General features: G+C 69.0%; 109 protein-coding genes and 1 rRNA gene (1 of these 110 only partly in view). 42 read left to right on the top strand and 68 right to left on the bottom strand.

What is annotated here, in order from left to right:
* The 4 genes in view from ACIQF0_RS25035 to ACIQF0_RS25020 are tightly spaced (each overlapping or abutting the next) and all read left to right on the top strand, a layout consistent with a single transcriptional unit that may run on beyond the window.
* Window positions 1-1,128 carry the 3' portion of a sodium:solute symporter gene (locus ACIQF0_RS25035; RefSeq protein ID WP_401032996.1) on the top strand. The gene continues 297 nt to the left of window position 1, outside the view, so only the last 1,128 of its 1,425 coding nucleotides appear in the window; the start codon falls outside the window, past its left edge; it ends in the stop codon at window positions 1,126-1,128.
* Window positions 1,125-2,063 carry an agmatinase gene (gene speB, locus ACIQF0_RS25030; RefSeq protein ID WP_401032994.1) on the top strand — a complete coding sequence of 313 codons (939 nt, stop codon included), beginning with the start codon at window positions 1,125-1,127 and terminating at the stop codon, window positions 2,061-2,063. Before ACIQF0_RS25035 ends, speB begins: the two co-directional genes overlap by 4 nt.
* Window positions 2,060-3,673, top strand: coding sequence for a thiamine pyrophosphate-binding protein (locus ACIQF0_RS25025; protein ID WP_401032992.1), 1,614 nt, complete (start codon window positions 2,060-2,062; stop codon window positions 3,671-3,673). The genes speB and ACIQF0_RS25025 overlap by 4 nt, the downstream gene beginning before the upstream one ends.
* On the top strand, window positions 3,670-5,058 hold the full coding sequence (locus tag ACIQF0_RS25020) for an aminobutyraldehyde dehydrogenase (RefSeq protein WP_401032990.1): 1,389 nt from the start codon (window positions 3,670-3,672) through the stop codon (window positions 5,056-5,058). Before ACIQF0_RS25025 ends, ACIQF0_RS25020 begins: the two co-directional genes overlap by 4 nt.
* Here the strand turns inward: ACIQF0_RS25020 and ACIQF0_RS25015 are convergent.
* Window positions 5,033-5,827, bottom strand: a complete 795-nt coding sequence (locus ACIQF0_RS25015) for an oxygenase MpaB family protein (RefSeq protein ID WP_401032988.1) — start codon at window positions 5,825-5,827, stop codon at window positions 5,033-5,035. The genes ACIQF0_RS25020 and ACIQF0_RS25015 overlap by 26 nt on opposite strands.
* A 113-nt stretch (window positions 5,828-5,940) precedes the next feature.
* Here ACIQF0_RS25015 and ACIQF0_RS25010 point away from each other — a divergent pair, with 113 nt between their 5' ends.
* Complete coding sequence (locus tag ACIQF0_RS25010; RefSeq protein WP_401032986.1) at window positions 5,941-6,885, top strand: zinc-binding dehydrogenase; 945 nt, start codon at window positions 5,941-5,943, stop codon at window positions 6,883-6,885.
* 48 nt (window positions 6,886-6,933) lie between these two features.
* Here ACIQF0_RS25010 and ACIQF0_RS25005 read toward each other — a convergent pair whose 3' ends face one another.
* The 4 genes from ACIQF0_RS25005 to ACIQF0_RS24990 all read right to left on the bottom strand — a co-directional run bounded on the left by ACIQF0_RS25005 (window position 6,934) and on the right by ACIQF0_RS24990 (window position 9,954).
* Window positions 6,934-7,641: a zf-HC2 domain-containing protein gene (locus tag ACIQF0_RS25005; RefSeq protein WP_360032233.1), complete on the bottom strand. Its 708-nt coding sequence runs from the start codon at window positions 7,639-7,641 to the stop codon at window positions 6,934-6,936.
* Window positions 7,638-8,189 carry a sigma-70 family RNA polymerase sigma factor gene (locus tag ACIQF0_RS25000; protein ID WP_325516962.1) on the bottom strand — a complete coding sequence of 184 codons (552 nt, stop codon included), beginning with the start codon at window positions 8,187-8,189 and terminating at the stop codon, window positions 7,638-7,640. Before ACIQF0_RS25000 ends, ACIQF0_RS25005 begins: the two co-directional genes overlap by 4 nt.
* 123 nt (window positions 8,190-8,312) lie before the next feature.
* Window positions 8,313-9,248 carry a DUF1996 domain-containing protein gene (locus tag ACIQF0_RS24995; protein WP_401032984.1) on the bottom strand — a complete coding sequence of 312 codons (936 nt, stop codon included), beginning with the start codon at window positions 9,246-9,248 and terminating at the stop codon, window positions 8,313-8,315.
* 58 nt (window positions 9,249-9,306) lie between these two features.
* Complete coding sequence (locus ACIQF0_RS24990) at window positions 9,307-9,954, bottom strand: GntR family transcriptional regulator (RefSeq protein WP_360032239.1); 648 nt, start codon at window positions 9,952-9,954, stop codon at window positions 9,307-9,309.
* Window positions 9,955-10,023: 69 nt separating this feature from the next.
* Between ACIQF0_RS24990 and ACIQF0_RS24985 the strand changes: the two genes are divergently transcribed.
* Window positions 10,024-10,449 carry a VOC family protein gene (locus ACIQF0_RS24985; RefSeq protein WP_360032242.1) on the top strand — a complete coding sequence of 142 codons (426 nt, stop codon included), beginning with the start codon at window positions 10,024-10,026 and terminating at the stop codon, window positions 10,447-10,449.
* 27 nt (window positions 10,450-10,476) lie between these two features.
* Here the strand turns inward: ACIQF0_RS24985 and ACIQF0_RS24980 are convergent, their stop codons facing one another.
* Entirely contained in the window at window positions 10,477-11,025 is a 549-nt protein-coding gene (locus tag ACIQF0_RS24980) for a hypothetical protein (RefSeq protein ID WP_360032245.1), read from the bottom strand.
* A gap of 199 nt (window positions 11,026-11,224) precedes the next feature.
* Between ACIQF0_RS24980 and ACIQF0_RS24975 the strand changes: the two genes are divergently transcribed.
* Genes ACIQF0_RS24975 through araD form a run of 3 tightly spaced genes read left to right on the top strand, consistent with a single transcriptional unit; the run spans window position 11,225 to window position 14,482 of the window.
* Window positions 11,225-11,872: a GntR family transcriptional regulator gene (locus ACIQF0_RS24975; protein WP_401032981.1), complete on the top strand. Its 648-nt coding sequence runs from the start codon at window positions 11,225-11,227 to the stop codon at window positions 11,870-11,872.
* Window positions 11,859-12,764: a dihydrodipicolinate synthase family protein gene (locus ACIQF0_RS24970; protein WP_401032980.1), complete on the top strand. Its 906-nt coding sequence runs from the start codon at window positions 11,859-11,861 to the stop codon at window positions 12,762-12,764. Before ACIQF0_RS24975 ends, ACIQF0_RS24970 begins: the two co-directional genes overlap by 14 nt.
* Entirely contained in the window at window positions 12,761-14,482 is a 1,722-nt protein-coding gene (araD, locus tag ACIQF0_RS24965; RefSeq protein WP_401032978.1) for an L-arabinonate dehydratase, read from the top strand. Before ACIQF0_RS24970 ends, araD begins: the two co-directional genes overlap by 4 nt.
* On the opposite strand, the gene ACIQF0_RS24960 is transcribed toward araD, so the two are convergent.
* On the bottom strand, window positions 14,479-15,354 hold the full coding sequence (locus ACIQF0_RS24960) for an alpha/beta hydrolase family protein (protein WP_401032976.1): 876 nt from the start codon (window positions 15,352-15,354) through the stop codon (window positions 14,479-14,481). The genes araD and ACIQF0_RS24960 overlap by 4 nt on opposite strands.
* A 98-nt stretch (window positions 15,355-15,452) precedes the next feature.
* Between ACIQF0_RS24960 and ACIQF0_RS24955 the strand changes: the two genes are divergently transcribed.
* Window positions 15,453-16,016 carry a TetR/AcrR family transcriptional regulator gene (locus ACIQF0_RS24955; RefSeq protein WP_401032974.1) on the top strand — a complete coding sequence of 188 codons (564 nt, stop codon included), beginning with the start codon at window positions 15,453-15,455 and terminating at the stop codon, window positions 16,014-16,016.
* On the opposite strand, the gene ACIQF0_RS24950 is transcribed toward ACIQF0_RS24955, so the two are convergent.
* Entirely contained in the window at window positions 16,003-16,233 is a 231-nt protein-coding gene (locus ACIQF0_RS24950; RefSeq protein WP_401032972.1) for a hypothetical protein, read from the bottom strand. The genes ACIQF0_RS24955 and ACIQF0_RS24950 overlap by 14 nt on opposite strands.
* 234 nt (window positions 16,234-16,467) lie before the next feature.
* Here ACIQF0_RS24950 and ACIQF0_RS24945 point away from each other — a divergent pair, with 234 nt between their 5' ends.
* On the top strand, window positions 16,468-16,791 hold the full coding sequence (locus ACIQF0_RS24945) for a hypothetical protein (protein ID WP_401032970.1): 324 nt from the start codon (window positions 16,468-16,470) through the stop codon (window positions 16,789-16,791).
* A 46-nt stretch (window positions 16,792-16,837) separates the two neighbouring features.
* Here the strand turns inward: ACIQF0_RS24945 and ACIQF0_RS24940 are convergent, their stop codons facing one another.
* Window positions 16,838-18,904, bottom strand: coding sequence for a PQQ-dependent sugar dehydrogenase (locus ACIQF0_RS24940; protein WP_401032968.1), 2,067 nt, complete (start codon window positions 18,902-18,904; stop codon window positions 16,838-16,840).
* Window positions 18,905-19,042: 138 nt separating this feature from the next.
* Between ACIQF0_RS24940 and ACIQF0_RS24935 the strand changes: the two genes are divergently transcribed.
* The 5 genes from ACIQF0_RS24935 to ACIQF0_RS24915 are packed head-to-tail and all read left to right on the top strand — an operon-like array spanning window position 19,043 to window position 24,021.
* Window positions 19,043-20,236: an extracellular solute-binding protein gene (locus ACIQF0_RS24935; protein WP_401032966.1), complete on the top strand. Its 1,194-nt coding sequence runs from the start codon at window positions 19,043-19,045 to the stop codon at window positions 20,234-20,236.
* The gene (locus ACIQF0_RS24930) at window positions 20,233-21,279 is read left to right on the top strand and encodes an ABC transporter ATP-binding protein (RefSeq protein ID WP_401032965.1); all 1,047 of its coding nucleotides are present in this window, start codon (window positions 20,233-20,235) and stop codon (window positions 21,277-21,279) included. The genes ACIQF0_RS24935 and ACIQF0_RS24930 overlap by 4 nt, the downstream gene beginning before the upstream one ends.
* Window positions 21,276-22,166, top strand: coding sequence for an ABC transporter permease (locus tag ACIQF0_RS24925; RefSeq protein ID WP_401032963.1), 891 nt, complete (start codon window positions 21,276-21,278; stop codon window positions 22,164-22,166). The genes ACIQF0_RS24930 and ACIQF0_RS24925 overlap by 4 nt, the downstream gene beginning before the upstream one ends.
* Window positions 22,163-22,987 carry an ABC transporter permease gene (locus tag ACIQF0_RS24920; protein ID WP_401032961.1) on the top strand — a complete coding sequence of 275 codons (825 nt, stop codon included), beginning with the start codon at window positions 22,163-22,165 and terminating at the stop codon, window positions 22,985-22,987. The genes ACIQF0_RS24925 and ACIQF0_RS24920 overlap by 4 nt, the downstream gene beginning before the upstream one ends.
* Window positions 22,988-23,037: 50 nt before the next feature.
* Entirely contained in the window at window positions 23,038-24,021 is a 984-nt protein-coding gene (locus tag ACIQF0_RS24915) for a LacI family DNA-binding transcriptional regulator (RefSeq protein ID WP_401032959.1), read from the top strand.
* A 213-nt stretch (window positions 24,022-24,234) separates the two neighbouring features.
* On the opposite strand, the gene ACIQF0_RS24910 is transcribed toward ACIQF0_RS24915, so the two are convergent.
* From ACIQF0_RS24910 to ACIQF0_RS24900, 3 genes are read right to left on the bottom strand one after another with little or no spacing between them, the layout of a single operon-like run.
* On the bottom strand, window positions 24,235-26,016 hold the full coding sequence (locus ACIQF0_RS24910; RefSeq protein ID WP_401032957.1) for an AMP-dependent synthetase/ligase: 1,782 nt from the start codon (window positions 26,014-26,016) through the stop codon (window positions 24,235-24,237).
* 28 nt (window positions 26,017-26,044) lie between these two features.
* Window positions 26,045-28,183 (bottom strand): molybdopterin oxidoreductase family protein, encoded by a 2,139-nt coding sequence (locus ACIQF0_RS24905; protein WP_401032956.1) that lies wholly within the window; start codon window positions 28,181-28,183, stop codon window positions 26,045-26,047.
* 33 nt (window positions 28,184-28,216) lie between these two features.
* Window positions 28,217-28,864 (bottom strand): zinc-binding dehydrogenase, encoded by a 648-nt coding sequence (locus tag ACIQF0_RS24900; RefSeq protein WP_401032954.1) that lies wholly within the window; start codon window positions 28,862-28,864, stop codon window positions 28,217-28,219.
* Between the two features lie 138 nt (window positions 28,865-29,002).
* Between ACIQF0_RS24900 and ACIQF0_RS24895 the strand changes: the two genes are divergently transcribed.
* The gene (locus ACIQF0_RS24895) at window positions 29,003-29,950 is read left to right on the top strand and encodes an MASE1 domain-containing protein (RefSeq protein ID WP_360032287.1); all 948 of its coding nucleotides are present in this window, start codon (window positions 29,003-29,005) and stop codon (window positions 29,948-29,950) included.
* Here the strand turns inward: ACIQF0_RS24895 and ACIQF0_RS24890 are convergent.
* Window positions 29,947-31,167: a serine hydrolase domain-containing protein gene (locus tag ACIQF0_RS24890; protein WP_401032952.1), complete on the bottom strand. Its 1,221-nt coding sequence runs from the start codon at window positions 31,165-31,167 to the stop codon at window positions 29,947-29,949. The two genes, ACIQF0_RS24895 and ACIQF0_RS24890, sit on opposite strands and share 4 nt — an antisense overlap.
* A 137-nt stretch (window positions 31,168-31,304) precedes the next feature.
* On the opposite strand from ACIQF0_RS24890, the gene ACIQF0_RS24885 reads away from it, so the two are divergent.
* Window positions 31,305-34,103 carry an ATP-binding protein gene (locus tag ACIQF0_RS24885; protein WP_401032950.1) on the top strand — a complete coding sequence of 933 codons (2,799 nt, stop codon included), beginning with the start codon at window positions 31,305-31,307 and terminating at the stop codon, window positions 34,101-34,103.
* Between the two features lie 102 nt (window positions 34,104-34,205).
* Here ACIQF0_RS24885 and ACIQF0_RS24880 read toward each other — a convergent pair whose 3' ends face one another.
* The 3 genes from ACIQF0_RS24880 to ACIQF0_RS24870 all read right to left on the bottom strand — a co-directional run bounded on the left by ACIQF0_RS24880 (window position 34,206) and on the right by ACIQF0_RS24870 (window position 36,980).
* Window positions 34,206-35,777 (bottom strand): alpha/beta fold hydrolase, encoded by a 1,572-nt coding sequence (locus ACIQF0_RS24880; protein WP_401032948.1) that lies wholly within the window; start codon window positions 35,775-35,777, stop codon window positions 34,206-34,208.
* Between the two features lie 85 nt (window positions 35,778-35,862).
* A complete protein-coding gene (locus ACIQF0_RS24875) occupies window positions 35,863-36,276 on the bottom strand; it encodes a DUF3237 domain-containing protein (protein WP_401032946.1) in 414 nt (137 codons plus the stop codon).
* A gap of 50 nt (window positions 36,277-36,326) precedes the next feature.
* Window positions 36,327-36,980 carry a TetR/AcrR family transcriptional regulator gene (locus ACIQF0_RS24870; RefSeq protein WP_401032944.1) on the bottom strand — a complete coding sequence of 218 codons (654 nt, stop codon included), beginning with the start codon at window positions 36,978-36,980 and terminating at the stop codon, window positions 36,327-36,329.
* A 76-nt stretch (window positions 36,981-37,056) separates the two neighbouring features.
* Between ACIQF0_RS24870 and ACIQF0_RS24865 the strand changes: the two genes are divergently transcribed.
* The gene (locus ACIQF0_RS24865; protein ID WP_401032942.1) at window positions 37,057-38,043 is read left to right on the top strand and encodes a PHP domain-containing protein; all 987 of its coding nucleotides are present in this window, start codon (window positions 37,057-37,059) and stop codon (window positions 38,041-38,043) included.
* On the opposite strand, the gene ACIQF0_RS24860 is transcribed toward ACIQF0_RS24865, so the two are convergent.
* Window positions 38,006-38,584, bottom strand: a complete 579-nt coding sequence (locus ACIQF0_RS24860) for a hypothetical protein (RefSeq protein ID WP_401032940.1) — start codon at window positions 38,582-38,584, stop codon at window positions 38,006-38,008. The two genes, ACIQF0_RS24865 and ACIQF0_RS24860, sit on opposite strands and share 38 nt — an antisense overlap.
* A 169-nt stretch (window positions 38,585-38,753) precedes the next feature.
* On the opposite strand from ACIQF0_RS24860, the gene ACIQF0_RS24855 reads away from it, so the two are divergent.
* The 5 genes from ACIQF0_RS24855 to ACIQF0_RS24835 all read left to right on the top strand — a co-directional run bounded on the left by ACIQF0_RS24855 (window position 38,754) and on the right by ACIQF0_RS24835 (window position 43,604).
* Window positions 38,754-40,112: a DNRLRE domain-containing protein gene (locus ACIQF0_RS24855; RefSeq protein WP_401032938.1), complete on the top strand. Its 1,359-nt coding sequence runs from the start codon at window positions 38,754-38,756 to the stop codon at window positions 40,110-40,112.
* Between the two features lie 20 nt (window positions 40,113-40,132).
* Entirely contained in the window at window positions 40,133-41,335 is a 1,203-nt protein-coding gene (locus tag ACIQF0_RS24850) for an MFS transporter (RefSeq protein ID WP_401032937.1), read from the top strand.
* Window positions 41,332-42,288 carry a hypothetical protein gene (locus ACIQF0_RS24845; RefSeq protein WP_401032935.1) on the top strand — a complete coding sequence of 319 codons (957 nt, stop codon included), beginning with the start codon at window positions 41,332-41,334 and terminating at the stop codon, window positions 42,286-42,288. The genes ACIQF0_RS24850 and ACIQF0_RS24845 overlap by 4 nt, the downstream gene beginning before the upstream one ends.
* A gap of 111 nt (window positions 42,289-42,399) precedes the next feature.
* A complete protein-coding gene (locus tag ACIQF0_RS24840) occupies window positions 42,400-42,705 on the top strand; it encodes a putative quinol monooxygenase (protein WP_401032933.1) in 306 nt (101 codons plus the stop codon).
* Window positions 42,705-43,604 carry an alpha/beta hydrolase gene (locus ACIQF0_RS24835; RefSeq protein ID WP_401032931.1) on the top strand — a complete coding sequence of 300 codons (900 nt, stop codon included), beginning with the start codon at window positions 42,705-42,707 and terminating at the stop codon, window positions 43,602-43,604. The genes ACIQF0_RS24840 and ACIQF0_RS24835 overlap by 1 nt, the downstream gene beginning before the upstream one ends.
* Here the strand turns inward: ACIQF0_RS24835 and ACIQF0_RS24830 are convergent.
* From ACIQF0_RS24830 to ACIQF0_RS24800, 7 genes are all read right to left on the bottom strand, one after another.
* Window positions 43,601-43,807, bottom strand: coding sequence for a hypothetical protein (locus ACIQF0_RS24830; RefSeq protein ID WP_360032326.1), 207 nt, complete (start codon window positions 43,805-43,807; stop codon window positions 43,601-43,603). The two genes, ACIQF0_RS24835 and ACIQF0_RS24830, sit on opposite strands and share 4 nt — an antisense overlap.
* A gap of 185 nt (window positions 43,808-43,992) precedes the next feature.
* On the bottom strand, window positions 43,993-45,279 hold the full coding sequence (locus ACIQF0_RS24825; protein WP_401032929.1) for an ABC transporter substrate-binding protein: 1,287 nt from the start codon (window positions 45,277-45,279) through the stop codon (window positions 43,993-43,995).
* 15 nt (window positions 45,280-45,294) lie between these two features.
* Window positions 45,295-46,413 carry a branched-chain amino acid ABC transporter permease gene (locus ACIQF0_RS24820; RefSeq protein ID WP_401032927.1) on the bottom strand — a complete coding sequence of 373 codons (1,119 nt, stop codon included), beginning with the start codon at window positions 46,411-46,413 and terminating at the stop codon, window positions 45,295-45,297.
* Window positions 46,410-47,297, bottom strand: a complete 888-nt coding sequence (locus ACIQF0_RS24815; protein WP_093604813.1) for a branched-chain amino acid ABC transporter permease — start codon at window positions 47,295-47,297, stop codon at window positions 46,410-46,412. The genes ACIQF0_RS24820 and ACIQF0_RS24815 overlap by 4 nt, the downstream gene beginning before the upstream one ends.
* A complete protein-coding gene (locus ACIQF0_RS24810; protein WP_401032925.1) occupies window positions 47,290-49,110 on the bottom strand; it encodes an AMP-dependent synthetase/ligase in 1,821 nt (606 codons plus the stop codon). The genes ACIQF0_RS24815 and ACIQF0_RS24810 overlap by 8 nt, the downstream gene beginning before the upstream one ends.
* Entirely contained in the window at window positions 49,107-49,880 is a 774-nt protein-coding gene (locus ACIQF0_RS24805) for an ABC transporter ATP-binding protein (protein ID WP_401033883.1), read from the bottom strand. The genes ACIQF0_RS24810 and ACIQF0_RS24805 overlap by 4 nt, the downstream gene beginning before the upstream one ends.
* A 2-nt stretch (window positions 49,881-49,882) precedes the next feature.
* Window positions 49,883-50,659 (bottom strand): ABC transporter ATP-binding protein, encoded by a 777-nt coding sequence (locus ACIQF0_RS24800; protein ID WP_396425301.1) that lies wholly within the window; start codon window positions 50,657-50,659, stop codon window positions 49,883-49,885.
* Between the two features lie 210 nt (window positions 50,660-50,869).
* Between ACIQF0_RS24800 and ACIQF0_RS24795 the strand changes: the two genes are divergently transcribed.
* Genes ACIQF0_RS24795 through ACIQF0_RS24785 form a run of 3 tightly spaced genes read left to right on the top strand, consistent with a single transcriptional unit; the run spans window position 50,870 to window position 52,531 of the window.
* The gene (locus tag ACIQF0_RS24795) at window positions 50,870-51,334 is read left to right on the top strand and encodes an SRPBCC family protein (protein ID WP_360032342.1); all 465 of its coding nucleotides are present in this window, start codon (window positions 50,870-50,872) and stop codon (window positions 51,332-51,334) included.
* A 12-nt stretch (window positions 51,335-51,346) separates the two neighbouring features.
* Complete coding sequence (locus tag ACIQF0_RS24790) at window positions 51,347-52,066, top strand: SigB/SigF/SigG family RNA polymerase sigma factor (protein ID WP_093604823.1); 720 nt, start codon at window positions 51,347-51,349, stop codon at window positions 52,064-52,066.
* A gap of 42 nt (window positions 52,067-52,108) precedes the next feature.
* Window positions 52,109-52,531, top strand: a complete 423-nt coding sequence (locus tag ACIQF0_RS24785; RefSeq protein WP_401032922.1) for a DUF4383 domain-containing protein — start codon at window positions 52,109-52,111, stop codon at window positions 52,529-52,531.
* On the opposite strand, the gene ACIQF0_RS24780 is transcribed toward ACIQF0_RS24785, so the two are convergent.
* Window positions 52,518-53,429, bottom strand: coding sequence for a DNA topoisomerase IB (locus ACIQF0_RS24780; RefSeq protein ID WP_401032920.1), 912 nt, complete (start codon window positions 53,427-53,429; stop codon window positions 52,518-52,520). The two genes, ACIQF0_RS24785 and ACIQF0_RS24780, sit on opposite strands and share 14 nt — an antisense overlap.
* 49 nt (window positions 53,430-53,478) lie before the next feature.
* Between ACIQF0_RS24780 and ACIQF0_RS24775 the strand changes: the two genes are divergently transcribed.
* The 3 genes from ACIQF0_RS24775 to ACIQF0_RS24765 are packed head-to-tail and all read left to right on the top strand — an operon-like array spanning window position 53,479 to window position 55,697.
* Window positions 53,479-54,546, top strand: coding sequence for a glutamate--cysteine ligase (locus tag ACIQF0_RS24775; protein ID WP_401032918.1), 1,068 nt, complete (start codon window positions 53,479-53,481; stop codon window positions 54,544-54,546).
* Entirely contained in the window at window positions 54,546-55,313 is a 768-nt protein-coding gene (locus tag ACIQF0_RS24770; RefSeq protein ID WP_401032916.1) for an iron-containing redox enzyme family protein, read from the top strand. The genes ACIQF0_RS24775 and ACIQF0_RS24770 overlap by 1 nt, the downstream gene beginning before the upstream one ends.
* A gap of 18 nt (window positions 55,314-55,331) precedes the next feature.
* A complete protein-coding gene (locus ACIQF0_RS24765; protein WP_401032914.1) occupies window positions 55,332-55,697 on the top strand; it encodes an STAS domain-containing protein in 366 nt (121 codons plus the stop codon).
* Here ACIQF0_RS24765 and ACIQF0_RS24760 read toward each other — a convergent pair.
* The 3 genes from ACIQF0_RS24760 to ACIQF0_RS24750 are packed head-to-tail and all read right to left on the bottom strand — an operon-like array spanning window position 55,682 to window position 58,824.
* Window positions 55,682-56,026, bottom strand: a complete 345-nt coding sequence (locus tag ACIQF0_RS24760; RefSeq protein WP_360032360.1) for a hypothetical protein — start codon at window positions 56,024-56,026, stop codon at window positions 55,682-55,684. The genes ACIQF0_RS24765 and ACIQF0_RS24760 overlap by 16 nt on opposite strands.
* A 10-nt stretch (window positions 56,027-56,036) precedes the next feature.
* The gene (locus ACIQF0_RS24755) at window positions 56,037-56,483 is read right to left on the bottom strand and encodes a nucleoside deaminase (RefSeq protein WP_401032912.1); all 447 of its coding nucleotides are present in this window, start codon (window positions 56,481-56,483) and stop codon (window positions 56,037-56,039) included.
* Window positions 56,484-56,493: 10 nt separating this feature from the next.
* Window positions 56,494-58,824 carry an immune inhibitor A domain-containing protein gene (locus tag ACIQF0_RS24750; RefSeq protein WP_401032910.1) on the bottom strand — a complete coding sequence of 777 codons (2,331 nt, stop codon included), beginning with the start codon at window positions 58,822-58,824 and terminating at the stop codon, window positions 56,494-56,496.
* Between the two features lie 171 nt (window positions 58,825-58,995).
* Between ACIQF0_RS24750 and ACIQF0_RS24745 the strand changes: the two genes are divergently transcribed.
* Complete coding sequence (locus ACIQF0_RS24745; protein WP_401032908.1) at window positions 58,996-60,483, top strand: Nramp family divalent metal transporter; 1,488 nt, start codon at window positions 58,996-58,998, stop codon at window positions 60,481-60,483.
* Window positions 60,484-60,490: 7 nt separating this feature from the next.
* Here the strand turns inward: ACIQF0_RS24745 and ACIQF0_RS24740 are convergent, their stop codons facing one another.
* Both ACIQF0_RS24740 and ACIQF0_RS24735 read right to left on the bottom strand, forming a co-directional pair.
* Window positions 60,491-61,000, bottom strand: a complete 510-nt coding sequence (locus tag ACIQF0_RS24740) for a hypothetical protein (protein ID WP_401032906.1) — start codon at window positions 60,998-61,000, stop codon at window positions 60,491-60,493.
* 5 nt (window positions 61,001-61,005) lie between these two features.
* A complete protein-coding gene (locus ACIQF0_RS24735) occupies window positions 61,006-61,335 on the bottom strand; it encodes a TfoX/Sxy family protein (protein WP_401032904.1) in 330 nt (109 codons plus the stop codon).
* A gap of 84 nt (window positions 61,336-61,419) precedes the next feature.
* On the opposite strand from ACIQF0_RS24735, the gene ACIQF0_RS24730 reads away from it, so the two are divergent.
* Window positions 61,420-61,692 (top strand): YggT family protein, encoded by a 273-nt coding sequence (locus tag ACIQF0_RS24730; RefSeq protein ID WP_360032375.1) that lies wholly within the window; start codon window positions 61,420-61,422, stop codon window positions 61,690-61,692.
* On the opposite strand, the gene ACIQF0_RS24725 is transcribed toward ACIQF0_RS24730, so the two are convergent.
* Window positions 61,673-63,208 carry an FAD-binding oxidoreductase gene (locus ACIQF0_RS24725; protein WP_401032902.1) on the bottom strand — a complete coding sequence of 512 codons (1,536 nt, stop codon included), beginning with the start codon at window positions 63,206-63,208 and terminating at the stop codon, window positions 61,673-61,675. The two genes, ACIQF0_RS24730 and ACIQF0_RS24725, sit on opposite strands and share 20 nt — an antisense overlap.
* 92 nt (window positions 63,209-63,300) lie before the next feature.
* Between ACIQF0_RS24725 and ACIQF0_RS24720 the strand changes: the two genes are divergently transcribed.
* Entirely contained in the window at window positions 63,301-64,083 is a 783-nt protein-coding gene (locus ACIQF0_RS24720; RefSeq protein ID WP_401032900.1) for a hypothetical protein, read from the top strand.
* Here ACIQF0_RS24720 and ACIQF0_RS24715 read toward each other — a convergent pair.
* The gene (locus ACIQF0_RS24715) at window positions 64,080-66,668 is read right to left on the bottom strand and encodes a CHAT domain-containing protein (protein WP_401032898.1); all 2,589 of its coding nucleotides are present in this window, start codon (window positions 66,666-66,668) and stop codon (window positions 64,080-64,082) included. The two genes, ACIQF0_RS24720 and ACIQF0_RS24715, sit on opposite strands and share 4 nt — an antisense overlap.
* Complete coding sequence (locus ACIQF0_RS24710; protein ID WP_401032896.1) at window positions 66,665-67,087, bottom strand: hypothetical protein; 423 nt, start codon at window positions 67,085-67,087, stop codon at window positions 66,665-66,667. Before ACIQF0_RS24710 ends, ACIQF0_RS24715 begins: the two co-directional genes overlap by 4 nt.
* On the opposite strand from ACIQF0_RS24710, the gene ACIQF0_RS24705 reads away from it, so the two are divergent.
* The 5 genes from ACIQF0_RS24705 to ACIQF0_RS24685 all read left to right on the top strand — a co-directional run bounded on the left by ACIQF0_RS24705 (window position 67,058) and on the right by ACIQF0_RS24685 (window position 71,769).
* Window positions 67,058-67,945, top strand: a complete 888-nt coding sequence (locus ACIQF0_RS24705; RefSeq protein ID WP_360032390.1) for a S8 family serine peptidase — start codon at window positions 67,058-67,060, stop codon at window positions 67,943-67,945. The genes ACIQF0_RS24710 and ACIQF0_RS24705 overlap by 30 nt on opposite strands.
* A gap of 54 nt (window positions 67,946-67,999) precedes the next feature.
* Window positions 68,000-68,617 carry an RNA polymerase sigma factor gene (locus ACIQF0_RS24700; protein ID WP_401032893.1) on the top strand — a complete coding sequence of 206 codons (618 nt, stop codon included), beginning with the start codon at window positions 68,000-68,002 and terminating at the stop codon, window positions 68,615-68,617.
* Window positions 68,595-69,038 (top strand): hypothetical protein, encoded by a 444-nt coding sequence (locus tag ACIQF0_RS24695; RefSeq protein WP_401032892.1) that lies wholly within the window; start codon window positions 68,595-68,597, stop codon window positions 69,036-69,038. The genes ACIQF0_RS24700 and ACIQF0_RS24695 overlap by 23 nt, the downstream gene beginning before the upstream one ends.
* Window positions 69,039-69,136: 98 nt before the next feature.
* Entirely contained in the window at window positions 69,137-69,937 is an 801-nt protein-coding gene (locus ACIQF0_RS24690) for an SAM-dependent methyltransferase (protein ID WP_401032890.1), read from the top strand.
* Window positions 69,937-71,769: a diguanylate cyclase domain-containing protein gene (locus ACIQF0_RS24685; RefSeq protein WP_401032889.1), complete on the top strand. Its 1,833-nt coding sequence runs from the start codon at window positions 69,937-69,939 to the stop codon at window positions 71,767-71,769. Before ACIQF0_RS24690 ends, ACIQF0_RS24685 begins: the two co-directional genes overlap by 1 nt.
* A gap of 43 nt (window positions 71,770-71,812) precedes the next feature.
* Here ACIQF0_RS24685 and ACIQF0_RS24680 read toward each other — a convergent pair whose 3' ends face one another.
* The 5 genes from ACIQF0_RS24680 to ACIQF0_RS24660 all read right to left on the bottom strand — a co-directional run bounded on the left by ACIQF0_RS24680 (window position 71,813) and on the right by ACIQF0_RS24660 (window position 77,717).
* Window positions 71,813-72,331, bottom strand: coding sequence for a snapalysin family zinc-dependent metalloprotease (locus ACIQF0_RS24680; protein ID WP_401032887.1), 519 nt, complete (start codon window positions 72,329-72,331; stop codon window positions 71,813-71,815).
* A 322-nt stretch (window positions 72,332-72,653) separates the two neighbouring features.
* Entirely contained in the window at window positions 72,654-73,250 is a 597-nt protein-coding gene (locus tag ACIQF0_RS24675) for an ATP/GTP-binding protein (protein ID WP_360032407.1), read from the bottom strand.
* A gap of 16 nt (window positions 73,251-73,266) precedes the next feature.
* On the bottom strand, window positions 73,267-73,689 hold the full coding sequence (locus ACIQF0_RS24670) for a roadblock/LC7 domain-containing protein (protein ID WP_030468876.1): 423 nt from the start codon (window positions 73,687-73,689) through the stop codon (window positions 73,267-73,269).
* Window positions 73,686-76,481, bottom strand: a complete 2,796-nt coding sequence (locus ACIQF0_RS24665; RefSeq protein ID WP_401032884.1) for a nitrate- and nitrite sensing domain-containing protein — start codon at window positions 76,479-76,481, stop codon at window positions 73,686-73,688. The genes ACIQF0_RS24670 and ACIQF0_RS24665 overlap by 4 nt, the downstream gene beginning before the upstream one ends.
* A 219-nt stretch (window positions 76,482-76,700) precedes the next feature.
* Complete coding sequence (locus ACIQF0_RS24660) at window positions 76,701-77,717, bottom strand: ABC transporter substrate-binding protein (RefSeq protein ID WP_401032882.1); 1,017 nt, start codon at window positions 77,715-77,717, stop codon at window positions 76,701-76,703.
* Between the two features lie 177 nt (window positions 77,718-77,894).
* On the opposite strand from ACIQF0_RS24660, the gene ACIQF0_RS24655 reads away from it, so the two are divergent.
* Both ACIQF0_RS24655 and ACIQF0_RS24650 read left to right on the top strand, forming a co-directional pair.
* On the top strand, window positions 77,895-79,064 hold the full coding sequence (locus ACIQF0_RS24655) for a 4-hydroxybenzoate 3-monooxygenase (protein ID WP_401032880.1): 1,170 nt from the start codon (window positions 77,895-77,897) through the stop codon (window positions 79,062-79,064).
* Between the two features lie 175 nt (window positions 79,065-79,239).
* Complete coding sequence (locus tag ACIQF0_RS24650; protein WP_401032878.1) at window positions 79,240-79,950, top strand: IniB N-terminal domain-containing protein; 711 nt, start codon at window positions 79,240-79,242, stop codon at window positions 79,948-79,950.
* A 200-nt stretch (window positions 79,951-80,150) separates the two neighbouring features.
* Here ACIQF0_RS24650 and ACIQF0_RS24645 read toward each other — a convergent pair whose 3' ends face one another.
* The 14 genes from ACIQF0_RS24645 to ald all read right to left on the bottom strand — a co-directional run bounded on the left by ACIQF0_RS24645 (window position 80,151) and on the right by ald (window position 97,183).
* Window positions 80,151-80,951, bottom strand: a complete 801-nt coding sequence (locus tag ACIQF0_RS24645; RefSeq protein WP_401032876.1) for an ABC transporter ATP-binding protein — start codon at window positions 80,949-80,951, stop codon at window positions 80,151-80,153.
* Complete coding sequence (locus ACIQF0_RS24640) at window positions 80,935-81,702, bottom strand: ABC transporter permease (protein ID WP_360032425.1); 768 nt, start codon at window positions 81,700-81,702, stop codon at window positions 80,935-80,937. The genes ACIQF0_RS24645 and ACIQF0_RS24640 overlap by 17 nt, the downstream gene beginning before the upstream one ends.
* A complete protein-coding gene (locus ACIQF0_RS24635; RefSeq protein WP_360032428.1) occupies window positions 81,699-82,442 on the bottom strand; it encodes an ABC transporter permease in 744 nt (247 codons plus the stop codon). The genes ACIQF0_RS24640 and ACIQF0_RS24635 overlap by 4 nt, the downstream gene beginning before the upstream one ends.
* 81 nt (window positions 82,443-82,523) lie before the next feature.
* Window positions 82,524-85,256 (bottom strand): helix-turn-helix domain-containing protein, encoded by a 2,733-nt coding sequence (locus ACIQF0_RS24630; RefSeq protein WP_401032875.1) that lies wholly within the window; start codon window positions 85,254-85,256, stop codon window positions 82,524-82,526.
* A 116-nt stretch (window positions 85,257-85,372) separates the two neighbouring features.
* Window positions 85,373-88,087, bottom strand: a complete 2,715-nt coding sequence (locus ACIQF0_RS24625; RefSeq protein WP_401032873.1) for a helix-turn-helix domain-containing protein — start codon at window positions 88,085-88,087, stop codon at window positions 85,373-85,375.
* A gap of 174 nt (window positions 88,088-88,261) precedes the next feature.
* A complete protein-coding gene (locus tag ACIQF0_RS24620) occupies window positions 88,262-91,000 on the bottom strand; it encodes a helix-turn-helix domain-containing protein (RefSeq protein WP_401032871.1) in 2,739 nt (912 codons plus the stop codon).
* A gap of 170 nt (window positions 91,001-91,170) precedes the next feature.
* Window positions 91,171-91,905: a pseudouridine synthase gene (locus tag ACIQF0_RS24615; RefSeq protein WP_360032437.1), complete on the bottom strand. Its 735-nt coding sequence runs from the start codon at window positions 91,903-91,905 to the stop codon at window positions 91,171-91,173.
* The gene (gene scpB, locus ACIQF0_RS24610) at window positions 91,898-92,704 is read right to left on the bottom strand and encodes an SMC-Scp complex subunit ScpB (RefSeq protein ID WP_401032869.1); all 807 of its coding nucleotides are present in this window, start codon (window positions 92,702-92,704) and stop codon (window positions 91,898-91,900) included. Before scpB ends, ACIQF0_RS24615 begins: the two co-directional genes overlap by 8 nt.
* Window positions 92,701-93,534, bottom strand: a complete 834-nt coding sequence (locus ACIQF0_RS24605; protein ID WP_360032443.1) for a segregation/condensation protein A — start codon at window positions 93,532-93,534, stop codon at window positions 92,701-92,703. The genes scpB and ACIQF0_RS24605 overlap by 4 nt, the downstream gene beginning before the upstream one ends.
* Complete coding sequence (locus ACIQF0_RS24600) at window positions 93,531-93,854, bottom strand: hypothetical protein (RefSeq protein WP_401032867.1); 324 nt, start codon at window positions 93,852-93,854, stop codon at window positions 93,531-93,533. The genes ACIQF0_RS24605 and ACIQF0_RS24600 overlap by 4 nt, the downstream gene beginning before the upstream one ends.
* Window positions 93,851-94,774 (bottom strand): ParA family protein, encoded by a 924-nt coding sequence (locus ACIQF0_RS24595; RefSeq protein ID WP_093604877.1) that lies wholly within the window; start codon window positions 94,772-94,774, stop codon window positions 93,851-93,853. Before ACIQF0_RS24595 ends, ACIQF0_RS24600 begins: the two co-directional genes overlap by 4 nt.
* Before the next feature lie 100 nt (window positions 94,775-94,874).
* Window positions 94,875-95,204: a helix-turn-helix transcriptional regulator gene (locus ACIQF0_RS24590; RefSeq protein WP_093604879.1), complete on the bottom strand. Its 330-nt coding sequence runs from the start codon at window positions 95,202-95,204 to the stop codon at window positions 94,875-94,877.
* A 24-nt stretch (window positions 95,205-95,228) separates the two neighbouring features.
* Window positions 95,229-96,101 carry a site-specific tyrosine recombinase XerD gene (gene xerD / locus ACIQF0_RS24585; RefSeq protein ID WP_401032864.1) on the bottom strand — a complete coding sequence of 291 codons (873 nt, stop codon included), beginning with the start codon at window positions 96,099-96,101 and terminating at the stop codon, window positions 95,229-95,231.
* A gap of 11 nt (window positions 96,102-96,112) precedes the next feature.
* Entirely contained in the window at window positions 96,113-97,183 is a 1,071-nt protein-coding gene (ald, locus tag ACIQF0_RS24580; RefSeq protein WP_360032450.1) for an alanine dehydrogenase, read from the bottom strand.
* A 53-nt stretch (window positions 97,184-97,236) separates the two neighbouring features.
* Between ald and ACIQF0_RS24575 the strand changes: the two genes are divergently transcribed.
* Window positions 97,237-97,875 carry an NINE protein gene (locus tag ACIQF0_RS24575; protein ID WP_360032453.1) on the top strand — a complete coding sequence of 213 codons (639 nt, stop codon included), beginning with the start codon at window positions 97,237-97,239 and terminating at the stop codon, window positions 97,873-97,875.
* Here ACIQF0_RS24575 and ACIQF0_RS24570 read toward each other — a convergent pair.
* Genes ACIQF0_RS24570 through ACIQF0_RS24560 form a run of 3 tightly spaced genes read right to left on the bottom strand, consistent with a single transcriptional unit; the run spans window position 97,872 to window position 100,588 of the window.
* Window positions 97,872-98,237, bottom strand: a complete 366-nt coding sequence (locus tag ACIQF0_RS24570; protein WP_360032456.1) for a DUF2752 domain-containing protein — start codon at window positions 98,235-98,237, stop codon at window positions 97,872-97,874. The two genes, ACIQF0_RS24575 and ACIQF0_RS24570, sit on opposite strands and share 4 nt — an antisense overlap.
* Before the next feature lie 39 nt (window positions 98,238-98,276).
* On the bottom strand, window positions 98,277-98,909 hold the full coding sequence (locus ACIQF0_RS24565) for an NUDIX domain-containing protein (RefSeq protein WP_401032861.1): 633 nt from the start codon (window positions 98,907-98,909) through the stop codon (window positions 98,277-98,279).
* Entirely contained in the window at window positions 98,906-100,588 is a 1,683-nt protein-coding gene (locus ACIQF0_RS24560) for a CTP synthase (protein WP_401032859.1), read from the bottom strand. Before ACIQF0_RS24560 ends, ACIQF0_RS24565 begins: the two co-directional genes overlap by 4 nt.
* A gap of 177 nt (window positions 100,589-100,765) precedes the next feature.
* On the opposite strand from ACIQF0_RS24560, the gene ACIQF0_RS24555 reads away from it, so the two are divergent.
* On the top strand, window positions 100,766-101,449 hold the full coding sequence (locus tag ACIQF0_RS24555; RefSeq protein ID WP_401032858.1) for a hypothetical protein: 684 nt from the start codon (window positions 100,766-100,768) through the stop codon (window positions 101,447-101,449).
* Here the strand turns inward: ACIQF0_RS24555 and ACIQF0_RS24550 are convergent.
* The 13 genes from ACIQF0_RS24550 to rrf all read right to left on the bottom strand — a co-directional run.
* Complete coding sequence (locus tag ACIQF0_RS24550; protein WP_401032856.1) at window positions 101,446-102,384, bottom strand: copper transporter; 939 nt, start codon at window positions 102,382-102,384, stop codon at window positions 101,446-101,448. The two genes, ACIQF0_RS24555 and ACIQF0_RS24550, sit on opposite strands and share 4 nt — an antisense overlap.
* Window positions 102,381-103,565 carry a putative cytokinetic ring protein SteA gene (steA, locus tag ACIQF0_RS24545; RefSeq protein ID WP_360032471.1) on the bottom strand — a complete coding sequence of 395 codons (1,185 nt, stop codon included), beginning with the start codon at window positions 103,563-103,565 and terminating at the stop codon, window positions 102,381-102,383. Before steA ends, ACIQF0_RS24550 begins: the two co-directional genes overlap by 4 nt.
* A gap of 62 nt (window positions 103,566-103,627) precedes the next feature.
* A complete protein-coding gene (locus ACIQF0_RS24540) occupies window positions 103,628-104,047 on the bottom strand; it encodes a hypothetical protein (protein ID WP_401032854.1) in 420 nt (139 codons plus the stop codon).
* Window positions 104,048-104,064: 17 nt separating this feature from the next.
* Entirely contained in the window at window positions 104,065-104,496 is a 432-nt protein-coding gene (locus tag ACIQF0_RS24535) for a hypothetical protein (RefSeq protein WP_360032477.1), read from the bottom strand.
* Window positions 104,493-105,101 (bottom strand): hypothetical protein, encoded by a 609-nt coding sequence (locus ACIQF0_RS24530; protein ID WP_401032852.1) that lies wholly within the window; start codon window positions 105,099-105,101, stop codon window positions 104,493-104,495. The genes ACIQF0_RS24535 and ACIQF0_RS24530 overlap by 4 nt, the downstream gene beginning before the upstream one ends.
* The gene (locus ACIQF0_RS24525) at window positions 105,094-105,696 is read right to left on the bottom strand and encodes a hypothetical protein (RefSeq protein WP_401032850.1); all 603 of its coding nucleotides are present in this window, start codon (window positions 105,694-105,696) and stop codon (window positions 105,094-105,096) included. Before ACIQF0_RS24525 ends, ACIQF0_RS24530 begins: the two co-directional genes overlap by 8 nt.
* 72 nt (window positions 105,697-105,768) lie before the next feature.
* Window positions 105,769-107,550, bottom strand: coding sequence for a DNA repair protein RecN (gene recN / locus ACIQF0_RS24520; protein ID WP_401032848.1), 1,782 nt, complete (start codon window positions 107,548-107,550; stop codon window positions 105,769-105,771).
* 95 nt (window positions 107,551-107,645) lie between these two features.
* Entirely contained in the window at window positions 107,646-108,536 is an 891-nt protein-coding gene (locus ACIQF0_RS24515; protein ID WP_093604897.1) for an NAD kinase, read from the bottom strand.
* Window positions 108,533-109,330: a TlyA family RNA methyltransferase gene (locus ACIQF0_RS24510; RefSeq protein WP_360032489.1), complete on the bottom strand. Its 798-nt coding sequence runs from the start codon at window positions 109,328-109,330 to the stop codon at window positions 108,533-108,535. The genes ACIQF0_RS24515 and ACIQF0_RS24510 overlap by 4 nt, the downstream gene beginning before the upstream one ends.
* A gap of 6 nt (window positions 109,331-109,336) precedes the next feature.
* Window positions 109,337-109,504: a hypothetical protein gene (locus ACIQF0_RS24505; protein ID WP_382428719.1), complete on the bottom strand. Its 168-nt coding sequence runs from the start codon at window positions 109,502-109,504 to the stop codon at window positions 109,337-109,339.
* A gap of 4 nt (window positions 109,505-109,508) precedes the next feature.
* Entirely contained in the window at window positions 109,509-110,303 is a 795-nt protein-coding gene (locus ACIQF0_RS24500; protein WP_093604903.1) for an HAD-IIA family hydrolase, read from the bottom strand.
* Window positions 110,300-112,927, bottom strand: coding sequence for a hypothetical protein (locus ACIQF0_RS24495; RefSeq protein WP_401032845.1), 2,628 nt, complete (start codon window positions 112,925-112,927; stop codon window positions 110,300-110,302). The genes ACIQF0_RS24500 and ACIQF0_RS24495 overlap by 4 nt, the downstream gene beginning before the upstream one ends.
* A 92-nt stretch (window positions 112,928-113,019) precedes the next feature.
* Window positions 113,020-113,112 (bottom strand): 5S ribosomal RNA (rrf, locus tag ACIQF0_RS24490); the annotation flags it as partial.

Genomic DNA, 113,112 nt, shown 5'->3' with positions numbered 1-113,112 from the left:
TACACCGTGTCGCAGATGCTCGATCTCCGGTACGGCGGCAACTCCAGCCTGATCTCCGGTCTGGTGATGGCGGCCTACACGCTGATGCTCACCGTCACGTCGACGATCGCCTACTCCACCATCTTCAACGTCCTCTTCGGACTGCCCAAGTCCGTCGGCGTGATCATCGGTGGCGGCATCGTGGTGCTGTACAGCGTTCTCGGCGGCATGTGGTCGATCACGCTGACCGACATCGTGCAGTTCGTCGTGAAGACGGTCGGCATCCTGTTCCTGCTGCTGCCGATCAGCCTCGCCACCGCGGGCGGTTTCGACGGCATCCAGGCGCGGCTGAACGACCCGGCGATGTTCGAGGTCGGCAACATCGGTGTCAGCACGATCGTCACCTACCTGCTGATCTACGTGTTCGGCCTGCTGATCGGGCAGGACATCTGGCAGCGCGTGTTCACCGCCAAGTCGCCGAAGGTCGCGACCTGGGGCGGCATCACCTCCGGCCTCTACTGCCTCGTCTACGCGGTCGCGGGCGCGTTGATCGGCCTCGCGGGCAAGGCGCTGTACCCGGACATCGCGAACAAGGACGAGGCGTTCGCGACGATCGTGGAGAACCTGCTGCCGACCGGGGTGCGCGGGCTCGTGCTCGCCGCCGCGCTGGCCGCGATGATGTCCACCTCGTCCGGCGCCCTCATCGCCTGCGCCACCGTGGCGTCCAACGACATCTGGCGGAGGAAGACCGACTCGGACGTCCACAACAACCGGATGTTCACGCTCGTGATCGGTGTCGTCGCGATCGGCATCGCCGTGGCTTTGAACGACGTCGTGGCCGCGTTGACGGTCGCCTACAACATCCTCGTCGGCGGGCTGCTGGTCGCGATCATCGGCGGTCTGGTGTGGAAGCGCGGCACCCGGCTCGGCGCGATGGTGTCGATGGCGGTCGGGTCGCTGACGGCGATCGGGTTCATGGTGTTCGTGGACGTCTACGCCAACGAAGCCATCTACTACAGCCTCGGCGCGTCGTTCGTGACGTACGTCGTGGTCAGCCTGGCCACCCCGGCCACCTCACCCGAGGTGCTCGCGAACTGGGACCGCCGGGTGGCCGGTGACGCAACCGAAGAGGAACTGGTGAACGCATGATCGGCCCCGTCGACTCCTCGAAGGTCCCGCGCTACGCGGGCCCGGCGACCTTCGCCCGGCTGCCGCGCCTCGACCAGGTGGCGCACGCGGACGTCGCGGTGGTGGGAGTCCCGTTCGACACCGGCGTCTCGTACCGGCCGGGCGCCCGGTTCGCGCCCACGGCCGTGCGGGAGGCGTCCCGGCTGTTGCGGCCGTACAACCCCGGCCTGGACGTGTCGCCGTTCGAACGCGTGCAGGTCGTGGACGGCGGGGACATCGCGGTCAACCCGTTCCACATCGGCGAGGCCATCGAGACCATCGAGGGCGCCGCCACCGATCTGCAGGCCGAGGGCACGAAGCTGGTGACCATCGGCGGTGACCACACGATCGCGCTTCCGTTGCTGCGGGCCGTGTCGCGGATCCACGGGCCGGTGGCGTTGCTGCACTTCGACGCGCACCTCGACACGTGGGACACCTACTTCGGTGAGCCGTACACGCACGGGACGCCGTTCCGGCGCGCGGTCGAGGACGGCGTCCTCGACACCGAGGCGATCTCGCACGTCGGCACGCGGGGACCGTTGTACGGCAAGAAGGACCTGGAGGACGACCGGCGGCTCGGGTTCGGCATCGTGACGTCGTCGGACGTGATGCGGCGGGGCGTGGACGAGACCGTGGACGCGTTGCGGCAGCGGATCGGTTCACGCCCGTTGTACGTGTCGATCGACATCGACGTGCTGGATCCGGCGCACGCTCCCGGCACCGGGACGCCCGAGGCCGGCGGGATGACCTCGCGCGAACTGCTGGAGATCGTGCGCGGGCTGCGGGGGCTGAACCTCGTGGGTGCGGACGTGGTCGAGGTGGCGCCTGCCTACGACCACGCGGACATCACGTCTGTGGCAGCCTCGCACGTGGCCTACGACCTGGTCAGCTTGTTGGCGTTGAAGGAGGGCGTGTGACGCGCAACGGTGGCGATGTCGTCGTCGAGACCCTGGAGGCGCTCGGCGCGCACACCGTGTTCGGCATCCCCGGGCAGCACGCTTTGGGGCTCTTCGACGCGCTGCGGCGATCGGAGCTGCGGTACGTCGGTTCGCGGACCGAGGTCAACGCCGCGTTCGCCGCCGACGGGCACGCGCGGATCACCGGCTCGGTGACGCCGCTGCTGGTGTCGACCGGGCCCGGCGCGCTGCAAACCCTTGCCGGGCTTCAGGAGTCGGCCGCGGGGTCGGCTCCGGTGCTGGGCATCTCGTCGCAGATCCCCTCCGCCGGCCTCGGTGGTGTGCGCGGCGGGTATCTGCACGAGCTGACCGACCAGCTGGCGTCGTTCCGGGACGTGGTCAAGCACGCTCGCGTCGTCCGGCACGCCTCGCAGATCCCGTCGGCGCTCGCCGAGGCGTGGGAGATCGCGCTGACCGCGCCGTTCGGGCCGGTGTGGGTGGAGATCCCGCAGGACGTGCTGCTCGGGCCCGCTTCCGTGCCGCCGGTGACGTCGGTGTCCTGGTCGCCGCGCGAGCTGCATCCACGCGCGGAGCTGGTCGAGGAGGCCGTGCGGTTGCTGGACGGCGCTGCCCGGCCGGTGATCCTCGCCGGTGGTGGCGCTCTGCACGCGCGCGACGAGTTGCTGGAGCTGGCGGAGAAGCTGCGCGTGCCGGTCGTGACCACGTTCGGCGGCAAGGGCAACTTCCCCTGGGAGCACCCGCTTTCCGCGCGGTCGTGGCTGGAGGACCGGTACACCACGGAGTTCCTGGCCGACGCGGACGTGCTGCTCGTCGTGGGGTCGGGGCTGGGTGAGCTGTCCAGCAACTACCGGACGTTCGCCCCGCGCGGCGCGGTGATCCAGATCGAGGCCGACCTCGGCAAGCTGGAGTCGAACTACCCCGCGCTCGGCATCCACGCCGACGCCCGCCACGCCCTGCGCGCCTTGACTTCCGGCGTCACGGCCCGTGCTGCCGACGACGTCGCAGAGGGACAGGTGATGGCGCTGCTCGCGAGTGTGCGGGAACGGTTCGCGGGGCAGGAGCTCGACCTGGAGTGGCAGGTTCTCGCGGCGCTGCGGGCCGCGGTTCCGGACGGCACGCCGACCTGCTGGGACATGACGATCCTCGCGTACTGGGCCTGGTCGGCCTGGGATCCGCGCGGTGGCGCGCAGTTCTCCGCCCAGGGCGCCGGCGGGCTCGGCTACGGCTTCCCCGCTGCTCTCGGAGTGGCGGCGGCGGTCGACGGGCCGGTGCTCGCGGTGTCCGGTGACGGCGGCGCGATGTACGGGATCTCCGAGCTCGCCACGGCCGCGCAGCACGGATCACGGGTCGTGTGGCTGATCGTCGACGACGGCGGCTACGGGATCCTGCGCGAGTACATGACCGACGCGTTCGGGCAGGCCACCGCCACCGAACTGAGCCGCCCGGACTTCGTCGCGCTCGCCGAGGCGTTCGGGGTGCCCGCCACCCGCAGCACGCCCGAGTCGCTGCGCGAGGATCTCGCCAAGGCGTTCGCCGGGGACGGCCCGCACGTGGTCGTGCTTCCCGCGGTGTTGCGCATGTTCGCCCCCACGCATCTGGAGCACCTGTGATCGTCGCGAACTTCGTCAACGGCACCTCGGTCGCCGCCGCCGGCACCTCACCGCTCATCGATCCGGCCACCGGCGAGGAGTTCGGCCGCGCGGTCGTGTCGCGTGGGGCCGAGGTCGACGCCGCCGTCCAGGCCGCCGCCGACGCCTTCCCCTCGTGGTCGCGCACCACGCCCGGCGAACGTCAGCACGCGCTCCTCAAGCTCGCCGACCTCCTCGAGGCCAACGCGTCGGCGATCGCCGACGCCGAGGTCCGGGAGACCGGCAAGGTCCGCTCGGTGCTGCTGGACGAGGAGATCCCGCAGTGCGCGGACCAGATCCGGTTCTTCGCCGGTGCCGCCCGCGCGCTGGGCACCGCCGCCGCGGGTGAGTACGTCCCCGGCCACACCTCGTACCAGCGGCGGGAGGCGGTCGGGGTGATCGCGCAGATCACGCCGTGGAACTACCCGCTGATGATGGCCGTCTGGAAGATCGCGCCGGCGCTGGCCGCGGGCAACACGGTGGTGCTCAAGCCCGCCGACACCACGCCGTCGTCCACCGTGCTGCTCGCGTCGCTGGCCGCGGAGGTGCTGCCGGCGGGCGTGTTCAACGTCGTGCTCGGCGACCGCGACACCGGCCGGTTGCTGGTCGAACACCCCGTGCCCGCCATGGTGTCGCTGACCGGCTCCACCCGCGCGGGCGTCGAGGTGGCCCGCAGCGCCGCCGCGACGGTGAAGCGCACGCACCTCGAACTCGGTGGCAACGCGCCGGTCCTGGTGTTCGACGACGTGGACGTGGCCGCCGCGGCTGAGGGCATCGTCGGCGCCGCGTTCTACAACGCGGGCCAGGACTGCACGGCCGCGTCACGCGTGCTGGTGCACTCGGCCGTGCACGACGAGTTCGTCGCGGCACTGGTGAAGGCGGCGTCGGCCCAGGCTCCCGGTACCGACTTCGGGCCGTTGAACAGCCAGGCCCAGCTGGACCGCGTGCTCGGCCTGCTGTCCCGGTCCACCGCCACCGTCCACTGTGGAGGCAAGCGGCACGGGTCGTCCGGGTTCTTCCTGGAACCCACCGTGGTCTCGGGCCTCGCGCAGGACGACGAACTCGTTCAGGAAGAGGCGTTCGCCCCGTTGATCACCGTGCAGGCGTTCGCGAACGACGACGAGGCGGTCTCCTTGGCCAACGGGGTTCCGCAAGGGCTCGCGTCCTCGATCTGGACCCGCGACACCGGCCGGGTGGCGTCACTGACGTCCCGGCTCGACTTCGGCATCGTCTGGGTCAACACGCACGGCCTCGTCGCGTCCGAGATGCCGCACGGCGGTTTCGGCGCCTCGGGCTACGGCAAGGACCTGTCGATGCACGGCCTGGAGGACTACACGCGCGTCAAGCACGTGATGATCGCGCACTGAGCATCGCCTGGTACGGCATCGGGTAGTGCAGCAGGCTGGCCGGGACGAACGCGGACACGAGCCGGATCATCCGGATCCACCGGCGCAGCCTGCGTTCGTCCCGGTCCGTCCACTCCAGACCGAGTCTGTCCCGCAACGCCTCCGGCAGCGTGCCGACCGCGAAGTCCGGCAGCACCCGCGCCGCGACGGGCCGCACCAACGGCCAGAGGGCGCTCGGCAGATGCTCGGTTCCTGGCGCCTTGCCCGACCGCAGTTCGAACGCCTCCAGCAGGCTCTGCACCCCGTCGGTGCACGCCAGCCGGGTGGCGACCACGTCGTCGAGGTAGTCGCGCAACGCGGTGAGATCGGCCGGCATCGTCCTGATGCCGAGCGTCTCCCCGGTCTCCCGCCACTCCCGGTACAGCCGCTCCTCGTGGATCGCGGGCATCCTGGGCCGCAGCAACCGGTACGCCGTGAGCAGCGAGTCGAAGCTGGTCGCGTGCACCCAGCGGAACAGTTCCTCGTCCGCGCCGGGGATCAACGCGTGCGACCGCACCAGCCGTTCCGCTTCCTGCGCGGCCAGTTCACCGCCGAACAACCGCAGCTGGGACGAGGTGATGGTCCTGGTCAGCCGCGCGAACGGATCGGCGCGGTAGCCGTCGCGCACCGCGGCCGCGATCACCGGGTGCGCGACCTGCATCAGCACGGCACGGCCCAGCACCACCAGCTCGAACCGGGTGTACCAGCCGAGCCGCCACGTCACCGACTCCGGTCCCAGCGTCACGACCATGATCATTCCGCGCTTGCGGTCACCTGCCGAAGATCAACACCCGAAGGTGTTACCAGCCGCCGCCGCTGACTGCTGTTGACCTCCAGTTAAGTGGAGTTCGTAGCGTCACGGGCATGTTCGCGATTCGGCAGTACGAGTTCGGCCCGGCGGAGAACCTCCGGTTCGAGGAGGTCCCCGACCCGGAACCCGCCGCGGGCCAGGTACGCGTCACCGTGGCCGCCGCCGGCGTCCACCTCGTCGACACCACCATCCGCAAGGGCGGCTTCGGGCCCGTCGCCTTCCCGATGACGCCGGGACGTGAGGTCGCGGGCGTCGTCACCGCCCTCGGCGACGACGTCTCGAGCGACTGGCTCGGCCGCCGGGTCGTCGCGCACCTCGGCCAGGCGAACGGCGGCTACGCCGAACTCGCGGTCGCCGGCGTGGGCGCCCTGCACGCGCTGTCCGACGACGTGTCGTTCGAGGCGGCGGTCGCCATGATCGGCACGGGCCGCACGGTGGTCGCGGTGCTCGACTCGGCGAAGCTCACGAAGGACGACGTCGTGCTGGTGACGTCGGCGGCGGGCGGCATGGGCGCGTTGTTCGTGCAGGAGGCGCGCAACGTCGGCGCGCAGGTCATCGGCCTCGCGAGCACCGAGAAGCTCGACCTCGTCATGGACAACGGCGCGGACGCGGCCATCGACTACACCCAACCCGGCTGGGCGGACGGGCTCAAGGACATGACCGTGGTGCTGGACGGCGTCGGCGGCGAGGCGGGCGCGCTGGCGTTGAAGACGCTCGGCGTGAGCGGGCGGCACGTCATCTACGGCTGGGCGTCCGGGGCCATGACCCCGATCAGCACGGAGGCGTTGTTCCCGAACAGCCTCACCGCGACCGTCGCGCTCGGGCCCGGCCTGATGCGGCGCGGCCTGCGGGCGCTGGAGGAGGAGTCGCTGGCGGGGCTGGCGAGCGGCCGGTTCGTGCCCGCGGTCCACCCGCCGTTCGCGCTCAAGGACGCCCCGAAGGCGCACGAAGCGCTGGAATCCCGCGCCACGGCGGGAAAAGTCGTGCTCAAGCCGTGAGAAAAGGGGCCGCCTCCGCAGCACGGAAGCGGCCCCTCGTCCCCTCGGTCACGCCTGAACCGGCACCTCGACGAACTTCTTGCCCGCGAAGTTCTCGACCACCACGGACTGCACGTCCTTGGGATCGACCAACGCGGAACCGTCCAGGTTCGTGCCCTCGGCGGCGCCCTTCTTGGACACCACCCAGGAACCTGCCTCCTGGCGGCTGCCGTCCTTCGACACGACGAAGATCCGGCACTTCTCGCCCTCGGGAATGCCGTTGATCGCCATGTTCGTGCGAACCCATCCGGCGGCGGGGACGACCTTCACCGTCATCGACGCCTTCGTCACCGGGTCCGTGAACGTGGCGAGCTTGGTGCCCGCCGGGTCCGGTGCCACCGTCGGTGTGGGAAGGGCCTGATTCACTTCGGGTGAAGTGGCCTTACCGACGAAGACTCCGGCGCCCAGCACCAGTGCGGCCACAACGGCCGCCGCGGCACCAAGCGTGAACTGACGACGCCGTGCGACGCCACCTCGTTCCGAACGCACCTGGCGCAGGGTGCGCTGCAACAACAGATCGCCGCCCTCGGGCGGCCCGTCCAGCATGGCCTCCGGCGGCACCTCGCCGAGGAAGGCCTCCATGTCGCGGAGCTCTCCGAGTTCACGCGCGCATTCAGGGCAGGACGCCAGGTGCTCGTCCATCTCACGCACCTCCTGCTCGTCCAGTGCTCCAAGAACGTAAGCACCGAGCAGTTGCGGGTCGTGCTGCGTGGTCATCCGGCCACCCCCTTCAGTGCGACCTTCTGACCTCCGAAGGTCTCCCTCAAGGCTCGCAACGCGTAATACGATCTTGATTTCACCGTTCCCGGTGGCACCCCGAGCGCTTCCGCCGCCTCCGTCACGCTCCGGCCGCGGAAGTAGATCTCCATCAGCACGTCGCGGTGGTCGGAGGACAGCCTGTCGAGCGCTTCGAGCACCACCACCGAGTCGACGACCTGGTCAGCGTGGTCGCGTTCGATCGGTGGCGTCGTCGGGGACTCCGCCACCTCCTGAGGGCGCGCCGCCTTCGCACGCACCCTGTCGGTGACGATGTTGCGCGCCACCGTCAGCAACCAGCCGCGCACCGATCCCTTGCCGTTCACGAGGGCGTCGGGATGGCGCCACGCTCGGACCAGGGTCTCCTGGACCACGTCCTCGGCAGCCGCCCGATCGCCGGTCAACCGCGTCGCGTACGCCAGCAGCGCCCGACCGTGCTCCTCGTAGAGCGATCGGATCAGTGCCTCGTCGGCCGCGGTCTCCCGTTTGCGGGAGAACAAAGCCGCCATCCACCCACTCCTCCCCGCCCGCGAACACCTCTTGCGGGCGTCCTGTTCAAGACCTCAGCCGTCACACGAGCAGCCGGGAACTTCGGTTCAACGGGTTTCAACTAAAAATTGGAATGCCGGATGTTAGCGGGACCGGTTGAGCGTCCCGACCAGCTCCGCCATCTGCGCGTCCGGCATGACGTTGATGTACATCCCGTGGTCGGTCGCCGGGTCGCGCAACTCCTCCTTGAAGCTGTCGATCGCGAACGGATGACCTGGCGGGACGTCGTAGCCCACGGTGACGTGCAGCCGCGGGATGGGGAACGTCTTGGCCGGGCACATCCCGCCGGCCAGCGGGAACACCACGTGGGTGCGGTGTGAGGCGCTGTCGGTGTTGTTGCCGTCCCAGCAGCTGCCGAAATCATAGTTCCGCAACGTGGTCGCGTTGCCGCACAACGGGTATTTCGTCGTGTAGCGGCCCGGCTGGTCCGAACAACCCCACCGGGCTCGCGTGTTCGGGCCGTAGTCGTTGGTGAACGCCGACGGATCGCCGGTGATCAGGCGCAGGAACCGCGGCATCGGCAGCACGGGGCTCACCGGGCTGCCGTCGTACCGGATCTCCACGCTCTTCGGCTTGAGCACCTCACCGGTGTTGCCGTGCAGGCCGCCACCGTCCGCGTGCGCGTCGTGGCCGGTGCCGTCGGTCAGGCGCAGCACGGGCCAGTAGTAGGTCGAGAGGTCGTCCTTCTCGCACGTCGTGGACGCGGCCGCGAGAGAGTCGTCGGTCGACTTGGCGTCGGCCGACCTGTTGCCGACGTACTCGTGCGTGTGGTGCGCGCCGAACGGGATGCCTGGCGAGACAACGGGGTTGTCCGCGTTGAGGTGACGTTCCTCGTTCGCACCGCACCGGATGACGACGTTCGGCGTCTTCGGTTCGGTGAGCACCTGGTCGAGCTCGCTGACGTACTGGTCAGCGGACGGCGCGCCGTTGGACGTGCCGTTGAGCAGGACCGCGGAGCCCGCGACGACGAGGACCGCGACCACCGCGACCGCGAAGGTCGCCGGTTTGTTCCGGGCCACGATCACAGCCTGCCAACCCGTTCGGGCAAACCAAAGTGGTCTGTCTCAATTGGACCGGTCACCGCTGCTCCACGAGCTTCGCGTACGAACCGCGCAGGTGTTCCTCTGCCGCGTGCGCTGCCTTGGCGGCGTCACCGGAGCGCAGAACCGCGATCAGACCGGCGTGCTCCGGCACGACGTTGCCCTGGTAGGAGGGGTCGCCGACGATCCGCGCGAGCAGGAACAGGTGGACCTGGCTGCGGATCGCCTGCCACGCCTCCGTCAGCCGCCGATGCCCCGTCGCCGCGTACACGGCGTCGTGGAACTCGATGTCGAGCGCGACCCGTTCGGCGTCGGTCCTGGCAAGTTCCATTGCCCCGACAACCGCGTCCAGAGCGTCGAAATTCCGGGCCTTGACCGCCGCCGTCCGCATCGCGAGGACGTCCAGCGCCGTCCGCAGCGTGTAGAGCTCCTCGACGTCCTCCGGGTCCAGCGGGCGCACCCACGTGCCGCGGTGCCACTCGGAGACGACGAGACCCTCGCCTTCCAGCAGTACAAGGCCCTCTCGCACCGAACCGCGGCTGACCCCGAGCTGGCTCGCGAGCTCGACCTCCTTGAGCGCACTGCCGGCGGCCAGTTCGCCGCTCAGGATCGCGTCTCTGATCCGGTCCGCGGCCTCCCCCGCGACACCTTTGCGCAGGACCGGCCGAACAGCGGGGAGGGGCATGTCCGAATGTTGACATCGCGGAAACAGGAGGGTCAAATTCCTGGGTCGAGTGTGGAAGGAAGTCATCACGTGACCCAGACCATCCCTCGTTTCCACCTCGCGGTGCCCGTCACCGACCTGGGGCAGGCCCGCGCGTTCTACGGAGGTGTGCTGGGCTGCCCGGAAGGCCGGTCGAGCGACAGCTGGATCGACTGGAACCTCTTCGGCCATCAGTTCGTGACGCACCTGGTCAAGGACCCCAGACCCGTGGCGGCGCACAACGCCGTCGACGGCCACGACGTGCCCGTGCCGCACTTCGGGGTGCTGCTCGGCGTCGAGGCGTTCCTGCTGCTCGCGGACAAGCTGCAGGCGGCGGGCACGGAGTTCGCGATCGCGCCCTACCGCCGGTTCGCCGGACTGCCCGGCGAGCAGTGGACCATGTTCTTCCGCGACCCGTCGGGGAACGCCATCGAGGTGAAGGCGTTCGCCGACGACTCGCAGGTCTTCGCGACCTGAGTCCTGCTCCTGCTACCGCGTCTGTTTCTACTGCGCGGTCACCAGCGGCAGGCGGTCGTGGTTCACCACGCTGACCCCGGCCACGTCCCCTGCCCGCACCATCGCGGACCCGGCCAAGGTCACCTCACCGTCGTGCGCCCTCCATGAACCGGCGGTGAAGGTTCGTCCGTCCTTCGTGTGCACGACCAGCCAGCAGGCTTCCCCGTCCTGCATCCCGTCGACCGTCGCGACCAGCTTCAGGCCGCCCTCGGTGTCGGTGACCTGCACGGCCATGTGCGCGCCCGTCGACGAGGTCCCCTGCAAGAGCGCGTCGGCGGTGCCACCCACCCCCGAGCCCTGGCCCATCCAGACGCCCCCAGCGAGCACTCCGGCGACCACGAGGGTCGATGACAGGGCCGTGATACGCCCACGGCGACGCACGGCCCTATGTCTCTCATCGCGGACCGTGCCCAGCGTGCGCTGAAGCAGGTGGTCCGCGTTCGGTGGAGGTCCGTCAAGCATGGCCTCCGGTGGCAGTTCTTCCATCAGCATGTCGTTCTCGTTCAACTCGTTGGTGCCCAGGACGTTCGGTGCCATGCGCTGGCGGACGCGGCAATGGACACGGTTACGCGGAACGATGCACTCAAATTTCTCCTTCTCCAGTCCCGCGTGCAGCGGTGACCAACACCTTCAAAACGAGCCGAAGAGGAAGTTGGTTCAACCCAGATACAAGGACGTTGCGCAGCCCACACAAGACGGTTGACCTGGGCCTCCAGCAGCTCCTACGCTCTCATATATGATGTATGACCGGGCTGGAGCACTTCCGGCGTCCCGGACGGACTTCGTTCTGGAATCGATCAAAGAAGCGATTCTTTATGGAAAGCTGAAGCCCGGGCAGGCACTCGTCGAAACCGATCTCGCCGCAACGCTCAACGTCTCGAAGACGCCCGTGCGCGAGGCGCTCAAGACGCTCGCCGGGTCGGGGCTCGTCGTGATGAGCCCGTACAAGGGGGCCACGGTCCGCACGGTCGACGCCGAGATGGCGTCCTCCGTCTACGACGTGCGGATGCTGATGGAGCCCGAGGCGCTGCGCCGCTCCGTCCTGGCGGGGGCCGACTTCGCCGAGGCCCGGTCGGCGTTGGACGACACCTCTGACCTGGCACGACGCAGTCTGGCGAACCGCCGCTTCCACCGCGCGCTCTACGCGGGGTGCGGCAACCCGTTGATGGTCGAGATCCTCGACGGGCTGCGCGACCAGGCCGCGTTGATCACCGTCGCGGGCTGGGGCATCAGCCCGACCTGGGACGCCGAGGACGCCGAGCACCGGGCGATCCTCGTCGCCGCGGAGGAGGGGTTCGGCGACGCCGCGGCCGACCTGCTCCGCCGCCACATCCAGACCTTCGCCGACCGAGTAGTCGAGGAGCTTCCCGATGTCGTTCGATGACCTGTCCGACCAGCTGGCGTCCGTCGTGGCGATCACCGTGACCCCGTTCGACGCGGACGGGGCGATCGACGAGAAGAACTACGCCGCGATCGTGGACCGGATGGTCGAGGGCGGTGTCTCGGTCGTGACACCGAACGGCAACACGAGCGAGTTCTACACGTTGTCCTCCGACGAGACGGAGCGCGCGCTGCGGATCACCGTGGACGCGGTCGGGGACCGGGCCGCGATCGTCGCCGGGGTCGGACACGACCTGTCGTCCGCGGTCGCCGCCGCCCGGTTCGCGGATCGGGCCGGCGCGCGGGGGATCATGATCCACCAGCCGGTGCACCCGTACGTCTCGTTGGACGGGTGGGTCGACTACCACCGGGAGATCGCCTCGGCGGTGCCCGAGCTGAGCGTGATCCTCTACGTGCGGAACCCGCGGATCGGCGGCGCGCAGATCGCCGCGCTGGCGGACGCGTGCCCGAACGTCGTCGGCGTGAAGTACGCGGTGCCGGACCCGGTGCGGTTCGCGTCGGTCGCGCGGGACGCCGGGCTGGAGCGGCTGACGTGGGTCGCGGGGCTGGCCGAGCTGTCGGCGCCGGGGTACTTCGCGGTCGGCGCCTCCGGGTTCACGTCGGGACTGGCGAACGTGGCGCCGCAGTTGTCGGTGCAGATGTTCCGCTGCCTGCGGGCCGGTGAGTTCGGTGCGGCGATGGAGTTCTGGGAGTTCATCCGGAAGTTCGAGGAGCTGCGGGCCGCTTCCGAGTCGGCGAACAACGTGTCCGTGGTGAAGGAGGCGTTGGCGCAGCTCGGCTTGTGCCGTCGGGACGTGCGTCCGCCTGCCAGCGTTTTGAGTGAGGCTGATCGTTCTGCCGTGGGCGTGCTGCTCAACTCGTGGAGTCTGCTGTGACCTTCGCCCAGAAGAAGCTTCGGAGTGCGGAGTGGTTCGAGGGCGAGGGGATGCGGGCGTTCTCGCACAACGCCCGCATGCGGCAGCTCGGCATGAATCCTTCCGAGCACCTCGGGAAGCCGGTCATCGCGATCCTGAACACGTGGAGCGGCATCAACCCGTGTCACATGCATCTGCGCGAACGGGCTCAGCAGGTCGAGCGCGGGGTGTGGGAGGCGGGCGGCCATCCGTTGGAGTTCCCGGTTTCCACGTTGTCGGAGACGTACCAGAAGCCGACTCCGATGATGTACCGGAACATGCTGTCGATGGAGACCGAGGAGATCCTCCGGTCCTATCCCGTCGACGGCTGCGTGCTGATGGGCGGTTGCGACAAGACGACTCCGGCGTTGCTGATGGGCGCGGCTTCCGCTGGGCTGCCAACAGTTTTCGTGCCCGCCGGGCCGATGCTGCGCGGGCACTGGCGGGGCGAGAAGCTCGCGTCCGGCACGGACATGTGGCGGTTCTGGGACGAGAAGCGGGCGGGCACGATCTCGTCGTCGGACTGGGCCGAGATCCAGTCAGGGCTGGCCCGCTCCCCCGGCACGTGCATGACGATGGGCACGGCCTCGACCATGACGGCCGCCGCGGAGGCGTTGGGACTCACTTTGCCTGGCGCGTCGTCGATTCCGGCCGTCGACTCGGCGCACCACCGGATGGCGGCCGCGTCGGGCATGCGCGTGGTGGAGATGGTGCGCGAGGGACTGACGATCGCCGACGTGGTGTCGGCGGAGGCCTACGAGGACGCGATTCGGACCGTGCTGGCGCTGGGCGGGTCCACGAACTCGTACATCCACCTGATCGCGATGGCCGGGCGGTCCGGGATCTCGTTGTCACTGGACGACTTCGACCGGTTGTCACGCGAGGTGCCGGTGCTGGCTTCCGTTCAGCCCGCCGGTGAGCACCTGATGGAGGACTTCTACTACGCGGGCGGGCTGCGCGGGCTGCTGTCGAGGTTGCGGGAGTCGTTGCACCTCAAGCGGATCACGGTGACCGGGCGGACGTTCGGCGAGGACCTCGACGGCGCGGAGGTGTACGACTCGTCGGTGATCCGGTCTTCGGACGACCCGATCTCGGCCGAGGGTGGACTGGCTGTGCTGCGGGGCAATCTGGCTCCTGACGGCGCGGTGATCAAGTACGTGGCGGCTGATCCCGCGTTGTGGCGGCACACCGGGCCCGCCGTGGTCTTCCACGGCTACAAGGATCTACAGGCACGGATCAATGACGCTTCGCTGGCGGTCACGAAGGATTCGGTGATCGTGCTGGCCGGTGGGGGCCCCAAGGGCGGGCCCGGCATGCCGGAATACGGGATGTTGCCCATCCCGGACAAGCTGCTGCGCGAGGGTGTCCGGGACATGGTGCGCGTGTCGGACGCGCGGATGAGCGGAACTTCTTATGGCGCATGCGTTCTGCACGTGGCACCGGAGGCGCACGTCGGCGGGCCGCTGGCGCTGGTGCGGGACGGCGACCTCGTGACGCTGGACGTCGAGGCGCGGGTGCTGCGCGTGGAGATCTCCGACGAGGAGATGGCGCGTCGCCGGGACGCGTGGACACCGCCGCCGCCGAAGTTCGAACGCGGGTACGGCGCTTTGTACTACGAGCACATCACGCAGGCCAACGAGGGCTGCGACTTCGAGTTCCTGTCAAGGGCGGGGACGAACCCGGAGCCCAACGCCCACTAGCTCTTGGACTCGACGCGGCCCTGTTCGGTGACCACGTCCTGCCAGTCGGTCGTGCCGAGCAGCTGACCGCGCAGGTAGGCCGTGGTGAGCTGCTGCACGGCCGCGACCCGTTCGGGGCTCTCGTCCGTGGTCTCGGCGACGTCGTACCCGGAGACGCCGCCGAACCCGTGCTCCGCGCCGAACAGCGTGAGCAGGTCCTTCGGGCCGGGCGAGAGGTGGTACGGGTCGGCGTGCCAGGCAGGCCCCATGGTGGTGAGGTGCTCGGAGGCGTCCGCGTCGCCGGCGACCACGAGCGCGGGCGCGGTCATCTCGCTGAAGTCCGTGTCCTGCATGAAGGAGTAGTTCTCCTTCACCACGTCGGTGACCGCGTCACCCCGGCCGGTCGAGCCGAGCAGCACGCCCGCCCTGATCCGGTCGTCCTTCAGGCTCACGCCCTCGGTCCTCATGCCCAGCAACAGGCTCGCGGTGTGACCACCCATCGAGTGGCCGACGACGGCGATCCTGGTGCGGTCCCAGCGGTTCTGCAGCTGCGGCACGGCCTTCTCGATCTCGTCGAGCCGGTCGATGAGGTGCGACATGTCCTCGGCGCGTTCCCGCCAGAACATCGGCGCGCCGGGCGTGGTGGCGGGCAGGTTCAAGCTTCGAGAGCTCAGGTGGGTCGGCTGCAGGACGACGAAGCCCTGCTCGGCCCAGTGGTTCGCGAGCGGCGCGTAGCCGTTCAGCGAGGACAGGTGGTTCGAGTAGCCCTGCCCGTGCGAGAGCAGCAGGATCGGCAGGCCGACGCCCTCGGTGGGCGCGGAGACCTTCACCTGCAGTTCAACGGGCCTGCCGGGGATCTCGAGCACGATAGGACTCACCGTGAAGACGGTCATCAGGTTCCCTTCGAGTACAGTCCACTAAAGCGGAGCGACGTTCCGAAACGATACGGAGCACTGTTCCGCTTTGTCAACCGTCCGCGAAGGGAGCGCGCGTGCCACCACGCAAGCGAGCCGACGCCGTGCGCAACGAGCAGACCCTGCTCACGGCCGCGGCCGAGGTGTTCGTCAGGTCCGGCGTCGACGCGCCGATCCGCGAGATCGCGGCCGAGGCCGGCGTCGGCATGGGCACGATCTACCGCCACTTCCCCACCCGCGCGGACCTCGTCGTGGCCGTCTACCGGCACCAGGTCGAGGCGTGCGCGGAAGCCGGTCCGGTCCTGCTGTCCACTTCGGACTCGGCCTTCGCGGCTCTGCGGGCGTGGGTCGACCTGTTCGTGGACTTCCTGGTGACCAAGCACGGGCTCGCCGGCGCGATGCAGTCGGACAGCAGCGGGTTCCAGTCGTTGCACGAGTACTTCCTCGACCGGCTGGGGCCGGTGTGCGAGTCGTTGCTCGCGGCGGCGGCGAAGGCCGGGGAGATCCGGGACGACGTGCGGCCGTTCGAACTGATGCGCGGGATCGGGAACCTGTGCATCGGGCGCGACGACGATCCGCGCTACGACCCGCGGCGGCTGATCTCGTTGCTGCTGAACGGACTGACGGTCAGAAGATCTTGACGATGCGGTCGATGCCGTTCTCGTCGCGCACCACGAGCTCCCTGCCCTCGCGCATCTGCGCCTCCAGGAACTCGTAGAGCTGCACGGCCCGGTTGACGATGTCGACCTTCTTCATGCCGGTGCGCGCCTGGAGCCTGCCCAGCGCGGCAGCCGAGTCCGCGATCAACGCGACGTTGACGCGCTCGACGACAGCCGGCTTGCCCTGCTCGGTTCCCATGCACCCATGGTCGCACATGTCCGGCAGCTTTTTGACACAGAAAATGTGGCGAATCGGTTGCGCAAAGCGGGAGGGGCAGCGCTATCCTGATGACGGACCGTGCACAAGACGCGTGATGCGAGCCAGAGCGGGGGACGTTCCTGGCTCACCGCACGCGACTGCGGGACACGGTCCCCCGGACGCCGCGCTCACAGCGGGCGCAACGGTTGGTGCCGGGTTGCAAGGAGAACACTTGTGAACACAGGTGTTGTGACTCCGGACCTGGGCGAGCCGGAGCCGAACGACGAGCCTGGCGACACGGCACAGCTGCGCATCGAGTTCGACGACAAAGCCGTGGACGTGAGAGGACCGTCGGGCCGGTTGCACGAGCTGACCGACTCGATGTCGCTGACCGTCGCCACCATCGGTGGCACGGCCGGGCCGACACTGGCGCTGGGAGCACTTCCCGACGGAACGCCGGCGTGGGCGACGGGGGCCGTGGTCTGCGCGCAGCTGGTGTTCCTGGCGTACGTGGTCACGACGATCTTCGTGCGCCGGCGGCGGACCCGGTCCGCCTGACGTTGAGGGGCACTCCACGCGGAGTGCCCCTCAAGGCGTTGAACCGCTAGTTCAGCGCCACCTTCAGCAACTTCGTGGAGCTGTTGCCCGCCGTGGAGTCCTTGTCACCGTTGGACGTCGTGACCCACAGCGACCCGTCCGGCGCGGGCTCCGGGGTGCGGAGCCGGCCGTAGGTGCCCTGGAAGTGCGACGTCGTCGTGCCGACCGACGAGCCGCTGATCTGCATGCGGTACAGGCGTTCGCCTCGCAGCGCCGCGAGGAACAGCACGTCGTTCACGATCGCGAGACCGGACGGCGACGCGGAACCGACCGAGAAGGTCTTCTTCGGTGCCACGTAACCGCCGCACGAGCCGGAGGTTCCCTCGCAGGACGGCCAGCCGTAGTTGCCGCCCTTCTGCAGCAGGTTGACCTCGTCCATGTTCGAGTTGCCGAGTTCCGCCTGCCACATGCGGCCCTGCGAGTCCGTGGCGAGGCCCTGGACGTTGCGGTGGCCGTAGGTCCAGACGTAGCGGGCGTTGCCGCCCTCGCTGAAGAACGGGTTGTCGGACGGCGCGGAGCCGTCCGGGTTCAGGCGCAGGACCTTGCCGCCCAGGTTCTGCTTGTTCTGGGCGTTCGCGCCGTTCTGGCCGTCGCCGGTGCCCGCGTAGAGCTTGCCGTCGGCGCCGAAGCGCAGGCGGCCGCCGTTGTGGAACTTGTTGCGCGGGATACCGGTCAGCAACGTCGTCCAGCCGGTGAGCGAGTTGTTCTCGATCTTGGCGCGCACGATCCGGTTGTCGCCGGAAGCCGTGTGGTAGACGTAGATCAGGCCGTCCGCGGCGAACGTCGGTGACAGTTCGATGCCGAGCAGGCCGCCTTCGCCGTTGGTGCCGGAGACGCCGGGGACCTTGCCCAGGGTCGTCTTGGCTCCGGAAGGCGTGATGCGCACGATGTCCTGCGCGTCGCGGCGCGAGTAGACGCCGTCACCGTTGGGCAGGAACGCGAGGCCCCACGGCACGTCGTTGTCGGTCGCGATCTGCGTGACGGCACCGACCTGGTCGCCGCCGGACTTGGTGCGCGCGGTCAGTTCGTTCGACGCGGGTGAGGCGTTGCCGACCGCGTCGAAGGCCTTGACCGTGAACTTGTAGTCGGTGTTCGCCTTGAGGCCGCCGATCGTGGCCGACGTCGAGGTCGAGTCACCGACCTTCGCACCGGCGCTGTAGACCTCGTAGCGCGTCACGCCGATGTTGTCGGTCGACGCGTCCCACGCCAGCGACACCGAGTTCGCGGTCTGCGCCGGGGAACGCAGGTTCTTCGGCGCGGTCGGCGGGATCGGGTCCTCCTGCGCGGGCGGGGTCTTGAACTCCGCCGTGGTGGAGGCCTGCGAGATGTTGCCGGCGGCGTCCTTGGCGTTGACGTAGAAGCCGTACGTGGTGTTCGGCTTCAGGTCGGTCATCGTGGTGGACGTGCCGGGCACGGACTTCACGAACTGGCCCAGGTTGTAGATCTCGTACGACGTCACCGCGACGTTGTCCGTCGACGGCTCCCACGTCAGCTTCGCCGAGTCCGGCTTCACGTCCGAGGCGACGAGGTTCGCGGGCGCGCTCGGCGGTTCGGCGTCGACCGGCCCCGTGTTGCCGAAGACCTGGAACTCCTGCAAGGAGTAGCCGTACGACGTTCCGGTGCGGCAGCGCGTGGTGCCGTACACGCGGACGTAGCGGCCGCGGCCGGTGACCGTCAGGTCCTCGACGCCGCCCTTGCCGTCGGCGGTCGTGTGGATCGACGTCCACGTGGAGTCGTTGTCCGAGGTCTCGACGCGGTACGCCTTGGCACACGAGAGGTCCCACTGCAGCCGGACGCGGCTGATGGTCGCGGACGTGCCGAGGTCGACGCGGATCCAGGCCGGATCGGTGTTCGACTTGCTGGCCCAGCGCGTCGCCGAGTCGCCGTCGACGGCGTTGCGAGGTGCGTAGTTCGCGCCGCCGGAAGCCGACTCGGTCGCCGGTTTTCCTTGGGACAGCAGGACATCCGCGGCGGCGGCTGGGGGCGCGGCGGAGACGAGCGAGCTCACCGCCACTGCGAGCGCGGTGGCCAGGATGCCGGTTCTCGCCGGCAACCGCCGTGAACGGGGTGCCACAGGTGCCTCCTGCTTTCGTTGGGAACAGGTGGTGCGGCGGCGGCATTGCGTTCGACCCGGCGGCGGGTGTACGAGTGTTACAGAAAAACCGTAAACGTTTTCGCGCGCCAGGTCCAGAGTCAGTTAGGGAGCCATGAGATGCGCTGGACAATGAAGTTGCGGCTCGTCATCCCCGCCCTCTTACTCGTCACGGCGTGTGGTGCGCCGGAGGTTCCACAAACACAGGACACGCCCTCGTCCGTCCCCGACAAGCCGTCGAAACCGGTCGAGCTGAACGTGCTCGACGTGGCCGGCAACCTGCAGCTCACGCAGGGCATGATCGACGATTTCGTGAAGGCACACCCCGATTTCGTGTCGAAGGTGAACGCCACCAAGGCGACGGCGCCGGACATGCCGGGCAAGCTCAAGGCCGAGCAGAACTCGGGCACCTCGCAGACCCATCTGGTGCTCACCGGAACCGACGGCCTGGCGAGCGTCATCGAGCAGAAACTCGTCCACACCGTGCTCCCCGAATATTCGGCGAGACTCCCGAAGCTCGAGGACGTGTACCTTCCCGCCGCCAACGAGATGCAGAAGCTCGCGCAGAACCAGGGCGTCGCGATCACCTACTACCCGGCGGGCCCGCTGCTCGAGTACGACCCGGCGAAGGTGCCCGCCGCACCGTCGTCTCCCGCCGAACTGCTGGAGTGGGCGAAGGCGCACCCCGGCAAGTTCCAGTACGCGCGGCCCGCGAACTCCGGTCCCGGCAGGACGTTCCTCATGGGACTGCCGTACCTGCTGGGGGACAAGGATCCCAAGGACCCGGAGAACGGCTGGGACAAGACCTGGGCGTACCTGAAGGAGCTCGGCCAGTACGTCGACAACTACCCCGGCGGCACGACCGACGTCATGAAGAACCTCGCGAACGGCACGTCGTGGATGGTCGCCTCGACCACCGGCTGGGACATCAACCCGCGCGTGCTCGGCTCGGTGCCGGAGGGCATGAAGATCGCGACCTTCAAGGGCTTCCACTGGGTCACCGACGCGCACTACGCCGTGATCCCCAAGGGCGTCTCCGCGGACGTGCTGTCGGCGAACCTCGCGCTGATCAAGTTCATGCTGGAGCCGCGGCAGCAGGCCAAGGCCTACGACAAGGGCTACTTCTACCCCGGCCCCGCGGTCAAGGGCGTCACGCTGGACATGGCGCCGAAGGAGTCGCAGGAGGCCATCGCCAAGTTCGGCCGCGCCGAGTACGACCGGCTGATCGAGGAGAACCCGAAGGAGCAGTCGCTGCCGGCCACCGCGCAGGTGAAGGCGTTCCAGCGGTGGGACCGAGAGATCGGCAAGAAGTGAGGTTCGCGGAGCTGCACCTCGATCACGTGCGGCGGGCCTTCGGTGACACCGTTGCCCTGCGGGGCATGGACCTCACGATCAAGGGCGGCGAGTTCGTCGCCCTGCTCGGCCCGTCCGGGTGCGGGAAGTCGACGGCGCTGAACTGCCTCGCCGGTCTGCTGCCGCTCACCGGCGGGCGGATCACGGTGGACGGCAAGCGGATCGACGACCTGCCGCCGGAGAAGCGCGGGTTCGGCATGGTGTTCCAGAACTACGCGCTGTTCCCGCACATGTCGGTGCGGCGCAACGTCGCGTTCGGGCTGTCCATGCGCAGAACGCCCAAGGCCGAGCTGAACCGCCGCGTGGACGAGGCCGTGCGCCTCGTGCAACTGGAGGAGCACCAGCACAAGTTCCCGGCCCAGCTCAGCGGTGGCCAGCAGCAACGGGTGGCGATCGCCCGCGCGATCGTGCTCGAACCGCCGCTGGTGCTGATGGACGAACCGCTGTCCAATCTGGACGCGGCACTGCGGCTGGAGATGCGCACGGAGATCCGGCGGCTGCACCAGTCGCTCGGACTCACCACCGTGTACGTCACGCACGACCAGGAGGAGGCGCTGGCCCTCGCCGACCGGCTCGTGGTGCTGCGACTCGGCGAGGTGCAGCAGGTCGGCTCACCGGAGGAGGTCTACGCGCATCCGGTGAACCGGTACGTGGCCGGGTTCATGGGCTACCGCAACATGATCCCGGTGACCGTCGCCTCGCAGGACGGCGAGCGCACGACCGTCCACACCGGAGACGGGGTGAAGCTCGTCGGAGTCAAGCGGGAGGAGCTCGGGCCGCAAGCCGTGGTGGCGGTGCGGCCAGAGGACTTCACCGTCGGGGAGTCCGGGGAGAACGCGCTCGAAGCGGTGGTCGAGATCGTCGAGTACCACGGGCGCGAGCAGGCGGTCGAGGCTCGGCTGCGCGACGGTTCGCCGTTGCACGTCCGCACGAACTCGCGGCTGGCGCCCGGCGACACGATCATGCTGACGGTGCCGGTCGAACGCGTGCTGGTGTTCTCGTGACGGCGACACTCGAGCGGGCGTCACTCAAGCACCGGCTCGCCGAGAAGGGCGTCGACCGCGTGCTGTGGCTGCTGGTGCCGGGCGCGGTCTTCGTGGTGCTGCTGTTCGTCTACCCGTTCCTGTACGGGTTGCAGCTGTCGTTCCAGCCCAAGGGCGGCGGCAGCCCGTTCCAGAACTACATCACCTTCTTCTCCGACCCCTACCTGGCGGAGACCGTCTGGATCACGTTGCGGCTCGGGCTGCCCGCGGCGTTGTTCAACGTGCTGGCGGCCATCCCGATCGCGTTCCGGATGCGCGGCCGGTTCCGGGGCAAGCGGGCACTCACGACGATCCTGGTAGTCCCGATCACCCTCGGCACTGTGCTGACGGCGGAGGGGCTGCTCGCGTTCTTCGGACCGGCGGGGTGGTTCAACCGCGTCTGGACGGCATTGGGAGCGGACGAACCGGCGAAGCTCACCCACAACTACTGGGGTGTGCTGTTCAGCCTGGTCATCACCGGGTTCCCGTTCGCGTTCCTGCTGACGCTGTCGTACCTCTCCGGCATCGACCCGACGCTGGAACAGGCCGCGGCGACGCTGGGCGCCTCGCGCCGGCAGCGGTTCCGGACGATCACCATGCCGCTGCTGGCACCGGGGCTCGCCGTCACGTTCTGCCTGAGCTTCGTGCTGGCGTTCAGCGTGTTCCCCAGTGCGGTGATGGTCGGCGACCCGGTCGGCGAGACGCACGTGATGTCGATCGCCGCGTACGAGACGGCGTTGCGGGACAACGACTTCGCGCTGGGATCGGCGATCGCGATGCTGATGGCGCTGGTGATGCTGATCGTGATCGGCCTGGTGCTGATCTGGCGCACGACCCTGTTCCGCGGCGCGACGGGAGGCAAGGGATGAGGCTCACCGCTCGCCCTGTGGTGTGGCTGACATGGGGTGCTCTGGCGTTTTTCATGCTCAACCTCGCCGGCATCGTCGGCGCGGTCGTCACGAACTCGTTCGCCGAGACGTGGTTCGGCTCCTGGCTGCCCGACGGGTACACCGGCAAGTGGTACGGCGAGGCGTGGCGCGACTACCGGCTGCTGGACGTGCTGGTCGTGACGTTCCAGGTCGCGATCTCGGTCGTGGTCGTCTCCGTCCTCATCGGAGTTCCCACGGCCTACGCGCTGGCACGACGCGACTTCCCCGGCAAGAAGCTGCTCAACGTGCTGTTCCTGCTGCCGATCCTGATGCCGCCGATGACGTACGGCATCCCGCTCGCGACGGTGCTGTACAAGTTCCACCTGGCGGGCAGCATGGCCGGGGTGATCGCGGCGAACCTCGTGCCTGCCGTGCCGTTCGTCGTGCTGACGATGACGCCCTTCATCGAGCAGATCGACACGAAGATCGAGTCGGCGGCGCGGATGTGCGGCGCCTCAACGTTCGCGATCTTCACCCGCGTGCTGGCGCCGTTGCTCGTGCCGGGCGTCCTCGCGGCGTCGATCCTGGTGCTGGTGAGGACGGTGGGCATGTTCGAGCTGACGTTCCTCACGGCGGGTCCGGCCAGCCAGACCCTGGTGGTGTCGCTGTACGAGGCGATGTCGTCGGCGGGCATCCGGCCACAGCAGATGGTCGACTCGATGGCCGTGATCTACACGGGGTCGATGTTGGTCCTGCTGGTGATCGCGCTTAGGTTTGTGAACCCGACCCAGCTCGTGACCCGACTCAAAGACCCCGCTTAACACGTCACCCGTCATGATTGTTTCAACCGGCTGTTGAGGGTGAGGTATCAGTGGCAGTCACCATCCGCGACGTGGCTCGCAGGGCGCACGTATCGGTAGCCACCGTTTCGCGTGCGCTGACGTCTCCTGAGCTCGTGCGCCCGGAGACCAGATCACGCGTGCTGGCTGCCGCGACCGAGCTCGGCTACCAGCCCAACCGGGCGGCCCGCGGGCTCATCACGGGCAAGACGGGCAACATCGGCATCGTCGTGCCCGACCTCGACAACCCGTTCTTCACGGGCGTGCTCAAGGCCGTGCAGGCGCGGGCGATGCAGGCGGACTACGCGGTGTTCGTGGCGGACAGCGACGAGGACCCGGTCGCCGAGGCGAAGCTCGTGCACGCGATGGCGAAGCAGGTCGACGGCGTCGTGCTGTGCGCACCGGGCCTGGAGGACTCGCAGGTCTACGAGGTGGCCGGGGCGACGTCGCTGGTGCTGCTGAACCGGCGCCTGCCCGGCGTGCCCGCCGCGTTGATGGACTCGGCGGGCGGGATGCACGCCATCATCGACCACCTCGTCGCATTGGGACACCACCGGATCGCTTACCTCAACGGGCCTCGCACCTCGTGGTCCAACCAGGAGCGTCGCCGCGGGCTGATGAAGGCGGTCGCCCAGCACGAGGTGGACCTGGTCGACCTCGGGCCGTTCGCGCCGCGGTACGAGGGCGGCCTGCAGGCGGCCGATCTGGCCGTGGCGGCCGACACGACGGCGATCGTGGCCTACAACGACATCATGGCGCTGGGCGTGCTGGCACGGCTGCGGGATCGCGGGATCTCGGTGCCCGGTGACGTGTCGGTGACCGGGTTCGACGATCTCACGTACGCCGCGCTGTGCTCGCCCGCGCTGACAACGGTGGCAATGCCGGTGGCGCAGGCCGGCCGCACCGCCGTGAACCTGTTGCTCGACTGGCTGGACTCGGACAACACCGAGGTGCCGCAGATCGTGGCCGAGACCCAGTTGATCGTTCGGGGAACGACGACTCCGCCTCGCAAGTGAGAAGTGCCGTGGCCCGATTCGGGCCACGGCACCAAACAATGCAAGGCGGCCCCGGCTGGGCGTCTGGGGGGAGTACGCCTTGAGCCGGGGCCGCGAAGCGGCTGGGCCCGAGGGGGGAGGGGGCCTAGCGCCGCTTGGTGTCCCACTCTGCCCTGAGCGGAAGAATTCCGCCAGGGTGGATGTACCTGTTTTTGGATTTCTCGTACGTACGGGTTACTCGTAGAGCCCTTCGTACAACCCAGAGTGAAGGCGATGTACAACGTTGCGTTTGACCTTCAACGTTGGGGTGAGCTCCCCTTCCTCCTGGGACAGGTCCCTGGTGAGCAGCACGAACTTCTTCACCTGGGAAACACTGGCGAAGTGCGAGTTCGCTTCGTCGACAACTTCCTGCACGAGCGTTCGCACGTCCGGGTGACCCACCAATGATTCGACGTCGGACGGCAATCCACGCGCCGTCGCCCACGGCACGATCTCGTCCGCGTCCAGTGTGATCAGGGCCACGCAGTACGGCTTGCGGTCGCCGAACAGCACGGCGTGGGAGACCCAGCGGGACTGGCGCAGCACGTTCTCCACGTTCGCCGGCGCGATGTTCTTGCCGCCCGCGGTGATGATGATGTCCTTCTTGCGCCCGGTGATCGTGACGAAGCCGTCCGCGTCGATCTCGCCCAGGTCACCGGTGTGCAGCCAGCCGTCCCGCAGCGTCTCGGCGGTGGCCTCGTCGTTGCGCCAGTAGCCCGCGAAGACGTGCGGGCCGCGCATCAGCAGCTCGCCGTCCTCGTCCACGGTCATCTCGAGGCCCGCCACGCCCGACGCGCCGACCGAGCCGAGCTTGAAGCGGCCGAGCGTGTTGATGGTGCCCACCGCCGTGGACTCGGTCATGCCGTAACCCTCCAGCACCGGCACGCCGGCTGCGTGGAAGAACTGCAGCACCTCACGGGAGATGGGCGCGGCGCCGGACAGCGCCTGCACGAGCCGACCGCCGAACACCGCGCGCACGTTCGCGAACAGCGCGTCGACCTGTTCGAACGCCGCCGCCATTTCCGGCGGCACGGATTCACCTGCCGAACGCCGGCGCCGCACTTCCAGACCGAGCGTCACGGCCTGCGCGAGCTGCTCCGCGGGCACGTTCGACGTGACGAACGTGTAGATCTTTTCGAAAATGCGCGGGACCGACGGCAGGAACGTCGGCCGGACCTCGGACAGCTCCGGCACGATCGCCTTCATGTCGCCACCGAAGTAGGCCAGCGCGCCGCCCCGGTACATCGTTCCGAACATGATGATCTGCGCGAAGACGTGCGCGAGCGGCAGGAACAGGTAAACGGTGCCGGTCATCGCGTCGATGCGCGCTTCTTCCGCGACGCGGCAAAGTGCGACCCAGTTCGCATTGGTGAGAACGCAGCCCTTGGGCGGGCCGGTGGTGCCCGAGGTGTAGATGATCAGGCTCGGGTCCTCCGGCCTGATCGCCGCGCGGCGGACGTCCAGCACGTCGGCCAGCGGCGAGGTGCGGCCGGTGTCCTGCAGCTCCGCGATCCTCGGCCGGTCGCCGGCGGGGTCGATCGAGAACACCGAGCGCAGTTCGGGCAGCTCGGAGCTGACGACCTCGACCTTGACGCACTGCTCCTCGTTCTCGGCCACCACGATCGCCGCGCCGGAGTCGCCGACCACCCAGGCGATCTCCTCGGCGGTGCTCGACGGGTAGATCGGCACGATGATGCCGCCCGCCGCGAGCACGGCCAGTTCGACCGCCGTCCACTCAGGACGCGTGTTCGCGAGCACGCAGACCCGGTCGCCCGCCTTCAGTCCGGCGTGGACGAACCCGGACGCGAGGTCCAGCACCAGTTCCGAGATCTCGGCGTAGGTCTGCTCGCGCCACTGTCCGTCCTGCTTGAACCGCCACGCCACCGCGTCGCCGTACGCCTGCTCCGCGAGGAACGGCAGGTCGGCTATCCGGCGGATGGTCTGCACCGCGTTCGGGATGGTGACACCTGCGGTCATGGCGGCTCCTAGACGCTCTTGAGGGGCTTCAGGCGGGCACGACCTGCACGCGGGTGCCGTTCAGCACGGCGGTGCCCGAGAGCGGGTCGATGCGGAGGTCGTCGGTGAGGAGGTTGACGTTCACGCCGGCGTGCTCGCGGGCGACGGTGAGCCGCGTGCCGGGCTGGTCGTGGCCCCAGCCGTGCGGCATCGAGACGACGCCGGGCGCGATGTCGGCGGTGACCTCGACCAGCACCTCGATCTTGCCGACGCGCGAGGTGACCTGGGCGGTCGCGCCGTCGGTCAGGCCGATGCGGGTGGCGTCGCCGGGATTCACCAGCAGCGTGCACAACGGCTTGCCCTTCACCAGCGCGGGCACGTTGTGCATCCAGGAGTTGTTGGTCCGCAGGTGCCTGCGGCCGACGAGCACCAGGTCGGTCTCGCGGGCGCTCAGGGCGTCCCGGACGCGCGGCAGGTCGTCCAGGATCGGCTGCGGGGTCAGTTCGACCTTCCCGGACGGCGTGCGCAGGATCTCCGGCAGGCGCGAGGTGAGCGGGCCGAGGTCGATGCCGTGCGGGTGGTCGAGCAACTGCTGGAGCGACACTCCATACGCGCCGGTGCGGAGTTTCAGGTCCAGCAGGCGTTCCTCGCGCGTCTCGCCCTCGGGTTCGAAGTCCACACCGGACTTCTTCCTGAGGTCGGCCAGCTGGAACGCGGCGATGGCGTCGAGATCCGCCGCCGGGCCCAGTCCGCTGAGGATCGTGGCGAGCCGGAAGAAGATGTCCGTCTCGTCGACCCTGCCCTCCTCCAGCGGGATCGCGGCACGCGAGTACTTGGCGACGTTGCGCACCGAGTTGTTGAGGAACGCGATGTCGTAGTGGTCGCGACGGGACGGTGGCGGCGTCGGCAGGATGACGTCCGCGTGCCTCGTCGTCTCGTTGAGGTACGGGTCGACGCTGACCATGAAGTCCAACGAGGACAGCGCGTCGTTCACGCGGGCCGAGTTCGGCAGCGACAGCGCGGGGTTGCCGCCGATCGTGAACAGCGCCCGCACCTGGCCCTCGCCGGGCGTCTCGATCTCGTCGACCATCGTGACGGCCGGGTACTCCCCCATCACCTCGGGGTGCCCCTTGACCCGGCTGTGCCAGCGGCCGATGCCGAAACCCTTGCCGCTGCCCGTTCCGCGCCTGCTGTGCGCGGGCAGCGGCCACATCACGCCACCGGGCCGGTCGAGGTTGCCGGTGAGGACGTTGAGCGTGTCGACCGCCCAGGACGCGACCGTGCCGAACTCGACGGTCGTCGTGCCGATCCGGCCGTAGACCGCGGCGCGTTCCGCCTCAGCCAACTGCCGTGCGAGCGCGCGGATCGTGCCGGCGTCGATGCCGGTGCGTTCGGCGACGGCGTCCGGGCCGAACGCCTCGACGTGCGCGCGGATCGCCGTGTGGTCGGTGACGTGCCCGGCGAGGTCCTTGAGGTCGACCAGGTCCTGCGCGAACAGCTCGTGGATCAACGCCAGCAGCAGGAACACGTCGGTGCCCGGCCGGATGACGACGTGCTGGTCGGCGGCCTGGGCGGTGCGGCTGCGGCGCGGGTCGACGACGACGAAGGCGCCGCCGCGTTTCTGCAGGTCCTTGAACCTGCCCGGCACGTCAGGGACCGTCCACAGGCTGCCGTTGGACGAGAACGGGTCCGCGCCCAGCACCAGCATGAAGTCGGTGCGGTCGATGTCGGGCACCGGGATCGAGAAGATGCTGCCGTACATGTGGCCGCACTGGACGTGCTTGGGCATCTGGTCGACGGTGCTGGCGGTGAAGACGTTGCGGCTGCCCAGGGCCTTGCGCAGCGGTCCGGCGTAGAGGCCGCCGGCGAGCGAGTGGACGACCGGGTTGCCGAGGTACATGGCGACGGAGTTGCGGTCGGGGAAGTCCTTCAGGCGTTCGTCGACGTAGGCGAAGGCCTCCTCCCAGGTCGCTTCCTGGAACTCGCCGTCGCGCTTGATCAGCGGGGTGGCGAGCCGGTCGGGGTCGGCGTCGAGCGTGCCGAGCGAGGCGCCCTTGGGGCAGAGGAAGCCGCGGCTGAACTCGTCCTCGCGGTCGCCGCGGACCTTCGTGATGCGGTCTCCCTCGACCGTCAGCTCCAGCCCGCACGTCGCTTCGCAGAGCGGGCAGGTCGTGAACACGGTCCTCATGGGTCCCCTTAAGCGGCTTGTTACCAACGAGTACTAGCTGTCTGCCATCGGACGCAATCGCCCAGCCGAGGTCAACCCGAACAGCTCACTGACAGCCCTCGCGATCATGTCCGGCCGGTCGAGGGTGTGCTCGAATCGGAACCCGATGACCGCGCGTGAGCCGCCGAGCAGCCCCGTCAGTTTGATGGATTCGTCCTGGTCAGCGCCATAGCAGACGATCCTGCCGAACGGCGCCAGCGCGTCCAGTGAGGCCTCCAGGGCACCTCCGGGATCGAGCACGACGTCGACCTGTTTGCCCTCGTTCGCCCCGATCACGCGCTGTGCCAGACCGTCTCGACTGGAGTCGACGGCGACGTCCGCACCGAGCTTCACCGCCCGTCTGCGCCGGGCTTGACTCGTCTCCGTCGCGATGACCCGGCCGGCCGCGAAACTGCGGGCGAGTTGCACCGCGATCGCGCCGATCTCGCTCGCGGCGTCGTGCACCACGATCGACTCGTCCGGCCTGAGGTGCGCGCACGTGCGGAGAAGGTGCCACGCCGTCGTGCCCGCTCTGGCCAGCGTCAGTGCCTGGGCGTCGGTGACGCCCGCGGAGACCGGCAGGCGCAGGCGGCCGGCGACGACCACCACGCGACGTCCGCCGTCCTCCACGCGGACCTCGTCGGCCGCCTCGGCTGTGCGCATGCCCTCCATCTCACGACGTCGTGGTGACGGGCTGTAGTGCGGCTTCCACAACAGCTAAGAATCCGCGCCGTGGGTCCAGGTGGGTACGCCCTGCCGCGAGGTATGGCGATCGGGTGTGCGCCGGTGCAGCATGTGGCGGTGAACGCCACTCTCCGCACCGCGGTCACGATCGCCCTGGTGGCGGTCGCTTACTACGCGACGGCGAAGGTGGGCCTGGTCCTGGCGCTGGTCAAGGGGCAGGTCACGCCGTTGTGGCTGCCGACCGGCATCTCCGTGGCCGCGTTGCTGATGACCGGCCGCAAGGTCTGGCCCGGCATCGCGCTCGGCGCGCTGTCCGCCAACCTCGCACTCGGCGCGGGTCCGCTCGCGATCGCGATGATCACCGTGGGCAACACTCTCGCACCGCTGACGGCCTGGTACCTGCTGACGCGGTTCGGGTTCCGGCCGGCGCTGAGCCGTCTGAAGGACGCGATGCTGCTGGTGTTCGCGGGCGCGCTCGGGGCGATGCTCGTCAGCGCGCTGGTCGGCGCGGCGGCGTTGAAGATCGACGGCGTGGTCCCGTGGAGCGAGGTGCCCGCCGTGCTGGCGGTGTGGTGGACCGGCGACGCCATGGGCGTGCTGATCTTCACGCCGTTGCTGATCACCCTGCCCGGCCGCGGGACCGTCTCCCGCCGCCGGCTCGCGGAGGCCGGGGCGCTGCTCGTCGTCACGGCGGTCCTCGCGGCCTACGTGACGACGTCCGAGCTGCGGCTGCTGTTCCTGGTGTTCCCGATGCTGATCTGGGCGGCGCTGCGGTTCCAGCACGCGATCGCCGCACCGTGCGCCGCGATCATCTCGGTGGCCGCGGTGATGTCCGCGGCCTCCGGGCAGTTCTCCACCGCCGGGCTGCTGACCACGATGATCGTGCTCCAGGCGTTCAACGGGTCGGTGGCGCTGACCGGGCTGATCCTGAGCGCCATCACCAGCGAGCGCAACGAGGCCCGCAGGTCCATCGAACGTGCCTGCGAGCAGCTGGCCGACACCGTTGCGCGCTACCAGCAGGACGGCGTGCGCAAACGGCTCGGCCGCGTCGTGCCGCCGGGTTAGCGGAACCAGGTGCCGCCGCCGGTCCGCCGGTACCCGAGCGCGCGGTAGACGGCGTCCACGAGGGACTGACCGCGCTCGTTCACGCCCAGGCCCGGGCCCTGCCGGTTCATCGCGTAGCCGAACGAGAGCCGCGCTCCAGGGTCGGCGAACCCGAGCGAGCCGCCCATCCCGTTGTGCCCGAGGGCTTCCTCGGAGATCAGCAGGCCCTCGCGGTCGTTCGGCCGCAGGTGGGTGTTGTCGGTGGCCTTCTGGAACCCGAGCGCGAACCGGGACGGCACCAGGACGACCTCGTCCAGTCCGGCGACGGCCACGTTCGACATCTGCGGGAGCTGGTGCTCCTCGACCAGGCGCACGCCGTTGTAGGCGCCTCGGAGAGCGAGCGGCCGGTACATGCCCGCCAGGCCGCGGGCGTTCGAGATGCCGCCGATCGCGCCCATCTCGGCGGTGTGGGCCTGGCGGGAGTCGGACTCGCCGGGGGCCATGTAGCCGCCGCTGTTGAGCAGCATCAGGCCCGGCACCGACTCGGGCTGGGTGATCGCGGTGACGAACAGCGACGGCAGCGGGATCCCCGGCTGGGTGGGGTCGACCGGGATGGTGGGGGCGACGTGCGGTTCGAGGTCCTCCGGCAGACCCATCCAGAAGTCGAGGCCGAGCGGGCCCGAGACCTCCTTCTCGAAGAACCGGCCGAGCGACAGGCCCGTGACGCGGCGGACGATCTCGCCGACGAGGAAGCCGAACGTCAGTCCGTGGTAGCCGTGCCGCGTGCCCGGTTCCCACAGCGGCCGCTGCGCGGCGAGCGTCGAGGTGATCAGGTCCCAGTCGTAGAAGGCGCCGGCGGGCAGCGGTGTGGTGACGGCGGGCAGGCCTGCCTGGTGCGAGAGCACGTGCCGGACGAGCGTCGCGTCCTTGCCGTTCGCGCCGTACTCCGGCCAGTACTTCACGACCGGTGCGTTCAGGTCCAGCTCACCGCGCGAGGCCAGGATGTGCGCGCACAGCGACGTTGCGGCCTTGGTGCACGACCACACGTGGACGATGGTCTCCTCGGACCAGAGGCGGCCGGTGGTGGGATCGGCGACACCGCCCCAGAGGTCCACGACGGGCTCGCCGTCGAGCGTCACGTGCACGGAGGCCCCGACCTCGCCGCGCTCGGCGAAGTTGCGTTCGAACTCGGTCCGCACCTCTGCGAACTGCGGGGCGCAGGTTCCCTGGATCGACATTGACCCTCCTAGGCGGGCGGCGGTGACCTCAAGGGCATCACCCGGCGGAACCACCGGTCAGTAGGGAACCCTCATCGGCTAACGCGTTCAGCCTGGTGGCGCGCACGTGGAGTGACTGATCCGGTGCGGAACGCGGCGTGGAAGACTTCGGAGCAGCCGAAGTCCGGGAGGCCGTCATCGCCGACACTCCACCGCGCACCACGCCGCTCGTGGGCCGCGAACCGGAACTGCGCGCCGTGCTCGACCGGGTCGGCCAGGCGCCCGCGACCGGGCTCGTCGTGGTCCAGGTCAGCGGTGAGCCGGGGATCGGCAAGACGTCGTTGCTCGCGGAGATCGCGCGGAGGTTGCGGGAACAGCAGTGCGGGGTGCTGTCGTCGGCGTCCGACGTGCTGGGCAAGCGCATCCCGTACGGAGCGGTGGCGGCGTTGATCCGGTCGTTGCCGCCGGACCGGACCCGCGCGGACGCCCTGGCGGCGTTGGAGATCTCGGGCACCGAGGACTCCGGAGCGTGGTTCGGGCGCGCGTGCGACCGGGTGGTGCGGCTGCTCACCGAGCTCACCGCGACGCGTCCGGCGGCGTTGCTGATCGACGACCTCGACCACGTCGACGACGACTCCCTCGCCCTGCTGACGCTGGTGCTGCGGCGGCTGTCCTCCGCGCCGCTCGTGCTGGTCACGGCGAGCCGGTCCGCCGACGCGGTGCTGCTGGACCGCGTCGAGCCGTACGCCGAGGTCGTGCGACTCGACCTGGCGCCGCTGTCGGGCGCGGACGTCGCGCGCATCGTCGAGGCCGTCCTGCAGACCTCCGTGGACGAGGGTCTCGCCCGCGAGGTCCAGCAACGCTCCGACGGCAACCCGTTCTTCGTCACGGAGATCGCGCGTTCGTTGCGAGAGCTCGACCTGCTGACGGTGGACGGCAACCGGGCCAGGCTCGCGGTGTCGCCGGACGCGATCCGGCTCACGCGGCGTGAGGCGTTGCTGCGTCGTGTCGCGCCGCTGGAGAACGACACGCGGCTCGTCGCACGGGCCGTGTCGGTGTTCCGGCGCGTGCGGCTCGACCAAATCTCGTTGCTGGCACGGGTGGCGTCGCTCCCGGAAGAGACGGTCGTCGCGGCTTTCGACGAGCTGCTGCGCGTGCACATCGTGGTGCACGACGACAACGGCTACCGCTTCTCGCACGCCCTCGTCGGGGAGGCGCTCTACCACGAGGTCGGCCCCGCGCAGCGCCGTCACCTGCACTCGCTGATCTCGGCGCGGCTGCTGGACGACCGCGCGCAGGGCCTGCCCGTGGACCTCCTCCAACTCGCCTGGCACCTCGCCGAGTCCGCCGCTCCCGGCGACCGGGTCGCCGTGCGCGTGCTCGCCGAGGCTGCGGCTCACGCCCGTGCGTCCGCGCCCGAAACCGCTGCCGCCCTGTGCTTCAGGGCTCTTCAGTTGTTGCCGCGCAACGCTCCTGAACGTGCCGAGCTGCTGGCGCTGCAATGCCGTGTCCTGGCGCGCGCCTCCCGCCCGGCTCTGGCGATCGACCCCGGGCTTTCTGCCTTGGAGTCCCTCCAACCAGGCTCCGAACGCACGCGCGTCGCCACGGCGGTGATCTCGTCGCTCTTCTCGGTCGGTCGCACGGCCGAAGCCATGGCACTGGCAGACGTGGAGGTCGCGCGCGGAGACGCACCGGCGTCGTTGGAAGCCCAACGCGCCGTGCTCCTCGTCTACAACAACCGCCACGACGACGCCGTCTCCGAAGTGGCCCGCGTCGAGGCGTTGCCGATCAGCTCCCCGGCCGAGGGCGTGATCGTCTTCGAGCACCTCGCGATGCTCACGTCCCTGCTGTTCCAGCACGATCGCACCGTCGAGTACGCGAACCGCGCGCTGGCGTACAGCGACGGACAGCCGATGCTCGAACTGCAGGCGCTCTCCGTCTGCGCCTCGATCACCGCGCTGGCCGGTCTGGTGCACGACGCGTCCTGGCGCGTCCGCCGGGCTGAGGACCTCCTCGACCAGGTCGGCTCGCACGGCTTCCGCGCCGAACGGGCCGCCTCGCGGGTGGCGCTGGACTGGCTCGGCGGCCGCTGGGACGCGGCCCTCGACGGCATCGGCCGCTGGCTGCCCGACGTCGAGGCCGCGCAGGCCGACCAGGCACTCGGGGTGCTGCAGGCGATCGAGTTGTCGATCAGGACCTGGCGCGGCGAGCTGGATGTCGCCGCGCGGCTGGCCTCGTTGCCCGCGCCGCAGTCGGTGAACATCTCGCGCCTGCACGCGGTGTCGCTGGCCGAGTACCTGATCGCGCGGGGCGAGGCCGATGAGGCGTACGCGTTGCTGGACGACAACGTCGGCTCCGGTCTGGAGGCCGCCTACTCGTGCGTGCTGGTGGCGCGGATGATCGAGCTCGACCTGGAACGCGGGCACCCGGAAGCGGCGGAGAAGGCGCTGGCCCGGCTGGCCGACGTGTCCGCCACGCGGGTGTCGCCGTGGTCGCGCACCACGCTGCGCCGTGTCACCGGGGTCGTCCGCCGGGACGCGGAGTCGTTGCGGGAGGCGGTGTCCGAGGCTTCTTTGGGCGGGCTGGAGTTCGAGAAGGCACGCGCGCAGCTCGCGTTGGGCGAGGTCTCCGACGACGAGGTGCCGGTGCTGGTCGAGGCCTACACGACGTTCCAACGGCTGGGCGCGCACGGCTTGCGGCGGCAGGCGGGCACCCGGTTGCGGGCGCTCGGCGCCAAGGTGCCTCGCGCGCGGTCGAAGGCCCCAGGGCTGCTCACCGAGGCCGAGGAGAACGTGGCCCGGCTGGTGCAGCAGGGCATGCGCAACCGGGACATCGCGGCGGCGCTGCACTACAGCCCGCGCACGATCGAGGTGTACCTGTCGCGGATCTACGCGAAGCTGCACGTCTCGTCGCGGCTGGAGCTCGCCCGCGTGCTGGACGCGATGCAGCAACGCTGACGCAGGGGTCCCCCCTTGCTGGGAACCCCTGCGTCATAACGTACTCAGCAGGTCTGACAAGATCGTTCAGGCGGTCAGAACGGCTCGGTCAGAACGGCTTGGTCAGAACGGCTTGGTCTCCGCCGCGATCTCGCCCAGGATGTCGCTCAACGGACGGGCCGACTGCGCGCCCAGCGACGCCGCCGCGCCCGGAGGCACGGTCTCCGCGATGTCCGTGCCGGCGCACGTCACCCGCGAGGCCGGCAGGATGCCGGACACCAGGTACTTGTTGACCAGCGTGTCGACGCAGGTGTTGCGGCGCAACGCGTAGTGGCCGTGCTGGCCGTCGTTGGAGACGCTGATCAGCGGCTGGCTGAGGTGCTCCGCCATGACGCGGCCGTTGGCCAGCGGGGTCTGGGTGTCGCCGTCCGAGTTGACCACGAGGCCCGCCGGGTACTTGCGGGTGATGGCCGGGATCTTCTCCGGGCGCTGGAAGGCGCGGAACGTGCAGTTGGTCGGCGCCATGTAGTCGACGGTGCCGCCGTACGGGTTGGTGTCGCGCCAGCGCTTCATGTCGTTGTAGTAGGTGTTGACGTCGGAGAACCAGTCCCACTCGCACACCACGGCCTGGAAGGTGCCGGCCGAGGTCGGTTCGATGTCGCCCTTCTTCAGCGCCGCGACGATCGCCGAGGCCTCCGCCGGGTCGGCCACGCCCGCCTTGATCGAGGCGATGTGGCGGGAGAACGCGGCCCAGGAGCGGCGGTAGCGGGTGGAGCCGACGGCGTAGTCGAAGGAGGTCACGTCGGAGTAGCCGCCGTACGGGGCCGTCTTCAGCTTCTCCGCGATCTTGTCGAGCTCCGCGCGCACCGCGGCGGGCGTGGTGCCGAGGCCGTAGGTGCCGTTGCGGGCCGCGGTCCACTCCGTCCACTTGCGAAGGTTGTCGGTGATCGCGTCCACGACGTCGACGTCCTGCTCGTGCCACGTCTTCAGCGGGTCCAGCGCGGAGTCGAGCACGCTGCGGTCGAGGAACTTCGGGAACATCGAGCCGTAGACGGCGCCGAGTTGCGTGCCGTAGGAGTAGCCGACGTAGGAGATCTTCTTCTCCCCCATGGCTCCGCGGATGACGTCCATGTCGCGGGCGGTGTTCATGGTCGAGATGAACCGGCGCATCTCACCGCCGCCGCGCTGGCAGTTCTCCTCGACGGCGCGGGCGTAGTCCGACCAGTTCGCGAGCTGCGCATCCGTTGGGCGCGAAGGGAACTCGTCGTCGGACGGCGTCGAGATGCACCGGATCTGCGTCGACCGGCCGACACCGCGCGGGTCCATGCCGATGACGTCGTAGATCTTCAGCACGTCGGTCTGGGCGTTGAACCAGTGCACGGCGCCCAAGCCGGAACCGCCGGGGCCGCCGGGGTTCGTCATCAGCACGCCTCTGCGGCGCGCTGGATCGGTGGCCTTCTTGCGGGAGAGGGCGATTTCCAGGTTGCCGTTGCCCGGGTTCTTGTAGTCCATCGGCACGACGGCGGTGGCGCACTCGACCCCCGTCGAGGGCGTGACCCATCCGGCCGGGCACTCGGCCCAGGCGATCGTCTGGCTGTAGTACTCGTCCAACGGACCCGGCGCCGCCTGAGCCGTTCCTACCAGTGACATGAACAGCGGAGCGACCAAAGCCGCCGCACCCCAACGCTTCCTCACCGCGTACCCCTCACGATCGTCGGCCAGCGACAGAACGCTTCCGCAGTCGCCGACCCGATCGACACCCCCGAAGGTCGGGTGAAATTCACCGCACCTCGCACACCTCGTAGGTCAGCACGAGACCGTCCAGAGTGCCCTTCGCGACGGCCTGCACGCGGTTCAACCAGCGGTAGCGGTCGTCGCCGGTCTCGAACAACGGGGCCGCGTACAGCGGCGCACCGAAGCCATTCGAGACGTCAACCCGCCCTGAGTAGTGCAAATACACGAGCGCGTCGTCGTGGGTGCGCAGCACGGAGCGCACGTCGAGGGTCGCGGTGCCGTCCGGGCCGATGGTCAGCCAGTCGGCGCTCGACGACCCGTGCAGGACGCCGGACAGCCGGTCGCCGGCGAACGTTCCCGACTCGACCTCGTAGATGAAACGGTCACCGGCCGGCGTTTTCGGGATTCTCAAAGGCTTTCGCAGCTGCGCGGTCATGACGCCCAGGGGCACGAGTTCCATGGCCGCGAAATTATTCGACACGGTGTCGAGAAACAACGACCGCGGCTTATCTACTGCGAAACCCCGTACACCGAACGCAGCCACACCGCGGTCAGCGTCTCGACCACCTCGCGGTCACGCGCCGCCGACCTCCGCGAGAGCGACAGGCTGTAACACATGGACTCGTTCATCGTGACCAGCACGGTGGCGAGGGCACGCGCGGACGGCGGCCCCGGCACCGCGATCCCGGCCGCCCGCTCGATCTCTATCTGCTGCGCCGTCGAGTCCACGAACCGCCGCGCCACCCCGGACCAGAACCCGCGCACCAGCTCGCTCGTGTCCCGCGCCCGCACCGCCGCGCGCAGCACCGGGCCGTGCGCCCGCCACAACGCGACGGTGCCCGCGATCGCGCGCCGGATCGAGTCCTCCGGTGGTTCGCTGCCGCGCCGCAGCCACAGCGCCGCCGAGTCGTAGAGGCCTTCCGCGACCCGTTCCGACAGCGCGTACAGCACGGCCTCGCGCGACTCGTAGTGGAAGTAGAAGGTGGAACGGGAGATTCCCGCGCCGGACGTCAGTTCGTCGACGGCGATGTCGTCGAGCGACCGCGTCTGCAGCAGGTGCTCCGCGGTGTCGAGAATGGCCTGCGAGGTCAGGTCGCCCTTGCTCCGCTTTCGCCGGGAACCGGCTCCGGTCGCCGGTGGCGCACCGGCCGGACGTGGGGACATGGCGGACATCATGGTTGATCCGCCGGTCTCCAACAACAAAAACCGCGTGATGGTTCCGGATGAGGTAGGAAGAGGTATGGATCCGGTCAAGGCGTTGAAGCAGGTGGCCTTCCACCTGGAACGAGCCAGCGAGCCGACCTACCGCGTCCAGGCGTTCCGCAACGCCGCCGCCGTCCTCGCCGAGCTGGACCCCGCCGACGTCGAGAAACGGGCGAAGCTCGGCACGCTCACCGATCTCAAGGGCGTCGGCAAGTCGACGGCCGGTGTCGTCGCGGACGCGCTGGCGAACCGCGAGCCGGCCTATCTGGCGAAGCTGCGGCACGTCGACATCACCGGCGGCGAGGAGCTGCGGGCGAAGCTGAAGGGCGACTGCCACGTCCACTCCGACTGGTCCGACGGCGGCAGCCCGATCAGGGACATGGCCGAGGCCGCGCGCGATCTCGGCCACGAGTTCATGGTCCTGACGGACCACTCGCCGCGGCTGACCGTCGCGAATGGACTGAGCAGGGAACGGCTCGAGAAGCAGCTCGACGTCGTCGCCGAGCTGAACGCCGGCCTGGCGCCGTTCGTGATCCTCACCGGCATCGAGGTCGACATCCTCGACGACGGCTCGCTCGACCAGGACGAGGACCTGCTGGCACGGCTCGACGTCGTGGTCGCGAGCGTCCACTCGAAACTGAAGATGCCCCGCGCCGAGATGACCCGCAGGATGGTCAACGCGGTCAGGAACCCGCACGTCGACATCCTCGGCCACTGCACGGGCCGGCTGGTCGTCGGCAAGGGCCGCCCGGAGTCCCAGTTCGACGCGGAGAGGGTCTTCGAGGCCTGCGCCGAGCACGGCACCGCGGTCGAGATCAACGCACGGCCCGAACGGCTCGATCCCCCGCGCAGGCTGCTCAGCCTGGCCGTCGACGCCGGGTGCACGTTCTCCATCGACAGCGACGCGCACGCGCCCGGCCAGCTGGACTGGCTGAACTACGGCTGCGCGCGGGCCGAGGAGTGCGGTGTCGACCCGGACACCGTGATCAACACCCGGCCCGCATCCCGTCTGCTGTCCGGGTGAGGTGCTCGTACCAGGACACGAGCGGCCCGGTGTCGGCCAGCGCGCGGGTCAGCGCCACCCGGCACAGGTCGCGGACCGGTTCGGGATCCCACGCGGCCACCAGGTCGTCGAGCGACCCCAGCGACCCGAGCGCGTACCGCTCCAGGCCCGCGCAGATCGGCACGACCGTCCCGTCGGCCGTGACCACGAGCGGATCGACCCGCACGAACGCCGCGGGGTCCGCTCGCAGCAGAGCGGCGGACGTGACGTCGAACTGGACCTCGACGGCGTCGTCCTCGGCGACCCGGTTCAGCTCCACGGCCGCGTAGACGAGGTCGACCCGATCGACGCCGTACGGCCGCACGCGCACCTTGCGAGCGCCCTCCCCCACGGCTTCGGCGGCCAGGCCACGCAACATGAACACGTTGTCCGGCACTAGATCGATCAACACCGTCACCCGGTGCCCGTCGGCGGCGTGCTCTGCCACCTCGTCCAACGCGACCACGAGCTCGGCTCCCGGCACGGCGGCGAGCCAGCGAGGGTCGTGGACCTCGACTCCCATACCTGTACTGAGCGTTTCCCCGCAGCGGAAATACCTCCGCACGACAGCCACCCCTGAGGGGGATTTTCCGGCAGTTCACCAAGTGGCCGCCAAACGATCACCGCGTGCGGCTCATTTGAGCCCTACCCTTCGCGACGGCCCATGTCCGCCCACCACCACAAGGACAGGCATGTCACGTCGCAGGGCTCCCCTAGCCGTGCTCTCCACCGTCATCGTCACGGCGGCCACACTCACCGCCTCCACCGCAGCTCACGCTGCCACGACCACGTTCACCCCTACCGCCGACACCTACGTCGACAACGGGTCGACCGGCACGAACTACGGCACGTCCGGCCAGCTCGGCATCGACAACTCGCCGGTCAAGCGGACGTTCCTCAAGTTCACGGTCTCCGGGATCACCGGCGGCGTCAGCAACGCCAAGCTGCGCATCCACACCGACGACGTCTCGGGCGCGGAAAGCCCGAACGGCGGCACGTTCCGGGCGATGTCCACCGTCAGCTGGACCGAGACCGCCGTCACCTGGGCCAACCAGCCCGCGATCGACGGCGCCACGCTCGGTTCCCTCGGCTCGGTCGTGCGCAACGCCTGGTACGAGGTCGACGTCAGCAGCTACGTCACCGGCAACGGCACGTACAGCATCGGCATCACGTCCAGCAGCACGGACGGCGCCGACTACGACTCGCGCGAGAGCGGGTCGACCGCCCCGCAGCTCGTCGTCACCGACGGCACGACGCCGCCTCCCGGCGACCCGGTCTGGGTCGGCGCGGGCGACATCGCCGACTCCGGTTCCGGTGACACCGCCACGGCCGCGTTGCTGGACAACATCCAGGGCACGGTCTGGACCACGGGCGACAACGTCTACACCAACGGCACCGCCTCGGAGTTCGCCAACTACTACGAGCCCACGTGGGGCCGGCACAAGGCGCGCACCAAGCCATCGCCCGGCAACCACGACTACAACACCAGTGGCGCCACCGGTTACTACAACTACTTCGGCGCGCTGGCCGGGCCGTCGGGCCGGGGCTACTACTCCTACGACATCGGCAACTGGCACGTCGTGTCGCTGAACTCCAACGTCAGCATGTCGGCGGGCAGCGCGCAGGAGCAGTGGCTGCGGCAGGACCTGGCGGCGAGCACGAAGCCGTGCACCGCGGCGTACTGGCACCACCCGCTGTTCACCAGCGGTGCCAACCACGCGCCCTCGACGGCCACCAGGCCGTTGTTCCAGGCGCTGTACGACTTCAACGCGGACGTCGTGGTCACCGGCCACAACCACCAGTACGAGCGGTTCGCCCCGCAGAACCCCAGCGGCGCGCTGGACAACTCGCGTGGCATCCGGTCGTTCGTCGCGGGCATGGGCGGCGCGGGTGCCTACGGCTTCGGCACGATCCAGCCGAACAGCGAGGCCCGCAACACCGGCACCCAGGGCGTGCTGAAGCTGACGCTGCACAGCAACAGCTTCGACTGGCAGTTCGTCCCCGTGGCGGGCAAGACCTACACCGACAGCGGCACGACCAACTGTCACTGACGGACCGCTGGAGGCCGGCGATGTATCTTTCCACGATCGACAAACCGAAGTCAGCGAACTGGAAAGGGCTGAGCGCCAACGTCTTCGCGCTCGGCACGGTCAGCCTGATCACCGACGTCTCGTCGGAGATGGTGGCCGCGATCCTGCCGCTGTACCTGGTCGTCGGCCTCCAGCTCAGTCCGGCCGCGTACGGGCTGATCGACGGCGTCTACACCGGCGCCACCACCCTGCTCAGACTCGTCGGCGGGTATCTCGCCGACCGGACCAACAAGCGCAAGGCCGTCGCGGGCTTCGGTTACGGGCTCTCCGCCGTGGCCAAGCTCGGACTCCTCGCGGCCGGCAACTCCCTGACCGCACTGGGGTTCGTGATCACCGCCGACCGCGCGGGCAAAGGTCTGCGGACCGCCCCGCGCGACGCGTTGATCACGCTCTCGACCCCCAGCGGCGATCTCGGGCGGGCGTTCGGCGTGCACCGGGCGATGGACGGCATCGGCGCGTTCGCCGGGCCGCTGGTCGCGATGGCCGTGCTCGCGGCCTCCGCCCAGTCGTTCGACGCGGTGTTCGTCACCAGCTCCTGCATCGCCGCGTTCGGTGTGCTGGTCCTCGTGCTCTACGTGCGGGACCGGCCGGAACCCGTGCAGCGCAAGGAACCCCTCAAGCTCGCCCTGCTCAAGGACCCGGCCGTCCGGAAGATCGTGCTGGCCGCGTCGCTGCTCGGCCTGGTCACCATCGGCGACGGGTTCGTGTACCTGTTGCTGCAGAAGCGCGAAGGGCTGGCGTTCGGCTGGTTCCCGCTGCTGGCCGTCGGCACGAGCCTGGTCTACCTGCTGCTCGCCGCACCGCTGGGCGCGCTCGCCGACCGCGTCGGCAGGCTCAAGGTCATGCTGGCCGGGTACGGCGCGCTGACCGTCGTCTACCTGTTGCTGCACGGACCTCTGGGCGGCTGGCCGCTGCTCGTGCTGGTCGTGTTGCTGTACGGCACCTTCTACGCCTGCACGGACGGCGTGCTGATGGCGCTCGCGGGCCCGGTCCTGCCGGAACGCCTGCGCACCACCGGCATCGCGCTGATCCAAAGTGGACAGGCGCTCGCCTACCTCGGCTCGTCCGTGCTGTTCGGCCTCGCCTGGCAGTTCTGGAGCCCCGAGGCCGCCACCAGGATCGCCGCCGTCGCGGTCCTCTGCGCCCTGATCGCCACCGCCGCACTGCTGGGACGCCGCACATGAACAACCGCCTGCTGATCACGCTGACCGCCGCCGTCCTGCTCGGCGGTGTCGCCGTCGGCTACACCGCGCTGTCCGGTGCCACCCCCGACGGCGCCGCGCAGTCCGTTCCGGCTGGTGCCGGGCCGCGGTTGATGGTCCTGAGCAACGGCAAGCTCTCCACGGTGTCCCGCACCGACCCGGCCGGCTCGCGGGAGGTCACCGAGCAGCGCTGCGACCGCGTGTACTCGGCCGCGGGCACGATCTCCTGCCTGCGTCCGGCCGGCGCGCTGAAGGCCAGCGAACTCGCCGTGCTCGACAACGACCTCAAAGAACTCAAAACGGTTCCGCTGACCGGTTTCCCGAACCGCACGAGGGTCTCGGCCAGCGGCCGGATGGTGGCGTGGACGCTGTTCGTCGACGGGCATTCCTACGCCGCCAACGGGTTCTCCACCAGCACGGGCATCCTCGACACGAAGACCGGCGCGCTGGTCACGTCGCTGGAGGAGTTCGCCGTCGAGGGCATGCCGCAGCGGCCGGTCGACACGAACTACTGGGGCGTCACGTTCACCGCCGACGACAACCGCTTCTACGCCACCATGTCCACCGGCGACCACCGATACCTGCTCGAAGGCGACTTCGCGGCGCGCAAGGTCCGCCCGCTGACCGACGCGGACGACGTCGAGTGCCCCTCGCTGTCCCCGGACGGCACCCGCATCGCCTACAAGAAGGCCGTCGACGGCGACCCGCAGAAGGGCTGGCGCGTGTCCGTGCTCGACCTCGCGACCCGCAGGATCACCGAACTCGCCGAGACCCGCAGCGTCGACGACCAACCGGCCTGGGTCGACGACCGGACGGTCGCGTACGGCATCCAGCGCGACGACGGCCTGAACGACGTGTGGGCTGTTCCAGCTGATGGCACCGGAACGCCCGCGGTCCTCGTCCCGGAAGCCAGCTCACCGGCGCCCATCAGCTAGATCGCCAGGATTGGGCAAGAGCCCGGCAGCATCGATCTTCTGTCACCCCTGTTCAAGCTGATCTGATGAGTCCATCGCCAGAACAGCGCAACGAACAGAAGGTAGGAACAGATGAGCGTCGAGCACGGCTTCCACGCCACCCTGACCGCCCAGCCCGGCAAGCGCGACGAAGTGATCGAGTTCCTGCTCGACGCGCCGTCGCTGACCAACGACGACTGCGTGGTCTTCCTGGTCGGCCGCTCCACGACGAACCCGGACGTCGTCTACGTGACGGAGGGCTGGACGACGGCCGAGGCGCACAGCGCGTTCTTCGCCACCGAGGCGGCCCAGGCTCTCGTCGCGAAGCTCGGGACGCTGCTCGAAGGCGAGTCCACGTACTCCGACGAGCTGCCCGTCGGCGGCAAGGCGGCGTTCTGATGTCCCGCCCGGCTCTCGACCCCGAACTGCGCAAGCTCCTCGCCGAGATGCCGCTGGGAACCGAGCTCACCTACGAGCTGGTCCAGCAGATCCGCCAGATGCCGTCGCCGCCGTTCAAGACCGACGCCGAACGACACGACGTGACGCTCGACGAGATCACGCTGACCGTCTTCCGCCCCAAAGGACTCGCCGAGCCCGCGCCGTGCGTCTACTGGATCCACGGCGGCGGCATGGTGATGGGCGACCGGTTCTCGCAGATCGACATTCCCCTGGAGTGGCTGGAAGAACTCGGCGTCGTCGTGGTCACCGTGGAGCACCGCCTGGCCCCGGAGGCGACCGGCACGACGCTGGTCGAGGACTGCTACCGAGGTCTGTTGTGGACGGCCGAGAATGCGGAGTCGCTGGGCATCGACAGGATCGTCGTGGCGGGCATCAGCGCCGGCGGCGGTCTGGCCGCCGGAGTCACGTTGATGGCCCGCGACCTGGACGGACCGGAGATCGCGGCCCAGGTGCTGATCTGCCCGATGCTCGACCACCGCAACAACACCACGTCCAGCAGGCAGTACTCCGGCGAGCCCGGGGTGTGGACGCGCGAGATGAACGAGTTCGGCTGGCGGTCGGTGCTCGGTGATCTGACGGACGTTCCCCGTTACGTGTCACCGGCTTTGGCCGACGACCTGTCCGGGTTGCCGTCCACGTACGTCGACACCGGCACCGCGGAGGTGTTCCGGGACGAGGACGTCGACTACGCCACCCGCATCTGGGCGGCGGGCGGAGACGCCGAACTGCACACCTGGGCAGGCGGGTTCCACGGCTTCGACGCGCTCTACCCGGACGCGCGGCTTTCCAGCGCGGCCAGGCGAACCCGCACCGAGTGGCTCGCGCGCGAACTCGGTTAGGCGGGCAGCGGCCTCATCCGGTCCGGCATGTGCGCGCGCAGCGTGTCGTGCAACGCGCACACTTCGTCGGCGTCCAGCAGCACGGACCCCGTCTCGCACGCCAGCACCGCCTCACCGGTGCGCTGGTCGGGCACGTACCGCAGTTCCACGTCCGGCACGGTGCACGACTCCGCCTGACGAATCGCGGCCAGCAACTCCGACACCCGTTCGTACCCCAGCCGCGCGCTCCAACGCGACGCGGCCAGGGGACGGACGAATAACCGGAGTCCTCCAGCGGATCGGCGAACCTCGACGCACGACAACACCGCTAACCAACCTCCTACAACAAGCTCACCAGCGAGCCTAGTCAGCGATGTCCGTTTTCAGCGTCGGGTGTCACCCGTTCGGTTCATTGGTAGCAGGGCTTCTCGAACTTGAAATCTTTTGCCGTGGAACCGGTGAAGAAGTCCTCTACCAGCGTCACTCCGGTCGGAGCGGCGTCGTCGGGCTTGTAGAGGGTCGACTGACGGAACAGTGCGTCCTGGGGCGAAGCGGAGAAATTACCTGCACCCGAAGGAAGCATGCCCTCGTAGTCCACAGAGGTGAGCTGGCGCACAGCGGCGAGCACGCCGGCACGCGTCAGATCCTTGTTGGAGGCAGCCTTTTCCAGCGCGGCCTTCAGCGGGTACGCCCACACCCAACCGGCGGTGTAGCCGTCGTTCGGCGTCACGCCCGGCAGCGCGGCACGCATCGCGGTGTGGCCCACGGACTCCGTGTTCCACGCCTTCCACGGTGCCGACTGCATGTACAGCGCCTTGATCGCGGGAGCGGCCGGCGACTTGAGCAGACCGGGATTCCACGTCGGCGAGGTGCCGATGAACTTGCCCTTGAAGCCACGGGCCGCGGCCTGTCCGATGATCACGGCCGCGTCGGTCGGTCCGGTCGTCAGGATCACCAGGTCCGGCTTCTTCGACACCACCGCGTCGATCGCACCGCCCTGGTTGTCCTGGCCGGCCGTGGTGGTCACGTTCTCGAACGTCAGCCCGCGCTTCTCGGCCGCGATCTTCGTCCCGGCCGCCGCGTCGTCGCCGTAGTCACCGGCGTTGTGCACCGCCATGACGGACTTCACGCCCATCTTCTCGGTGGCGTAGTCGACGGCGTTCATCGACTCGACGCAGTAGTTCGCGCCGGACTCCAGCACGACCTCCTCGTGGCCCCACAACGAGGTCCACGACGCCGGCACCGAGACCATGGGGGTCTTCTCGAGGTCCGGGAGGATCGCGACGGTCGTGGGCGACCCCAGCGTCTGGGTCAGCGCCAGGACGTTGCCCTTGATCTCCTGGTAGACCTGGTTGTGGATCTGCGGGTTGTACTTGTTGTCCTTGACGTACTTGGTGACGTCGATCTCGTAGCCGCCGATGCCACCCTTGTCGTTCACGCGCTTCCAGAACGCCTTCTGCGAGTCCGTGATCGGCACGGCCAGGGTCTTGAACGGGCCCTCGGTGAGGTCCGAGATGGTGCCGAGGTAGATGCAGCCCTTGGCCTTGTCGACGGCGTTGGGGCAGGCCTCCTTGGTCACGCCGGCGTCGACCTTGATGCCGCCGGCGCCCTCCTGAGGTGCGGCGCCGTCCCCTCCTCGACACGAGGCGAGCAACAGCGCCCCGACGAATATGACTGCGAGTCTCTTACCAGACATGGGGATTCTCTCTCCTCAGTACGAGAACGGCCAGGTGCGCCAGTAGTTGCGGACGCGGACCCAGATGCCGAACAACCCGCGTGGCTCGACGATGAGGAACACGATGATGAGCACGCCGTAGAGCACGGCCTCCACCTGGAAGACCGTGATCACGCCGGTCGCGTCACCACTGATGAACGGCAGCACCGTGGGCAGTTCCCTGGTGATGCGTGGCAGCAGAGTGATGAAGAGCGCGCCCATGATCGCTCCGGAGATGGTGCCCGCGCCGCCGATGAGCACCATCGCGATGTACTGCACTGACAACAGCAGGTTGAACGAGCCCGGATCGAAGAACCCGTTCACCACGAACAACAACGCGCCCGCGACACCCGCGTAGAACGAGGACACCGCGAACGCCAGGACCTTGTACCTCGTCAGGTCGACGCCGATCACCGACGCGGCCAGGTCCCGGTCCCGCACCGCCGCGAACGCCCGCCCGACCCGCGAGCGCACCAGGTTCCGCGCCAGCACGCCGAAGATGACCAGCAGCACGAACATCAGCAGGTACAGCTGCTGTGCCGCCGTGAACATCCCGTTGTCCTGATCCAGCCGAACGCCGAAGAGCTCCGGCACGGCCGCGGGCCGCCCGACTCCGGGCCCGCCGGTCAGCGACGTCCACTCCCGGAACACGTGCTCTCCCAGGAAGACCAGTCCCAGCGTCACGATCGCGAGGTAGAGACCGCGCAACCGCACCGCCACCGGCGCCACCAGGACGCCGAAGAGCGCGGCCACCAGTCCCGAGGCCAGCAGCCAGATCGGCAGCGACGTGATGCCGAAGCCGATCACCCGCCCGGTCTCGGAGCCGCTCAGTGCCGCGCCCGTGTACGCACCGATCGCGAGGAAGAACGCGTGGCCCAAGGAGACCTGGCCCGCGTACCCCGTGACGATGTTCAGCCCGATCGCGCCGATCGCCGCCACGAACCCGGTGGCGAGCAGCTGCAACAGGTCGTCGGTGATCATGAACGGCAGGAGCAGTGCGACGGCGACGAGGCCACCGGTCCACGCGCGCTTGGGACGCGTGTTCAGGAAACCCATGTCCTGCCGATAAGAGGTGTACAGCTCTGGCCTGCCCTTGATGGTTCTGGGTCCCTTCACAGCCGTTCCACCTCCTTCTTGCCGAACAGTCCGTACGGTCTGACGAGCAAGACGAGCAGCATCAACGCGTACGGCGCGACCAGCCCGAAGTTCGAGCCCAGCCACGGCGCGAAATCACCCTGGTAGGTGCCGAAGAGCGACTCGACGACACCGACCGCGAGCCCGCCGACCACCGCCCCGCCCAGCGACTCCAGGCCGCCGAGGATGATCGCGGGCAACGCTTTCAGCGCCACGATCCAGAGCTGCTGGTCGACGCCCGCGCCCGTCGCGACGAACACGCCGGCCAGCGCGGCGAGCCCGCCCGCCAGTGCCCACGACAGCGCGAACACCGACCCGACCGAGATCCCCTGCGCCAGCGCGACCTCCTGGTCGTAGGCGACGGCCCGCATCGCGAGCCCGATCCGCGAGTAGCGGAAGAACGCGAACAGCGCGACCGTCACGACCGCGGTCGTCGCGATCATCACCAGATACCGCTGCTGCACCTCGGCGCCCAGGAAGTTCACCGTGTTCAGGCCCCACGGGTCACCGACCTGCCGGACGTCGAGGCCGATGAACGCGTTCGTCACGACTCTCACCACGACGTCCACGCCGATGGTGATGATCGCGACCACGAACACCGGTTTGCCGACCATCGGCCGCAGCACCGTGCGTTCGACTCCCAGCGCCAGCACCGCGATCACCACGGCGGCGACGAGAACCGCCCCGACGAACGACACCGCGGGCGAGAGGTACGAGACCAGCACCGCACCGGCCAGCATGAACGCCGGCTGCGCGAAGCTGATCACCTGCGTCGACTTGTAGATGATCACGAAGCCGAGCGCCAGCAACGAATAGATCGACCCGGTGCCGAGACCCCGGATCAGCGACTGGAGAAACTCATCCATACATGCTCTCCACGAGGTCGTCGAACATCTTGCCCAGCGCGGATCTCTTGACCTTCTGCGTCGCGGTCAGCTCGCCGTCCTCGTGGTCGAGCTCCTTGGGGAACATGCGGAACTTCTTGATCTGCTCGACCGTCGCGAACTTCTCGTTCGCCTCGGTCACGATCTGCTGCACCAGTTCCAGGACCTCGGGTTTCTCCGACAGGTCCCGGTAGGTGGTGTAGGTGATCCTGCGCTGCTGAGCCCAGTGCCCGACCGTCTCGAACTCGATGCCGATCAACGCCACCAGGTACTTCCGCTGGTCGCCGATCACCACGGCCTCCTTGACGTACGGGGAGGTCTTCAGCGCGTTCTCGAGCTCGGACGGCGCGATGTTCTTGCCGCCCGCGGTGATGATGATGTCCTTCATCCGGTCGGTGATCTTGACGTGCGTGCCGTCGACCCACTCGCCGACGTCGCCGGTGTGCAGCCAGCCGTCGTTCAGGACCCGTCCGGTGGACTCGGGGTCCTGCCAGTAGCCCGCGAACGTGCCGCCGTGCCTGGTGAGGATCTCGCCGGTCTCCTCGTCGATCCGGAGCTCGGTGCCGGGCTGCGGCTCGCCGACCGTGCCGATCTTGACGCGTCCCGGCCGGTTTCCCGTTGCCACGGCGGTGTTCTCGGTCATGCCGTAGACCTCGTGCATCGGCACCCCGATGCCCATGAAGAACTTCAGCACGTCCGGTGCGATCGGCGCGGCCCCGGAGGCCGCGTACCGGACGTGCCGCATGCCGATCCTCGCCTTCAGGGCGCGGAAGCAGAACAACCAGCCCAGCGCGTAGACCAGCCGGCTCTTGCCCGTGTGCTTGCCACCGTTGTGCACCAGCGTTTCGCCGATGGACTCCGCGCGCTTGAGCCAGAACCGGGTCGTCGTGCGCTTGAGCCGGGACGCGGACGAGACGCTGATCGTGACACCCGCCAGCACCTTCTCCCAGATGCGTGGAACGCCGAACAGGATCGTCGGCTGCACCTCGCGGAGATTCGCCTGCACCGTCTCGATCGACTCGGCGAAGTGCACCTGCACACCGCTGGCCGCGCTGAACCACGTCGTGAAGATCCGTTCGGCGACGTGGCACAACGGCAGGTAGGACAGCGTGACATCGGCGGAGGACGGCGGTGGCGAAGTGAAACCGCCGCCCTCCACCAGCACGTGGACGGCGAACTCGACGTTGGCGACGGTGAGCATCGCGCCTTTCGGCGGTCCGGTGGTTCCGGACGTGTAGATCAACGTCATGACGTCGTCGGGCTCGGTGGCAGCCATCCGTTCCGCGAGCTCACCGGAGAACGAGTCGCGGTGCCGCGCGCCCAGCGCCAGGAAGTCCTCCCAGGCCAGCAGTTTCGGGTTGTCGTAGCGGCCTTTGATCCCGCGCGGCTCGACGTAGACGATCCATTCCAGGTCGGGGGTGTCCTCCAGCACCAGCAACGCCTTGTCGACCTGTTCCTGGTCCTCGGCGATGAGGATCCGCGTGCCGGAGTGGGACAGGAGGTAGGCGACCTCGGACGCGGGGTTGGTCGGGTAGAGCCCGACCGTGATGCCGCGGGCCGCGACGATGCCGAGGTCGGCGTAGAGCCATTCGCGCCGGTTCTCGGAGTGGATCGCGACCCGCTCACCCGGTTGCAGGCCCAGCGCGAGCAACGCGTGGCCGACCAGTTCGACGTTCGCCCAGTAGCCGGACCAGGTGACCTCCTGCCAGATGCCGAAGTCCTTGGCGCGCAGGGCGATCTGGTCAGGCGTCTGCTCCGCCCTGTCCTTCACGCGCGTGACGACCGTTGTGGTCATGGCGTCACGCTCTTGTGCTGCTCGCCGAGGTAGGCGCGGATGACGTCGGGATCCTGCTGCACCTCCGCGGGCGTGCCGGTGCGGATCGGGCGGCCGAAGTCCATGACCATCACCCGGTCGGCCAGGTCCATCACGAGGCCCATGTCGTGCTCCACCATGATCATCGGGATGTTCAGCTCCTCGCGGACGTCGAGGATGAAGCGGGCCATGTCCTCGGTCTCCTCGACGTTCATGCCGGCGACCGGCTCGTCGAGCAGCAGGAGCTTCGGTTCCATGGCGAGCGCTCTGCCCAGTTCGACGCGCTTCTGCACGCCGTAGGGCAGCAGGCCGACCGGGAGCCGGCGCCACTGCTCCAGTTCCAGGAAGTCGATGACCTCCTCGACCGCGGCCCGGTTCTTCAGTTCCTCGTCGCGCGCCTTGCCGAGCCAGAAGAACGCCGACAGCGCGCCGTACCGCATGTGGTTGTGGCGGCCGAGCATGAGGTTGTCGACGACGGTGAGGTGGGAGAACAGCTCGATGTTCTGGAACGTGCGGGCGATGCCCGCGGCGGCGACGCGGTGCGGCCGCATGCCGACCAGGTCGTGGTCGCGGAACCGCACGGTGCCCTGCTGCGGCCGGTAGACGCCGCTCAGGACGTTGAAGATGGACGTCTTGCCGGCGCCGTTCGGGCCGATGATGGCGAAGAGTTCGCCCTCCTCGACGCTGAACGACACCCCGTCGACGGCCACGACGCCGTCGAACGCGAGCCGGACGCCGTCCACTTCCAGCACGCTCAAGACAACCACCTCTTCCTGCGCTTGTAGTGCTTGACCGCACGGAACGAGGAGGTGCCGAGGCCGAGGTAGAACTCGCGGATGTCGTCGTCGGCGAGCAGTGCGTCCGCCGGCTTGTCCATGACGACCTTGCCGGTCTCCAGCACGTAGCCGTGGTCGGCGATGGAGAGCGCCATGCTGGCGTTCTGCTCCACCAGCAGGACGGTGGTGCCCTGTTCGTTGATCTTCACGACGAGGTCGCGGATCTGCTGCACCAGCAAGGGCGCGAGGCCGAGGCTGGGTTCGTCCAGCAGCAGGTAGGACGGTTCCGACATCAGCGCCCGGCCGATCGAGAGCATCTGCTGCTCGCCGCCGGACAGGTAGCCCGCGCTCTGTCTTCGTCTTTCGAGGAGTCGCGGGAAGAGCTCGTAGCAGCGGTCCAGGTTCTGCTTGAGCCGCTTGGGTCTCGCGTGACCTCCGACCTTGAGGTTCTCCTCGACGGTCAGCTCGGCGAGGATTCTGCGGCCCTCCAGGGCCTGTTTGATGCCTCGGTCGGCGATCTTCGCCGGTGGGAGGCGGTGAATCGGTTCACCGTCGAGCGTGATCGAGCCCTTGGTGACCTTGCCGTCGTGCACGTCGAGCAGGCCGCTGAAGGCCCTCATCAACGTCGTTTTCCCAGCTCCGTTCGCTCCGAGCAGAGCCACGACCTTGCCCTGGGGCACCTTGAGGCTCACGCCCCGGAGCACCAGCATCACGTCGTCGTAGACAACCTCAAGGTTGTTCGCCTCGAGCACCAGCGCCTCCTAGGGCCCCTGACATACCGCGCAGTATGCCGTCCCTGTTACATGGATCACATAGCGATTTGACCACTGTGGGCGAATTCGTGATGCGCAGATGGCGATTGGACCAGCACTCAGCGTGACCGTCCACTATGGACGAGTGTCGGATGTGTAACGCGGCGTGACACGGGTACTCACCTGATGACGACAACCGATCGAGGAGGTTTTGTGACCACCATTGAGAAGTCGGTGGACGTCCTAGTGCCAGTGAGCACGGCGTACAACCAGTGGACCCAGTTCGAGTCCTTCCCGGCGTTCATGGACGGCGTGGAGAAGATCGACCAGGTCACGCCGACCAGGACCCACTGGACGACGAAGATCGGCGGGATCGTCCGCGAGTTCGACGCGGAGATCACCGAGCAGCACGCGGACGAGCGCGTCGCGTGGACGTCGGTCGAGGGCCCGCCGCAGGGCGGCGTGGTGACGTTCCACCGCATCGACAACGAGACGACTCGGGTGCACCTCCAGATGGAGTACGAGCCCGAGACCCTCACCGAGAAGGCCGGAGCCGCGCTCGGCGTGGTCGGCCACCGGATCGAGGGCGACCTGAAGCGGTTCAAGGAGTTCATCGAGAACCGCGGTACCGAGACCGGTGCCTGGCGTGGCGACGTCACGCCGCCGCCGCAGGTCTGATCGCGGTGCGCGTTGACGCCGGACCAGCACGCGGCGTTCGAGGAACTCGCCCGCACCTCCCGTGACTCGCGGTGCTACTACGCACTGCGGGACCGGCTGGTGCGCGAGTACCTCCCCCTCGCCCGGCACATCGCCCGCCGCTTCAGCGAACGCGGCGAGCCCATCGAAGACCTCGCGCAGGTGGCGGCGGTCGGCCTGATCAACGCCATCGACCGGTTCGACGTGGGCCGGCAGACGGACTTCCTGTCCTACGCCGTGCCCACGATCACCGGCGAGGTGCGGCGCCACTTCCGCGACCAGTGCTGGGCGGTGCGGGTCCCCCGCAGGTTGAAAGAGCTGTGCGACTCGATCGACGGAGCCACCGCCGAACTGTCGCACCGCACCGGGCGATCTCCCACTCCCTCCGAGATCGCCCGGCACCTGGGGGTGTCGCTCACCGACGTCTACGAGGGCCTGCGGATCGAGAAGAACGTGGCGTTCGCGCCGCTCGACTCGCTGGAAGGCTCGACCGTCGACGACCCGGCGCTGGAGGGCGTCGAGATCCACGAGGCCCTGCAGCCGATGCTGCGGGGCCTTCCCCGGCGCGAACGGACCATCGTGGTTCTGCGGTTCTTCGGCCGGCTCACCCAGACCGAGATCGCCCGCCGCGTGGGCATCTCCCAGATGCACGTGTCGCGGCTGCTCACCAAGTCACTGGAGCAACTGCGGCACGACTTGCTGGCGGAAGAGTGAAATGAGCGAGCGAGAATGTCCGGTTCTGGCGATACTGACCTCATGAACCGGTTGCGGTGGCCTCAGAAGCTGGCGATCGGCACCGGCGCGCTGCTCGTGCTGTGGGGCGTGGCCGGTTTCTTCGTGACCGGCCTCTCCTCCTTCGCGGGCGAATCCGAGACCTGGATCCTCGGCCTGCGCGTCAACCCGTTGCAGAACGTCATCCACCTGGTCTTCGGTGCCGCGCTGCTGCTCGCCGTCCCCCGGCTGAAGGCGCTGAGCGGGACGGGCCTGCTGGTCGCGGTGGCGTTCCTGGTGCTGTTCGGGCTGGGCCTCGCGCGCTACGACGACGAGGTCGTCAACTTCCTGAACGTCAACCCCGGCAGCAACGCGCTGCACCTGTTCGCCGGGTTCGCGTCGCTGGCCGCGGCGCAGGGTGCCGCGTGGTGCCGGCAGTGCGACCGGGCCGCCCTCAAGGCCGCCTGAGCAGCCTGCGCACCGCTCGTTCCGGATCGCCCCTGCCGATGACCTCGCCCCGCTCGAAGGCGTCGACCAGGCGTGGGTCGACGTAGGACTTCCGCGCCACCGACGGCGTGTTGCCCAGGTTCCCGGCGACCTCCTTCATGACCAGGCTGACCGCTCGTTTCGACGGCTTGGGCTGTGCCGCGAAGGCCTGGGCGGCGAACACCGTGGCGTGCCAGGTCCGCAGGTCCTTCACGCTGAACTCGTCACCGACCAGTTCGCGGAACCGCTCGTTGACGTCGTCGGCGGTGAGGTCGAAGACCCGGCAGTCCGGCGACTTGTCCCTGACGAGCGACCGGACGGCCCGCGCGAGCCGCGGGTCGGTGACCTCCTCGTCGACCTCCACGCCGGACTTGGCGGGAAACCGGAACCGGACCCGATCCCCGGTCACCGACAGGTGTTCGCACAGCAGGGTCGAGACGCCGTGCGAGCCGTTCTCCTCCACGTACTCCTCGCTGCCGACGCGGAAGATGCCCAGATCGAGCATCCGCAACGCGATCGCGAGCAACCGCTTGGGGCCGCGCGCCCTCATGTCCTTCTCGATCTGCTCGCGGAACCCGCCGAGCTTCGGGGCGAGCTTCAGCACCCGGACGAACTTCTCCGTGTCGCGGTCGGTCCGCCACTGCTCGTGGTAGAGGTACTGACGGCGGCCGGCGTCGTCCACGCCCACGGCCTGGATGTGGCCGTTGGGGTGCGGCGAGATCCACACGTCCTGCCACGCCGGCGGGATGACCAGCGCTTTCACCCGTGCCACGTCCTCTTTGGGCAGTGCCGAGCCCGACTCGTCCAGGTAGCGGAAACCCTGGCCGTGCCTGCGCCGGGTCCACCCGGGACCGGCTGTCCTGCTGCGCCTCAGTCTCATCTGGCCACTCCGAGATTGATCACCATGAAACGCGGGTACCCGCCCCGCGATGAATCACTACACGGTCGGCGTGGAACAGGAGTTCCTGCTGGTAGATCCCGATTCGCGGCGGCCGGTGGCACTGGCACCCCGGGTCAGGGAGATCTCCAGCGCGCCCGGCGACCTCGACGTGCAGGGCGAGCTGACGCCGTTCCAGATCGAGGTGGCCACCGGAGTCACCTCGTCGTTCGAGGAACTGACCGACCAGGTGCGGCAGGGACGACGGGTGCTCGTGGACGCCGCCGACGAGGCCGGGTGCCGGCTGGTGGCGACGGGCATGCCGCCGATCGGCGAGGCCGGTCCCCCTCCCGGATCGGATGACCCCCGCTATCACCGGATCGAGTACTCCCACCGAAGACTTGTATCGGGAACGGGCGCGTGCGGATTGCATGTGCACGTGGGTGTTTCATCGAAGTCCGAAGCATTGGCGGCGTCGAACAAGCTGCGGGCGTGGCTGCCGACGTTGCTGGCACTGAGCGCGAACTCCCCGTACTCCCAGGGAGAGGACACCGGGTACGCGAGCTGGCGGTCGATGGTGTGGTCGCGCTGGCCGGTGAGCGGACCGCCGCCGTTCTGGAACGGGCCCGCCGACTACGACCGGACCGTCGACGCGTTGATCAGCTCGGAAGCGTTGATGGACAGGGCGATGGTGTACTGGGACGTCCGCCCCTCCGCCGATCATCCTACGGTTGAGGTGCGCGTCGCGGACATTCCGCAGCTGGCAACGGAAGTCGCGGTTCTCGCGGAGTTGATCCGTGCCCTCGTCGTGACGGAACCCTCCGAACAGCGGGTGGACGATTCCGTGCTGCGAGCGGCATATTGGCGGGCGTCGCGCGACGGGGTCGACGGACTGGCCGCCGATCCACACACCGGAAAACTCTCCCCCGCGTTCGACCGGGCGACCTCGCTCGTCGAGCACGTCGCGGTCGCACTGCGCGATCGTGGCACTCTGTCTACTGTGGAGCACCAGTTGGACTGGTTGCGCCACAACGGCTGCGGTGCCGCTCGACAACGACGCTGCCCGGACCCCGAGTCCCTTGTGGACATGCTGATCGCCCGAACGCGTGAGGAAACCTGATGCGCCTCCCCGGTCCCTGCGGCCACATGAGCTCCGCCCTGGTCGCAGCGCTGCGACTGCCGCCCCCGCCGCGGCCCGCGCTGCTCGTCAGCGGCGGCACCAGGGACGCGTGGCTCGACGACGACCTGCAGCTGTCGCTGTGGATCTGCTACGAGCTGCGGATGCGCGGCTTCGACGACGTCGCCGCCGGCTGGGAGGACCACCCCGCGCTGGCCCAGTTCCACGCCGCCCTGGAAACGCGCTGGGAAGAGGCGCTGCGGTCGCTGACCGAGGTCACCTCACCCGCCGCGTTGCCGGCAGAGGGACTGGCGGAACTCCGCACGCACCACGCGTTCTGGCAGCCGCGCCGCGAGATGCGGTCGGTGCTGCGCGACATCCAGGGCGACGCGTACGGCACGCGTTCCGAGCGGACGCATTCGGTGCTGTTCACCGTGACGTTGCGCGATCTGGAGCCGTCCGTCGGCGTCGACGAAATGCCCGCGCCGACCCTGGCCCTCGCGAACGCGCTGTCGTTGTTCGGCCTGCACCGGCGACTGGTCGGCGCCCTGGTCGGGTTCCTGACCGCGGTCGACACCATCGGCGGTGACCCGTTCGCGCAACTGCTGCCCGTCCAGTGCCCTCCCGACGACATCCGTCTCGGCTTCACCGCGTGCCACGAACTGCACGCCCGCCTGACCCAGCACGTCCACGTTTCCCAGCAGGCCGGCCGCACCTCGCTGAGGGGGCGTCGAACGCCGGTTTCGAGCCGGGTTAACGTGGGGTGCTGACCGACTGAAGGAGATCGCGTGCCTGACCCCACCGCTCTGGCCACCGTGGTCGCCGACCGGATCGCTCCGGACGTCCCCGTGCTGCACGTGTCCGGCGAGCTGGACACGACGTCCAGCGGCGAGTTGACCGGACCGCTCGCGGACAACGTGGCGGAGGGCCAGCGGGCAATCGTCGTGGACCTCGGCGGCGTGAAGTTCCTGGGTTCCGCCGGGCTGGAGGCTCTCGTCCTCGGCCAGCAGCGTGCTTCGAACGCCGGCGTCGAGTTCGTCGTGGTGGCCTCGTCGCGGGCCGCGTTGCGCCCGATCGAGGCGACCGGGCTGGACGCGGTGTTCACGATCCTGGGATCGATGGACGAGGCCGTGGAGCGCTACTCGGCGAAGTAACCGCCGGTCGGGCCGTCCGGCCCGATCCGCGTCAACCGCTCGACGGCGCCGGTGTCCTGCTCGGCGGCGTTGATCCGCATCCGGGGGAACGCCTTCGCGTACTGCACCGTGACCACGTTGACCGCGGCCGCGGACGGCGAGTCCTGGGGGCCGCTGACGTTCACCACGACCGGGGCGGCGGACCGTTCCAGCAACGGCAGGTAGGCCTGCAGGACGCGGGCCGCGCCTTCGAGGGCGCCCTCGAAGGTCTCCTCCGCCGCTCCGCCGTGGTTGACCAGCACGTCGAGCGAGTCCGGCGTGGCGGCCGAGGTGATCAGCACAGAAGCCATGCGTCCCACGTTAATCCTGGCCGATGTCCTCGTACCAGAGCTCGGGGCGCTCGGCGATGAACGTCGTCATCAGCTCGACCAGCGAGGGATCCTCGACGACGGTGATGCCCACGCCGTGCTCGGCCAGCCAGTCGTGGCCGCCGTGGAAGGTCGTGGCCTCGCCGATCAGGACGTTCGAGATGCCGAACTGGCGGACCAGGCCGCTGCAGTACCAGCACGGCGACAGGGTCGTGACCATGGTCGTGCCGCGGTAGCCGCGCTGGCGGCCCGCGTTGCGGAAGGCCGAGGTCTCCGCGTGCATCGAGGCGTCGCCGTCCTGCACGCGGCGGTTGTGGCCCCGGCCCAGCAGACGGCCGTCGCCGTCGAAGAGTGCCGCGCCGATGGGGATCCCGCCTTCGGCGAGTCCCATCCGCGCCTCTTCGACGGCGACGGCCAGCATGTCTTCAGCAGCGGTCATGCGTTCGACGCTACTTCGTCTTGTACAACTTCACCGTCATCGACGTGCCGCTCTGGCGCAGAACCTTCAGGCCGACACCGGCGGCGGGCAGCTTCACACCCGCGTTCGGCTGCTCGGCGTACCAGAACTGCTTGGTGTCGTCGAACGTCGGCTGGGCCGCCGCGCCGCGGACGTAGGACGCCTTGCCGTTGACGTGCAACGTGAAGGAGTCCGACTTCTGCAGCGAGAACGGCGCGTCGTACCCGCTGACGGTCGGCGACCAGCGCTGACCCTCCAGGTTGTAGAGCGGCGCCGGGTTGGCGTCGATCGGCAGGATCAGGCCCTCACCGGGGTGCTCGCTGACGTTGTTGTCGAGGAAGCTCGTGTTCCACAACGACACCAGCAGGCCGTCCTGGTACGGGAAGTGCTCCACGAAGTCGGGCTTGTCCGGGAAGCTGTAGCGGTACGGGCCGGTCTGGTTGTACTTGCCGTACGACTCGTAGGTGCGGTTCGAGGCGATGTAGAACTGGTCGAACGCCTTCGTTTCCTTGCCCTCGGTCGTGCGGAAGCCACGTGTGGTCCACAGCCCGGCGGTCTCGCCGCCGTCGGTCAGCACCGGGGCGCCGTCCGCGGTCACCGTGATCTGGTCGGCGAAGAAGCCCTGCAGCGCAAGGGCTCCGTCGGTGCGGTAGGCGAAGCGCAGCTTGGTGTTCTTGCCGGCGTACGCGTCGAGCGACACGTTCACGTCGACCCACTGGTTGTCCGACGAGCTGCTGATCGCGGGCGAGTCGCCGGAGTCGCGGGCGAACGGCTGACCGCCGGCCGTGCCGTCGAGCTGCGTCCAGCTGCCGTCCTCATTGGACGCTTCGACGTAGAGGTAGTCGTAGTCGGCCTCGATGTCGAAGCGGGCCTTGAGGGTGAGTGACGCGCTGGTCTTGCCGCGCAGGTCGAGCGGGGCCGTCATGGAGTGGTCGAGGTCGTTGCCCTTCTCGCTCCACCACATCTTGCTGCCCGCGAAGGGAGCGCCGTAGTCGAAGTTCTTCGAGATGTCCGGCAGGACGACGACGAGCCCCTGGGCCTTGGCGCTGTTGTACTCGTGCGGGCCGAGGTCGAAGACGCGTTCCTGACCGGCGACCGCGACCTCGTAGTCGAGCCAGCCGAGCTGCAGCTTGTCCCACGCGGAGAACTCGTTGGCACGCTCACCGGGAGCCTCGCCGGGGGCGTTCACCCGGTTCTGGGCCATGATCGACCACCAGTTGACGCCGTTCGTGCCGCCGTTGGTGTCGTAGTGGTCCGGCAGGCCGAGGTCGTGGCCGAACTCGTGCGCGAAGACGCTCACGCCGCCGTTCTCGGGCTGCACGGTGTAGTCGCCGACCCACAGGCCGGTGTCACCGATCTGCGCGCCACCGAGCTTGTTGCTGCCGGGACCGGACGTGTAGTTCTTGTACGCGTAACCGCGGTGGCTCCAGAGCGCGTCCTCACCCTGCAACGGGTCACCGTCGGCCTGGTCGCCACCGGCGTGCACGATCTGGAAGTGGTCGATGTAGCCGTCGGCCTCGTTGAAGTCGCCGTCGGAGTCGTAGTCGTAGCGGTCCCACACGTCGTACTCGGCCAGCGACGCCTTGATCTGCGCGTCCGTCTTACCGGCGGCCTTCTGGTCCGCGACCCACTGCGTGACGGCGTCCTTGATGAGCTCACGCGAGTTGTTGCAGATGTTGTCGTTGCACGGGTAGCCGTTGCTGCGGCCGTAGCGCGCCTCGTTGTACTTGACCTTCACCCAGTCCGTGACGAGTCCGTTGACCGTGTACCGGCCGCTGGACTGCTTGTCGTAGAAGTTCGCGACGGAGTTGGCGTCCTTCTTGCGGCTGAAGTACAGGTCCTGGAAGTACTTCTGGCTGAAGTCCTTGCGCCAGATCGTCGTGTTGTCGACGGCCCGGTTCGGCTCGGGGATCTGGTTGTGCGCCGGCCCGTCGAACCGCTGCGGCCCCGGCGTGGCCGGGTTGGTGTCGCGGTCGGGGTAGTCGGGGTGCCGCTCGTTGCCGAACTCCGTGAGGATCACGAAGATCTTGTCGGTCTTCTCCCGCTTGAGCTCGACGTACTGGTCCTTGTCCTGCTTCTTGCTCTTGCCGACCTTGGCGACGGTGCTGGTCCCCCGCTTCTCCGTCGACTTCTGACCGGTCAGCACGTCGGCGAGCGCCTGCTGCTTCAACGCGCGGCGCTTGATCTCCAGCTCGTGCGGCTGCTCGTCGGACTGCCGCGTCTCCTGCACCTCGGGCTGCGCGGGCGGCGTCGCGGTCGCCGGTGTGACCATGCCCGCGCTGATGAGCGCGAGCGCCGCTGCTCCCGCCAGAACTCTTCGCACTTGTCGTTCCCCTCTCGGAATCCCGAGCGCACGCTACGTACGGGTGCTGAGGATCGACACGTCCGAAGGTCGGGACTAAAGGGACATGCGGTCCCGCCGGCCTGTTGACCGAGCACCGGACACGTCGGGAGAGTGGGAGCTTCCGTTCCCCGACGTGTCGGGAGGTCGACAGTGTCGTCGATTCAAATCGGAGTGAGCAGGCCGCCGCTGGACGTGGCGGACCTGCCTGAACCCGAGGACGTCTTCAAGGTTCGCAGACTGGGCCCGCTGCAGGTGGTCCAGTTCGTCATCGGCCCGAGCCTGATCGCGCTCGGCATCTCGATCGGCAGCGGTGAGTGGCTGCTCGGCCCGCAGGCGGTCGGCAGGTTCGGTTTCGTCGGCATCGGCTGGGTGATCACCGTGTCGGCGCTGCTGCAGACGTTCTACAACGTGGAGATCGCGCGTTACGTCGTGGCGACCGGCGAGTCCCCCGTCGTCGGGTGGGGGCGCGTGCCGCCGGGCTGGAAGTTCTGGGTGCCGTTCTCGCTGGCCCTGTTCTACTTCGCGTTCATCTTCGGCGGCTGGGCGGCGGGCGCCGGACAGGGACTCTTCGCGTTGATCGCGGGCCGCGGCTACCGTCCAGGCGAGATCGAGTACGTGCGACTGCTCGCGATCGGCCTGCTCGTCGTCGTCTTCCTGATCACCGCGGGGGCCCGCAAGGTGTCCCGCGCGTTGGAGCTGACCAACTGGGTGCTCGTCGGCACGCTGCTGCTGATCCTGATCGTGGTGACGGTCGCGATCGTGCCGTTCTCCGTGTGGTCGGAGGGAGTTCGCGGCCTGGTGACCCCGGCCGCGCCACCCGAGGGCATCACGGCGACCCAACTGGGCGGACTGGCGGGGTTCACGGCGCTGGCGTCGGGGCTGAACTGGTACGCGATGAGCCACTACCGCGACAAGGGCTACGGCATGGGCCACCGCGTCGGATTCCTCTCCGGCATGCGCGGCGGCAAGCAGGAACTGCGCCACGTCGGCGTGACCTTTGAGGACACTCCGGCGAACGCCTCCCTGTGGCGACGCTGGTACCGGCTGCTGCTGATCGACCAGTGGGCGGTGTTCTTCGTGGGCGCGATGCTCGGCATGCTCCTGCCGACCGTGCTGATGGCGCACCTCGTGGCCGTGTCAGGGCAACAGCCGACCGCGGCGAACGTGCCGACGTACTCGGCCGAACAGCTGGGACTGCTCTACGGCCAGGGCATGTTCTACCTGATGCTGGTGGTGGGTGTGCTGGTGCTGTTCTCGACGCAGCTCGGCATCTTCGAGGCGCTGGTGCGCAACTTCACCGACGCGGCGCACGCGGTCTCGCCCCGGCTGCGCAAGCGGATCGAGGACGACCCGCGCAAGTTCTACTACCCGTTCATGCTGCTGGTGCTCGTGATCATCGCCGGCGCGCTGCACCTCGCGCTGCCCGTGGAGCTCGTGCAGATCTCGGCGAACATGTCGAACCTGGGCGCGCTGATGTTCCCGTTCGCGTTGATGTACCTGAACTCCCGGCTACCGCGGCCGGCCCGGCCGCGGTGGTGGCACCACGTGATCCTGGTGCTGAACGTGGTGTTCTTCGGGTTCTTCTTCGTGAACTTCGTGTACGAGTTCTTCACGGGAGGTCCGCTGGTGCGGTTCTGAAACTGGGTCATCTCACGAAGTCCTCGATGTCTCCCAGAGCGTCTTCGGCTCTGCCGCCGAGTTCTGGGTCGTCGAGCAACTCCCGCAGCCAGGGCACCACCTCTGGTAACACCTCGCGATCGATCCTGCCGACGTGGCCAAGGCACGTGACGGCGAGCGCTGCGAGACCCCGGTCGTCGCCACGGGTCACGTCGAGCAGGATGTGCTGCAACTGCACGCGTTCCGGGTCGTGGCGGACGAGGGCGAGCATGGCCTGGTAGGCATCGAGGCCGCCCGCGCGGAGTTCGCCATGCCAGCGCACCACGCACTCGTCGAGCACGACCCCGGCCGATCGGCCCAGCCAGTCGTCCAGATCGCCGGACACTGTCTTCCAACGGCCACCCTCGGCGCGGACAACCAGTTCGTCGTCCACCACGCCGACGAGTGGATCACCGGCCCACTCGAAGACCAGACCGCCGAGCGCCGGGACCTCGACGATGTCGCGCCATCCCTCCAGGGCCTCCCGGACCCGTTCCACCAGGCTCACTTCGGCGGCAACCCCTCCACGAACTCCCGGCACCGCCCGACCCACTCCTCCAGCGCCTCGTCCTCCGCCACCGCCTCCCCGTCCACGACCACCCAGCCGTTCATCGGCCGCCCGGTGAAGTCGAAGACGCGGGCACCCGGCTGGGCCAGCGCGTCGGCCTGCGCCTCCGGCCCGACACGGGCTATCAGGTCCGAGCCCAGTGCTCCTACCAGCATGTTTCCTCGCCACATGAACACCAGGCTGCCGAACATCTTCCTGGTGCTCAGGTCCGGGAGGTCGCCCAGCGACTCGCCCAGGCGGTGGGCGAGGCCCTCGTCGTACGCCATTCGCTGAATACTGTCTCAGCGAGTTGCCAGGCGCCTCTCAGTTTCGTGTGGCTTCATGGACATACAGGACATAAGGAGGCCATCTTGTTCGGCTTGGTCGGATGGATCGTCGGTTGGATCTTGACGCTGTTCATCCTCGTGATGATCGGCCGGATGATCGTGGACTGGGCGGTCACGCTGCAGGCGCGCGGTGACTGGGTGTGGCAGGTGCGGCGGGTGACGCACGGCGTCACGGAGCCTGTGCTGTCGCCGGTGCGCAAGGTGTTGCCGCCGGTGCGGTTCGGTGGGTTCGGGCTGGACCTCGCGTTCACGGTGGTGTTCATCGCGGCGCTGATCCTCAGGTCGATCGTGTGGTGAGGACGCCGGGGTTGAGCACGCCCTGAGGGTCCAGCGCGGCCTTGGCACCGGACAGGGCCGCGCCGAAGACGTCCGGCCGTTGGCGCGTGTACCAGGGCATGTGGTCGCGGCCGACGGAGTGGTGGTGCGTGATCGTGCCGCCCGACTCGATCAACGCCTCCGAGACCGCGGCCTTGATCTCGTCCCATTGCGCGGTGAGGCTGCCCCAGCGGCCCGGCGCGTAGATGCCGTAGTAGGGCGCGGGACCGTCCGGGTAGACGTGGGTGAAGCGGCACGTGACGATGCCGATGCCGCACACCCTCTTGAGCGCCTCGGTCGCCGCCTCCGTCACCGCCGCGTGCAGTTCAGAAAAGCGGTCCCAGGTGCAGGCCGTCTCGAACGTCTCGGTGATCATCGCGTGCTGGGCCATCGCGTCGCGCTGGTAGGGCATGCGCAGGAACGACTTCCGCCACCGCCCCGCCGCTCCCTCGACGACCTCGCCGTCACCGCAGAGCTCCAGCGCACGGGCGAGCAGCGCGTCGACGGGGTGGTCGGCGGACTCGAAGGCCAGCACCAGCACGGACGACGGCGATCCGGCGTTGAGGAACGCCTCCGCCGGGTCCAGCAGCCGGCAGTTGGCGGGATGCAGCCCGGACTGCGCGATCAGCCGCGTCGCCTCGACGGCCCGTTCCCACGACGCGAACCGCACCGAGGCGCCCGCACGGTGGACCGGCGGCTCCTGCAGCCGCATCCACGCCTCGGTGATCACTCCCAGAGTGCCCTCGGAGCCCAGGAAGAGGCGGTCCGGCGACGGCCCCGCACCCGACCCCGGCAGCCGGCGCGACTCGGAGATCCCGCTCGGCGTCACGACCCGCAGCGACTCGGTCAGGTCGTCGATGTGCGTGTAAAGCGTGGCGTAGTGGCCACCCGCGCGCGTCGCGAGCCAGCCCCCGAGCGTCGAGAACTCGAACGACTGCGGGAAGTGCCGCAACGTCAGCCCGTGTTCCTTCAGCTGCGCTTCCAGCGACGGACCCAGCACCCCCGCCTGAATCCGCGCGGCGCGGCTGGTCGGATCGACCTCCAGCACCCGGTCCAGCCCGCCGAGATCCAGCGTCACGACCCGGTCCAGGTCACGGGGTTCGACCCCGCCGACGACGGAAGTGCCGCCACCGAAGGGGATCAGCGCCACGCCGTTCGACCCGCACCAGTCGAGCACGTCCACGACGTCCTGCTCGGTGCGCGGCCGGGCGACGGCGTCCGGCAGCGGGCCGACGTCGCCTGCGAGGTTGCGGGTGACGTCGCGATAGGCCTGGCCGCGGGCGTGCGCGAGCCGGTCGACGGGATCGGTCGAGCAGATGTCACCCGGCGGCTCGACGCGCGACTCGGGCAGGTCCAGCGAGGACGGGTCCGGTGGCTCGTGGAACGTCAGGTCCGCGTCCGGCAGCACGGCCCGGACCCGCTCGACCAGCGCACGGCGTTCCTCCGGGGTGACGGCGTCCTCGACGTTGCCCCAGCCCCACCACGACCTCGTTGTCATGACGAGCAACCATAAGCGAAACGCTCGCGTTCTGGAATGCCTGAGTAGAAGTACACGCGCGTGCCAGGCGATCGCGGCGCTACCGTCACGTCATGAAGTTCTGGGGGATAGCACTTCTGTTGCTGGCGCTCGTGGTGACCGCGTTCTTCGCCGGCCAGCCGGACGGCAACAGCGCCACCGACAAGAAGGCGAGAGAAGTCGCCGAACGCATCGGCTACCCGCGCGGCACCGACGGCAACGCCTACGCCCGTTCCGCGCTGTACGGCAACACCGACCAGAAGTACTTCGCGGTCCTGGAGATCACCGACAGCCCGACCGCCGACCCGCAGAAGGTGCGCGCCAGCCTGCTCTTCCGCGTCTTCGATCCCGGCACCTCCGAGTCCACGGGATTCCGGCTCTGGGACGAGGACCCGGTGACCGCCTGCTACCGCGCCGACTTCAACCACTACGGCGTCACCGACGGAGGCCCCGACCGCGTCCGCTGCCCCGCCGACGCCAGGCCGATCGTCCCGCCGCCCGCCCAGCGCACCGGCGTTCCGGAGAACTACCCCGAAGCCTTCAAGACGATCCTCACCGCACTGCCGCCCACTCCGACGGCCGACGAGGTGCTCGCGGAGCTGCGCGCGAAACTTCCGCCGATGCCGGTCGACCCGGAGAGCAAGCTGCCCTGGAAGGAGCCGCGCCTCGACGCGTTCGTGAAGGACGGCAACGTCGGCGTCGTCGCCGCGGGAGGTGGCGACTGCCTCAACGGGGTGCGGCTCGCCAACGGCACGGTCGAGGCCTGGCACCCGCCGCGCGTGCAGACCCAGCCGGGCGAGATCGGCTGCTCAGGCCAGAGCGCGCTGGTCCTGTACACGACGCCGCCACCGCACTAACCCGCGCCGAAGCAGACGAACCCGACCGCAGCCGCATAAGCAGCGTCGTCCGCGGAAGCCCGTTGCACCGCGGCCAGAGCCTCCGCCGGAGCCATCCCGGCGGCGAGCTTCTGGTGCAGTTCCACCATGACGGGCGCCGTTCCGTCCGTCGGCACCGGAACGACCGGCGCGATCAACGTCCGGGTGCCCAGGCCGAGCAGTGCCGCGGTGAAGCCCATCAACTCGTCACCCGGCCGGACAGCGGACTGCCCGGTGTCGCAGGCCGACAGCACCACCAGCGTCGGCGGGGTGCGCAGGCGTTCGATGTCGTAGACGGTCAACGGCCCGTCGGCCAGCTCCAAAGCCGAGAACAGCGGGTTGTCGACGCGGAACGAGCCGTGCGCGGCGATGTGGGCGAGCGCGGCACCGTCCATTGCGGACGCCACTGCACTCACGGTCGCCTCGGTGTCGACCAGAACGCGTCCGGCGACGTGGGCGCTGATGGCCTTGATCTCGGCAGGAGCGGCGGCCATCCGCGGTCCGGCGGCCAGCACGGCCTCACCGGAGGCATCGGGCACCGAAGTGGCGCGCAACCAGACCGAGGCCGAAGGCGCGACGGTCACCTGGCGGTTCAGCACGGCCCACGGCAGCCCGTTCAGAGCACCGGTCGGCACGACCACCAGAGGCCGGCCGTCGATCCGCGCCGACAGAGGATCGAGCAAACGGCGAGCCAGCAGCGAAGCCGCGTGCGACGCCGACGAGCGGGCCACGGCCATGTTCGGCAGCTGCGGCGGCAACGTCACGAGGCGGTGCAGGGCGAAGCGGAGCAGGCGGATCTCGCGGACCACGCCCTCCACGGCGCCCAGGGAGTGCAGCGAGGCGCGGCCGCCGGCCAGGACGACGGCCATCAGCACGCCGTCGTACTCCACGAACTCGATCAGCGCCGACGACCCCAGCGCGGACCCGAGCGCGCCGACCGACGGTGGCTTGAAGACGGAGACCTCGCCCGACACCTGACGGGTGAGGTCCCGGACGCGCTGCTCGGCGCGGACCAGCTTGGCGCGCAGGGCACCGGCGGGCTTCCCGGCCAGCACAGCGGATTCCACGTCCGCCGCGACCGCGCGCAACGACGCCAGCGCGTCCTCGAGGCGAGGATCGTCCGGCGGTGACACGGACTTCATCCGCAACGCCCCGGCCCGCCAGCTCTCGGTCCACGACAGCACGCGCGCCGCGTTGCCCGAGGCCACCGCGAGCCGCAGGCCTTCCAGCGCGAGAGCCTGGCCCTGCACACCGATCGACGCCCGCAGCTCGGCCGCGCCCAGCGACACCCGGTACTCGTCCAGCAGCCCGATCCCCCGGCGCAACGCCGAAGAGGTCCCCCGCACGTCACCGGAAAGCTTGCGGCGCAACGCTTCCGCGTACCAGCCGCGCACCCGCAGGCCGGCCGGGCCGCGCAGGCGTGCACCAGCGGCGACGGAGAACTCGGCGACGGCACGCGCCCGGTGGCCCAGGTCGGCGGCGACCAGGCCTGCGTCGATGCGGGCCTCCAGGGCGGGCAACCGCCAGTCCATCGCGTCCAGCTCGGAGGCGACCCGCGACAACGCCAGGCGCAGCGGCCTGTTCCGGTCCCCGCGCAGCACCGCGGCGTGCAGTTCCAGGTAGCGCGCGCCGGCCGCCCACAGCAGGCGTTGCTCGTGACGGAACCGGCGGCGTGCCTCGGCGGCGAACCCGTTGGCGGCGTCGGGATCGTCGTCCAGCAGGGCGATCCGGGCGCGGAAGTACAGGGCCTCCGAGACGCCCAACGGGTTCTTCAAAGCCTTCAGCTCGGTGATCGCGCGGTCGGCGGCGGCGCGGGCCTCGTCCAGCAGGGGCACCGAGACGAGCAGCTCCAGGCGGTTGACCAGCAACACCGGCCGCATCACGTCGAGGCGCCGGTGCACCTCTTCGGCCTTGTCGAACAACGTCAGCGCGGCGGGCACGTCACCACTGCGGGTCGCCATGATGCCGGCGTTCCAGTGCACGTCGGCGACACCGAGTTCCTGACCGAGCTCGCCCAGCAGGGAGGCCGCCAGCTCGAAGTCCGCCGACGCCTCACGCATGTTCCCCACGTACGCGCGCACGAGGCCGCGGTTGTTGAGAGCGCGCGCCTCGACCAGTTGATCCCCCACACGACGTGCGCCGGCGATGGCCGCCGTGTAGTCGCGCTGCGCGTCGTCGTAGCGGGTCAGGTAGTGGAAGACGATGCCGCGTTGCTTCAGCGCCGCCACCGAGTCGGCGCCCGTCAGCGACGGCATGGCGTCGTCCAGCAGCTTCAGCGCGGCCTTGTGCTTGCCCGTGTAGGCGAGCACCCAGGCCAGGCTCATCTGGGCCAGCGCCTGCAGGCGGGGCAGCGAGGCCTCGGCGGCGATGCGGATGGAGCGGCGCAGGTGCCGGGCGGCGCCGGCGAAGTCGTGCATCTCCCGCAACGCCAGGCCGATGGCGCGTTCGGCGATGGACCATTCCGAACGATCTTCCGTCGCGCGCAGGACGGCGCGGGCCATCTCCACGGCCGCGCGCGGGTTGCGCTGCCTGGCCTCCAGCGCGTCCTCCGCACAAAAGTCGGTCACGGCAACACTTTATCCGCTGTGGTAGCTTGATCAAGCTCGGTCGGGGTGCCCGTCAACGCTGCTTTAGTGAGGCCGTGGTGTCGAAGTCGCCAGAAAGCGCGGAGCTTTACCAAAGAGCTTTCCTGCAGCTCATCGCCGAGGACAAGACCATCAGCTTCCACGCCGAACGCGGGCGTGAATTCCTTTATCGACCCGGCCAGTTGCTCGTCGGGGCCGAGGACCAACAACGTGTGATCGAAAAGCTGCGGGAAAACAACATCGCCGCGCGCCCGGGCGAAGGATTCGCCGGATTGGCGCGATTGACGTTGCCGAACAACCCGGAGGACGTGCCGCGGATTGTTCGGTTGTTGCGCGACCAGCGCACCTGGCCGGGCGAGCGCGTCCCGCTCGTGCAGCCGCACCACGTGCTCGTCGGCCACGGCGGCCTCGTCATGGGCAGCCCCGGCGACCGGCCGTACCCCGCGGACCCGGTCTCGGCGCCGAAGTACGACGAGCGTCTGAAGAACGTCCGGGTCGGCATCATCGACACGGGCATCTCCGCCGACGCGGGCGGCGAGCACCCCGAGTGGTTCGACGGCCGGTACGCCAAGGAGGCCGACGACGTCGACGCCGCCTACAGCAGCGGCGACAACTTCGCGTTGCAGGGCGGGCACGGCACGTTCGTCGCGGGCGTCATCCAGAACGCGGCGCCGGGCGTGACGTTCGACCCGGAGGCCGGCCTCGACCCGAACGGGTTCGGCGACGAGGAGCGGGTCTGCCGCAAGATCACCGAGCTGGGCAAGAAGAAGATCAACGTCCTGAACCTGTCCCTCGGCTGCTTCACCGAGGACGACGTGGCCTCCGAACCGTTGCGCCGCACGATCGAGGCACTGCCAGAGGACGTCGTGGTCGTCGCCTCGGCCGGCAACCAGGGCACGCAGCGGCCGAGCTGGCCCGCCGCGCTGTGCCGGGTCACCGCCGTCGCCGCGGCCCAGCAGGAACGCGACGGCTCGATCGTCCCGGCCTTCTACTCGAACTGGGGCCACTGGGTCGACGCGTGCGCGATCGGCAACCGCGCGTCCACATACCTCAAGGGCGAGTGGCAGCTGCCCGGTGAGGGCTCCGCTACCCCGTTCGCGCTGTGGGCGTACTGGTACGGCACGTCGTTCGCCGCTCCCCTGGTCACCGGGCGGATCGCCGCCACGATGGTCGCGGACGGCATCGACGCACGTCAGGCGCGTGACAAGCTGCTCACCGGACCGGACTTCCACCCCGGCTACGGAATTTTCGTCAAATAGTTGTATCTGCGAGGCAACCTCGGCCTCCGCCAGTTGTGACCGCAAGGAGTCGACGTGACCTCAGCCTCCCCGATCGCCGCGCTCGTGAGCGCGGCGGCCGCGGGCGACCAGTCGGCGTGGAACGAGATCGTGGACCGGTACACGCCGCTGGTGGTGTCGGTGATCTACAAGCACCGGCTGCGGCCGGCGGATGCGGCCGACGTGAACCAGACGCTGTGGCTTCGGCTCGTGGAGCAGATCGGACGACTGCGCGAGCCGGAGGCGCTGCCGGGCTGGATCATGACGACCACCCGCAACGAGTGCCTGCGCGTGCTGCGCGTGCAGCAGCGGACGCACCTCTACGACCCGCTGTCCGAGTCCGACGCGCTGGAGTCGGAGCAGGTGGACGCGGACGTCGAGTCGGACCTGCTGGCGGTGGAACGACGGCAGGCGTTGCGCGACGGGTTCGCCGAGCTCACGGAACAGTGCAAGCGCTTGCTGACGAAGCTGATGACCGATCCGCCGCCGAGCTACCAGGTCGTGAGCGAAGAGCTCGCGATGCCGGTCGGCAGCATCGGCCCGACGCGGATACGTTGCCTGGAGAAGTTGCGCAAGACCCCTGCGCTCTCAGCGTTCCTGGGAGCGCCGGCGAAGAGAGGAGGTGTGCTGGGTGCGGCACGACTGGGACAGTGACGAAGTACTGCTCGACGCCTTGCGCGACGCGTTGAGCACACCTTCGGACGAGGTGCCGCCGGAGTTCGTGGAGGCCGCGAAGGCCGCGTTCACCTGGCGGAACATCGACGAGGAACTGCTGCTCATCACGTCGTACGACTCCGTGCTGGACGACACGCTGTTCGCCCGTGCGCGGTCCACGTCGACGGCGCGGCAGCTCGTGTTCGACGCGGACGGCGTGATGCTGCAAGTGGAGGTGTCGGCGGCGGGGGTCACCGGCCAGCTGATGCCGGCCACCGGACCGGTCACGCTGGTGACGCCGACCGGCGACCACGAAACAGCGGTGGCCGACGAACTGGGGATGTTCGTCATGGGGGTCGCACCACGAGGACCGGTGAAGTTCCGGTTCACAAGTGGCTGCACCGATTGGTTCATCCTCTGACTCACCATTCGTGTGACGGGTGAATTCCCTCGTTCGGCCTACGTCTGCGGCCAGTAGGGTTATCGACGCTCAGAATTCGCATCGCGAGAGGTGTGGCTGTGGTCGATCGAGTCAGCTGGGTTCCGGAAGGCGTCAACGTCGAGGTTCCGAGTTCCGCCCGGATCTACGACTACCTGCTCGGCGGCGGACACAACTTCGAAGCGGACCGCGCCACGGCGGAAGCGCTGATCAAGGTTCTTCCGGTGCGGGACATGGCCCGGCGCAACCGCGCCTATCTGCGCCGGGTCGTGCTGGAACTCGCGGAACTCGGCGTCCGGCAGTTCCTCGACCTCGGTTCGGGCATCCCGACCGTCGGCAACGTGCACGAGGTGGCGCACGAGGTCGCCCCGGACTCGAAGGTCGTGTACGTCGACTTCGAACCGGTCGCGATCACGCACGCCGAACTGATGCTGGCGGGCGAGCGGGACGTCACCGCGCTGCTGGGCGACCTGCGCGAGCCGGAGAAGGTCGTGGCGCAGGCCCAGCAGCACCTCGACTTCTCGCAGCCGATCGGCCTGCTGGTCGTGGGGGTCCTGCAGTTCATCCCCGACTCGGACGACCCCTGGGGCGTGTTGTCGCGCTACGTCGAATCGCTCTCGTCCGGTTCGTACCTGGCGCTGTCGCACTTCACCGCGGACAGCATGCCCGCGGCCATGGCGGCCGGTGCGGAGATCTTCGCGAAGACCGCGGAGCCGATCACCCCGCGCACCCGCGCCCAGGTGACGGACATGCTGGCGGGTACCGAGATCGTGGAGCCCGGCATCGTGTTCACGCCGCAGTGGCGGCCAGAGACGCCCGAGGACGTCGGCGACGATCCGTCCAGGGCCAACCTCTACGCCGCGGTGGGCCGCAAGCCCTGATGACCACCACGCCCGTCGCACAGCGCTGGGCGGCTGTTCTGATCGAGAGCGCGTATTCGCCGATGTCGCGGCGGAAGCTGACGCAGCACCTCGAGGAGCACGCCGCCCGGCTGCGTGCTGGGCAGGCGGCGGTGGCCATCGGGGAATGGCTGGTGCGCAAGCGTTTCACCGGACCGGACTCGTTGCGGCGCACGCTCGAGGTGCTCGGGCCGGAGTTTCCTCCCGAGGTGCTCGGCGCACTGGCGGCGGGATACGTGCGGGCGACGCGCGACCAGTTGTTCGCCGAGCAGGAGCTCGTCAAGAACGCTCTGCTGAAGGCCGTCGAGGACGCGCAGCGCGACCTGCACGACAGCGAGGCCCGTTTCGCGCAGGTCTTCGCGACGACGGCGGTGGGCATCGCGATCTTCGACCTGGACGGCGCGGTCGTGGAGGCGAACGAGGCGCTGGCCGCCATCCTCGGGCACGAGGAGATGCCCAAGGAACTGTTCGCCGAGCCGGACGCGGCCGCACTGGCAGCGGCCTGCCTGCGCCTGCTCACGTCCTCTGTGGACACCGACCGGCGGGAGTGGGAACTCGCCCGCGGCAACGGCGACACGGTGTGGGCGAACGTCGTGCTGTCCGTGCTGCGCGGGTCGGACGGGCTGCCGAAGTTCCACGTGGCGTTGATCGAGGACGTCACCGAGCAGCGGATGCTCCAGGAATGGCTGCGGCACCAGTCGCTGACGGACCTGCTGACCGGACTGCCGAACCGGGCGTCGTTCACCGACAAGCTGGAGTCCGCGCTCGCGACCGGCGAGCCGCACACCCTGGGCTACCTGGACGTCGACAGCCTGACGATCGTCAACGACGGCTTGGGGTACGTGGCGGGCGACGCCGTGCTGGTCGAGGTGGCGCGGCGGCTGCGGGTGGTACTGCCGGACGCGGTGGTGGCACGGGTCGGCGGCGACGAGTTCGTCGTGCTGATCCAGGGCTCCCCCGACGTCGCGGCGCTGGCGGCGATGATCGACGAGGAACTGTCCGAGCCGGTGTACCTGCAGGGCGCCGGCGTCGCGGTGTCGACGTCGATCGGTTTCGTGCACACCGCCGGCCCCGGCGTGGATCCCACGGCGCTGCTGCGGCGCGCGCATTCGACGTTGCGCAGAGCGGAAGCCGGCGGCAAGAGGCAGTGGGCGATCTACGACCACGAGGCCGACGCCGCCGACCGCACCCGGTTCGCGCGGATCGCGGCGATGCCCGGTGCCTTCGAGAACGGCGAGATCTCCGTGGAGTACGCGCCGGTGTCGTGGGTCTCGGGACCACTCGCCTTCGTGGAGGCCACGCTGCGCTGGGGCGCCACCCGGCACGACGACGTCGTCGCCCACGCGGACGCTCTCGGCCTGGCCTCGCGGCTCGCGCGGATGGTGTTGCAGGACGCGTGTTCGCGCGGCGAGCCGGTGCTGATCCGGTTGTCTCGCGACCAGTCCAGGGACCCGGATCTCGCGGCGCACGTGCGGTCCACGTTGCGGGGCAACTCGTTCCCGGCGTCGTCGCTGTTCCTGGCGCTGGACGTCCGGTCGATGCCGGACGGCGAGGAGAACCTCGAGGTGCTGCACGACATGGGCGTGCACGTGCTGCTGCACGAGTTCGGCGGCGGGTTCGCCGGGCTGTCCACTGTGGACCGCAGTCCGGTCTGGGGCGTCCGGCTGGCCAAGCCGCCCTCGGAACGGCTTGCGCGGCAAGGGCTCGCGCTCATGGTGCCGTTGTTGCGGTCGGCCGGCGTGCACGTGATCGGCGGGCCGGGCGACCCGGACGAGCTTCGGGCGCTGGGCGTGGATCTGGTGGTCTCGCTGTGAGTGGTTGTGGCCGTCAGGGAGACCACAACCACCCACGTGCGTTTTAGGCAGCGTCCTCGAACGTCGTCGCCTGAACCGTCACGGTCCCGCCGAAGTTCCGCACGACCTCGGCCTTCTCCGCGGCGTTCGGGTTGGGGTTCTTGCACGACGTGCCGGCGCTGGCACCGGACATCAGGTCGGTGCACAGACCCGTCCGGCGGTCCGGCAGGCCCAGGATGTGGCCGAGCTCGTGCGCGGCGATCCGGACCTTGTCGTGGCCTTCGGTGACCGCCTGGCGGCCCATCCACACCTTGCCGCGGCCGAGACTCGTCGTCTGGGCGCGGGGCCAGCCGTTGTCCGCGACGATGGTGATGTTCGCGGCGCCGGGGACCTTCTTCAACTTGATGGTGTTCGGGAGCTGCGTGTTCCACACGTTCGCGCCCGCGTCGACGGCCGCCACGAACTCAGCGGCGCCGGACGAGTTGTAGGTGATCTCACGGGGCGCGGCTTCCGCGGTGCCGATGAGACCGACCGAGAGGGCGGCAGCACTGGCGACCACAGCAATTGTTTTGCGCAGGGACACAGGAATCTCCTCGCAATGCAGGGTAATTGCACCCCGACTGTATCGCTGCGCCGTTGGGGCACAAGAAGAGTCAAGTGTGAACCGACGCTGGCACGGTCAAGAGCGTTCGTAGGTGATCGGACGACCCGGATCGCGAAACTACCGCACGGCAAGGGGAAACAGGCCCTACGACCGGACTTCGCGCGAACTTCCACACCGGACCGGCCGCCGCCGAACGGGCGAATAACTGTTCACACGCGTCTGGCTCTGATGGACCAGAAGGCGCAACGCGAACGGGGGCCGGTGCGCGTGGCACCGGCCCCCGTTACCGCGGGAAGCGGGTCTAAGCGAACGAAGGCTGACGCAGCGCGTGCTCCACCAGCGCGATCAGGATCTGCTTCGTGGACTGCCGGTTGCGGGCGTCGCACGGAATTATCGGCACCGACGACGGAATCGTCAGCGCGTCCCGAATCTCCTCCGCACGGTGGTGCATCAGACCGTCGAAGCAGTTCACCGCGATCACGTAGGGCAGGTCGCGATCCTCGAAGAAGTCGATGGGCGCGAACGCCTCGTCGATCCTGCGGGTGTCGACCATGACCACGGCACCGATGGCGCCGCGGACCAGGTCGTCCCACATGAACCAGAACCGGTGCTGACCGGGCGTGCCGAACAGGTACAGGATCAGATCCTTGTCCAGCGACACCCGGCCGAAGTCCATGGCCACCGTGGTGGTCACCTTGTCCGGCACCATCGACAGATCGTCGACTCCTACCGATGCCTGGGTCATCACGGCCTCGGTCGTCAGCGGGGTGATCTCGGAGACCGACCCGACGAACGTCGTCTTGCCGACACCGAACCCACCCGCGACGACGATCTTCGACGACACCACGTTCAGGTCGGCCCCAGGTGACCCCGGACGACCCGGAGCACCGTTGCTCATGGGAACTTCTCTCTACTCAGGCTCTCATGGAAACGTGCAGCTGGGCGCGGATCTCCGGCGTGAGCTGGAGACCGACCCGCTCCACCAGCCGGGTCATCGCGTAACCGATGAGGCCGATGTCGCAGTTGGGTGCGGCGAGCACGGCGAGGCACGACCCGTCGCTGATGGACATCAGGAAAAGATAGCCCCGTTCCATCTCGACGACGGTCTGTTTGACCTCACCGGCCTCGAAGCAGCGCGCCGCGCCGAGGTTCAGCGAGACCAGTCCGGACGAGACGGCGGCGAGCTGCTCCGCGCGGTCGTGCGGCAGACGGTCGGACGAAGCGAGCAACAGACCGTCGGCGGAGACGACGATCGCGTGTGCGACACCGGCCACCCTGCTGACGAAGTCCTCGACCAGCCAGCTGAAGTTGTCCAGTTCCTCAGTCGCGGTGGTCACTGGCGTTCCCTTTCTGCGATCACGGGGATGCCTCCGACGGCCGAGTCGAAGAGCGACTCACGGCCCATCTGGACACCCTTCTGGTACGTGGCGAACCGCTGACGCAACCGGTCGGCGGACCGGCCGGGGATGGCGGCGGCGCCCGCCAGCTGGGGTGTCGGGGACGACGGCTTCGGCAGCGAACCGGGGACCAGGCGCGCCTGGGGGACGCGCTTGGGCAGACCGTTCTCCGTCGTCTGCGCCGTACCACCGTTGCCGAGCGCGCCCGCGGCCTTCCAGCCTTCGTCCGCCGCGCCCCAGTCGGAGTCGGCGTAGTCGGCGACCGCGCGCGGCACCGCCGTAGGTGCCTCGATCTTCACGGTGTCCGCCGCCGCACGCTGCCGCTTGGGCAGGCCGTTCACGGTGGCGGGCTCCGCGTCGTGCTCTGCTTCGTCGTGCCCTGCGTGGTCGAGCCCGGCGCGTTCCGGCTCCGCTGACGGAACGTCCTTTGTAGACGGTTCGGGCGCCGAGGGGGTCTGGAACCACCTCGACAGGTCGTCGTGCGAGATCAACGGCTCGTCGACGATCGCGGGGAAGATCTCCGTGGCGGGCTCTGCCGGTCGTTCGACCGGCGGCTCGTAGGAGTACCCGGCCTCTGCCGCCTCTTCGTCCGCCTCGATCCGCGCGGTGAACAGGCCGTCCGCGGACGTCTGCTCGATGCGGTGGCGGCCGGAGTTCTCGTCCTCGACGGCGGACCCCGGCACGACGACCGGGTGCTCCGGCGTCCACTTCGGCACACCGGACAGGCCCTCGCCGGCGGAGGTGGACTCGATCGCGGCCATCTGCGGTGCGGCCGGCAACGGCAGCGCCGGCGCGGCTCCCTTGTGCAGCAACGAGATCGGCAGGATCACCTGGGCGGTGACGCCACCCTCTATGTCGTCGTTGTTCCCGAGCGTCACGCGGATCTCGTGGCGCTTCGCGAGCTGGCCGACCACGTAGAGGCCCATCTCCCGGGCGACCGAGACGTCGACCTCCGGCGGATCGGCGAGCTTCGCGTTGAACTCGACGACGTCGCTCTCCTGCATGCCGACACCGCGGTCGTGGATGCGGATGGCGACCTCGCCCTTGCGAGTCTCTATCGTCCGCACCGTCACCTTGGTGGTGGGCTTGGAGAACGCCGTCGCGTTGTCGAGCAGCTCGGCCACGAGGTGCGCGAGGTCGTTGACCACGCGGCCCTGCACCATGAGCTCCGGCGTCGGCGCGATCTGGACGCGCGCGTACTTCTCCACCTCGGACACCGCGGCGCCGAGCACCTCGGCGATCGCGACCGGGCGGGTGACGCGGCGGTTGACCGTCGTGCCGGAGAGCACCAGCAGGTTCTCGCTGTTGCGCCGCATCTGCGTCGCGAGGTGGTCGAGTTCGAACAACGACGCCAGGTGGTCCGGGTCCTGCTCGTCCTGCTCGAGCCGGTCGATCACGCTGATCTGCCGTTCCACCAACGCCTGCGAGCGCCGCGACAGGTTGATGAACATGTCGTTGACGTTCGCGCGCAGTGCCACCTGCTCGACGGCGAGGCGGACGGCTTCGCGCTGCACGAGGTCGAACGCCCGCGCCACCTGGCCGACCTCTTCGGTCGTGTTGAGCGGCACCGGGACGATCGCCTCTTCCGCGGCCCGTTCGGGGTCGCGGTGCGAACGAATACGGCGAATCGCGTCGGGCAGCTGGTTGCGTGCCACATCCAGCGCGCTGCGACGCAGCACTCGCAGTGGCCGCAGCATCGACTGCGCGACCATCGCCATCAAGCCGAACGCGATCAGCAGCGAGATGGCGACCAGTCCGGCGTCACGCCACGCGGAACCCCGTGCCTCGTCGGCAAGGCGCGTGGTCGTCGCGTCGGCCTGGCTCTCCAGCTCGGTCGCGACCTCGCGAACCAGGTTCGCGGTGTCCTGGCCGATCTTGAGCACCTCGGCGTCCGTGATGGACACGGGCTTGCCTTCGGCGTCCTGCGCGAGTGCGAGCCGCACCAGCCGGTTGCGACCGTCCACGGCCGAACCGGAGACGACGTCCTGGAACTTCTGCTGGTTGCCGGCCGACGCCACGTTGTTGAACTCGTTGAACGCCGCGTCCAGCCGGGACTGCGCGGACCGCAGTTCGTCCGCGGCGCCGGGCGCGAAACCCTTGCGCAGCGCGGTGGACGTCAGCAACGAGTTCTGCTGGCCGAGCTGCTCCTGCGCCGTGTAGAGCGCCTGAGCGGCGGTGACCAGCGGAACGATCTCCGGCTCGCTGAGGCTCGACACCGCGGCACGGTGCACCTGGCTCAGCGAGGCGATGATCTGGTTGTACGCGCTGATCACGGCGACGTCGGGGTACTTGGTGCTCAGCAACGTCACGCGCAGGCTGCCCAGTCCGTCGAGGGACTGCACCGACTTGGTGAACGACTCCTGCAGGGGCGCGCTCAAGGCCGTGGCCGTCGCGCCCGAATCCTTGTACTTGCTCAATTCCACATCGGTGAGACCGGTGCGGGCGGCGTGTTCGGGACACGCGTTCTGCCTGCCAGCGGCCACACACTGCACTGCCCAGTCACGTTCGACCTGTAGAGCGTTTTCCACCTTCGCGGCCTGGTGGCTCACGGCTAGCTCGCGCTGGACGCTGCCGAAGAGTTCGACGTCGTCGAGCTGGGTGTTGAGCCTCAGACCCGCGAGAGTCGCGGTAGTCAGGGCTGGAACTAGCAACACCACCGCGAGCTTGCTCCGCAACCGCCAGTTGCGTAGGCGGAACCGGTCGATGCCTCGCTGGTCCTCACGACCGCGCACCGTCAACACTCCCCGCCCCGTTTAATAGCAGCAAACCTGGTGGATCTTGGAGTAAAACACGCTGTTCTCATACCGCCGTTCGGACGACAAAACAGCTGGTTCGAGAATCAACAACTTGAACTGGGCGACTAAACGGCCCCTAAGCGATAATTCATCTGGTGGAAACGTTCGCGCGGGTGACCGTGATCACGGCCTGATCACAGCCACCCGCGCTGTTCGTCAACTACCGGAGGGCTGGATGAGCATCGGCTTGACGTCGAGCTCCTTGTCCAGCATCTGGTACCGCTGCATCAGCTGGACGACCCGCTGCAGGCGCGTCGCGTCGAGCGTGGTCGGGAAGGCGCCGAAGTGCACGAGACCCGCGGTTTCCTTGTCGACCTTGGCGTACTCGACCAGCAGCGGCTCGACCGTGGGACGGTCGGTCGCGTCGGCCTGACCCTTGGCCATGGCACGCTGGAACGCGGCGATGGTCTTGGGGTTGTTCTTGGCGAACTCACCACTGGTCGCGTAGCCCGCGATCGGGATGTTGTCCGTCGGGCCGGACGCGGCGTCCAGCACCTTGATCTGACCGGCGGCGCGCTGAGCGCGGGTGATGAACGGCTCGACCATGAAGGCCGCGTCGACGGTCTTGTTCTGGACAGCCGCCTGCATGTCCGGGAACGGCATCTCCTTGAACTTGACCGAGTTCACGTCCACGTTCGCGGCCTCGAGCGTGGCCTTCGCGGTGAGCTCCGCGATGTTCTTGAACGTGTTGATCGCGATGGTCTTGCCCGCGAGGTCGGCCGGAGTCTTGATGGCCGAGTCGCCGGCCGCCAAGATCAGGAACATGTCGGGTTTCGCCTGGTAGCCGTCGGCGATGAGCTTGATGCCGTCGACCGCCTTGGCCGCGTCCTTCGACTGGGCGGCGAAGAACGAGACCCAGTTGCCGAACGTCATGTCGAGCTCTTTGTTGATCAGGCCGGGGATCGCCTGAGCACCACCCTGGATGGTCTTGACCTCGACCTCGAGGCCTTCAGCCTTGAAGTAGCCCTTCTTGATCGCTACGTGGACAGACGCCACGTCGAGAACCGGGATCAACCCCAGGGTGATCTTGGACTTCTCGACCGGACCACTGCTGTTCGCATTGGACGCGGGCGCCTGCTCTTTGCCGCCGAGCAGTCCACAGCTCGCCACGGTGGCGAGCAGCGTGGCAAGGGCGATGCCACGGACGGCCATACGGCGGACTCTTCGAGTCATCGGGAGCACTCTCCTGTCGGAGCGGTGTCGTCGTTGCGGGGAAGGATCGCGACGGTCAACCACTCAGAGTAATGACGCTGCTCCAAAAGACCCCAGTTGACCGACACGAGCAGGTTCCAGTCAACTACCTGCGGTGAGCATCTAAGCACAGCAGGTCTAGGGCTAGGAGAACCCCAGTTGAAGCGCTCCGTGACCGTTGTCGGCGCAGGGCCGGCCGGTCTGACCTTGGCAAACTTGATCCAGCAGTCAGGTATCGACTGCGTGGTGCTCGAAAAAGCTAGTCGAACCCATGTGGAAACCCGGGCACGCGCGGGAGTCTTGGAGCACCGCTCTGTAACCATGTTGGAGTCACTCGGACTGGCAGATCGTTTGCTGATGGAAGCAGACCGTCACGGTACGTGTGAATTCCGCGTGAGCGGCCAGGCGTTCCAGGTGTCCTACAGCGACCTCTACGGTGGCCGCGAACACTACGTCTACCCCCAGCAGGAAGTCGTCAAGGACCTCATCGGGGGATTTCTGGACACGGGTGGGGACATCCGGTTCTCGGTCAGCGACGTGGAGTTGCACGACCTGACGTCCTCGTCCCCCTCAGTGGCCTTCACCAGCGAAGACGGGTCCCGCGAGACCATCACGAGCGATTTTGTGGCAGGCTGTGACGGATTTCATGGCGTGAGCCGGCCGGCCATTCCCGAGGGGGTGCTGACGGAGTTCACGCATCAGCACGGGATCGAGTGGCTGGCCATTCTCGCGGAGGCCCCTCCGTCGACTAAAGCCATCATTTACGCGCTGCACGAAGATGGATTCGCCGGGCATATGTTGCGGTCGCCGTCGATATCCCGATTCTATTTGCAGGTGCCGGTCGGAACAAAGGCCTCTGATTGGTCCGACGAACAGGTCTGGGAAGCGTTGCACAAACGTTTCGCACTGCACGACTCGTCGTGGGGACTGACCGAGGGAAAGATCATCGAGAAGCGCGTTCTCGACATGCGCAGCCACGTGGTGGAGCCGATGTCGTACGGCCGGCTCTTCCTGCTGGGTGACGCAGCACACATCATCACCCCGGTCGGCGCCAAGGGCATGAACCTCGCCATGAACGACGCCGCAACGCTCGGACGTGCGCTTATCGACTTCTACGGCACCGGATCCGAGACCGGTCTCAAGACCTACTCGGAGGACTGCCTGCGCCGCGTCTGGCGGGCACAGGAATTTTCACAGTGGATGGTCAACATGATCCACACCGACGTCAGCTCCCCGTTCTTCGGACGGTTGGCGCAGGCACGGCTGGAGCACCTGGCCGAGTCCCCCGCCTACCGCGCCACCTTCGCGGAGAACTACGTCGGACCCTGATGGCGAAAAGTCGACCCTCAAGGGTGAAATCCCCGGCCCCCTAACGGGTGACACCCTCCCCCTAGGGATCTCAGTACGTCACAATCTGGGGCCAACTCCCGATGCCGGGGGATGTCGTTCATCCATACGGTTCAACACGACATCCCCCGATCCACCCACAGGGAGCTCGAGTTCCATGGCCACCCAGACCACGTTGCACGACTTCACCCTCACCCTCCTCGGCGACCTGGACGCCCGTGAGGCGTTCCAGCTCGACCCGGAAGGCACCCTCGAGGCCGCGGGTCTGGGCGACATCTCACCGGTCGACGTCCACGAGATCCTCCCGCTGGTGCTCGACAGCGCGTCCGTCGTGCAGGTCGACGCGATCGACAAGGTCCTGGTCGAGGCGGGCGACCTGACCGCCGTGGACAGCCTCAAGCTGATCACCGGCAACCTCGAGGGCGTCACGGGCATCGCCGACGTGGCCGCCCCCTCCGCGATCACCGCGCTGGTCACCGACTTCGGTGGCGTCAGCGACGTGACGAACACGCTGGACCTGGTGAACGCCAACGAGGTCGTCACCACGGTGACCGACGTCGCCGACGTGCACGGTGTGACCGACGTGGTCGTCAAGGACCTCGACGCCGACGTGCTCGTGGAGGACGTCGTGGACACCGACGTGCTGGTCAAGGACACCGTCGGCGCGGTGGACGTCGACGTCAAGGACGTCCTGGACGTGACCGACCACATCACCGGGAACGTCACCGGCAACGTGGTGCAGGACGTCGCTCAGGTCGGCGACCTCCACAGCGACCTGGGCCAGGTCATCGGTGACGTGCACGTCGGCGACATCAACGTGCTCGACGGCGGCATCGGCAACGGCGCCGACCTCGACATCCACTTCTGATCTTCTGACTTTCCGATCTTCTGATTCCCCTGCGGGGCAAGAGGAACCTCACGACGGGCGCTCAGCGCTCTGCCCCCGAGCGCGGGCGTCCCGTCTCGCCACAACAGTGCTCACAGCCTCCTGCGGGCACTGAGAACGCAGCAGAGCCCCGGACCGCGACGGTCCGGGGCTCTGCTGTCGGAAACTGGGTGGAACGACTGTCAGGAAGACACGGTCTCGCTCAGCGATTCCCGTTCCGCCGCAGCCCACTTCTCGACGTCCAGGGTCTGCTTGCCACCGACGTTGAGCAGCCGCGCCACCTTGGAGCGCAACGCCACGAAGGCCTCGTCGGTGCGCGTGGTCACCTGGTCGCGCTCGGCGGGCAGCGGCACCTCCAGGTCGGCCACCAGCTTCGCGGGCGAGCCGGACAGCACCAGGATGCGGTCTCCCAGGTACACCGACTCGTCGATGTCGTGCGTGACCACGAGAACGGTCGTGTCGTGCTCACGGCGCACTCGAAGCAACAGGTCCTCCAGTTCGAACCGGGTCTGCGCGTCCACCGAGGCGAACGGCTCGTCCATCAACAGCAACGCCGGCCGGTACGCCAGAGCGCGCGCGATCGCCACACGTTGTTGCATGCCACCGGAAAGCTGCCACGGCCGCTTCTTCGCGGCCGCGCCGAGACCCACCCACTCCAGGGCTTCCGCGGCGCGTTTGCGGCGCTCGGCACGCGGCAGGGAGCGCAGCGGGAACTCGACGTTGCCCTGCACCGAAAGCCAGGGGAACAGCGAGCGCTGGTAGTCCTGGAACACCACCGCGAGGTGGGAACCCTTCAGGGACACGTCACCGCGGGAGGGTGCGATGAGTCCCGAGATCGTGCGCAGCAGTGTGGACTTGCCGCAGCCGGATGGCCCGACCACGCACACCAGTTCGCCGGCGCGCACGGTGAACGTAAGGCCGCCGATGGCCTCGTAGTCGCCGTAGGTGTGGCCTAGGTCCGCCACCTCAAGCATGTTGCTCATCCCGACTCCTCGGTTGCCACGCCAAAGCCCTGCGTTCTACCGCCAAAAGTGCGGTGTTGAGTCCGTAGCCCAGCACGCCCAACAGGACGATGCCGGCCCACATGCGCGTGTAGTCGAACTCGCGCTGTGCCTGCATGAGTTGCGAACCGATGCCGTTGTCCGTGCCCACGAGCTCGGAGATGACCATCAGCACCAGTGACAAGGAGAGCGACACCCGCAGCCCCGCGAAGATCTTCGGGGAGGCGGCGGGCAGCACGACGCCCAGAATCCATTGGTGACGCGGGATCTGGAAGACCGCGGAAGTGTCCACTTTGGTCACGTCGACGGAACGGGCACCGTCGACGCTGTTGAGCAGCACCGGCCAGATGACGCCGAACACGATCGTCGCGAGCTGCATCGTCGTGTCGCCGCGGAACAGCAACAGGAACACCGGCACCAGCGCGGGCGGCGGGATCGAGCGCAGGAACACCAGCAGCGGTCCCGCGTACTCCATCGCCCGGTCGGAACGGCCGAGCAGCAGCCCCAGCGCCACGCCGATCACCGAGGCGATCGCCCAGCCCGACAGCAGCCTGCCGATCGACGGCAGGACGTGCTCGGTGACGTTCTGCGGCTCCAGCACCCACCACTCCCACGCCGCCGTCACGATGTCGGAAGGCGGAGGGAAGAACGGGTCCTCGGCGAGCATGCCGAGCAACTGCCACACGACGATGAGACCGGCGAAAACGGTCCACCGTTGAAGAAACTTGTTCACCAGGCCACCCAACGCCGGCGGACGCGCTCGAGACCGCTGTTCAGCAGGACACCGATCGTGCCCGCGACCACGGTGCCGACCAGCACCTGGTCCATTCGGCCGGGTCCGCTGCGGGCCTCCATGATGAAGTAGCCCAGGCCGACCTGGCTGCCTGCCATGAGCTCGACGCTCACCATCACGATCAGTGCCGTGGTGGCCGCGAGCCTGATTCCGGTGAGGACGAAGGGCAGCGCGCTCGGCAAAGCCACGCGGAACAGCACGCCGACACGTCCGGTGCCGAAAACCCGTGACGTCTCAACGAGCAACGGGTCCAGTTCGTCGAGCGCGTAGATGGTGTTGAACAAGATCGGCCACAGCGCGGCGTAGACCGCGAGCGTGATCTTCGTTTCCGGGCCGAACCCCAGCATCACCAGAGCGAGCGGAATCAGTGCCACAGAAGGGATCGGGCGCAGGAACTCGATGATCGCCCGAGTCGCGTGACGCACTGCGGGGACGCTGCCGAGCACCAGTCCACTCGGCACCGCGATGGCGATGGCGATCACGATCGCGATCAGCACCGCCAAGACCGTTGCCACGACATGACTGATGAACGCAGGCGAGGTCAGCTGCGTGACGAGCTCACCGAACACGACGGACGGTGGCGGAAGCGCGTCCGCAGGTAGAAGGGGAGAGCGTCCTAAGAGCTCCCAGAGCGCGAGGAACCCGGCAATGCCGAGTAGTCCCCTTGTGAACGCACGCACTCGGTCACCCTAGAGAGTGGATCTCTGCTTCACAATGCGTGTTTGCTCAACTCCGGGTTGTTTCCCACACATCGCGGCGGTTCAGCAGACCTCCACGCGCTCCACTTCGCCGAAGCTCTTAACCCATTCGGAGTCCGTGAGCCGTGCGCCGTCTTTTTCACACATCCGCTTGATGATCGAACCGGTGTCGAGGTCGTACGGCAGCAGCTCGGGATCCTGGCCTCCGCTGCGGACGAGGAAGTCGCGGTTCTGCGGCCGGTACACCGCGCGCGTCGAGCTGCCGTGCCCGACGACGTAGGCGAGCCGGTCCGCCGCACGGTCGTTCGGGTAGAGCTGGTGCACCTCGAAGATGTTGTCGCGCACGACGGCCACGCGACCGTCATCGGAGAACGTGACACGGGCTCCGGCACGCAACGCGGTGTCGAGCCGTGCGCGCAGCACGGGCGTTCCGCTCGGCACGCGCTGCCACACCTCGACGATCGACTCAGGTGACGAGTGCTCGACGGCGAGCCAGCGCCCGTCGCCGCTGTAGGTGATGCCGCGGACGTAGACGTGCTGGGACAACGGCGGTCCCGCGGACTCGACGGTGCCGCCGATGCTCCAGAACTCGACGGTCGTGGTGCCGGTGGCCGGGTCCCAGAGGCCGGTCGCGAGCTCACGGCCGTCCTGGCTCAGCGCCACGGTCTCGGGATCGCGCACCGGCATCGGCAGCTTGCGCGGGTTGCGCGGGTCGCTCAGGTCGTAGAGCTCCGCGTGCTCGGACTCGTCCGGTGTCGGGAGCCCGACCTCGACCGCGTCGCCGACCTTGCCGACGAGCCGCGAGCCGTCCGGGCTCAGGTCGAGCGTGCGGAACCGCCTGGGCAGCGCCGTGAGATAGGTGATCTCGCCCGCGTCGTTGACGGCCCAGAGGTGTTCCTGGCCGGTGAAGTCCTTCGTGACGGCACGGCGTTCGGCGAGCTTGACGACCCGGTGGCGGTCGGCGAACTTCTTGCCCGGCACCGCCTTGTCCTCGTCGATGCTCCACATCCGGTCGGTGCCGTCCTCGTCGGTCACCGCGGCCATCTCCCCACGCGGGGCGACGACCACGTCCGCGTCGTCCTTGGGCGTGCCGGTGAACGGGATGCCGCGCGCGACGGCGCTCGCGAGCCGCAGCACCTTCTCGGCCTCGGCCGACGGGCTGACCTCGTAGCCGACCAGCGCGAACTTGTCCGCGTACGGCCGGCGCTGCTCCAGCAACGCCTCGGACTGCGACAGCGCCTTGCCACCGAGCTCGCGGTCGTTCATCTCGGTGATCTTGCGTTCGTTCGCGAGGGCGTAGACGACGGTGCCGGGCACCAGCGCGAGCAGCACCGCCACGACCGCGATCAACGCCGTCGAACGGCGTGTTTCCCGCTTGATGCTCCTGTCGACGAACTGGCGCTCCTGCACCGTCAAGAACTCGCCGAGCTCCTTGGCCTTGCGCAGCCGCGGACCCCGGTAGAGCGCCAGCGGATCGCGGTCGCTCGCCTCCCACAGCTCGATCGCGGTGACGAGCTGCTGGTGCGTCCTGAGGTTCTCGCGGTCCTCGTCGATCCACCCGGCGAGCCTGGGCCAGCGCAGCACGGCGTCGTGGGTCAGCTCGACGCCGTCCTCGGTGAGCGTCACCAGCCTGGCCTTCGCGAGGAGGTCCAGCAGGCGCGTGCCGATGTCCAGCCTGCGGGCGCGGCGGTGTGCGATCCCGTTGCGCTGCACGGAGACGAGTCTCAGGAAGATCTGCCTGGCCGCTCGCTGGTCGTCCTCGGCGAGGCCGGTGAAGAACGTCTCGGCGGCCTGCGCGGCGACGTGTTCGATGCCGCCGGACTCCTCGAAGCCCGCGAGCGACAGCGTCATGCCGCGCTTGCGCCGCCACGTCTCGATCAACGCCTGCTGCACCAGCGGCAGCGCGTGCTGGTTCGCGGCGTCGGCCACCAGCCGTGCGATGACCGCGGTCTCGACGGTGGCGCCGATCTTGGCGGCGGGTTCGGTGATGGCGCGGCGCAGCTGGTCCGCGCTCATCGGCTCGATGACGATCTCGGTGCCGCTGATGCCCTTCTCGCGCCAGCGCTGCTCGTGGTCGGCGCGCACGGAGAGCACGACGTGGGGGCAGCGGGTGACGGCGGCGACGAAGTCCTCGGCGTCCAGCGCCTTCTCGAAGTCGTCGACGAGCAGCACGAGGCCGGGGCGGTGCTGGCGGATCCGCAGCCGCAGGTGCTCGGGGTCCTCCCGGAACTCCTCGGCCAGGCGGTCCGCGGTGGTGTTCTCGAAGACGTCGGCGAGGGCGGCGGCCAGGTCCTGGATCGGGTCCTGTCCTGGCGTGATCACCACGGCGTCGTCCAGGGCGGGGTGCAGACCGGCCCGCAGCAGCGACGTCCTGCCGGATCCGGAGGCGCCCAAGACGACGGTGAGGGGCTTGGCCTTGACCGACTCGACGACCTGCTCCACGAGGCACTCGCGCCCGAAGTACCGCTTCGCGTCGTCTTCGGTGAACGGGGCGAGGCCGGGGTACGGCGTGTTCGGGTGCAACGGCTGCGTGTGCTCGGCGGCCAGCTCACGCCAGCGCCTGGTCCAGGAGGCGGGATCGGCCTCACAGGCACGCACGAACGCGAGCGTCAGCGCGAGCGACGGCAGCTTGCGCCCACCGGCCGCGTCGGACAACGCGGTCGGCGAGTAGTTCGCCCGCCGGGCCAGCTCGCGGTAGCTCGGTTTGCCTGCCTGGTCACGCAGTCTGCGCAGGTCACCGGCGAACCGCAGCAACGCGGTGTCCTCCGGACCCAGCGGACGTTCCCCTCTTGGCATGCCGCCTCCTGGCGGGATTGTCCACCAGAGGTTCGTCCTCCGTCTAACGGCCTGCTAACCGCTCATCGTCCTGACGTGCGCTTCGTGATCGTTCCACCCGCCTGGTGCTGGGACTTTCAGTCGCGGCACGGCGGGGTGAAGTCGAGATCGCCGAAGTACTGCCGCCACTCCTCGCGGCTCATCCGCGGAATGGCCTGCTCGCAGATCCTGACCGCCGGGTCACGCGGGTCCGCGTTCCACAGCCGCACCGCCCGGTCCGCACCGCCCGTCACGACCTCGTCGCCCTGGGGCGTCAGGCCGACCGCGGTGACCGGTCCGGCGTGCCCGCGCAGCAGGGCCTGCTCCACGGGTTCGCCGCCACCGAGCCGCCAGAGCCGCACCAGCCCGTCGTCGGTGGCGATCGCGACGTGACCCGCGCCGAGCCAGGCCGAGGTGACCTCGCCGCCGCCGGAGGGAATCCTGGCGCGCAGGACCGGGGCGCGCGGGTCGGTGGTGTCCCAGAGGTGCACGGCCGTGCGGGCGGCGGTCATCAGGTCCCCGGCACCGGCGAACTGGGCGGTGCCGGCGAACTCCCTGGTCAGCGACAGCAGCTTGACGTCGCGCGGGTCGGTGACGTCGACCAGGTGCACGGCGCGGCCGGTGGTGACGGCGGCGAGGACCTGGCCGTCCGGGCGGAACGACAGCCCCGCCAGCGGCCCCAGGCCGAGCTGGGCGGTGGTCAGGAGCCTCGGGCGTTCGCCGCGCAGGTCCGTCCAGAAGCTCAGGGTGCCGGCGTCGTCGGTGGTGACGAGAGTGGTGCCCTGCCAGGCGATCGCGATGGCGCGCACGGGAAGCACGGCCAGTTCGCGTGGTTTGCCGAGCGAGACGTCGACGACGTGCACGGTGCCGTCGTCGCCGGCGGACGCGACCAGCCCGCCGGTCGAGTCCATCGCGAGAGCGGTGACGGCACCGGAATGCCTGGTGGCGTCGTAGGAGGCGCGCGGTGCCGGCAGGTCGGCCAGGCCTGTCAGCACGACCGTGCCGTCGCGGTGCCCGGTCGCGATCTGCTGCAGCGTGGGCCCGACCACGAGTGCGGTGACCTCGGACTGGGCCTCGCGCAGCACCTGGGAGGGCACGTCCTCCTGCCGCAAACCGTTGCGCGCCTGAGGTAACGGCACGAGCTGATAGGCGGCGAGCGCGACCTGCTGGGCCAGCGCCGGGTTCGTGGAGCGCAGCGCGGCGGCCTCGCCCACGGCTCTCAGCACGGCGGCGTTGGCACGTTGTTCGTCGGCGGCTTTGCCTGCCTGCAGGGCGAAGACGGTCGAACTGGCGGCGACGACCACGAGTGCCGCGAGCGCGGCGAGCAGCTGGCGTTGGCGGCGGGTGCGTCTTCGGGCACTGGCCGAGACCTCCTGTTCCGCTGCCAGGCTCGCGGCGAGGAAGGCGCGTTCCCCGGCGTTGAGGGAAAGCCCCTCGGGAACGTTCGCCAGGCGCCGTCCCCGCAACAGCGCGCCCGCGTCGCGGTCGAGCGACTCCCAGGTCTGCGTGGCGAGCGTGAGTTCGCGCTGTGCCTTGATGTTCTCGCGGTCTTCCTCCACCCAGCCCAGGAACGTGGGCCAGCCGCGGATCAACGCCTCGTGCGCCAGTTCGACGCCGTCGCGGTCGATCACCACGAGCCGCGCCGCCGCCAGCGCGAACAGCACCTCGTCGTCGGCTTCGAGCTCGGCCTGGTGCGCGCGGCGTTTCGTGTTCTCCGCGGTGACGAGCCGCAGCAGGATCCGTTTCGCCTGCTCCCGCCCCGCCGGGGAGAGCTCGTCGAAGACCTCCTGCGCGGTGCGGGCGACGGCGTGCTCCAGGCCACCCACCTCCTCGTAGCCGGCGAGGGTCAGCGTCATGCCGCGCCGGTGCTGCCAGGTCTGCGCGAGCGCGTGCGACAGCAACGGCAACACGGCCGCCTGCCCGACCGCGTCGGCCATGAGCCTCGCCAGCAACGCCGTTTCGACCTTGGCGCCCACGACCGCGGCGGGTTCGGTGATCGCGAGGCGGAGCTCGTCCGGCGTCATCGGGCCGAGCAGGAGCTGGGAGCCTTCGAGCGCCTCGACCAGCTCGGGGTACTGCGCGCAGTGGCCGTAGTAGTCGGCCCGGATGCCGATCACCACCTTCCGGCAGCCGGTGAGCGCCGTGATCAGCCACTGGCGGAGCTCTTCGTTGCGGCACAACGTGAACAGCTCTTCGAACTGGTCGACGACCACGAGGTGCCCGTGGCGGTGCTCGAGTTGCCGAGGGTCTTTGAGCTCGTCGGCGAGCTCGACCGCCTCCCCACCGGTGAGCCGGGCGAGCGCGAGCGCGCACTCCTCCACGGGATTCGCGCCGGGCGTGAAGAGCAGGACGGGTTCACGGGTGCGGGCGATGAGACCGGCCCGCAGCAACGACGACTTCCCCACCCCGGACGGCCCGAACACGCCGGTGAACCGGTTCCTGGTGGCGAGCAGCTCGGCCGTCAACCGCTCCCGCCCGAAGAACTTCGGCGCGTCGCCTGGCTGGAACATCGCGAGCCCGACGTACGGACTGTCGTGTGCCGCATGCGGTTCGGACTCGACCACGGCCCGCCACCGCCGCGCCCATTCCTCCGGATCGGCGTCACACGCCTTGGCGTACGCCTTGGTCACCGCGAGGCTCGGCAACTTCCGCCCGCCCGCCGCCTCCGACAACGCCGCGGCCGAGTAGTGCGCCCGCCGGCTCAGCTCCCGGTAGGTGGGGCTGCCCGCACGCTCCCGCAGCCGGCGCAGCTCCGCCGCGAACCGCAGGACACCGCTCTCGCCCTCCTCGAGAGGGCGTTCCCGTCTCGGCATCCCGTCATTGTTCAGAGAACTTTGTTCAGCGGCGAACACATGACCGTGAACAACCCGTTCGCCCTAATGTCGAGGTAGACGAACTACCACGGGGAAGACCCGGTGCTCGCGCCCCGAACCGGCGCCGGAGTGGCCGTGGGTGGCCCGCGCACGAGCCACCCACGGCTCACGCACTCAGCACACGGGCACGCGTTCGATGTCCGGGAAGTACTTGGCCCATTCGAGGTCGGACAGTTCCGCGTAGTCATCGCAGAGGTCCCGCGCGACCTGCCCGGCGTCCAGGCGCAGGTGCCAGGTGAAGCCGTCCTCGGTGGTCAGGACGAACTGCGAGGACCAGTGGTCGACCGACTTGACGTCCATCGTGAAGTTGTCGAAGCCCGCCAGCTTCCTCGGCGCGTCCCGGTGCGCCACGTCCCAGACGGTCACCGTTCTCGGTGCGGCGAGCAGCACCTGACGGCCGTCCGGCGAGAACTTGATCATCGGCCGCGAGGTGCCGGTGAACTGCCCCGGCAGATCGGCCCAGTGGACCGGGTTCGCCGGATCGGAGACGTCCCACGCGGTCGTGATCGCGCGGCCGGGGCTGGGCAGCAACAGCAGCCGGCCGTCCGGGCTGAACTCCGGCCGGTCCGAGGGTGTGGGGTCGGCGATCCGGCCGGCGAGACGGAGCTCGGTGCCGTCGAGCCGCCAGAGCTCCACCTGGGTCCGGCCGTCCGGGCGCGACCGCGACAGCGCCACCGTCCTGCCATCGGGCGACACCCGCACCTCGTACGCGTCGCCGGGGTCGGCCAGCGCGACTTCCCGCACCTGGCCTGAGCCGTCGTGCACCCAGACCTTCGGGGTCACCTTCTTCAGATCGGGGTCGGTGTGGACGAAGCCCGCGACGACGTCCACTCCGTTGTTCCGTGCGATCGACGTGTCGCCGTGCACCGGCAGGTCAGCGAGCTTGCGAGCTTCCGCGGCGGGAGAGATGTCGTACAGCCCGAAGCTCTCGTTCCCGTGCAGCACCGCGCGACTGTCGTCCTCGCTTACCGCCACCGGTACACCGGGCAGGCTGCCGACCACCTCGTTGCCCGGCAGGGCCCAGAGCTCCACGTCGGCGCGGTCCTGTTCGGCCACGACGTAAAGGGTGCCGCCGGCGGCCTTGTCGACCCTTCTGCCGGGGTGTGACGAGAAGTAGGGCCTCCACCTCTCCATGGCGTCGGCGGTGAGCAGGAGATCGCGGTTCGCCTCCGTGGGCGACACCCGGTACACGGCGAGCGCGAGACGTGCCGCGTCCGATTTCATGGTCGGCATCCTGGCGAGCCATCGGGCCTCGGCGGCGGCGTTGCCGGCCACCGCGATGTCTCGTTGTGCGGCGGCGTCGTCGGCCTTCCTCATCGCGAACACGACGGTGCCCGCCAGCAGCAGCACCAGAACCGACAGCACGGCCGTCACCGCGCGGGCACGACGGACGCGGCGGCGGCCTTCCGCCTGGCTCGCGGTGAGGAAGGCGCGTTCGGGGTCGGTCAGGGAGTCCGTGCTCAGTTCCGCGGCCTGGGCCAGCCGGGCTCCCTGGTAGAGGAGGTCCCGGTCACCGTCCCACTCGTGGGCTGCCTCGGTGAGCTGGTGGTGCACGCGCAGGGTCTCGCGGTCTTCGGCGATCCAGTCGCGCAGGCGTGGCCAGGAGCGGATCAGCGCCTCGTGCGTGAGTTCGGCGTGCTGTTCGGTGAGCGTGACCAGGCGGGCGTTCGCGAGGTGTTCCAGGACCTCGGCGTCGAGGCCTTCGCGGTTCGCACGGCGTTTGGTGTCCTCGGTGCCCTCGCCCAGCGCGATCAGGCGCAGGAAGGTGCGGCGGGCGATCTGCCGCTGCTCGTGGTCGAGCTGTTCGTACACGGCCTCGGCGGTGCGGGCGATGGCGTGCTCGACGCCGCCGGCCTCCTCGTAGCCGACGAGCGACAGGGTCATGCCCCGGCGGCGGTGCCAGGTCTCGACGAGGGCGTGTTGCACGAGCGGCAGCGCGGCCGCCTGACCCGCGACGTCGGCGACCAGGCGGGTGACCAGGGCGGACTCGACGGTGGCTCCGACGTGCTGGGCCGGTTCGGTGATGGCGCGGCGCAGTTGGTCGGTGGTCAGGGGGCCGACGAGGACCTGGGCGCCGTCGAGGGCCTCGACCAGTTCTGGGTGGCGGCCGACGTGGCCGTAGAAGTCGGCGCGGACGCCGATGACCACGTGCGGGGCGCTCATCAGGGCCTGGACGAACCAGTCGCGCTGCTCGGGGCTCGCGAGCGTGAAGACCTCCTCGAACTGGTCGATCACCAGGACGAGGTCGGCGTCGTGTTGCCGGATCAGCAGGCCCAGTGCCGCGGGGTCGGTGAGCTCGCTGCGCAGGACCACCGCCGAGTTCCCGGTCAGCTGGGCGAGGCGGACAGCGCACTCGTCGAGCGGCTGGACGCCGGGGGTGAAGATCAGCGCCTGCTTCAGCCTCGGTAGCAGGCCCGCGCGCAGCAGTGACGACTTGCCGGAGCCACTCGCTCCGAAGACGCCGACGAACGGGCGGCGTTCGGTGAGTTCGACGAGCTTCACGGTGAGCTTCTCGCGGCCGTGGAAGCGGTCGGCGTCTTCCTTTTGGAACGCCTTCAATCCCACGTACGGGGCTTCAGCTGTCGGTGCCGGTGGCGCGGCGATGGCACGCCAGCGCCGTTCCCATTCCTGCTCGTCGCCGCCGCAGGCTTTGACGTAGGCGAGCGTGACCGCGAGGCTCGGGAGTTTCTTGCCGCCGGCGGCATCGGACAGCGTCGCCGCCGAGTAGTGCGCGCGTGAAGCGAGTGCGCGATAGGACGGTTTGCCCGCCTTGTCGCGAAGTTTCCTCAGCTCGGCCGCGAACTGGCCGAGCTCGGTGTCTTCGCAGTCCAGCGGCCGTTCGGTGCGTGGCATGTCGATCTCCCCCTGAGACCGATTGTCTACACCTTGTTGTTCAAAAGGCACGTCCGACCCCTTACAACGTCGTCGCCATAGCGTTTCCGTCGCAAGGTGAATGAGGGTTCACCGCAGTTCGTCCCTCCGGCTCTGGGGGCCGGAGGGACGAGCGGGATTTCAGGGTCTGGTCAGAGCCCGACGAGCTTGTAGAGGCCGCCGACTTCCTGGCGGTTCAGCACCCGCATCGAACCGGGACGCTGGTTGCCGAGCGACACCTCACCGACGGCGACGCGGACCAGCGACTGCACCGGGTAACCGGCGGTCTCCATGAGGCGGCGGACGATGTGCTTGCGGCCCTCGTGCAGCACGATCTCGACGAGCGCCTTGCCGGGCACGGCGCTGATGAGCTTGAAGGAGTCGACCTTGGCCGGCCCGTCCTCCAGCTCGATGCCCGCCTTGAGCTTCTTGTTGAGACCCTTCTCGACCGGGCCGGGGACCTCGGCGAGGTAGGTCTTCTTGACGTTGTAGCTCGGGTGCATCAGCCGGTGCGCGAGCTCGCCGTCGTTCGTGAGCAGCAGCAGGCCCTCGGTCTCGGCGTCGAGGCGGCCGACGTGGAACAACCGCTCCTTGCGGTTGCGCACCAGGTCGCCGACGCACGGGCGGCCCAGGTCGTCCTCCATCGTGGAGAGCATCCCGTACGGCTTGTTCAGCGCGATCGTGACGACGTCCTCGCGGATCTGCACCCGCAGCCCGTCCACGTGCACCACGGCCGTCTCGGGGTCGATCCGGCGGCCCTGCTCGCGCACGACCTGGCCGTCGACCTGCACCCGTCCCTGCTCGATCAGCTCTTCGGAAGCGCGGCGCGAGGCGATACCCGCCTGCGCGAGCACCTTCTGCAGGCGCACGCCCTCGTTGTCAGACATCGTCGATCGCATCCACTTCGGGCAGGAGCGGGGCGATTGGCGGCAGGTCGGCAAGCGACGACAGCCCCAACCGCTCCAGGAACAGTTCGGTCGTGCGGTACAGGATCCCACCCGTGTCGCTGTCGGTGCCCGTCTCCTCGATGAGCCCCCGTGCGACCAGGGTCCGGATCACGCCGTCCACGTTGACGCCGCGAACCGCCGCGATCCGCGCCCGCGTGACAGGCTGCCGGTAGGCGATCACCGCGAGCGTCTCGAGGGCCGCGCGGGTGAGTTTCGCGCGCTGACCGTCGAGCAGCAGCTTCTCCACGAACGGGGCGAACCGGTCCCGCGTGTAGAACCGCCAGCCGTCCCCCGCCCTGCGCAGGTCGATGCCACTGCCGGACTCGGTGTACCGAGCCGCCAGTCTACGGAGTGCCGCCTTGATTCGCTTAACCGGCTGCTCAAGGGCACTGCTGAGCTGGTCTTCCGGGATCGGGCTGTCCACCACGAGCAGCACCGACTCGAGCGCGGCCTCGAAGACCGCGTCGTCGGTGAGGTCCGGGAGGCCGCTGTCCTCGATCGCCTCCTCGGGGGCGGCGGCGAGGAGCTGGGCTTCGAGGTCGGCGGCGTCTTCGGCGTCGGCCGGGTCGGCTTCCGGCTCGGGTTCGGCGGGCTCTTCCAGCACAACGGGGGCGGGAGCGGCGTCGTCGAGAGCGGCGTCCGGCTCGGCAGCCTCCGTGGCCTCGGGCTCGCCCCCGTCGAACGCCGGCCCCGGCTTCTCGATCTCCGCCGCGTCCGGTCCCACCAGTGGCTCGCTCATCCGCCGTAGTCCTCATCCTCGTCGCCGGCGTGCACCTGCGCCTGCGCGTCCTGCAACGTCCCGCCCACCCACGTCACCTGCAACGGCCCGAGCGCGTCCTCCTGCTCGAAGGCCAGCGACTTCTCCCGGTACAGCTCCAGCAGCGCGAGGAACCGCGCCACGACCTCCATGGTCTCGGTGCAGTCGGCGACGATCTCCGAGAACGACGCGGTGCCCTTCTCGATCAGCATCGCGCGCAGCACGTCCGCGGTCTCGCGGATCGACACGCGGTGCTGGTGGATGTGGTCGACCGACAGCGTGCGCTTCTGCTTCGGGCGGAAGGCGGCGGCCGCGATCAGGGCGAACTTGCCGGGCGTGACGCCGAGCATCACCTCGGGCAGCAGGCCCTCGAAGCGCGGTTCCAGCGACACCGAGCGCGGGTAGCGCCGGAACGCGCCCTGTTCCAGCTCGGCGAAGAGGGCCGCCACCTGCTTGTAGGCCCGGTACTGCAGAAGGCGGGCGAACAGCAGGTCGCGCGCTTCCAGCAGGGCCAGGTCGTCCTCGTCCTCGACGTCACCGGTGGGCAGCAGCCGGGCGGCCTTCAGGTCCAGCAGCGTGGCCGCGATGACCAGGAACTCGGTGGTCTCGTCGAGGTCCCACTTGTCGCCCATGCCGCGCAGGTGCGCGATGAAGTCGTCGGTGACCGTGTGCAGGGCCACCTCGGTCACGTCGAGCGTGTGCTGGGAGATCAGCTGCAGCAGCAGGTCGAACGGGCCCTCGAAGTTCGTGAGCCTGACCTTGAACTTGCCATCGTCCGGAGCAGCAACCTCAGCAGGGGCTTCCTCGGTCACTGCTCGCGCAACCTGCGTACCAGCAACGACGCGTCACCGTGCGTCTCGAGGTCGTCCAGCACGATGGCGATCGCCTCACGCACGACACGGCCTCGGTCGACGGCCAGCGAGTGCGAGCCGCGCAGCACGAGCCGTGCCTGCTCCAGGGCCAGCAGTTCCTCGTCAGACACGTAGACCGTGATCTTCGTGGTGTGCTTGGTGCGGCCGGAACCACGGCGCTGCTGCGGGGTGACCTCGTCCGAGGAGACCTCGGACGAGGGCGCGGCAGAAGTCAGCCGGAACAGTTCCGCCGCCCCCGGTAGTGTTGGGCGACGGTTCACCGGGCGATCACCTCGCGAGCCAGGCCGCGGTACGCGTTGGCGCCGGCCGAGCGCGGTGCCCAGCGGGTGATCGGCTCACCGGCCACGGTGGTCTCCGGGAAGCGCACCGTGCGGTTGATGACCGAGTCGAACACGATCTCGCCGAACGCCTCCACGACGCGTGCCATGACCTCACGCGAGTGCAGCGTGCGCGGGTCGTACATCGTGGCGAGGATGCCGGTGATGTTGAGCTTCGGGTTCAAGCGTTCCTTGACCTTCTCGATGGTGTCGATGAGCAGCGCCACCCCGCGCAGCGAGAAGAACTCGCACTCCAGCGGGATCAGCACACCGTCCGCGGCCGCGAGGGCGTTCACCGTGAGCAGGCCGAGCGAGGGCTGGCAGTCGACCAGCACGTAGTCGTAGTGGTCGATGACGGGACGAAGGGTGCGCACGAGCGTGTGCTCGCGGCCCACCTCCGACACTAGCTGGATCTCGGCCGCCGACAGGTCGATGTTGCTCGGCAGCAGGTCCATGTCCTCGACCATGGTCTTGCGGATGACGTCGGGAACGGCGGTGTCGTTCTCCATGATGACGTTGTAGATCGTGGTTTCCAGCTGGTGCGGGTGCACGCCGAGGCCCACCGACAGCGCGCCCTGCGGGTCGAAGTCGACGAGCAGCACGCGGCGGCCGTACTCGGCGAGCGCCGCGCCCAGGTTGATGGTCGTCGTCGTCTTGCCGACGCCACCCTTCTGGTTGCAGACAGCCAGGATCTTCGCCGGGCCGTGGTGCAGCAGCGGCGGCGGATCGGGGATGTGACGACGCGGTCTGCCCGTCGGGCCGATGCCGTCGACCTGCTCCGTGGCGACGTCGTCCACCGGCGCGGCGTGCGGAGCCAGGCTCAGATCGGCACGGGGCGCGAAAGCGTGCTCCGGTGTCGACATGGCTGGCGTTCCCTCACTGGTCGTAGTCGTCTCTCCGGGCGCAGCCTAGGCCGCACCCGTGCGAGCGGCAACGCGCCTCGCCGGGCTTGTCAAGAGTTACTCAGACAGCGACATCCGTTCGTGTTCGCCGATCGGCGGCGGAAAGCACCACGTCCAGCAGGCCCGGAAAGAGATGGTCCAGGTCATCGCGGCGCAGTGACACCCACCGTTGATTGCCTCGGCAGCGTGTTCGTGTGATGCCCGCTTCGCGTAATACCCGCAGATGCTGGGAAAGGGTCGACTTCGCGACGTCGACCTCGAAAGCCCCGCACAGCCTCTCACCGCTCAACTGGATCTGGCGCACGACCGCGAGCCTTGTCGGGTCACTCAGCGCGTGCAGCACAGCGGCTAGATCAATGGCCTGTGGGGACGGCTCGTCCAAGTTCGGCACCTGCCCACCGTACCCGTGGAAGCCTCATGTTCCAGTGGCTCGAGGGTGTGCAGTTGCGTAGACCTCCCTCAAAGTCGTAACGGTTACCAGTGTGTACACCTGAGTGGTCGTAACGGATGCGTGCCCGAGGAGTTCTTGCACCACCCGAACGTCAGCACCCCCTTCCAACAGATGGGTGGCAAACGAATGCCGCAACGTGTGAGGAGACACCACCGCCGTGATTCCAGCCTGCTCCGCGGCGGTCTTCAGAACGGTCCACGCACTCTGCCGAGAGAGCCTTCCACCCCTTGTATTCAAGAACAATGCAGGTGTGCCACGCCCCTTCGCCGCCAACGCGGGACGTGTCCGAACCAGGTAGGCGTCGACCGCCGCCAACGCCGGCCGCCCGACCGGAACCAGCCGCTGCTTCCCTCCTTTCCCGTCCAGCAACACCGTCCGCTCGGAAGCGTCGATGTCGTCCACGTCCAGCCCGACCACCTCGGAAATTCGCGCTCCTGTCGAGTACAGCAACTCCAGCAGCGCTTTGTCCCTGAGGTTTCCCACAGTTTCGAGGAGGGTGAGAACCTCATTGATCGGTAAAGCCTTCGGCAGCCTCTTCGGCGGCGACGGCGGATGCACGGCACGTGCAACGTCTTGCGGCACAACGCCTTCACGGTGCGCAAAGCGGTGCAACCCGCGCACGGCGACCAACGTCCGTGCGGCAGAAGACGCCGCGAGCCCGCTCTCTCGCAACACGGCCAGGAACTCACTCACCTGAAGCTCCGTCACCGCGCCCAAGTCCGTGACACCCAAGGACTCCAGGTGTTCGGCGTAGCGGCGCAGGTCACGGGTGTAGGAGTCGAGCGTGTTGCGGGCGGTGCCGCGTTCCACGGCGAGGTGGTCGAGATAGGTCGCCACCAACTCTGCAATCACGCGAGCCCTTCCAACAGGATCTTCCCGTCACGCGCGTTGACGCCCTTGGCCAAAGCCGGATCTGACGCCACCGCAGCTTCAAAACCCTTGTCCGCCAACGCGATGACGTACGGCAGCGTCACGTTCGTGAGCGCGTACGTCGACGTGTTCGGCACGGCACCGGGCATGTTCGCGACGCAGTAGAACACGGAATCGTGCACACGGTACGTCGGTGCGTCGTGAGTGGTCGGCCGCGTGTCCTCGAAACACCCGCCCTGGTCGACCGCGATGTCCACGAGCACGCTGCCGGACCGCATCCGCGACACCAGGTCGTTGCTGACGAGCTTCGGCGCCTTCGCTCCGGGCACCAGCACGGCCCCGACGACGAGATCCGCCCAGCGGCACGCCTTCTCGACCTCGTAGGCGTTCGACGCGATCGTCTGCAGGTGCCCGCGGTAGGTGAAGTCGATCTGCCGCAACCGGTTGACGTTGTTGTCCAGCACGATCACCTCGGCCTGCATGCCGACGGCCATCGTCGCCGCGTTCATCCCCGCCACACCCGCGCCGATCACCGCGACCTTGCCCGCCGCGACGCCGGGAGCACCGCCCAGCAACACGCCACGCCCGCCCTGGGCCCGTTCCAGGCAGTGCGCGCCCACCTGGGCGGCCATCCGCCCGGCGATCTCGCTCATCGGCGCCAGCAACGGCAACGACCCGTCCGCCAGCTGCACGGTCTCGTAGGCGATGGCCGTGATCCCGGACGAAGCGATCGCGTCGGTGCACGACGGCGACGCCGCCAGGTGCAGGTAGGTGAACAGCACCTGATCGCGGCGCATGCGGTGGTACTCGGGCTCGATCGGTTCCTTGACCTTCAGGACCAGGTCCGCGGACCCCCACACCTCGTCCGCCGTGGCGACGATCCGCGCACCGGCGGCCACGTACTCCTGGTCGGGGAACGACGAGCCCGCACCGGCGTCGCGCTCGACGACGACGGAGTGCCCGCGACGCACCAGCTCGACCACGCCTGCCGGTGTCATCGCGACGCGGTACTCGTGGTTCTTGATCTCCTTTGGGACACCGACCAGCATCGTCGCAGCGTATTCCCGATATCGATCTGCTGCATCGGATAACGTGGCCAGCCGTGTCAGAAGCATTCGGGCCTGAGCAGCAGCGCATCGGCAACCAGCAGCGCGAAGAGGCGATCACCGCGCTCAACGACCACTTCGCGATGGCGCGGCTCGACATCGGCGAGTACCAGGAACGCGTGAACCGCGCGTCCGGCGCGCAGAGCTACGTCGAGCTCGCGGAGCTGTTCCGCGACCTGCCGCAGCCCCACCCGCCGTTCCTCGCGCCGCCCTCGGTGCCGTTCACCGCCGTGCCCCCGCCGCCGCCCGGCTACGCGCCGCAGCCCACCCAGCCGTACTACCCGCCGCCCACCGGCCCGCAGCCGCAGTACGCGGTTCCGCCGCCCACCGGCCCGCAGTACGCGGTCCCGCCGCCCGGCATGGTTCCCCACGGCGTGGGTTACGACCCCGGCGCCCCGTGGGGCCGCGACCCGTACACGGGCGTGCCGTACTCGGACAAGTCGAAGATCGCCGCGGGCCTGCTCCAGCTGTTCCTCGGCAACTTCGGCATTGGCCGGTTCTACATGGGGGACACCGGAATCGCGGTCGCCCAGCTGCTGACGTGCGGTGGATGCGGCATCTGGTCGCTGATCGACGGTGTGCTCATCCTGATCAACGGCGGCACCGACGCGGAAGGACGCCCGCTGAAGGGCTAAACGCCGGCGATGTTGCGGCCCACGCCCCACACGAGCATGACGGCGAGAGCGGCGAACCCGACCGATGGCGGCACCGGTCGCCGTTCTCCCTTCCAACGGCTCAGCGTCCAGCGCGTGAAGAGCCAGGCCATCAGCGGTACACCGAGCACGAGCAGCACGGCGTTGAAATGCCACGCGGCCACCACGTCGCCGTGCAGCAGTGCGTGCACCATGCGCGTGATCCCGCAGCCCGGGCAGTCGAGCCCGGTAAGCGCCTTGAAGGGGCACTTGGGCAACAGGTTGCCCGGCTGGTTCGGGTCGACGAACAGCAAAAGCACGGAACCCGCGGCGCCGGCCGCGAGCACGCTGAGGGGTCCCCTCATCCGCGAGAGAGAACCCTTCAGCGTCTGCATCAGCCCAACTTACTTCTTGCGCGCCGCGAACCGGGTCGGCTTGTCGCGAAACGGTGCGTCGGCCGGACGCGGCTCTGCCCGCCCCGCCAGCACCTCACGCGCCGCGAGCAGCCCGGCGACCGCGGACGAGTTCACGATCTCGCCCGAGAGCACCATCCGCACGGCCTCGTCGAGCGGGAAGCGGTGGATCTCCAGATCCGCCTCCTCCTCGCCCTGCACCTCGCGCTCCACTTCGGACAGCTCGCGCGCCAGGAACACCCGCACGACCTCGTCGGTGAACCCGGGAGACGCGGCCGTGTCGACCAGCGCGTCCCAGCGTCCGGCGTCGAGCCCGACCTCCTCGGCCAGCTCACGGCGGGCGCCGACGACCGGCTCCTCGCCGTCGTGGTCGAGCAGCCCGGCCGGCAGTTCCCAGAGGTGCCTGCCCAGCGGGTGCCGGTACTGGTGGATCAGCACGACCTGGCCCGCGTCGTCCACGGCCACGACCGCGACGGCACCCATGTGCTCGACGACCTCGCGCTTGGCCGTGCCGCCACCGGGCATCTCGACGTCGTCGACCCGCAGCGCGACCACACGTCCGACGTGCAGGTCCTCGCTGGAGACCGTCCGGAAGTCGTGACGCGTCCCAAAATCAGAGGTCACTGCGAGGCCCCGGCCTTCAGCGGCAGCCGGTCGGCGACCCGGTAGTCGATCGCGGCCTTCACGAACGCCGCGAACAGCGGGTGCGGCTTCGTGGGACGCGACTTGAGCTCCGGGTGCGCCTGGGTGGCGGCGTAGAACGGGTGCACGTCCGTCGGCAGTTCGACGAACTCGACCAGGCGGCCGTCCGGCGAGACACCGGAGAACACCAGGCCGGCGTCGGCGAGCTTGCCCCGGTACGCGTTGTTGACCTCGTAGCGGTGGCGGTGCCGCTCGGACACCTCGGTCGCGCCGTACGCCTGAGCGACGACCGAGCCCGGCGTGAGCTTGGCGACGTACGCGCCGAGGCGCATCGTGCCGCCCATGTCGCGCTGACCGGCCACGACGTCCTGCTGGTCGGCCATCGTGGAGATGACCGGCGTGCCGCCCTCTTCGAACTCGCTGGAGTTCGCGTCCTCGATGCCCGCGAGGTTCCGCGCGGCCTCGATCACCATGCACTGCAGGCCGAGGCACAGGCCCAGCGTCGGCACACCGCGCGTGCGGGTGTACTTCAGCGCGCCGACCTTGCCCTCGATGCCGCGCACGCCGAACCCGCCGGGGATCAGCACCGCGTCCATGCCGGACAACGCCCGTGCCGCGCCCTCGGGCGTCTGGCACTCGTCCGACGGCACCCACTTGATCTCGACCTTGGCGTGGTGCGCGAACCCGCCGGCCCGCAGCGCCTCGGTGACCGAGAGGTAGGCGTCGGGCAGGTCGACGTACTTGCCGACGAGCGCGATCTTCACCGTCTCCGACGGGTTGTGCACCCGCTCCAGCAGGTCGCCCCACACCGTCCAGTCGACGTCGCGGAACGGCAGGCCGAGGCGGCGCACGACGTAGGCGTCGAGGCCCTCGGAGTGCAGCACCTTGGGGATGTCGTAGATCGACGGCGCGTCCACGGCCGCGACGACGGCGTCGGTGTCGACGTCGCACATCAGGCCGATCTTGCGCTTCAGCGCGTCCGGGATCTCCCGGTCCGCCCGGCACACGATCGCGTCGGGCTGGATGCCGATGTTCCGCAGCGCCGCGACGGAGTGCTGCGTCGGCTTGGTCTTCAGCTCGCCGCTGGGCGCCAGGTACGGCACCAGGCTGACGTGCAGGAAGAAGACGTTGTCGCGGCCGACGTCGTGGCGGACCTGACGGGCCGCCTCGAGGAACGGCAGCGACTCGATGTCGCCGACCGTGCCGCCGACCTCGGTGATGACCACGTCCGGAGTGACGCCGTCGGCGTCCGGCTCGGCCATCGCCCGGATGCGGCGCTTGATCTCGTCGGTGATGTGCGGGATCACCTGGACCGTGTCGCCCAGGTACTCACCCCGCCGCTCCTTGGCGATCACCTCGGAGTACACCTGACCGGTGGTGACGTTGGCCTCGCCGCTCAGATCCCGCGACAGGAACCGCTCGTAGTGGCCGATGTCGAGGTCCGTCTCCGCACCGTCGTCGGTCACGAAGACCTCGCCGTGCTGGAACGGGTTCATCGTGCCGGGGTCCACGTTCAGGTACGGGTCGAGCTTCTGCATCGTTACCCGCAGGCCGCGCGAGGTGAGCAACTGGCCGAGACTGGAGGCCGTGAGCCCCTTGCCCAGGGAGGAGGCGACGCCCCCTGTGACGAAGACGTGCTTGGTCGTACGTGCCTGCTGCACCAACGGGGCTCCCGTGAAAATCGTGGGGGCCGAATCCCCCTATCCACGGGCCATAACGCTAACACGCCGCCGGTCACTCAGCGCACCACGACCCGGCAGATCACATCACCCGATCGGCGCAGCGAGGGGTTTTCCCGAACTCCCACGGCACGCGCCGGGATCAGGAATCGTTGTCACGTGACCTTCGACGTGGCAGGGAGCGCCGCACGAGCCATGCACGACCGCTCGGCGGCGTGGCGTTTCATCGAGGGTTTCGCGGCCGCGTGGGCCGAGCCGCTGGAACCGCAGGACGGCTGGAACCGGGCGGATCTCGCCGCCACCGAGGAGCAGCTGCTCGTCCGGCTGCCCGAGGCGGTGAAGGAGGCGCTGGCCCTGTTCGGCAAGCGTCCCGACCTGACCAGCAACCAGGACCGCCTGCTGACGCCGTCCGAACTGCGCGTGGTCGACGACGTCCTGGTGTTCCGCGACGAGAACCAGTGGGTCGCGGCCTGGGGCACCGCTCTGGACGGCGACGACCCGGAGGTCCGGATCAAGCTCGACCTTGTGGACAGGACCGAGGAGCGCTGGGACGCGTGGCTGCCCCGGTTCTCCCTGGCGTGCGTGGAGATGGTGCTGTCCGAGGCGCTGTACCGCGACGGGGCCGACACAGCGGACAGGGAGACGTCCGAGGCGGACGTCTCCCTGCTCGAAGATCACTTCGCACTGCTGCCGCTGCACAGTCCCGGCACCCGCTGGTTCGCCGCGGACGACCTGATCGTCCGCGAGGACGACCGCCAGTGGCTGTGGGCCCGCGCCCGCACACCTGACGCGCTGGACCAGCTCCTGAAGGCCCTACCCGGCGAGTGGACGACCGAGCACTAGCCGGCCGTGCCCGGCGAGGACGCCTCCGCGTTGCCCGCGACGCCGTAACGGCCGGAGCGGCCCTCCAGCTGTTCGCGCAACGCCATCACCACGACGACCTGACCCGCCGGGGTGTCGGAGTTGTCCACCGTGGACAGGATCGAGGTCGCGGCGGTGTCCGCGCGGACCACGCCGATCGCACCCGTGCCGTTCGCGGAACCGTTCGCACCGGCCAGCACGACGCCCGCGCCGGCCCGGTCGAGCTGGGTGGCGAAGCGCGCGACGGTCGAGGCCCTGTCCGCGGCCGAGTCACCGATCGCGGCACCACCGGCCAGCACGATCGCGAGTTGCGCGGGCTTCACACCCGAGGTCGCCTTCACGAAGCCCGCGTTGGTCAGCCCGGCGAGCGCGGACGCCGTCTCGTCGGCCGTGGCCTGCGGCTCGTTGTTGGACGGGTTGAGCAGCAGCAACGTCCCGAACAGACCGCCGGCGCGGGTACCGGGGTCCGCGGCCGTGGGCAGTTGCGAGCCGGCGGGCTGCAGCCGTGCCACGAGATCGCGCAACTGGTCGCCGCGCGACGGGTCGGCGAACGCGTCGGTCAGCTGGATCTCTCCGGTCACGGTGGCGCTCGCGGACTTCAGCAGCCCGGCGAGAGCGTCCCGATCGGACGGACGGGCGTCCGACGTGGTCACGATGACGACCGTGCGTTCGGTGAGCCGGTCCTTGACCGCCAGCGGGCCGACGGACGCGGCGAACTTGTCCGCCTCGGTCAGCTTGGCGTTCAACGCGTTGCGGTCGTTCTGCAGGTCGTTCACCTGCTGTGCCAACGAGTTCTTCTCGTCGCTCAGCCCGGAGAGCAGCCGCCCGCTGATCGCGGTCGACCCCAGCACGACACCGACCGCCAGCGCGAGGAACACCGCGGTGATCGAAACTATGTGGTAGCGCAGCGTGATCACGAGAAGAACCCCTTGAACCAGTTGACGACGGATTGCCAGCCGTCGACCACGATGTCGACGTAGACGTGACCGACGCCGGACACCGCGAGGGCCGCCGCCATGGCGACGATCGCGGCGGTCACCAGCAGGACGATCACGCCCAGCGAGACCCGGCTGCGGTGCAACGTCGCGACGGCCTCCCCGTCGACGAGCTTGCTGCCGAGCTTGAGCCTGGTGAGGAACGTGGAGGGGTTGGAACCGGAGTGCCCGCGGTCGAGGAACTCGCGCAACGTCGCGCGCAGCCCCACCGTCACCACGAGGGACGCCCCGTGCGCCTCGGCGAGCAGCAACGCGAGGTCCTCCGCGTTGCCCGACGCCGGGAACGTCACCGCGCCGATGCCGAGGTCCTGGATCCGTTGCAGGCCGGGCGCGTGGCCGTCGGTCTGCGCGGGCACGACCACCTCGGACGCCGCGCGCAGTGACGCGGTGCCGATGCCGTCGGGGTCGCCGACGATGATGTCCGGCTTGAGCCCGGCGTCGTGCAGCGTGTCCGCGCCGGTGTCGACGCCGATCAGCACCGGCCGGTACTCGCGGATGTACTTGCGGAGCTTGCGCAGTTCCTCGGCGTGCGACGGGCCGCCCGCGACGACGAGCACCTGCCGGTCGCGCATCGGCACGTACACCTCGGGCACGCCGACGCCGTCGAGCACCAGCGCGCGTTCGCGGCGGAGGAACTCGATGGTGTTGGCGGAGAACGCTTCCAGCTGAGCCGACATGCCGGCCTTCGCCTCGATCATCGCGTCGGCGATGCTTTCGGCGTTCTGCTCGATCCCCTTGGCGAGCTCACGTTCCCCGGCGTACACGACACCTTCGTGCAGCCGGATCTTCGTGCCTTCCTTGATCTCCCGCAGCGCGACGGCGCCGACGTTGTCGATCAGCGGAATGCCGGCCTCGATCAGCAGTTCCGGTCCGAGGTTGGGAAACCGCCCGGAAATCGACGGTGACGCGTTCACGACACCGACGACCTCGGCCGAGACGAGCGCTTCGACGGTCCGCCGATCGAGGTCGACGAGGTCCATCACAGCGATGTCACCGGCACTGACGCGCCGCACCAGGTCGCTCGCGCGCCGATCAACCCGCGCGACGCCCGTGACACCGGGAAGTTCGTGGTTGGTGCGGCTCAGCAGCCCGGAAAGCTTCATGAGCCGATAGTGACTCACGGTGCGCACGCGACAGGTGAGGCACGCCGGGCATTTCTCGCTGGTCAGTCGTCGGGGTGAACTACTACGGCTCCAAACGCGAGAACCACTGCACTTATGAGCACCCAAATACCGTTGCCGAACCCGGCTTGCAGCGCCGGATCGATGGCGATGTTGCCCTCCTGGTGAAAGCTGATCGCGTTCAGCAAATACACGAACAACATTCCGGTGACGCCCGCCAACCCGGCCGCCCCGGCAAAGGCGACTTTCCGCCACCGAACGCCCATCAGCACCACCGCGGCCATCACCACGATCGGGATGCCGAACAACGGTCCGTGTTCATCTTTGGCACCACCGAAGTGCGTGCTCCACCCACTGGTGACGTAGGCGGTCTGCGGCTGCCCGGGAGCAAGCCGGATCAGCAACTCCGAGAACGGCAGGAACGTGGCCCCGGCCGCGGCCACCGCGGCGAGCCCGAGCAGCACGACGCCAAGGATCTTCCTCACGCCGCCTCCCGTTGCGCGGCAACAGCTCCGACGAGCCCGACCACCGTTCCCACGACGAGGAACACCAGCCCGAACCCGACCGCGAAGTCCCCCTGCTGCTCGATCGCGTGCCCGCGTTCCGACACCACGAGCGCCGAGACGATCCCCACCGCGCCGAGCTGCCCGGCAGCCCCGGCCAACGCCGCGCGGTTGATCCAGATCCCGGCCACGAGCAACAGGACCGTCACCACGACAGGCACCCCGTACCAGGGCGAGAGCTCTCCGGCGGGCCAGTCACCGGGCTTGTTGAGAACCTCGGTCCCCCAGGCCCGCACCACGACCTCAACGCCACCGGCGTACGCCGTCGAGTACCACGGCAACACCATCGCCGTGGCGCTCAGCACCACTCCGGCCGCGATCAACGCGATCGCCGTAGGTCTCCCGATCACCGGGTCTCCCGCTCGTCGTCGTCAGGAATCGCAATCCCGAAGGGAGGCGTGTCGTCGTCGTTGTCGAGCTGGTGCACGACCACCCCGTCCCCTTCGTCCTCGTCCTCCACCACCGGCTCGGAACTCCTGCGCTGGGCGAGCACCGCACCCACGAGCGCGACGACGGCCGCGATCATCAGGAGGTAGAAGCCGTCGTGGTAGAGCAGTTCGTCCTTGCTGGATCCGCGCTGCGGCTCGGACTCGATGAGCTCTTTCAGCTCCCGCAACTGGGACAGGTAGAGGAACAGGACCCCGGCCAGCACCCCGGCCCCGCCCATGGCCAGCGGCCGCCCGGCGAACGCGGTCTCCTGACGCACCAGCAGCACCACGGCGACGGCCATCATGATCGCCGAGACCACCACGGGCCACCCCGCGGCGAAGAGCGCCGGCTGTTCGGCAGCCCCGTCCTGCGGGTTCGACGTGGTGATCCACAGGGTCGAGGTGGAGCGCAGATCGGTCCCGAAACCCTTGTAGACAGTGCTGAAGACGTCCTGGAGCGACCCGATCACCGCCAGCACGGCCCCGAGCGCCAGCAGCACCCACGCGATCTTGCGACGGTCAATCACTCTTGGGCTCCACGATCACCGGATACCCGTAGGGCGGCGTGTCGGTGTCGTCCGCCTCGTCGATCTGGTGGATGACCACTCCTTCGCCGGCGTCCTCGGCCTGAACCGCCCGAGGCAGCTCCTGGTGCAGCACGGCCGCCACCACGGCCACTCCAGCCGCGACGATCAGCGTGGTGACCCCGTCTCCCTGCTCCACCTCGATGGTGAACGGCGACTCGAGGTCGGACAGTCTGTCGACCAGCCCCTGCAGCCGGACGACGGCGGACCAGGCCACGCCGACCAGCAGCCCGGCCCCGAGCAACGACCCGACCCTGGCAGCGGGAAGCCGGAAGGCCAGCACCGCGGCCAAGGCCATGACCAGCGCGGCCCCCAGAGCGGGCTCCCCGAACTCGAGGGGCTCCAGGAGCAGCACTTCGCGGAAGTCGTCGCGCTCGACCGCCCAGGAGGTGGCCTCGAACCGCAGGGTGCGACCGTTGGCCGCGACCTCCACCGTGTAGGCGGACAAGAACGTGGCCGCCACAGCGAGGCCAGCGGCCACGACCACCAGCACGGCCCCGAACACCCGGCGCGTGGTCAAAGATCCGGTAACGGTCACACCCCCATCATGCCGAACAAGGCCGCGACGCGACCGCCCAGCTCAACCGCGATGACGAGGGCGAACCCGAGGTCAGCCCTTCTTCTTCCGCCGCCGGACCACGGCCGCGGAGGACTTGTCCGCCTTCGCCGCGGCCAGCAACTCCTCGGCGTGGGCCCGGCCGGTGTCGGTCGAGTCCATGCCGGCCAGCATTCGCGCCAGCTCGACGACCCGCTGCGTCTCGTCCAGCTTCCGCACGGCGGACCGCGTGAACGTCCCGTCGGCGGACTTGTCCACCACGAGGTGCCGATCAGCGAACGCGGCGACCTGGGGCAGGTGGGTCACGACGATCACCTGGTGGGACCGCGCGAGCCGGGCCAGCCTCCGCCCGACCTCGACGGCGGCTCGCCCGCCGACGCCGGCGTCGACCTCGTCGAAGACCAGGGTGGGCACCGGATCGGAGTGCGACAGCACGACCTCCAGCGCCAGCATCACCCGGGAAAGCTCACCGCCGGAAGCGCCCTTGTGCACGGGCAACGCCGGCGCCCCCGGATGCGAGATCAACCGCAGCTCGACGTCGTCCACTCCGGACGACCCGGCGTGCAGGATCGACCGCCCCACGGCCAGCGCCTGAGCATCGCCGGCCTCGGCGTGCCGGGGCCGGACGGCCAGTTCCACCGTCGCGTGCGGCATGGCAAGCCCGTCGAGCTCCTCGCTGACGGCCTTCCCGAGCTCCAGCGCGGCCTCGACCCGAGCGGCGGTGACCCGCTCAGCCAGCGCAGCCAGCTCGACGGCGAGTTCGTCCCGCCGAGTGGCCAGTGAGCTCAGGGCCTCCTCTGACGTGTCCAGCCCGCCCAGCCGAGCCCGGGCGTCCGAGGCCCAGGCGATCACACCGTCGATGTCGGCCGCGTACTTCCTGGTCAGCGCCTTCAGCTCGGCCTGCCGCTGCAGCACCGACTCGAGCCGGCCGGGGTCGGCCTCGAGATGATCCAGGTAGCCGGAGATCTCGGCGCCGACGTCGGCCAGCAACGTCGCCGCCTCGACGAGCCGCGGCTCCATCTCCCGCAGCTTCGGGTCTTCGGAAGCCGACAACCGGCGAGCGGCCTCGGAGATCAACCCGAGCGCGCCGGGGTTGTCGGGATCTCCCTCGAGAGAACCGGACACCGCGAACTGCGCGCCCTGAGCGGCCTCGCGCAGCTGGTCGGCGTCGGCGAGCCGCCGAGCCTCGTCGTGCAGCTCGACGTCCTCACCCGGTTTCGGGTCGACGGCGTCGATCTCGCCGAGGCCGTGCCGCAGCAGGTCGGCCTCACGGGCGAGCTCACGCGAGCGCTCCGTGCGCTCCTTCAGTTCCGTGGAGACGCGCAGCCACTCCTCGCGGACGGCCTGGTACGCGCGCAGCGGCTCGCTCACGTCGTCGCTCGCGAACCGGTCCAGCACGGCACGCTGCTCGGTCGGGCGCATGAGGCGCAGCTGGTCGTTCTGACCGTGGACGGCGATGAGCTGCTCCGCCAGTTCGGACAGGACGCCGACCGGCACGGAGCGGCCACCGACGTGGGCTCGCGAGCGGCCGTCGGCACCGACCGTGCGGATCGCGATCAGCGACCCGTCCTCGTCGGCCTCGCCGCCGACCTCCTCCGCCACCTTCGCGGCAGGACTGCCCGCCGGAGCCTGGAAGCGGCCTTCGACCACCGCTTTGTCGGCTCCGGTACGCACCCGCGACGCCTCCGCACGGCCACCGCCGAGCAGGTGCAACCCGGTCACGACCATGGTCTTGCCCGCACCCGTCTCACCAGTCACTACGGTGAATCCGGGGTCCAGTTCAAGGGTGGCCTCGTCGATCACGCCAAGGCCATTGATGCGCATCTCGGCCAGCACAGGGCGAACCTTACTTGTCGGGTCCGACATTTCCGGATGGGTCCTTGCTCTGGGGGCACCATAGCCAGCGAGTGCCGACGCGCCGAGCGGCGCGGTCAGCCTGCCGATGGTCCCCGCCATCCCTTCACCGGCAGGGCGAACTTCTCGACCAGCCGGTCCGTGAACGGTGCCTGGCGCAACCGCACGACCTTCAGCGGCACCGCGCCTTCCACGATCTCGATCCGCGCGCCCGCGGGCAGCTCGAACGTGCGCCGCCCGTCCGCGGACAGCGCCGCCGGGTGGCCCGACGAGTCGATCTCGAACGCCACGTGCGACTTCGGCGAGACGACCAGTGGCCGTGAGAACAGCGCGTGCGCGTTGCTCGGCACCACCAGGATCGCCTGCACGTCCGGCCACACGACCGGTCCGCCCGCCGAGAACGCGTAGGCGGTCGAGCCCGTCGGCGTCGCACAGATCACGCCGTCGCAGCCGAACGCCGACACCGGCCGGCCGTCGACCTCGACGACGACGTCGAGGATGCGTTCGCGGATCAGCTTCTCGACGGTGATCTCGTTGAGCGCCCAGGTCTGCGCGACCACGTCGCCGTTGACCTTCGCGACGAGGTCGAGCGTCATGCGCTCTTCCACGAAGTAGTCGCGCTCCAGCACGTGACCGACGGCCTCGTGCAACGCGTCCGAGTCGGCCTCCGCGAGGAACCCGACCCGGCCCAGGTTGACGCCCAGCACCGGCACCCGCGCCGGGCGGGCGAGCTCGGCGCCGCGCAGCAGCGTGCCGTCACCGCCGAGGACGAGCACGAGCTCGGTGCCCTCGGCCGCGTGGTCGTCGGCGGGCACGACCTTGGTGCAGCACGACGGGCCGAGGTCACGCGCCTCGTCGTCGAGCACCCTCGTCGTGACGCCCCCGACCGCGAGACGGCCTGCCACCTGACGGGCGAGATCGATGTTGCTCTGGTGACCGGTGTGGACGACCAGCAGGACTTCCCTCATTGGGGCCCTTCTTCGACGGCGGTGCGCACCATCTCCTCCGCAGGGACGGGTTCACCCTTGCGAAGCCAGAGGAAGTACTCGACATTCCCGGACGGGCCGGGCAACGGGCTCGCGACGACCCCGTGCACGGCCAGACCGAGTTCTGCTGCCGCCCTGGTCACGTCGAGCACGGCTTCGGCACGAAGCTCGGGCTCGCGCACGACGCCACCGGAGCCGAGGCGTTCCTTGCCCACCTCGAACTGCGGCTTGACCATGGGCAGCAGGTCGCCCTCCTCGTCGAGGCACGCGGCCAGTGCGGGAAGCACAAGCCTCAACGAGATAAACGAAAGATCGGCCACCACGAGTTCAACTTTGCCGCCGATGTCCTCGGGCGTGAGGGTGCGGACGTTGGTCTTGTCCTTCACCACGACCCGGTCGTCGGTCTGCAGCTTCCAGTCGAGCAGACCCCTGCCGACGTCGGCCGCGACCACCTGACGCGCGCCTTTGCGCAGCAGCACGTCGGTGAAACCGCCAGTGGACGCGCCGGCGTCGAGACAACGCCTGCCGGTGGGATCGATCTTGAAGCCGTCGAGCGCGCCGATGAGCTTGTGCGCGCCTCTGGAGGCCCAGTTCGGGTCGTTGCCGATGTCCTTGACGACGACCGGGTCCGAGGTCTCCACGGCGGTCGCGGGTTTCGTCGCGACGGTGCCGCGGACCTTCACGCGTCCGTCGGCGACGAGTTGGCTGGCGTGCTCACGGGACCTGGCGAGCCCCCTGCGCACGAGTTCGGCGTCGAGCCGCACTCTGCGAGGCACTGTGCATCACACCTTGTCGATGCTCGACAGTGCGTCGGTGAGCGTCGAGTGCACGGCGTCGAACCGAGCCACGTGCTCGTCGAGGGGAACGTTCTCGAGCCCGTCGAGCCTCTCCAGCGCGCCGTCGATGGCGTCAGCCGGGTTGGGCGGAGGTCCGGGCAGGGGGTAGCTCACGGTCTTACGGTAGCCGATGGAGTACCGACAGGTCCGCGCCGACATACGTGGGCCTTTGCTCAGCCGGAAGCGCTTGCGCCTCTTGCTCCGTCGACACACCTGTGAGCACGAGCAGCGAGTCCATGCCCGCGTTGACCGCGCCGAGGATGTCCGTGTCGAGCCGGTCGCCGATCACCAGCGGGCGGTTCGCGCCGAGGTCCTTCGCGGCCTGCTGGAGCAGCGGGGTGGCGGGCTTGCCGGCGACGAGCGGTTCCTGGTCGGTCGCGGTCTTCAGCGCCGCGACGAGGCTGCCGTTGCCGGGCAGGAGGCCACGTTCGGTGGGCAGGGTGGCGTCGACGTTGCACGCCACCCACAGCGCGCCGTTGCGGATGGCCACCGCGGCCTCGGCCAGCTCACGCCAGCCGAGGTCCATGGACAGCCCTTGCAGGACCGCCACCGCGCCTTCCGCGGTGTCGGTCGGGATGAGTCCGCGCTTGAACACCTCGGCCTCCAGGGCCTTGGTGCCGAGCACGAGCACAGTGGATCGCTTCGGCAGTCGTTCGGCCAACATGGCCGCGCCTGCCTGCGAGGAGGTGCTCACCTCGTCGACGTTCGTCTCGAACCCGAGCTCGACGAGGTGATCGGCCACCATCTGCGGTGAGCGGGAGGCGTTGTTGGTGACATACCGGATCCCGACGCCCTTGCTTCTGGCCGCGGCAATCGCTTCCGCGGCACCGGGCACGGCTTCGGATCCCCGGTAGACGGTGCCGTCGAGATCGATCAGCAACGCGTCGTACCTGTCGACCAACGTCTCGCTCACTGCTGCGGGGTCTCCTCCTGGGTCAGCTCGAACGCGCGCTCGGCGGCGTCCGTCTCCCCCTCGTCGTCAGCCTCGGCGGCGTTGAGGAACCACTTGACGGACTCCTCGATGCGACCGGCCGCGGCCAGGTTGTCGGCGTAAGCGTAGAAGAGCCGCGCGGAGTAGGGATTGCGCTGCCCCGGATCGAGGTCGGGACCCTGCAGGGCGACGACGGCCGCGTCGAGCTGGCCCATGTCGCGACGAGCGCCGGCCGCGACGATGCGCAGCTCGATCTCGTCCTCCTGGCTGAGGTCCTTGACCGCCGGGTCCTTGGCGAGGTCGATCGCCCGCTCCGGCCGGCCGAGGGCCCGCTCGCAGTCGGCCATGATCGCCAGGTGGCCCGGTCCGGTCATCATCCGGCGCGCGGCCCGCAGCTCGCTGAGAGCCTCGGCCCACTCGTCCGCGAAGTAGGCGGTGAGACCCGCCGCTTCCCGCACGACACCGACGCGAGCAGCCTTGCTCCGCGCGTACCGCGCGTGCTCCAGGGCCAGCTCAGGGTCCTCGTCGATCAGCAGCCCGGCCGCGGCCAAGTGCCGTCCGATGATCTCCGCAAGCCCCTTGGGCAGGCTGCGCAGCTCGGCCTTGATCTCCGGGTCGAGCAGCGACAGGTCGGCTTCCTCCGGCAGCTCGGGCCGTCCGCCACGGGGCGCGGGCGCCTCGTCGCTCTGCTCCGCGCTGTCAGCGTCGTCCGACTCGGCCTTCGGCTCGTCGTCACGCTTGTCCGCGTCGACGCCGGCCTCGCTGTCGGTCCTGGTCTCGGTCTTGGTCTCGACGACCTCGGCCGCGTCGCCCTCAGCGGCGACCTCGGCCTCGGCGGCCGGCTCACGACCGGCGGCGGCACGGGTGGCCGCGGCGCCGTCGCCCAGGCGGTACCCGGCGCGCTCGGCGGCAGGCGTCACCTCGGCAGAGGCCTTGTCCGTGGTCTCCGGCTCCGACTGACGCTCCTGGAAGCGCGCCGCACGCTCACGGCTGCGCTCGTCACGACGGTCGTCGCGCGGCGGGGCGGAACGCTCGTCGTTGCGCCGGTCGCCGGAATCGCTCTTCCGGTAGCCGCCACGGTCGTTCGAGTCGTCCTTGCGGTAGCCACCCCGGTCATTGGAACCCCGGTAACCGCCACGGTCGTTCGAGTCGCTCTTGCGGTACCCGCCACGGTCGCTGGAACCCCGGTCGTCCTTGCGGAAGCCGCCGCGGTCGCTGGAACCCTGGCCGCGGTGACCACCGCGGTCGCCCGAGTCGTCCTTGCGGAAGCCGGGACGGTCGCTCGAACGCGAGCCGCCACGATCACCGGAATCACTCTTCCGGTAACCACCGCGGTCGCCCGAGTCGCTCTTGCGGAAGCCGGGCCGGTCGCCGGACTCGCTCTTGCGGTAACCGCCACGGTCACCGGAGTCGTCCCTGCGGAAGCTGGGACGGTCACCGGAGTCGCTCTTGCGGTAGCCACCGCGGTCGCTGGACTCACTCTTGCGGTAACCGCCGCGATCACCGGACTCACTCTTGCGGAACCCGCCGCGCTCGCCCGACTCGCTCTTGCGGTAACCACCGCGGTCACCGGAGTCGTCCTTGCGGAAGCCAGGACGGTCGCCAGAGCGCTCGCCCCGGTAGCCACCACGATCGCCGCCGCGGTCGCTCGAACCCTGGCCGCGGTAACCACCACGATCGCCCGAGTCGCTCTTGCGGAACCCGCCACGGTCACCGGACTCGCTCTTGCGGTAGCCACCGCGATCGCCCGAGTCGTCCCTGCGGAAGCTGGGTCGATCGCTGGACTCGCTCTTGCGGTAACCGCCACGGTCGCTGGAACCCCGGTAGCCGCCACGGTCACCGGAGTCGCTCTTGCGGAACCCGCCGCGCTCGCCCGAGCCGGCCCGGTCGCCGGAGCGGAAGCCGCCGCGGTCGCCCGACTCGCTCTTGCGGTAGCCACCGGACTCGTCCTTGCGGTAGCCGGGACGGTCGCTGGACTCGCTCTTGCGGTAACCGCCACGGTCGCTGGAACCCTGGCCCCGGTAACCACCGCGATCGCCCGAGTCGTCCTTGCGGTAGCCGGGACGGTCGCTCGAACCCTGACCGCGATAGCCGCCGCGGTCGCTGGACTCGCTCTTGCGGTAACCACCGCGGTCGCTGGAACCCTGGCCCCGGTAACCACCGCGATCGCCTGAATCGTCCTTGCGGAAACCGGGCCGGTCGCTGCGGAAACCGCTGCGCTCGCCGGAACCGGAGCCCTGCCCGCGATAGCCGCCGCGGTCGTTCGAGTCGCTCTTGCGGTAGCCACCACGGTCGCTGGAGCCGCCGCGGTCGCTCGAACGGTCGCCGCGGTAGCCACCGCGGTCGCCGGAGTCGTCCTTGCGGTAGCTGCCGCGGTCGCTGGAACCCTGGCCGCGGTAACCGCCGCGGTCGCTGGAGCCGGCGCGGTTGTCTCGACGGTCGCCGCTGCTGGTGCGGTCGCCGGAGCCTTCACCGCGCTGAGAGTTGCTGGAGTTGTTGCTGCTGCTGAACTTGCGGTCGCCTGATGGACGGCCACCGTCGGAATGGCGCGGTCGGTCTCCCTGGCCACGCTGACGGTCGCCGGGACGATCCCCGAACCTGGACACCAAATCCTCCTACTATGGACACGCTGAAAGGGGCCTGTGAGCGAAGCACTGTAATTGTGCCCCGCGATCACAAGCCCCTTCAGGGAAGTAAAGTTCGGCGGCGACCTACTCTCCCACACCGTAACCAGTGCAGTACCATCGGCGCAGAAGGGCTTAACTACCGGGTTCGGAATGGGACCGGGTGT

The organism is Lentzea sp. NPDC092896 (assembly GCF_044754905.1).
Taxonomy (GTDB): domain Bacteria; phylum Actinomycetota; class Actinomycetes; order Mycobacteriales; family Pseudonocardiaceae; genus Lentzea.
Note: the sequence above shows the minus strand (reverse complement) of the source record. Positions and strands in the feature narration are given on the sequence as shown.

What these genes read in the sequence shown, in the direction of transcription:
- ACIQF0_RS24735 (WP_401032904.1), bottom strand. Translation starts at nt 61,335, where the DNA reads ATGGCGTACGACGAGGGCCTCGCCCACCGCCTGGGCGAGTCGCTGGGC.
- ACIQF0_RS25010 (WP_401032986.1), top strand. Translation starts at nt 5,941, where the DNA reads ATGTTCGCGATTCGGCAGTACGAGTTCGGCCCGGCGGAGAACCTCCGG.
- ACIQF0_RS24620 (WP_401032871.1), bottom strand. Translation starts at nt 91,000, where the DNA reads ATGCCACGCACCGAACGGCCGCTGGACTGCGAAGACACCGAGCTCGGC.
- ACIQF0_RS24780 (WP_401032920.1), bottom strand. Translation starts at nt 53,429, where the DNA reads ATGAGACTGAGGCGCAGCAGGACAGCCGGTCCCGGGTGGACCCGGCGC.
- ACIQF0_RS24860 (WP_401032940.1), bottom strand. Translation starts at nt 38,584, where the DNA reads ATGGGAGTCGAGGTCCACGACCCTCGCTGGCTCGCCGCCGTGCCGGGA.
- ACIQF0_RS24685 (WP_401032889.1), top strand. Translation starts at nt 69,937, where the DNA reads ATGACCACCACGCCCGTCGCACAGCGCTGGGCGGCTGTTCTGATCGAG.
- ACIQF0_RS24835 (WP_401032931.1), top strand. Translation starts at nt 42,705, where the DNA reads ATGTCCCGCCCGGCTCTCGACCCCGAACTGCGCAAGCTCCTCGCCGAG.
- ACIQF0_RS24720 (WP_401032900.1), top strand. Translation starts at nt 63,301, where the DNA reads ATGAAGTTCTGGGGGATAGCACTTCTGTTGCTGGCGCTCGTGGTGACC.
- ACIQF0_RS24645 (WP_401032876.1), bottom strand. Translation starts at nt 80,951, where the DNA reads ATGAGCAACATGCTTGAGGTGGCGGACCTAGGCCACACCTACGGCGAC.
- ACIQF0_RS24920 (WP_401032961.1), top strand. Translation starts at nt 22,163, where the DNA reads ATGAGGCTCACCGCTCGCCCTGTGGTGTGGCTGACATGGGGTGCTCTG.
- ACIQF0_RS24905 (WP_401032956.1), bottom strand. Translation starts at nt 28,183, where the DNA reads ATGAGGACCGTGTTCACGACCTGCCCGCTCTGCGAAGCGACGTGCGGG.
- ACIQF0_RS24970 (WP_401032980.1), top strand. Translation starts at nt 11,859, where the DNA reads ATGTCGTTCGATGACCTGTCCGACCAGCTGGCGTCCGTCGTGGCGATC.
- ACIQF0_RS24760 (WP_360032360.1), bottom strand. Translation starts at nt 56,026, where the DNA reads ATGGCTTCTGTGCTGATCACCTCGGCCGCCACGCCGGACTCGCTCGAC.
- ACIQF0_RS24650 (WP_401032878.1), top strand. Translation starts at nt 79,240, where the DNA reads ATGGCCACCCAGACCACGTTGCACGACTTCACCCTCACCCTCCTCGGC.
- ACIQF0_RS24825 (WP_401032929.1), bottom strand. Translation starts at nt 45,279, where the DNA reads ATGTCTGGTAAGAGACTCGCAGTCATATTCGTCGGGGCGCTGTTGCTC.
- ACIQF0_RS24840 (WP_401032933.1), top strand. Translation starts at nt 42,400, where the DNA reads ATGAGCGTCGAGCACGGCTTCCACGCCACCCTGACCGCCCAGCCCGGC.
- ACIQF0_RS24870 (WP_401032944.1), bottom strand. Translation starts at nt 36,980, where the DNA reads ATGTCCCCACGTCCGGCCGGTGCGCCACCGGCGACCGGAGCCGGTTCC.
- ACIQF0_RS24850 (WP_401032937.1), top strand. Translation starts at nt 40,133, where the DNA reads ATGTATCTTTCCACGATCGACAAACCGAAGTCAGCGAACTGGAAAGGG.
- ACIQF0_RS24865 (WP_401032942.1), top strand. Translation starts at nt 37,057, where the DNA reads ATGGATCCGGTCAAGGCGTTGAAGCAGGTGGCCTTCCACCTGGAACGA.
- ACIQF0_RS24775 (WP_401032918.1), top strand. Translation starts at nt 53,479, where the DNA reads ATGAATCACTACACGGTCGGCGTGGAACAGGAGTTCCTGCTGGTAGAT.
- speB (WP_401032994.1), top strand. Translation starts at nt 1,125, where the DNA reads ATGATCGGCCCCGTCGACTCCTCGAAGGTCCCGCGCTACGCGGGCCCG.
- ACIQF0_RS24910 (WP_401032957.1), bottom strand. Translation starts at nt 26,016, where the DNA reads ATGACCGCAGGTGTCACCATCCCGAACGCGGTGCAGACCATCCGCCGG.
- ACIQF0_RS24890 (WP_401032952.1), bottom strand. Translation starts at nt 31,167, where the DNA reads ATGTCGATCCAGGGAACCTGCGCCCCGCAGTTCGCAGAGGTGCGGACC.
- ACIQF0_RS24950 (WP_401032972.1), bottom strand. Translation starts at nt 16,233, where the DNA reads ATGGGAACCGAGCAGGGCAAGCCGGCTGTCGTCGAGCGCGTCAACGTC.
- ACIQF0_RS24515 (WP_093604897.1), bottom strand. Translation starts at nt 108,536, where the DNA reads ATGAGGGAAGTCCTGCTGGTCGTCCACACCGGTCACCAGAGCAACATC.
- ACIQF0_RS24595 (WP_093604877.1), bottom strand. Translation starts at nt 94,774, where the DNA reads ATGTCGACACCGGAGCACGCTTTCGCGCCCCGTGCCGATCTGAGCCTG.
- ACIQF0_RS24660 (WP_401032882.1), bottom strand. Translation starts at nt 77,717, where the DNA reads ATGACTCGAAGAGTCCGCCGTATGGCCGTCCGTGGCATCGCCCTTGCC.
- ACIQF0_RS24980 (WP_360032245.1), bottom strand. Translation starts at nt 11,025, where the DNA reads ATGGCACCGAACGTCCTGGGCACCAACGAGTTGAACGAGAACGACATG.
- ACIQF0_RS24990 (WP_360032239.1), bottom strand. Translation starts at nt 9,954, where the DNA reads ATGCCCCTCCCCGCTGTTCGGCCGGTCCTGCGCAAAGGTGTCGCGGGG.
- ACIQF0_RS24855 (WP_401032938.1), top strand. Translation starts at nt 38,754, where the DNA reads ATGTCACGTCGCAGGGCTCCCCTAGCCGTGCTCTCCACCGTCATCGTC.
- ACIQF0_RS24630 (WP_401032875.1), bottom strand. Translation starts at nt 85,256, where the DNA reads ATGCCAAGAGGGGAACGTCCGCTGGGTCCGGAGGACACCGCGTTGCTG.
- ACIQF0_RS24935 (WP_401032966.1), top strand. Translation starts at nt 19,043, where the DNA reads ATGCGCTGGACAATGAAGTTGCGGCTCGTCATCCCCGCCCTCTTACTC.
- ACIQF0_RS25005 (WP_360032233.1), bottom strand. Translation starts at nt 7,641, where the DNA reads ATGACCACGCAGCACGACCCGCAACTGCTCGGTGCTTACGTTCTTGGA.
- ACIQF0_RS24785 (WP_401032922.1), top strand. Translation starts at nt 52,109, where the DNA reads ATGAACCGGTTGCGGTGGCCTCAGAAGCTGGCGATCGGCACCGGCGCG.
- ACIQF0_RS24810 (WP_401032925.1), bottom strand. Translation starts at nt 49,110, where the DNA reads ATGACCACAACGGTCGTCACGCGCGTGAAGGACAGGGCGGAGCAGACG.
- ACIQF0_RS24875 (WP_401032946.1), bottom strand. Translation starts at nt 36,276, where the DNA reads ATGGAACTCGTGCCCCTGGGCGTCATGACCGCGCAGCTGCGAAAGCCT.
- ACIQF0_RS24625 (WP_401032873.1), bottom strand. Translation starts at nt 88,087, where the DNA reads ATGCCGAGACGGGAACGCCCTCTCGAGGAGGGCGAGAGCGGTGTCCTG.
- ACIQF0_RS24570 (WP_360032456.1), bottom strand. Translation starts at nt 98,237, where the DNA reads ATGAGGGGACCCCTCAGCGTGCTCGCGGCCGGCGCCGCGGGTTCCGTG.
- ald (WP_360032450.1), bottom strand. Translation starts at nt 97,183, where the DNA reads ATGCTGGTCGGTGTCCCAAAGGAGATCAAGAACCACGAGTACCGCGTC.
- ACIQF0_RS24615 (WP_360032437.1), bottom strand. Translation starts at nt 91,905, where the DNA reads ATGTCTGACAACGAGGGCGTGCGCCTGCAGAAGGTGCTCGCGCAGGCG.
- ACIQF0_RS24675 (WP_360032407.1), bottom strand. Translation starts at nt 73,250, where the DNA reads ATGAGCAACGGTGCTCCGGGTCGTCCGGGGTCACCTGGGGCCGACCTG.
- ACIQF0_RS24770 (WP_401032916.1), top strand. Translation starts at nt 54,546, where the DNA reads ATGCGCCTCCCCGGTCCCTGCGGCCACATGAGCTCCGCCCTGGTCGCA.
- ACIQF0_RS24960 (WP_401032976.1), bottom strand. Translation starts at nt 15,354, where the DNA reads ATGACCGTCTTCACGGTGAGTCCTATCGTGCTCGAGATCCCCGGCAGG.
- ACIQF0_RS24815 (WP_093604813.1), bottom strand. Translation starts at nt 47,297, where the DNA reads ATGGATGAGTTTCTCCAGTCGCTGATCCGGGGTCTCGGCACCGGGTCG.
- ACIQF0_RS24725 (WP_401032902.1), bottom strand. Translation starts at nt 63,208, where the DNA reads ATGACAACGAGGTCGTGGTGGGGCTGGGGCAACGTCGAGGACGCCGTC.
- scpB (WP_401032869.1), bottom strand. Translation starts at nt 92,704, where the DNA reads ATGAGCGAGCCACTGGTGGGACCGGACGCGGCGGAGATCGAGAAGCCG.
- steA (WP_360032471.1), bottom strand. Translation starts at nt 103,565, where the DNA reads ATGAAGCTTTCCGGGCTGCTGAGCCGCACCAACCACGAACTTCCCGGT.
- ACIQF0_RS24755 (WP_401032912.1), bottom strand. Translation starts at nt 56,483, where the DNA reads ATGACCGCTGCTGAAGACATGCTGGCCGTCGCCGTCGAAGAGGCGCGG.
- ACIQF0_RS24900 (WP_401032954.1), bottom strand. Translation starts at nt 28,864, where the DNA reads ATGCGCACAGCCGAGGCGGCCGACGAGGTCCGCGTGGAGGACGGCGGA.
- ACIQF0_RS24845 (WP_401032935.1), top strand. Translation starts at nt 41,332, where the DNA reads ATGAACAACCGCCTGCTGATCACGCTGACCGCCGCCGTCCTGCTCGGC.
- ACIQF0_RS25000 (WP_325516962.1), bottom strand. Translation starts at nt 8,189, where the DNA reads ATGGCGGCTTTGTTCTCCCGCAAACGGGAGACCGCGGCCGACGAGGCA.
- ACIQF0_RS25015 (WP_401032988.1), bottom strand. Translation starts at nt 5,827, where the DNA reads ATGGTCGTGACGCTGGGACCGGAGTCGGTGACGTGGCGGCTCGGCTGG.
- ACIQF0_RS24975 (WP_401032981.1), top strand. Translation starts at nt 11,225, where the DNA reads ATGATGTATGACCGGGCTGGAGCACTTCCGGCGTCCCGGACGGACTTC.